Origin of the sequence: Parasedimentitalea psychrophila (genome assembly GCF_030285785.1) — a bacterium.
Lineage (GTDB): Bacteria > Pseudomonadota > Alphaproteobacteria > Rhodobacterales > Rhodobacteraceae > Parasedimentitalea > Parasedimentitalea psychrophila.
The window spans coordinates 4,385,383-4,500,276 of sequence record NZ_CP127247.1 but is presented as its reverse complement, the minus strand read 5'-3'; the positions used below and the strand labels follow the sequence as shown (position 1 = coordinate 4,500,276).

The window sequence follows — 114,894 nt, the reverse complement described above, 5'->3', positions numbered from 1 at the left end:
TGCCCTAAAAAACGATGGGCTGTTTGTCACGGAACTGTATCGCTTCGAAAGCACCGGGCGGCTGGGCGTCACCTTCGCGAAGCGCATTCTGGACGAAACCGGCGCTGTGATCGGTGTTGCCGGTGCGGATATCACCACGTCGACCCTCTTGAAGAACTTTGAGGCCATCCGGATCGGAGACGAAGGTCTGGTATTCATGGTGAACCAAAATGATCAGCTGACATTATACTCCGGAACCCGCGCGTCAGGAGACGGGGCACGCTTTGTCAATACGGACATCGAAGGACAGATTGCCATCGAAAGCGACGTGATCGCCTCAGCTGTATCGCACTGGATTGACAACAGGCAGCCGTTCTTCCGGTTTTCCGCAGAAAGCGACAACCTGATGTACATCGGGTCAGTCGCGCCGATCCCTGAGATGTTTGGGACACAGCCCATTATAGGTTTCGCGGTCCCCGAGGACGAATTCGTCGGCGCCATCAAGCAAACGACAGCACAGGTGCTGAAAATAAGTGCAGTGGCTCTTGCCCTTGCGATCTCGATCACTGTTCTGGTTGCGCGCATGCTCAGCCAGAAACTGCGGCTCGTAGCGGAAGAGGCACGGCGGATCAGGGATTTCGATCTGACTGACGATCTCGACTTGCACTCGTCCATTAGGGAGGTTTCCGACCTCAACCATGCCATGTCGAGCATGAAAGCGGGATTGAGAAGCTTCGGGGCCTATGTCCCAAAGGAACTTGTTCGCTCTATTATTGCAAAAGGTGAAAATGTCGCTGTGGGCGGTCTATCCCGCGAAGTCACGATCATGTTCTCGGATCTACAAGGTTTTACGGCAAGGACAGAGAACCTCGAGCCCGAAGCGCTGATGCCGGCCTTGTCGGAGTATTTCGAAGCCATGGAAAAGCAGATCACTGCCCATGACGGAACCGTCGACAAGTATATTGGCGATGCGGTAATGGCGCTTTGGAACGCGCAGAAAGTCGATGACAACCACTGCGAACATGCCTGCCGCGCCGTACTGGCCTGCTTGCAGGCAGAGGCCGAAATCAACGCCAGCAATCTGTCCTCGCCGCTTGTCCCGCTTCATACGCGCTTCGGTTTGCACTGTGGTACAGTGATTGTGGGCAACGTCGGCTCCTTGTCTCGAATGCAGTACACGGCACTGGGTTCGAGCGTTAACCTGGCTTCGAGAGTTGAAGGGTTAGGAAAGGTGTATGGCACGCGAGCGCTGGTGACCGAGCCGGTCGTGCGCCGCACCGAAGGTTTGTTCTGCGTTCGAGAAGTTGATACCGTGTCCCCCGTAGGTACAACCAAACCCATTCGGATATTCGAACTTCTGGGGGAAGAGGATGTCGGAGGTACTTATCCAGCCAGCCCCGAGATCAGGCGGGAAATCCAGAGCTGGAACATCTGTTACGAGCTTTACAGGTCGGAGAACTGGACGGAGGCGCTTGTCGCATTCGAAGATCATCTTGGAAAAACTTCGAGCCAGGCGCTTGTCGAGACCTATATCCAAAGATGCCGAAAATTCATCGCACATCCACCGGATAAGGGATGGGACGGCGTCTACAGCTTCAAAACGAAGTAGCTGAACAGGAGAACAGATGAATGGTGATTTAAATTCAAATTGACCTGACAATTGGCCGTTTCCCCAACGACGTTTGTCGGGGTAGGTACAGTTCACGAACTTTTCTTTCCAGGTTTTAGCCTCTTCCCCTACCCATTGTGTTCGCCGCATCATCCAGCAAGCAGGGCGAACCGGACCTTCACTGCACCACCGGTCAAGGTCAGCAATGGGCCGAAAGCACCAATTGGGTCAACAACCGTGAATGGCCGAAAATGCCTGCAGAGCAGTCGTGCTAAGGCCTATTCAGTGATGGCCGATGTCTTGAACGGGGCTCACGCCCAGTTCAAAAGCTCCACTTTCAGCGCTTCAAACGCTGGGTTAATGGGCGTTCGCGCACCCCTTAGCCTCCCGTCAGGAAGGCCAATAGCTGTCGTCTTGGTAGTCATTCGGGATCAGCGCCATGTCCTTGACCACGCGGGCGGCAAAGACATGCAGCCGCACGTGTTCCGCAGCGGCTGCCCCAAAGGCGAACACCGTCTGCGAATCCATCGGCACGGCCGCGTTGTTCTGGGAGAGCCAGGCGAAATCATCCGCCGCGCCATGCCAGCGCAGATCACCGGCCAGCGCCCCTGACGCCATCGCGCCAATGGCCAAGGTGGCGGCACCGGAAATGTTCTGCCGGGACGCCGCATCACAGTCAAACACATGCCCCTGGAAGGTGAACCCGGCAGTGATCCTACGATCCCTTTCCTCATCTACCTCGTCACGGCGGCCCGGTCGTCCGGTTTTAGACACGATGCCCTCCGGGGATATACACCACTGGGAGGGGTCGGGGATATCAAGCCCGAGTTCGGTAACGTCAACGTAGGGGTTTTCAGGAGGTGACGGAGGCATAGGATCGCCCACGAATTTCATAGTGGACCTCCCGGTTCGGGTTACGGGGTCGTAGTACAGCAAATGCTTGGTGCTCGGCATGGTGTTTCTCTTTCGTTACGCTGACGCCTGGTCAGCCCCGATGGGCCAGTAGGTGTATTGCACTGTCCTTGCGTTGCATTTTATTCGGGGGGTGCCGTTACTGATGAACGCCAGGCTCCACGTCCAGTTCCCCTCGGCAAACAATCGGGTGGTGCCATCCCCAAAATCAATAGTCACGTCATCCTTGACGTTGTTGATGATCCAGTACCCCGTCCTTGGGTACAAAGTGGGGAAGTCCACCCACGTTCCAGTACCTTGAGTGGTGATCGTCCCTTGGGCCGTAGAGGTGGCCGAGATTGGCCCGGCACGTACATCAGCGCCACCAGCTTCCAGCACGTCCACCTTCCCGTTATTGGCGCCCCCAGTGTTGAACGTGATTTCTATGTTGGGACTGGTGAGACCCGCCAGGTCGTAATCTATGACTGACGTGCTTTTACCTGCCTTCCCGCCCTTACCAGAAGCGATATTGGTGTCATGGTTCTGCTCACCGTCAGCACCGTCAAGCCCGTTACCATAAGGGGAATAGGGTCCGATCTCCCCAGTGTGGACGCTGTTAGCCCCTTTTTGTCCCCCAGCTGCGGTCCAAGTTTGGATCACGGTAACGCCGTCACGCAGGACAACCACAGTGCTCCCGCCATTAGATCCCCCGCCAGACCCATTGCCATTGGGCCCCGGTCCACCACCTGCGCCAACCAACAACAGACCAAACACGCTATCCACTGTGAGTGCGACGTTTTGGGAAGTGGTATACACCGCCCCGGTCGCGGTTGACGCCCCGATAGTGAACACGGCGTTCTTGAGGGTCAGTCCAGAGTCTTTGGAGATAGAAATACGCTGTTCATCACCGTTGTCATCTATACGACCGGCGATGAATCCAAAGCCCGGATTACCTCCGAAGTCGGTGTCCCGCCCCATGTATAGACCATCGTTGATCGTGTCACCGGCGCTGGTCTTGCCGTAGCTGAATGCCCCGCCTTCCAGGATTTCCAGAGAGCTATCAACAAGCATATGAGCGGTCCTGACAGTGCCATCCAGCAGGATTGTATCTGCCGCCAGCCTAGCCACTGATACAGTGCCATCGGACCCATCCGCCGCGACCAGATCCAGCAGCGACACCTCATTGCCCGCCTGTGCCTTAATCAGATAGCCCGCGCTGGCATTACCCACCAGATCCGCAATGGCCGAGGCCTGATCCAGAACGCCCGCATCGGTTATTGTCAGCGGCTGGATCTGGGCGCGGTGGATCTTGATGTGCTTATCCGCATTGGGGGTGATGTTGTTCCAATTCGCCAACAGAAAAACACTGTGATGGTCAAACACCCCCGTAAAGCCCGAGGGCCGCTCAAAGACCCAAGAGGCAAGCATGATCTGGCCCGTGGTGATTGGCTCGGAAACCATATCCGCCAGAAGCTTGGTGGCGCGGGACAGGGCGTTGCTGGTATTGCGCCAGTCAAACAGTACGCAAGCACCATCCGCCGAGCCAGTCAGCAGTTCAAACTCGACTTCCACCCGGTAGGCCGCCGCGCCCTTGGATCCAACCCAGGCCGCGCTGTCGGACTGCAATTGAGCGCCAGCGTTTACCCCAGACACAACGTCCCAGGCAAAGGTCTGGCCGGTTGCATAAATCTCGTTTGCGGTGCGCGTCGGGCCGGTGCCCCAAGCTAGCCAATCTCCAGGCATGAACTGACTGGAGAGAACCCCAACGCCCTGCGATGACACCGCCACGGCGGTATCCTTTGCGCTGACGGCGATGGCACGGGCGTCCTCCGACCCCAGCTCAGACAGCGCCGCGTTTATCTCGCTGATCTCGGCGTCAGCCGCAAAACCAGCAGCGGCATCTGCCTCCTCCTGCGTCGCCAGGTAATCAATTTCAAGCTGGCCCAGGTTGGTGCCGGTAAAGCCCTCAATCAGGGCGTTATGGGCATCGCGTACCGTGGCGCCCACTGCAATGTCGGCTTGAAGTTGGTCACTGAGATCAGCCGGGCTAAGGCGGACATCTGGCGTTGTTACAGGCAACCAAATCGACCAGGTGGTTTCTCGACTGGAGGCAATGGCCTTTGCGTGGACCTCATAATCCTGCCCCGGCAGGACTGGCATCAGCAGCAACTCGCCCAGGGCCAGGTCGGTGGTGCTGGCAGACAGGTAGTTCTCCGTCGTGCCGGTAATCCGCGCCTCAAAGGAGACGCCATCGGCAACGCCTTCAAGACTGTCAGACCAGGTCGCGCGGATGGCCGCGTCCCGATCAACTCCAGCGGCGTCTTGCACCGCAACGCCATAGATCGCAAAGCCCGGAACCCCGTCATCGGTGACATCGACCGGCGTAGTGACGCGCGCAATGTCAGGCAGCTCCAGGGTCAAATCCGGGTCAAAGTCTGCGGGATCGTTTTCGCGAAAGCTGACCGAGACATTCAGGGTGCGCAGGTCATAGGCGACCTCTGAGAGCTGGAATGTCTTGGCACTGTAGCCGTTCCAATCGGAGGTCCAGCGCAGGGAATTCATCGGCTGCAGGAAGAAATACTCTGGCGGCAATGGCACCTTGTGGCTGCGGAAACGTCGGTTTTCCTTCAGCAGGCTTTGGCCGATCTGCCTGCATTGTTCCGGCGATGACACCATGGGCAGCTTTAGATCAAACAGCCGCTCGCCACCGTCATCGATCTCCCAAAGCTCATTGGTGATTGTCTCCAATGTGGCCGGGTTCCATAGGGCATTGGGCGACGGGTGCGAAATCGTCACCGCATTGAAGGTCTGGTCAACGCGCGGAAACGGGTTGAACTGCCAGGTCTCGGACACCAGCAGATCGTCGTCGGTGATGTCCACGACAGAGGCCGAGGCCGCCCCAACATTAGGATACCAATAGCCGCCCAGTTCAAAGATCTCAGCGTTGGCCGAGGAAAACAGCTCCTCCAGGACGTCGGCGGGCTCTTCTTCAAACCGGATTTCAAAGCCTATTTGAAACTGCGGCCGGGACGTCGCGCCAACACCCAGATCACAATCCTGCATGGCCTGCATCCAATGGGCGACGGGCAGGTCCTCGGCCGGGTAGCCGCCGCCCCAGACACTGCCACAGGGCAGGGTGATGCCGCGCAGGATCGTGTAGGCAATGACCATGGCGTTCTGCGTTGGGGCCCAGGTGGTTGGATCGTCCCAGCGGTGAGCACCACTGCCACCGGCACTGCTGTCCAGGCGCAGGTCGTAAAAGCGCGGGCCGTTCAGCTCAAACCGGTATTGTGGGCGTCCCTGGGGATAGACCTTGTCCAGGCGGTCAAAGGTCAAGATCGCGTAGGTCAGACCGGTGAGAATGTGGTTCATGGTCCAGGGGCGCTCGGCATCATTGCCATAGACCTGCATCAGATATGGGTCGGCGGCCGCCTGTGTGCCGTCCATGAAGCGGATCCAGGCGCGGTGGGTGGAGCCGCTATCCTTGGACAGGATGGGTCGCCCAAAATTGGCATGTTCCACAGTGCCCAGATCAGAATATTCACCGTCAATGATGACCCGGCTCAGGGTCACGCCGGGCAGATCGCCGACCTCGACAATATGGGTCAGGTAGCGGTGATGGCTGCCGTGGCTGTTGTGATAGACCAGATGGCCTGCGGTGGCATAGAGACCGATGACCGTGCCCTGGGGATCTGTGCCGCCTGTTGTTGTATGTGTGGTTTGCAGGCCGGGCTGGCGTTGCTTGCTCTGGGTGAGCTTGGAGATCAGTAGCGAGATCCCGACCTTGACCAGAGCCCTCAGGGCGGTGGCGGCAAGAGCTTTGATCGTGATGGCTGCTTTGAAAGCGGTTCCCAGAGTGGCGAGGACTGCCGCAACTGGAGCCGCATCAGCAGGTTGGCTAAGCGCCAGCAAACATAAGACAGAGAGCGCTAAGATCCTCATGGGCGAAACACCCGGATTGCCCGGCCGAGCGGCACATAATCAAGGCCCTTCAGGGACAGGACGTGGATCTGTTGGCCCCCAATGATGCCCAGGGCCGTGTGGCCGTCCTCTGTCATGGCGGCGATGTCACCGACCTGCGACTGGGCCCAGCCAGAGATTTCGGTTAAGTGAGCAGCGGCCAGATCAGCCAAGTCCGGGAAACCGGCCTCACGTAGCAGCGCGCGGCCCTCATCAAAGGATTTGTACTGTGCTCGCCATTTGGCCGTCAGGTCTTTTCCGGTGCAGATCTGGACCCAACCAGCAGCATAGAAAGCGCAGTCAAAGGTACTTGGGCGAACATGCGCGCCATGGGCACGGATGCCGCGCAGATAGGCCAAGAGATCTGTCGCGCGCTCTGTTGCTATCATCCCCATGGCACCACCCATTCGCCGACTATGTCGCTGTATTCGCGACCCAGGTCACTTGGGCTGCGGCGCTGCAGCTCGGCGTTGGACCGCTTCAGGGGCAGGGCCAGTGTCAGACTGCGGGCCGAGGTCACCAGGACCAGCTCGGTGCGGCTCTGGCCTCCCTTGCGGCCCAGTTCCTCCGGGGCCTCATTTAAGAGCCCTTTGAACATCCGCAGAGGTTCAGCCAGAGCATTGCCGCTGTCGATGTCGAGCGGGCAGGAGTGGATTTCCACTTTCGCCAGGCGCGGTTCAAATTGGCGGATCAGGGTTTTGACCTCATTCACCAGCGGCGGCAGGCTGATCCGGTAATTGCGCACCTGAAACCCCTTGCTGGCGATGATCGGCGGCGCATCGATGACGTCTCCGGCGCCGAAATAGCTGCGGATCTCGCCGCCAATCAGGAACTCCTGATGATCGTCGCCGGTCCAGAACCCGATGGTCTCCGGCGCGCCGGTGTCGCGGTTCTTGGCGGTTATCCACAGCAGCACATGGGCGTCGGTTCCCCGTCGCTCTGCAAGTTGCTGTTGTACGGCTGGCGCAATGCTGGGCATTTGGATTACCTCAAGGTCTGGGTCCAGTTGATGGACCCGCCTTCGCTGATGATGGATCGGCTGTTGCCGTATTCGGCGCTGGTGATTTTTGCTTTCAGAACCGGGTTGCCCAATGTCAGCACCGCGTTCACTTGCGCGCCGGGGCGGATAAACGGGGTCACTTCGATGTTGGGTGTGATGCCAAAGGCATCGGTGATACCGCCTGTCACCACGCGGTGAAAGGCGTAGCGGATTGGATCGGTTCCGTAGGTAAACCCAAGCAGGTCGCCTTGAGAGACCACATACCAGGGAGGCAAACCCTTTACGGTCATTTCCCGGTTGTTACTGTCCAGGGTGGCGATCTTTGGAATGGCCGCCCCCAGCAGGCTATGGTCGCGATCCGCAATCGGTCCTGGCATCCGCAGATCCTTGAGCAAAAAGGACGCGCCGGGTTCTTCCAGCAGGGACAGGCGCGCCTCAATGGCCGCCCAGGACGCATGGTAATCCTTGTCCAGGATGATCTTGCCGGTCCAAAGCCGCGCGCCGCGCCGGTGGCTGATGACCTCGCCGCCACCGGTCTCTGAATGGGTGACTGAATTGGCCAGTTGGAACGCCACTCTCTGGACGGGGAGGCTGTCAAAAAACGCGCTGAGGGGCAGGGGCCAGGTGAGCGCCATTATCCAACACTCCGGGAATCATTCAGGGTGCGTTTGACGGTTTCCGGCACTTGGTTGCGGTCATAGTCTTCAAGCAACTCAACTGTAATATTAGCAGATTGTTCTTCAACCACGGCCTTGAACAGCGGGCTGGGGACGATGCGCACCAGAGCGGCCGTCTGCCCGGAGGACGACGCGCCGGAAAGGGGGGCCGCTGATTGCAGGCCGATGGTGCCGCCGCTGGCCAGGCCGGGGATCTCGACGCCGTCATTCATCGCCTGCAGCAGCGGGCGGTATTGCCGGGTTGCCTTGGCGGTCACAACGGTTTCACCAGCGGATAGCCAGGCGGGGACTTTGTCGCCCGTGTTGCCGCCGTCGCCATAAACGGTGCCAACCGTGCCGCCCTCGGCCAGGCCAATGGCACCAAGGACCAGTCCGGTCAGACCGCCACCCTCACCACCCATTCCAAACAGATCTGCCCAGGGGCCTTCCCCCAGCAGCAGCGCCTGCAGCGCGGCCGCAAGAATGGCGGCTTCGACCTGTTTCCAGGCATCCGCAGCCTGTTCGCCGCCCGCAACCAAACCCTCGGCCAGGGTTTGAATATTGGTGTCGAGAAAATCGGCTGCCTGTTCTGTGAGCTCAATCGCGGCCTGTTCTTTCAGCCGTTCGCGGATCAGGGCCTCGACAGCCTCGCGTTCGGCGTCGGTGGCACCTTTCAGGACATCGCGGACACGGATCATTTCCTGCATGACCGGATCTGTCTCGCGCAGGATCTCCAGCCGTTCGCGTTCGCTGGCAATCAGCCGTTCAATTGCCTCGCGTTCTGCGTCGGCCTGGCTGGCTCCGCCACCGCGCTTTTTGCTCGGATTTGGCGGCAGGACAACCTGTGGCAAGTCCTGGTCCTGGTACACGTAGTCCGAATTGCCCGCTCCAGCGCCTTCTCCGCGTGGATCGTTGAAATCCGGGTTCTGCCTGACGCGAGACATGATTTCTTGACCACGAGCTTTGACCAGGTTCTGAGTGAGCCGGTGGGCCTCGTCTGCTGCCAGGCTAATGTTGCCAGCCATGTCGACATCCGCGACGTTGTTGGCGGCGTCCCAGGCGGCCAGAAGCTCAACTTTCAGCTCGTCTGCAATGTCTCGCGCATCCGTTTGCTGCTTATAGATTGCGCGTTCTGCGGACAGGCGTTGTTCGGCGACAGCGACGCTGCCTTCGCCATGAACCGCGATTGCTTGCTGGATTGCCGCTTCACTTTGAAGCTGCGCCAACATGTTGCGGGCGTTGGTCTCGATTTTAACCCGCTGGCTCAGATAGTCCTGGGCCGAGGCGGTCATGCTGGACCACAGGTCGGTGCCGGTTTTCTTCAGCTCCAGCCAGGGTTCCTGCAGGCGGCCGGCGAAGATTTCCAGATTGCGGATCAACCCGGCCAGACCGTCATAGAATTCCCGTTGTTGCGCGTTGAGCTTTTCCAATCCGCCAGAGGCCTCCAGCAGCATGTCCCGCACGTCCAGAGCAGCTTGCAGTTTGGTGGCGGGCTCTTCACTGCTGTCTAAGATCGCCAGATTTTTGGCGAACTCGGCACCGGCTGCGCGGGCACTTTTCCGAATTGAATTCAGGCCAAGGAAGTCCTGAGCGGCAGAGACAGAACTGCGGTCGTCCCAGAATGAAAGCTCCAGAACCAAATTACGGATGCTGACCGCAGTCGCGTCCATCGCCTGCGAGGCGTCAAATTTGGCCAGAGCCGCCAGGTCAGCCAGGACCAGCCGCAGGGCCGGGGAGGCGGTCCCGAACTCGGCCAGCATATCGGCGGTGCTCTGGCGGGCAGAGCGGGATTTTTCTGCAAAGGCATCAATGGCGTCACCCACCGATTGGATCGCTTCTTCCAGGGTCTCGGCATCCTCGTCCGCGCCGGTCAGCCAGTTTGACATGGCGGCGGCGGCCGCAATGGAGCCGATTGTGATGATGCTGATGGGGCTGATCATGCCGAGAAACCCGGCCTTGAGGGATGCCACGGCTCCGGCCGCGCCCATTGGACCGATGACCTGGCTGATTTGCGTACCCTGTTGAATGGCAAGCTGTAGTGGGTTTTGTCCGGCCGCCATCATCACGCCGATATCGTTGAACTGGGCTGTGAGGTTGCCAACCTGGCCCGCCGCGACCCGGTGCGAATTGCCCATGGTCATGGCTTCGCGGGCCGCGGATTTTTCGGCGACTGCGAGGGCCTTGGCTTTGGCTGCGGCCGTGGTTGAAGCAGCCCCGAGTTTCCGGGTGGTGGATGTTGCCGTCTTTTCGGCTGCGTTGACTTCGACGGTCGCCTTTTTGACGTTATCCTTGGCGGCTTTGATCTCTTTGAGCTCAGTAATGGCCTGAGCACCGTCCATCAAAACCTTTCCTGAGACTACAAAAGACATGTCAGTTTCCGTTCCATTCGGCCAATGCGCCGCGTTCGATCATCTGCACCTGGGCAAACAGATCCGGGGTTATTTTTAGGCCGGCCATTTGCCAGGCGGCCTGTGCGCCTGGGTAGTTCAGCCCCGTCACCCGAAACGTGCCGTCCGGCATGGCAAGGCGGATGAACTGGGTGGTGACGTCCAGGAAGGCTTCCACCGCATCGACGTTTGCCGCCCATACGCCCAGGTCCTGGTCAAAGCCGGGCCCGATGTCGTCCAGCGGGATGCCCAGCAGCTCACACTCACTTTGGTCCTCGTCATTGGGCCCGGTATCCATGAGCGCGCCCCGAACCCAGGCGCGCCCGGCCCAGATTAGTTTCCCGACGTGTCCTGGGTCTGGCCGATGATGTAGGCTTTGAGCAGCGCCGTTCGGACGTAAGTCAGGCATAACAATCCTTCGCGCACCTCATCGTTGTAGGAGACGGGCTTGCCTTTATCGTCGATCAGCTCATCAGCGGAAATCAAAACCTCACGCAAAGCCTTTTTAATAGGCTCAACTTCGTTCCATTTGAGCGACATTATACCGTCGTCTTTACCGGCCTTAAAATGGGCTTTGAATGTCTGTTCGGTATGTCCATCGCCCTCTGGAACCTGGACTTTAACGATTCGGGAAAACTTGGGAATGGTGACGATGTTGAACATGGGATGGGCTCCGGGGTTTTAGTCGGGGGTTTCAGTCTTTGGGTGAACGATGTCGCCGTCGGCATCCATCAGAGGTGCGGTGGGCCAGCCTTGATTGGAAATGTTTCTGTGACGCATCCAGCGGTTGAAGGTGAGAAATGCGTAACGGCATGGGATACCGATAGTCGTTGGAATGACCCAGAAACCCCAAGCGATAAGCCATGCTGTAATGGGTCTGTTTTGGGCGAGTACCCAAAATCCGCTCATGTCTAGAAAGTCGAACATCTGGGCTCCGGGGCTTTATGTGAGGGTCAGCGACCATTGGTCGTTTTCAGAGGCGGCGCGGGGGATCAGCCGCAGGGGCCATTCCTTGATGTTCTGGGACTGGCTGAGGCTGGGGCGCTGCATCTGAGCCGTGGCCAGGCTAAGTGTGGCGATGCTGCCGCCCACCGTGCCATGCACCAGATTGACCGCGACTTGCTCCATATTAGCCGCCATGGTGAAGGGGTCGAAATCGGTTAGTGGCTGCGCTTCAACGGTGGTTTCAAAACCCTCGGATTTGTCGGTGATCAACACCCGATCGGAGTTGACCAGAAAGCGCGGTTCCACCTTGTTGCCCAGGGTCAGTTTGGCGGATGACATCACAAACGGGGTGGCGTCGATGGTGAAGACGGGGGTGTTCTGGGCCGAGACGATCTTGGGCTCTTTCCAGGCAGACAGAACAACGGATGGGGCGCTGACCTCGGTTGGGATTGCAAACAACCCGGTGAAGTCGAACTTGATCTTTGGCGTGGCCTGGGCACTCAGATCAAACTCTGCGGTGCCGCGCGCGCCCAGCAACACATAGCGGGTTTTGTCGATCACAAGATGGAAGGTGCCACTTTCAAAGCTCTCGCTGATTGGCGTGTAAGCGATAGAGACCCCGGCCGAGATAGTTTCGGCCACGCCGCAGGCGCGCAACAATGCGCCCCAGGCGGGGGCAGTTCCAGCCACGCCCGAGGCGCTGAGATCAACGCTGAAACTGATCGTTGCGTGCAGGTCGGTCGGGATGGTGCCATTGGCGCTCATGCCGGGCTGTTCCAGATCGCGCTCCTGGTCCTGGCCTTCCATGGGCTTATAGGTAACGTCCATAGCCAGCACAGCGTTTGCCGCACCAGTGGGGCCGGGGTCGACGCCATAGGTGCTTTCTAAGGCAAACAGCATCCGCTTATTCTTCCAGAATTTTGGGGCAGCCATTTACTTGATCTCCTTGTTGGAACCGGCTTTGGCGGTCGGCGTTGCAGGTTTGCCAGAGTTATGGACTGGCTTGTGGACAGGATCAGCGGTCGGTTTTTCGACCTGGCTCAGGCTGCCATCGGGCTTGCGCGCAAAGCTGCCGCCGCCCTGGGGGAGTTTTTGCGGAATTGTCTGTTTGGTCATGCTGAGATCCTCAACTGGTCAGTGATTGAAAAGTCGATCTGAAACACCATCCGGCCCTGGTGCAGCGACAACAGCTTGCCGCGCTCCACCTGAAACACGCCGGTGACATCCTCAGGGGCCCATCCGGCAAGGGTGCTCACCACTTCGCGGATCAGCGGATCGATGCGCTTCAGGGCTTTTCGCCCCGCCTTGTCATGGGCCGAGGTAATCAACAGAACGCCGATCACCTCATTGATGTCTTGGGTGAACAGGCCGGTGGCATCCCCCGGTTTGCCGCCCTTGAAGCCCAGCGGCACCACAATGGCGCTGGCATTTTCGGGCAGGCGTCCAGAGCGCATCAGATCGGCCAGATGGGCCACGGTTTCAGCCTTGCCGCGCAAATCGGTGACCTGGGTATTCAGCCGGTCGGTGACGGCGTCGATCATCAGATAAGCCCGCCCATTTTGCTGGCTTCAAGCGGGCGTTTTCGGTCAGTGATCTGGATGCCGCTGCTGCCATTGCCCTCTGGTTGGGTGCCTGCAATATCCAGCACCACAGCGCCGCGAGAAATATCCTTCAGGGTGGCGACGGCTTCCTTGTAGTCCTCGGTGATTTTGTCCGGGGCGGCGTAAACATGCAGCTCCCAGCAGGTGATCGCACGGGCCAGCTTGGCAATGAGCGGCGGTACCTCAGCCATGGGCAGGGCATAGCGAGATCCGACATAGCCGTCGATCTGGGCCCCGGCGGAGGCAATGGCCTGGTCAATGGTTTCCGGATCCACCGCGCCGGTGCTCACATCATCCCGGTCGGTCAGGCCAATCAACATGGCCTCGCCGTAGCGATCAATGAGCTGTTGAAGCGTGGTGTAAGCCATGGGGCGCAGTCCGGTTTGTGAGTGTCAAGGGAGGGCGGCGCGGTTGCAGCGCCGCCCCGTTGGTCAATCCGCCTCAGCGGCAGCCACAACGCCCAGGTGCTCCAGGCGCTCAAACTGCTTTTGGGTCAGCTCAACGGGATCGTCAGGACTGTAGTCCTTGCCGTTGTGCTTGAGCTGGTCGAGAACAATGGCGTCCACCAGCTCATCGGCATCGCTGGATTGAACCGGCCCTTTATCACCGCCGACACCAGACGCCGCGTCCAATTGCGCCTCCTTCCCAGCGACAGCTTTTTTCAGCTTGGCGTTGGAAATATTGCCGGGCAGCTCCAGGCCAAGCTCTTTGGCACGGGCCAGCAGGGTTTCGCGTTCATTCATGATCGCCCCCTTACGCGATGGCGTCTTGAATGAAGTAGCCAAGGTCTTTGGCGACGATCAGCTCTTTCACCCGCTCGCCACGACGGATGCGGGTGCCGCCCTCTAGGCCGATGTCTTTGTCCTCAATCCGCCCCGCAATCTTGCCGCCGTATTCCGCAGTCAGGCCCCAAGTGAGATCGCCACCTTCTGCGGTTGCCATCTTGTTGATGTGCAGCATGGAAATGTGGTTGCCCCAGGCGCGTTGCAGGTTGGCGGTCTGTTTGGGCTTTGCCGCGTTGTAGAAGGCATCGCCAATCAGCAGCCGGGAAATCCCCTCGCCAGAGAACAGATCCAGGAACTGCTGACGGGTGACGATACCCTCATTAGTCAGATTGCCTTTGACCGCGTTGACGATCTTTGGGTGCGAGCTGAGTTTCGACCAGACCTTGCGGCCCATAACCATGGTGTTGGGCGGCAGGACCAGAGTGCTTTCCATCCCGGTTTTGATCAGCGCGATGGGGTCGGAATTGGCATAGTCAGAAAGCTGGTCAGTCCCAGACAGGGTGACCTTGCGGCCTGCCGCGTAGTTGGCGCCATTGTGAACCATCTGCGCCACCCGGACTTCGCGGATGTTGAGGATGGTTTCCGACAGCATTTCCACCGCGTGGCCTTCGGGGTCAAAGGCAGACAAGCCATTGGCGCGGGCATTTGCTGCCGCCTCGATGTCGGAAAACGGGATGGGCGCATCAAGGCCGTAGTCGTCAACTTCGCTGGTCTTCTGAGTGCCGTTAAACTCAAGCTGCTGGACGCGGCCTTTGCGCCCGACTTTGGCGTCGGGGACGTTGAAAGCCTCGTCGAGCGGGTATTCAGTCCAGCTGAACTTTTCACCGCCAACGGCCGCGCGCGGCATGACCTCGTCGGCAATGCGGGAAACCCCAGGGTTCTTATAGCCAATCGCAATCGCAGAGAGGACCGGATCGACCTGGAAGGGACGTTTGGGTGCCATGTTTAAGATCCTTTCTAAAGATCAGGCCTGGTGCAGCAGGGCAGGCGACAGGAGGGCGTCAACGACGTCACCGGCAACGCCAGGTTCGTCGGCAAAGCCAATAATGCGGAGGGTGGTGCCAGCGGCCGCAACAGCCGCAATGGCTTTGCCGTCGGCGTCTGAGGTCAGCGGGGCACCAGCCGTGACGGTGCCGCCCAGCTCAACAGAGACCAGACCGGCGCGGTGCACGTCGCACATGCCGCCCGTGTCTGCGCCCATGGCGTCGGAAACCCCCAAACTCGCGGCAGTCTTGCTATCTGCCTGGGCAATTTTGTTACTGGATCCGGCGTCAGAGAATTTGACGATGCGATACCCGGCAACAGCGGCGCTGGTCTCATAGGCGCGAATGAATGTCGGGATCATTTGCGGTCCTCCTGGACGGCATGCACGGCGGCGGACATGCTGATTTCATTCCCGGCTGCGGCCTGCTCGGCCTGATAGACGGTCGCCTTAGAGGCCAGCTCGGTGGCGTTCAGCGAGATAGCCCCGCCATGTTCCGGGGGAACATCAGGAATGATGGCCCCGCTCATTTTGGGGAGCGCATTGATTTCCTTTTCGACCCGCGCCGGGTCTTGCTGGTGCATGGATATGTAATGGTCTTTCAACGGGCCAGGGATCATGCGGCCCTTTTCCATTTCTCCGGTGACAAAGGCGGTGGCCTTATCCAAAGCGCGGTCGGTGGTGAGGGCGTTGAGACTGGTTTGCAGGGTGGTGTTTGCCGCCTGCAACTCGGTGACCGAGGCCTGCAGGGCAGTTTCTCCACCCAAACCGGCTTTGGCGACCTTGGCTGCAGCCAGCACATCGCCACCGTCGGCGACGCCCAGGGCGGTGCCGATCTCGCCAAGTTGCGATTGCAGCTCGGTTGTTGCGGTTGCGCCGTTGTCCTTCAAGGCGGTCAGCGCGGTGGAAATATCGGCTTCCGAGGCATCGGCGCTAAGCCCCAGCACCCCGGCCATGGTTTTCTGAAACGACATGTCGTCGGTCTCCTGGTTGAGCGAGGCAAGCCCGCGAAAATTTGGACGATTAACAAGGCTGGCCCGCAAAATGCTGAGAACGGCCTTGGACCCGTTCAAAGGCACGGCAATCACCGGGGACAGGTTGCGGTAGGCGCGCGCGGCCAGCAGGGCGCGGCCCTGATCAGACCATTCGACCTTGCCCCAGATCCCGTCGGCGCGGGCCTGCATTGAGATGATCCAGCCATGCGCCGGGGCAGGCAGCCCCTTTGGCGCGGCAAGGTCGGTGGCGTGATTTTCGTCGATGGGCAGCCGGTCAGCCTCGGCAAAACTGGCTGCAATGATCTTTTCAGCGTCACTTACATGGTAGGGACCCCGCGCATCATTGGTTTGCACCATGCCTTCGCTGGTGGGCAGCAGATGCACCCAGTCCGGAACTTGCCCCTTATCATCGGGCAGGAGCTGGGAATTCAGCGATAGGGATGTGGTTTGTGCAACATTACTCATGCCGCCATAATCGCAGCAGAGCTAATATGCAGACACCCGCAACAGCTTGCGGGTGTGGGGGCTCAAAGGCGGTTCAGACAGGTTGGCGGGGAATTGCGCGCCGGTCAATCCTGCGCATTGGCGGCCTCTTCAAGCCAGTCTTCCAGCTCGGCGATAATATTGGTCTGGTCGTCATCAGACAGGCCGATAAACGGACGGGCTGGGATTGTCCCCCAGGGGATTGAAGACCCGTTTGAAGCCTTGCCAAAGCCCCCCTTTGCCGCACCAAACTGCATCACAGCGGCCTGAATGGCGTTTGAGCCATATTCAACGCTGTCAGGTGCAGCATCATAAAACAGCGTGTTGCGCATATCGCCCGAGACGTTCAGCGGCTGCCCGAATGTCAGGCCAAGTTTGGCATAACGATCCAGCGTGGTTTGAGACCGGGGCGCAAAAGGAGAGCCATCGGGTTGTTCCCCGTCGCGCATTCGATCTTGGGCTGAGACCAGCAGCAACTCGCCAATGGCTTCCATCACTGGCGACATGTCCTCGACGGCCGCAGCCACCGCAGCCAGGGCCGGATCCAGGGTGTCAGTGTTGTAAACGATGGCTGCCATTGAGGTATTACCTTTGCTTTTGTTGCGGGTGATCAGACCGATAGTAGCCAATATGAGAATTACGGCAAAGTGTTATGACCAAAGGCAGCAGCCATTCGCTGAGTTGACCACGAGCGATCAGGTTGCGGACTATTTGGCTATTGATTGTTGTTGTCCCAACTGGCTCAAACGGCCCAGAGCCGACCTCTATAAACATTGCGGCGAACGGCGGCTTTAGTACTTGAAGCGAAGCCCAATCCCGATCCCCTTGTCAAAGGGGCGGTCTTTGCCAAGCCCGACAAGAAAATCTGCATAAAGAGCAATCTTTGCATTCACGTTGTACCCGATCTGGACTTCGGCAGTCGCAGGCACGGTATCATTGTGCCAGTCATAGGGGACAATCAGGTCCAGCTTCGCCCAGTATTTTTCTCTATACGGTCGAAGAGCGATCAGCCTTGCTGCCGTTGTGCGCACGTCAGTAGATCCGTTGTAGGATTCAAAGTGCTGCACAAGAGGAATAAGCGTCAGGCCTGTCTTGCGATTTGCAAATGCAGCCCCGCCAAACGGCGCAAGTATGTCAGCATCGGAGCCGATCCCCTTTGCTGTATCTCCCAAATCCAAAGTCCATTCGAGACCGACTGCGGTCCTCCTCCTCCATGTTTCGTTCAACTTCCTCTCCGAAGGAAAAAAGATCGCTTTCAACACCGCTTTCTCAATACCTGATTGTTGGGTTCCGGTCACATCAGTGAAATTGTAATGCAGCTCGTATTTCATTTTCAGATTGTCGCGCAGCATGAACGAGCCATCGATGAAGACATCCTGCCGGTCCGCGCCGCCAAGATCCAAGGCTTGATAGCGGATGTCGATGTTGTTGACAGCTGAAAGCGGATTGGACGCATTTTCGGCAGCCGATACTGGCGCAGCAAAAAGAGAGAGGACTGCAAGTGCCGCTATTCGGCGAAGTGATCTAATAAAGGTCATAATTGTCTCCGTATTAGGGCTGGTACAGAGTTAACCCAATTAGCAGTGTTATAAAGGATGGGCTGGCAATTTACCTTTTGCCGCCATTGGAGAGAAGCGCAGCGAACGGCCACTTACCGCCCTTTGTGTCGAAATGTGCTTGGTGCAGCAATATTTACTCAGCCAATATCCTCGCGACCTGCGTTAGCACCATCGGTCAATCAAATGGCTCCTTTGGAGCAGGAACCAAGCCCTCCAGCTTTCCTCCGTCCAGCCAATCTGAGATCAAGCCAGTGGCCGGTTCGCCGCGCGGTGCGGTGTCCCATTCTATGCTGGTACCTTGCGGCCATGCCTCGTGGTTGATGACTGCCTCGCGGACTTCGATATGATCCTTAGTCAAGTTTATCACCGTAAGATCATCGGCGAGGGCAAGTGGTCCGTCATAAGTACTGCGGATGCCTTCATAAATTTCAAATTCAATGTCGCGATGGTTCCAGTAGTGATAAGCCACCGCAAGGCGAGGCTCTACTATCGACATCAGTTTTCCAAACCCCTCCGGCGGCGTGTGGATCACAGAAGTTACCCAATACGCCTGATTGTATGGAAATCCTGCAATGTCCATCCACTGTTCTGGAGTAAAAAACGCTTCGTGCACAACAACGTCAGCACCCTTGGAATTTTCGGCGAACCATCGATTGGGGTAGGAGTCACCACCGAAGACAAAACTCAGACCATTCCAGTCCAGGCGGTAGCTGACCGACCCGTCGCGAATGTGAATAGCTGGAAAGCTTGTGATCTTGACCCCATTAGTATCGTAAATGACCGCAGTTTTCGAATAGTCGAATTCATGGGCTTCGATAATTCCACCTGCATTCGGCAAAGTTCCCGCGCGAGATGTCACATCCCATCGCCACGCGTCACGAATGTGGTCAATGTGGAAATTTGTCCCTAAGTCGGGGCTTGCCCCGGATGGCCCGTAGACATGAAGGGGGGTGTGCCTGCCATTGATCCAGCCCGCCACCCAAAGCGTCGCGAGATCACCGGCATGATCGGTGTGCAAATGGCTGATGAAAACCTTGTCAAACTTGGAGTAATCGGGCTCGAGCCCGGCTAGTCGGTCGGTCGAGCCAGTGCCTGCATCAAAAATGAACGCCTCGCCATTTCCAAGCTCAACGAGGAACGATGCGGCCGCATTGCTCGGCGACTGGTTCGGCATGCCGGTTCCAAGCGCAGTGATGCGCATTTCATCAGGCCCTACCTTCTCCGTTCCGGGAAAATATGTGCGGGGATACTTGTTATCCAGTATGTCCTGAGGAATTCGACCTTCTGGTACATTCGTACCGTCAACATTGTCTGGTTTGCTAAACGCGACGCTGGCGGGTAAGGCCGCCCAGAGCACCGCAGAAAGTAAAACTGAAATATATGCTCGCATCAGTCGATCTCCTTCGTTTTGTTAGAGATAGTTCTCCGGCCTAAGTTTGGTATTCCGACTATTCCTTTAGCAAATTACCATTTCTGCCACACCACGCTAAGACGTGATCATAAAGTCAGTTACACCAACAGAAAATCCAGAAATAGACGAGGAAGACCCTGCAAGCAGGGTCATAAAAAAAATCAAAAACCGGTTCGAATGCCCTCAAAACCCGCATCTTAGACATTGGTGCGACGCGCAGCGAACTTCCGCTCTCCGCCCATAGTGACGAATTTCTGCGACGGCAGCATTGGGCAAAACGGGTTTGGCGTTCAGGTCGGGGATCCAGCGGGAGTGGTTCTCCCCCCCATGCTTTGCACCGCCAACATGCGCCGCTTCTTGCCTCGAATTTCCAAAACCACTGTGTAGACCTGCGCGCCGAACCGTCTTGTAAAGCGAACAACCGGATAGCCTGTGCTCGATGTGCCGTCCGCCTCGATACTGTCGGGGCGATCCAGGATGCGGGGCAGTAGGGCAAGGTTTTCCTGATTGATTGGGAACCGGTCAGACGCGCCACTAGACTGGGCCAGAACATGGCGCACAGCGGAATCGTCCAGAGTGAAGTGGTAATTGTCCAGATCCTGCCCTGAAACTTTGGCAATGCTTCGCCGGTGCGCCGGGCTCAGCCTACCCATTGTGCGGATCGGCGCGACGGTCCGACCATCGGCCACCGCCCCGGCGTAGCGGCGTACATCGTCCTGCAGGGAGGGCAGATTGCGATAGGCTGAGGAATGGGCGTCCTGGGCCGAGGCTGGCAGATCATCCATAAAGGCGCGGGAGATTGCATAGGGCCAGTTGACGGTTTTGCCTGCCAGGACCTGCACTAAATCGGAAACACTGCCGCCAGGGGCATGGTCCCAGCCGTCGCCGATGCCGTCCAGACGGCCCGTATTGGGGTTCACCTGGTCCCAGCCGTCCTGAAGGGTTTTGTTGGGGTCGCCGCCGCGCCGCTTGGCTCCAGCCATAGTGCGGGCCCCAATGATCTGGCAATTGCAGCCAAACCCGTTGGGCGGAAAATGCTGCAGCCAGAACGGATGATCCGACGGCATCACCAGCCCGTCCCAGGCCAGGTGCTGCAGACGCGGCTCAGCTGACCCGCCGTGGCGATAGATCCAAAAGGCAAATTTGCCCTTGCGCAACTGAGCAAGGCGACCGGCCATATAAGAGGTTCGCATATTGGTGTGATAGATGGTTCGCATCCGCCAGGCCTGACCGGCCTTGGTGTCCTCGCCTGTCCAGCCGGTCCAGCCGTGCTTGGCGACAATGCTCCTGAAATCGCGTTTGAAGGCTGCAGTTCCGGTGCCTTCGGTAATTGTCCGCTCGACGGCGGCTGCCAGGTCGGCCAGCAGATCCGCCTTTACGGCTCCGGCCACCATGAACCCCCGGTCGTGGGCATTTCCTGCCAGGTCATTCCAGGCCGAGCTGGGCACCAGATCGCCCAGGCGCAGCCGAAACGCCGCAACCTGCTGCGCAAAGGGTTTGCGGAAAATGGCTCCGATGGGGTCAGTCATCGGCGCTGGCCTCAATCATGGCGCGACCCCCGGCCAGGGAAGCGGCAATGGCCTCGCCCATGATTTTGACCAAGTCACCGGAGGGCAGATCGGGAAAGCCGACCAGCAAGTGATCGCGGAATTCTTCCATTGAGGCTGAGGCCTCCAGCATGGCCTCAATTGTCGACACCATGCCATCCACGGCCGGGGTCGCGGTTTGGTCCAATTGATCGGCCAAAAGGGCTGCGGGCTCAATATCGCCAAAGCGGCCCGCTGAGGGCTCTTGAGCCTGTAGATCGGCACCCCCCTGAAATTTTCCGTTGAGGCCCTTTAAGTGGTATTCAAATTCAGTCTCAGTGGGGTTCTGGTTGCCGTTGCTCCCTGCATCTCGCGAATTTGGCCGCGTGGCGGCGGTTTTCCCCAAAATCGGGGCTCCAGCCTTGGGGGCACTCAAGCCCAGCTTCTCGCGCACTTCGGCCTGGTCAACTTCAAGACCGACCTGCACCCAAGGCACGGCCGCATCTGTCCAGGCTTTCAGGTCTTCGGCTTCGGGACGGGCGATCACCAGTCGCGGATAGATCTTTTGCGGCCCGAACTCAAACTGCATCCAGGGAATGATCAGATCGCGGTTTAAGATCGCCCCAAGGTCCTGAGCGTCTGCGGTCTCGATGTCCTCCTGGACCTCTCGGTGCTCTTTGCCCGATCCCAAGCCCCCGGTGACGGCATCGGTGGTGGCTGTCTGGCCCAGCACCAGCTTGGAGGTTTGCCGGTCCAGCCAGTCACAGCGCTTTTCATAATGCTCGGTGGACGAGCCCATGTTCTGCGCCGTGACAAATTCAATCATCATGCTTTCGGGAATGATGGCGGCGCAGTCCCCGGCGATATTGGCCACCGCCTGAAACAGCTTATTGCGGTCTTTCTCAGACGTACCCGGTCCATATTTGCCGATCCGCAAAGGTTGGCCGTAAGTCTGACTGAAGATCGACCAATCCCGTTGAGTGAAGGCTTTGAACATCCAGGTCCAGGCCGCCACCCGCGCGATACCGGATCGCAGGGCCAGACCAGACTTTGCCTGCATACGGGCATAGATGAACTTGAAGGCGGGCAGGGGGACCTCCTGGCCGATATTGTTCAGCATGAGCGGGGTTTCCAGGTCATGCCGCTCAAACCTGAACCAACGGGGGTCGCGGCGCTTCAGCTCACGCGGCTGCCATTGCCCTTCGGAGCGCTCCCAGATGATCTCGGTGAAGGAATAGCCTTTGCCCACAGCATCCAGAATATGGAACAGCTCTCCGGTCAGCTCGCCGCGCTTCAACCACTTGCGGACCCGCTCGGCCATCTCGACGCCGATGGGGCTGTCGTCGCCGTCCTCTACCGTAATGCCGAGCTGGCTGACCTGGCGTTTGCGGGTGCCAAGCACACCGACGTAATGCGAATCGCGCTCTTCAATGGCCTCGGCCAGCTCCAGATAGCGCACGGGGTCGCCGTGGTCAGCAGATCTGAGTATCTGCGCCAGACGCAGCGGGTTCAGCCCGTCGGCCGGGTAGCCGGCGATGGGGGAGCGCACGCCGCCAAAGCTCGGGGCGGCGATTTCCTCTGTAAGCGATGCGCGCTCAATGGGACGGCCATTGGGGCCGAGAACTTTTTGCAATCTTTGGGTCATCAGATCCCCCCTCTTAATCCAGCGCCCAGCGGTGAGCGCCACCAGTCACTGCCTTCGGACATGGTGCCCCATTCGCCGCCCGATGATCCGGTCAGGCTTTCCCGGCGCGGGTCGCCAACGGGCGTGTAGTCGATTTCCACCCAACGCTGGCGCGATGCAAAATGCGCCAGCGCCAGGGCAATGGCATAGTCGCCGTGGCGTTTCTTGCCCTTGGCATCGCTCTCGCGCACGTCCGGCACCCGTGGGATGCCCCGGATCTTCTTCACTGAACGCAAATCGGTCAGGTGGTCGTCACTCTTGCCGATGGAGATTGTGGCGTCTTCAAAGGCAGTTTTAAGGGGCGGCATTTCCAGCCGGTACCAGTCCTGGCTAAACTTGATGGCCCAGACCAGGCCGGGGGTGTCGATGCTTTCGCGCAGGCCAAATTTGCGGCCCATGTCTTCGGCCACGGTCCAGCCCATGCCGGTGGCATCAAAGGCGGCGCCGACCAGGCGTTCGCGCACTGCGCTCATGACCTCTTCGACGATGGCCTTTTGCTCGTCGCCTGGCACGTTGCGCATTTCAATCGACAGAGCCTCACGCCGATTCAAGTTCTGTTCAATGGCCAGCAGGCTCAGGACCGACAGGTCGGCCACGCGGGCAAAGTCAAATCCCAGGGCGTAATGGGGCTTTTGGTCGAGACCCGAGAGCAGCTTTTCCAGATCCAGCATGAAATCGCGCAACAGATCTCGTCGCCGGTCTTCCGGCAACTGCAGATAACCGTCGGGCAATTCCAAGGTCAGGACCGGGGCATCGGCGGTCATGCGCGCCTCGATCAGCGGTGCGTTCAGCCAGGCCCCGGTGCCCGCCTTGGGAAGGCAGTGCAGCTCTTCGTCGGCGTCGTCGCCATAGATCGCGTGGATATTGTCCGTCCAGGCTTTCTTGGCCTCGTCTGTGTCAGCTTCGCCGGTGACCAGGGCGATGCGCTCATAAAGCCCGGCCGCGATGGCGTCGTTGAAATCGACCCGCAACACTTTGGCATTCTCACCACGCTCACCGGCCTGGACCTGGCGCACCAGCACATTGAACGGGTTGGCATCGCCGTCATGGGTGGAAATCACCAACACCTTACCGCTCCACATCAGCAGCGCGTTGGCGGCTTTCAGCATCTCATCCAGCTCTTCATGGAAGGCGGCTTCGTCAAAGATCACATAGCCCTGGCGGCCTCGCAAGGATCGCGGCTTGCTGGTCAGGGCGACGATTTCAAAGCCAGAGGCAAACTTGATCCGGAAGGCAAGGATGTCGCGGTCTTCTTCGCCGTTACGCTGATCTTTGAACAGGAACTCCTGCATCCCGCTGGCAGCCGGAATGAAGGCCTTGGCCCACATGGCGGCGGTGTCGATGAACTCGCGCGCCATGTCGAGATTGAAGCCAATATAGAGTGTGTCCATGCCGCCAGCAGGTTTGGAGGCACCAGAGGTCAACACCGCATCCGCCGCCACCGCCCAGGTCATGCCAATTCGGCGGGACTTCTCGCAGACCACAAAAGGATATGCGGCTGTCGTTTGCAGCAGCTCGACCTGGTAGGGCAGCAGCACCGCTGGCAGGTCGTCGTCATCCGCAATGACATTGGGCAGCGCCTGGCGGCTTTCAGCGCGCAAGCTCTCCCAGTCCTGGTCTGTGAGGGTGTCAGGGCTCATCGCTTGCCTCCAAACAGAACCTGTTCGCGGATGCCCTGGACGGTTTCTTTGGTCATGCCGAGCTGGGTGGCAGCTTTTTCAATGTCATCGACGGCGTCTTCGCGGGCCTTTTGCGCCACCCGGTTGCGCTCGTCCTCTCGCAGCTTTTCGCGCATACCGGCCGATTGCATCAGGTCCTTGAGCATGCGGGACAGGCTGGCCAAGCCTTTGGGGTCGAAGTCCTGGTCCTTGTCAGACATGCCCTGCATCATCTGGAAGGCGGCAGTTGCAATCATCTGCATCAGCACCTTGTGCATGTTGCTTTCGCCCTCGATGTCCAGATCGGACAGCAAGGTTTCAGCCATGGCAAAGGCGTCGCGTTGGGACTTCAGCAGCTTGGAGAACTCGCCGACAGCGGTTTTTCCGATGCGGATTTCTTCGCCGCGTTCATCCAACCAGGAATTCAGCTCCTCGGTGATTTCCATAATGTCACCGAAACCCCGGTCCTGCAGCAGCTGCGCCAGGCGTTGGCGCAACTCGGCTGGGATCAGATCCATTTTCTTGGACGGTGGCATGATTACGCCCCCGGCTTGGGGCGCTGGATTTCGGGATGGCGGGCTATGCCCTGGGCGATTTCAACCCCGCGAGTGGTTGCGGTGGCAACGATGAAGGCGCCGGTCTCCTCAGTCTCGACCAGGCCTTGCTCTTTAAGCCAGGCCAGCTCGGTCACCACTTGGGCGCGGGTAAAGGCAATTCCGATAAGAGGCAGTTGCGAGGCCAGCATGGACACATTTGAGGTGTAGCGCGGCGCATCTTCCAGAAAGCGGAGAATGGCAATCCGCGCATGTTGGCGCACTGTGTCTGAATAGCTCATTTGGTTTCCCGCAGATAATCTTCGTGGCGTGTGGTGACGATTTCCAGCCTGCTTTGGCTTTCGGCGACGGATCGCATCGTGGCGCGCAGGGCTTTCATGTCACCGCCCATTTCTGAGAGCATGAGCTGCAGGCTGTGCATGTCGTCCTTGTTTGGCATATTGCCCAGGGCAAGTTCCGTAGCCTGAGCTCTCAACTCCAGCGCGTCCATACGTTTGGAGCCTACGTCCAGGCGGGCAGCGACGGCCTTGAAATCGCTGTCCACATCTTTGCGCCTGGTGGCGAACCACGTGTAAAGGATGCCGCCCAGGGGAATGGCCAATCCCAATATTTTCAGGGCCAGTTCGGGGTCCAAAGTCACTTGCTGCCCTCATGCCAGGCGCGCACGGCCTCGTTGTCTGACGGCTCAATGGCCATCTGGGACAGCGCGGTGTCGGTACCGGTTTCGGCAGCACCCGGCGTGTCATGTCGAAGGGCACGAATTTGGGTGATGTTTTGCAGCACCTGCGGCAACCGGGCGGTGCTTTGCGCGATGGCCTGACTGAACTCCTGCGACTTCATCTGGAAGCGGCCGCCAAAATAGAACGCGACAATGGTCCCGGCCAGCCACCACAGTGGATCCGGCACCAGCGTCAACCCCTGCATCCGTTCGGCAAACCAAAGCGGGTCGAACATGGACGAGGCAAACAGCGAAAAGACGGCGATCACGATCAACGGCCGGGGCAGGCGGTTGAGCCCGTCCATAAAGCGGTCAAACCAACCCTTGCGCTCCACCGGGAACTCAGCTCCGAATTGGCCCAATGCCGACTGCGCATAATCGGCGCGGCGTTGTGCGCCTGCCTCGGTGTTCTCCATGAACACTTCAGCGGTCTCGGTGATCACATTGCGGCCACCGCCAAATATCATCTTCAGCAAGTTCATGCCCAGCCCCCCACACGTTTGGAAAAATCTTGATCTGTCATATGGAATTGCGGGCTGATGAACTCCTCGGCCCGCTTGATCCAGCCGCCTTTACCGCCCGCCCTAGTGCGGGCGTATTTGCGCGACGCTGTGCGCCGGTCAGCCAGGCGGAAATAGTAATTGCGGCGGGCAATGCCGTAGGCGTCTATGAAAAAAGATCCCGCTTTCTTGAAGGCCCGGTGGACAGCGGCGGCGGTCTTCGCCCCGAGTGATCCGTCCACGGTCACCGGCTCCTGAAACTCGCCAAGCAACCGCTGCAGGATCTTCACCGCATTGCCGCCAGCGTTGACATACATGTCGAAAACCGAGGACTGCAGCGCGACCGGCAACAGGCTTATGCGCGGCTTCTGGAAATAGTGCTGGATGAAAATATCAACCGCCTGGGACCGGGTCAGGCGGCGCACATCCGAGGCATCCACATCACCGTCGCGGTCCAGGTCCAGACCCAGACGCCGCATGGTGTGGATCGTCACGCCAAAGTTGGTGGCGCCGCCGGGATCGTCGGCGTCGTTCACATAGCCGCCCTCGCGCGCGACAATGTCATTGGCAATTTGCTGAACTGACTTCACCGCTCGACCCCTTATGCAACCTGATCACAGGTACACATTGGCCGATTTAGGGCGGGCAGAAACACCCGCAACAGGTTGTGGGAGGCAGCCGCCAAGGTCAGAGAGTGATTGTTTGGGGAGGTTTTGGGATTAGGTCAATTGGTGCTTTCAGCCCAGAGCCGACTTTGACCATAGGTTCGGATTGCTGCGGTGCGGCCTGTCATTGCGGTCATAGTTTCGGAGCGCAGCATTTCCAACTGGGCATTGACGGCAGAGCGGTCTGTACTACCGTTCGCCTTCCCGGCTGCTTAGGTCATGCCTCAGATGGCCGTTTCATAGCACCGCTTGTCCAAGACGCTTGATTGGGGGCTCAAAAACAGCGGCAACATGCAGATTAAGGTGATTTATTTGGGTAATGCCGGTTGTGTCTGATTTAACTGACTGTCGGTTTTTAACAGGAGATCGAAATGAACTTTTTTGGAACGTTTTTTCGAGCAGAGCGCCCCATACTTTCTGCAAGCGTGGTTGCGCTGTCACTGATGGCTTTGGATGTGCACGCGTTTGAAGGCGTCGTATCGACGGAAACAGTAGACGGCACCGAGAACTACTCGCCTTTCGTCCATCGGTCTTATCCTGATCAGGTCCTGTTCGGAGATTTGCATTTTCATACTGAGATTTCATTTGATGCGGGCTTGATTGGTACCTCTTTAAATATCCACGACGCATTCCGCGTGGCACGTGGCGAAAAAATCATGTCGAATACTGGCCAGCCCATACAGCTTATTCGGCCGCTCGATTTTTTGGCAATTACGGAGCACGCAGAGATGCTGGGCCTTTCCACAGCGATCCGCACGTCAAACCCGAGCCTGTTGCAGGACGACTGGGGTAGACGTATTTACGACCAGTTTGGAGAAGGGCAGCAAGGCCGGATGGCTGCATTTTCGGAGATCATTGACCTGGCAACGGTGCAGGGAATTGACCCGACTGAAGGCCTCAATCTCGATGGTGATATCTGGCTCGATATTGTCCAGGCAGTGGACCAATACAATGACCCGGGTACCTTTACCGCGCTGAGCGGGTTCGAATGGACCTTCACACCCAAGGGCGACAACCTGCATCGCGTGATCATCTTTGGCGATGGTGCCGAGAAAACCAGCCAAACCCGCCCCTTGCCGTTTTTCCTAGCGCCAGACCCGGAAATGCTCTGGGACTATCTGGCCGACTACGAGGCCAATATCGGCGGGCAGGCCATCGCCGTGCCGCATAACGGGAATGTGTCGAATGGGCTGATGTTCAACAGGAACAAGTTCGACGGGTCGGCCATGGATGCAGAATATGCGGCCAAGCGTATTCGCTGGGAGCCGATGCATGAGGTGACCCAGATTAAAGGCGATGAAGAAACCCATCCGCTTTTGTCGCCGGATGACGAGTTTGCAGGATTCGAACGCTGGGATGTTTCCAACCTTGCAGGGACTGCACCCAAAACACCGGAAATGCTGAAATACGAGTACGCCCGGTCTGCACTAAAGGTGGGGCTGGAGATTGAGCGAGATATCGGAGTAAACCCTTACAAATTCGGGCTTTACGGAAACACGGACACGCACACCGCTCTTCCCACGACGCGTGAGGACAATTACTTTGGGAAGTACCAGCACACGGAACCATCCGCCAACCGGCACAATTTGGACGTGATCCCCACCGATGATCCGGCGTTGAGGATACTGACCGCCCAGGAATCTGCGTCCGGCCTCACCGCCGTCTGGGCCCGCGAAAACACCCGTAAGGAAGTATTTGGTGCGATCACCCGCAAGGAGGCCTATGCGACGACTGGCAGCCGCATCCGCGTAAGGGTATTTGGTGGCTGGGACTTTGAAGAGTCCGACCTTCAGGCTCCTGATTTTGTTTCCAACGGCTACCAGAATGGTGTTCCAATGGGCAGCGATCTTGTCAACGCGCCCGATAGTGCCGCACCACGATTTCTGGTTCGCGCAATGCGCGATCCGGATGGAGCCAATCTTGACCGTGTGCAGATCATCAAGGGATGGATCGATGCTGCCGGTGAAACGCACGAACGGGTGTTTGATGTGGCCGTGTCCGGCAATCGTGAGATTGGTGAGGACGGCCGGGCGCATGAACCGGTCGGATCGACGGTAGATATCGAAAACGCGACCTACAGCAATTCGATTGGCTCGGCGACGCTGGCTGGCTACTGGCAGGACCCGGAGTTCGACGCGACGAACAATGCGTTTTACTACGTTCGAGTGATCGAAATCCCAAAGCCTCGGTGGACGACATACGACGCGGCGTTTTATGGAATCCCACTCCCCGAAAGCGTACCACCGACCCTTCAAGACCGGGCATACACGTCACCCATTTGGTATACACCCTGAGGTATTGCACCGAGGAAAGCTGACGCCATACCGAGTCCGCTTCGGGCTCGGAGCTGCCATGCGTTGATGCAAAAGGGATTAATGTCATATCGGAAAACTTATTCCGCATCACTAAGTGTAGGAATTGCATTCATATATCATCCCGATATAGCCGAATGCAATCGTTAATCTTCAAAAGTTAAGTTGAAAGGGAATCCCCTAATATGGAAATTAATTTGAGCACTGTTAGCGTCATCTCAATCGCGACCATTGCAACATTTGCCGGTAGCGCAGTTTATTCACAATCCTTACCTGCACCAGGGCAGAGCGAAGACGGCTGGCGGCACACCATTGGCGCATATGCGTTCTTACCTGCTCGAACCCACGGGACATCGACGATTGCAGGAAGATCTGCCGACATCGACCTAGATTTGGGTGACGTATTGGATCTGTTGGATTTCGCAGCGGCTGGCCGCTACGAAGCTTGGAATGGAGACTTTGGGGTTATAGTTGACGCTAACTACGCCGCAATTGGCCATGCGGATGCTCTACCAGGACCACTAGGTTCCGGAATTGAAGTCGACGTCAGACAAAAATGGTTTGGCGTCCTTGCTGCATATCGAGTTGCTGACGGAACCTATGGCGCTTCGAACCAGCGCTATACCTTCGATATTCAGGGGGGAGCACGCTACAATTCCATCCGACAAACCATCGACATTACTACGCCCGGACCTGGTGTTCCGCCAACGCTTGGTGGTGACGAAGGTTGGTTTGAGCCCGTGATAGGAGCACGCGGAATGTGGAAACTCAATGACAAATGGACAACTGTGGCGTCGATGGATCTCGGAGGCTTCGGAGCAGGTGGCAATGACCTACAAATTGGCGTCAATATAGGGTTTGATTACCAGCCATGGGATAACACAGCGATCACGTTTGGGTATCGTTATTTCAGTATCGACTATAGCGACACGTTACCAGGTGGTGAATTTGCCTACGATATGGTTCAACATGGCCCATACGTTGGTGTAAAGTATTTCTTTAAATGATCAACAACGGAATAGATATTGATCGCCGGGCAAAATCGAGCCGCAGAAACAAATAGATCTGCCAAGATTAGTGAGATCGGCTTCTTGATCTATTGCGCACACCATTTCAGGTTCAGGGTTGTACGCTGTGGCGTCGATCCCGCAACAGAATAGACTCGGAGCGGGCCTTCACCGCAAACTACACGAAAGGCAGCTGTGGGCCGTTCGCGCCCTTCCACTATGCATGGCGGCCTGAACTTTGCAAAATGTGCTAACTGCGCATAGCCGCCATCGGAGCGAACTGCAGCGAATGACCGAAATCCGCCCTTTTTGACGGATGCTGCAACTGAAAAACCGCCACCCATGTACAACACTACCACCGCGAGTTTGCCTGTAATTTTGCCTTTACCCCTAGAGGTCTGGAAAAAGAGGCAACGGTAACAATGGAAGACGTTCACATCTTGCAGGCTCTTGAATGTCGCCAGCCCTCAGCCAATTTCGCACTGCCACATCGGTAACTCCAAGTTTGCGGGCGATCTCTACCGTTACCAAGCCTTGGGATTTGTAGGCTCGAGCCCGCCATTTTTTGGCCAGAGGGACCCTTGGTTGCAAGCGGTGGGATATGCTGGTCAGCGCGTTTGCCTTGTCAAAGCCCAGCAATGCGACAACGCTGGACCGAGTTCTCGGATTTCTGGCGATATAGATTTCGGTGCCGCCGAACTCTTCAATAAAGCGCAGGGTGTCGTCCAGGCCCAGGACCTCGAAATAGGGTTCGACCTGGGCGGTTGGCCTTGGATGGGTGCGGTCAGGAGCGGTCATTGCGCGGCCTGTTCCCACCTTTGCGACTGGTCCTTTGGTTTCGGCGAGTGGCTGAAATGATGGTGGCCACAACACCGCCCTGGAGCTTGTAGACAAAGCCGCCAGAAACCACCCCACTGGCGCCATCGTGCTCCCGGTGCCGGTCGACAATTTGGCCGATCCTGCGCCGCAGGGCCTCAATGTCGACGCCCTGGACGCGCTGTATGTAGCGCAGGACGGCATGGTCAGAAACACGGTGGCGGGGCTTTTTCATGAGCGATGCTCCGACCAATCAAAATCGATACCCGCGCGGTCACCCCAGCATTTGAGCGCCTGGATCACGGCATCGATCTGGGGCCATTGGCGCAGCATGTCGACGTCGGCCGGGACTGAGCTCCAGGTGTTGCCGAACCGCGCGCGAATGAACTTGTTGAGCCCGGCGCGGCTGGGATCGCGCAACGCGCCAGTCTCGCCCAGCTTGGTCCACAGCACATGGATCAGGCGCAGATCTGGTCGGGTGGCGGCTTTGTGCTTTTTGGTGATGCCCTTTGAAGAGGTCTTAAAACCGTCCTTTTTGAGCCGTTTAATCACCTTTAAAAGGTCGGCACCGTCCATATCCTTCATCGAGGCCTTGCCGGTCTCGACAAGTTGCAGGGCACGGCGCGCGTCACCGTCCAGGCCAAGCTGGCGGCAGCCGACGTGGATTTTTTGTTGCAGGGCGCGGGTCATCAGGCTTTGGCCAGATCAATAGTAATGTGCTGCCAGCGCGCATCCGGGGCAGGGCGCTGGTAGCAGCGCACATAGGTGGCCTGGCCGATTACGCGGATGGCGTCGCGAATGGCCCTCATGGCGCACTGCCAGCGTTCGTCCTCTATGTCCAGACGCAGCAGTTTGAAGATTTCAGCGCGGTTGATCTGACCTTCTTTGTCGGTGTTGAAGGCGTTGGTGATGATCGCTTGAACCTCTGGCCGGGCGTTGGCGGCCCATTCCGTCATCAACTCGTCCAGTATGCCCTTTGCGATCTGCAACTCGGGGCCAAAATCAATCTGGTCAGCAACGGCAACCTGGATCCGGAAAAGGCCGTCAAAGCTCATCAGGGTTTTGTTGCCACGCTTACCGCCTATTTTGCCGCCGTACTCTTGCTCGAGGATGGCTTCAAAATCGCCAATGTCCTCAAATGTATGCGCTTTGAACCGGGTCGTTTGGCCACTGAGAGCCAGAGCATGGCCGATGATCTTGCGTACGGTTTCATCCTGGAGCTGGTCCTGGGCTTTGACCAGGTCAACCGGAATGAGACCGCCCTTGGCATCGGTCATGTAGGTGTTGCCGTTTGCGATGACGCGGCCGTCGGGGATTGGCGCGGGCTCGAACTGGCTGGAGGGGGGATTGGTCATTGTAACACCTCGTTTTGGGTTGCCTTGGATGCGGAGCCAAGGATCAAGGCCGGGTTCTGTGGGAGGCCAGCGAAACCAGCTTCCTCGGCCAGCAGGTCGAACTCGCTGCCGTTCACCGTGCCTGCGCTTTGGGCCAGAATGAAACGGGCGGTTTCCGTGGAGCGAAACGCGCGTAGGGTTGTCAGGGTCAGTGTCAGATCACCGGCACAATCAAACCGCCCGGCCCGGATTGCATGGCGCAGGGCTATGCGCTCTGGGGTCTCTGGCGTCTCGTCAATCGGGCGGATCAGGATATTGGCATCCACTTTGAAATGCCGACAAATCCGCGCCAGCAATTCAGGCCCAGGGAAGCTCTCGCCGTGGAGGTAGCGATTGAATTGGGTGCGGTGGATCTCCAGATCACGGGCAACCTGAGTGACGTTCAGCCCCTTGGTTAGCCGTCTGAGGTTCGCGCCCAGAACATCGCGCAGCTCTTGCGGATCTTGATTGCGTTTAGGCACGGGGTAATCTCCTCGTTTTGAAGACGGGTTTGAAATCAATTTCAGGGGCTGGCGTTTGTGCCGCCTTGTTGGACCCCGGCATGTTGCGGGGGCACTTTCTGCAGAACCGGGTCATCAGAATGCGTTGCGGCCCGGCTGAGGTGCCTTTGCGGATCTCGTCGCGCCAATGCAGGCAGATCTCTGAGCTGATGACGCCGATGGCCGGGCACTCAATATCGCCGCTTATGTAGATCTCGCGCACCCGCATGGCGACGTTGTCATAGCTGCCCAGATAGCTCTTGCGAATGACCTGGCTGACGGCGGCGGCGCTGATGCCAAGACGGGTTGCCACCTTGTTTTGTGAGCTGCCGTCGCATTCCCCGATCAGGGTCATGATCCAGTCGGGAACATCCTCGCCCCAGGCGTCCTGGGCCACAATCTCGCGGTCGCTGGTTATGTGGTGGCCCATGTGGTTTCCTCCCCCTGGACATAGACAACGCGGCCCTCATTGGCATCGGTCACAACCGGCACTCGCTTCACTGTTGGGGGCAGGGGGCCGGTGTCGCGCACCAGGTGGTAGCGAAGGGACTGCGCGGTCACTCGGCCTCGGCGGGTGTCCTTCAGGTACCCGGCCTTTTGCAACGTCGAGCAATAGCTGCGGATGTTTTTCTCTGAGAACTCATCTTCCAGCCCGGCGAAGGTCATCAGCAGGTCTTCGATGGTGAACTTTCTGGCGGCGCGCATGGCGGTCCAGATCCGGCCCTCTTTGGTCAGGCGTTTGTCCTTGGCCCGGTGCATGATCTCCGAGGGCGAAAACGCGGTGTAATAGGGCTTGCCGTTGTCATAGCCGGCGGAGCGCAACAGGCCTGCATTTTCCAAAGAGCGCAGAAACAAAGTGACCTTGTTGTCGGGGGCCATTTTCTGGGCCAGGACATGGTCGCGGGTGAAGCGTATCTGGCCGCGCACCAAATCCCAGAGCTTTTGATCCTCGGGTGTTTCTGGCGTCCAGGGCTGCACCGGCTGGGTGATGCCCTGGGCTGCGGATATTCGGGAGCCCAGCGTGTCAGAGCGCCACTGTGCATCCAAAGCGCTGCTATCAATCTGGGCGGCATCGCCGGACAGGGTGGCCGGATCTTGTGCGGTGTAATAGCGAATATTGCCCTTGCGCTGATAGAGCGTGACCAGGTTAAGGCGGGTCAGATTGCGCAGGTAGTTGGTTCGTTTCCATTCCCCGGCAGAACAGAAGGCCTCGACGTCGCCGTGGGTGAACACCTGCCGGGATTTAATGAACCGCCAGATTTCCTCCTCATGGGTCCCCGATGGGGTGTGAGCCGTCATAGAGCGCCCCCAACGGCGAGAAATTCGTTCCCGGCCGGAAAGGGTTCCTTGCCCCAGTCCTTCAGGGTCACGGTCTGCATGTTCCAGGTGCGCGCCATGGTTCTGACATGGGCAATGCAGGTGCAGATCTCGCGAACCTTGCCGCGCCGCAGGGTGACAATATGCTCCAGCAAATCGGGGGCAATTTCGATGCCGCGCCCATAATATCCGGTAAGGGATTGGGCATCCTCCAGACTGGCCGGATGGGCTGTGACCCGCTGCATGACCCGGCTGGCGATGGCGGTATATTTGGCAAGGTTAGCCGGGAAGTCATAGGGGCCAATCAGGATCAGCGGCACGTCTGAGCGGTCATGCAGAAACCGGATGCTGTCGATCATGCGGGGTTTCAGGGCGTGGTCGGCCTCGTCAATGACCAGGGTGCGACCTGCCTGTGCCAGACTCTCCTGGGCGCGCATTTCCAGATAGGCGGTGGAGCCTTTCTCCCTGACACCCAGCTCGTTGAGGATCTTCTCAAACAGGAATTTACTGGTGTAATTGTTGGTGAGCTGAATATGCAGGATGTCCTGATGCGCCGAGGCAAACATCGCCGCGTGGGTTTTGCCAACGCCGGGTTCGCCGTGGAAAACACCAATGCCAGGCAGGCCAATGTCGCGGTTTTCCAGCGTCTCAATCAGGGAGCTCAATAGGTAAACATTGGTCAGCGGCTTTACATATTCGCCGAGTTTTGTTTTCTGTAACATTGTGGTGCCTCTTAATTTAGTGCCATTGGGACGGCGTTATTGGCTTCAACCGGCGTCGTCCCGCTTTGCAAATTGCTCTACTTTGTGGAAACCGCGATACTCGGGCAGCTCGATGTAGCTGCGCAGCCAGTCGGCTTCGCCACTGCCAACCCGTTTCCCGGCCTCTGATTTCGCGATGATGTCTTTGGCGTCCTGGAACCGCTCTCGGGGTGTTGATGCAGGCTGAAACCGTCCAACCGCTTTGGGTTTTGGATTTGATTTCTTCCTCTGTTCTACGCGGCTCTCAAAGGCCTTGCGGGCCTCAACCACTGCCGGATCTGACGTGACCTGGTGGCGTGGAACTATGACTGGTTTTTTGCTGAAAACAGGCTTCACAACCTTGGCCACCAGTTGAGCCGGCAGATCGGGTGCGCGGGCATCCATGTCGGCGGCAATGTCTTCGATCGACAGAGGCCGATGGGCGCGCAGAAGCTCCTTTTGAGCCTTCTTAATCCGCTGTTTGCGGCGCGCTGCTTCCCTTGCGCCTGTAACGTCAAAGAACCCAACTTTTTGCTGACATTCGGCAAAGCCCAGGTAAGAGCCGCCGAGCTCATAAATGTGGACGCCGGAATGCAGATCCTCGGGATCGAACCGGGCCACAACCCGGTCGCCTGTGCGCTCAGACATCCAGTTTGAGTGGTAGAAATTACCATAGAGCTGGAACTGGCCGCTGTTTCTGTTCAGCTTGCCGACTTCCTGACCCATCAGCCAAAGGCGGCGTTGATCTTCTGTCGCCTTGCGGATGGGGGCTTTTGCGTAGCTCTCGGCAAAGGTCTCGTCAAAGGACCGGCCCCGCGCAGTTGCCGACAACCGGCCCTGGCGGGCGTTGTGCTCTGCGATGCCCTCGGAAACCACCTTCAGGAAGGTGTCCAGCGGCACGGCGCGGCTGCCATAGTTCTCGGGTTTGGCATCGGGGCGGTTGCCGGTGTAGGCGCCTTTGAAACGTGGGTCTTTGGCAATGCTCGATGCAAAATCCCGAAACCCGCGCTCAATCGGCTTGGCCTGGCCATGGGCCGGGGTGGCCCAGTGGATCTTAATCCCCATCAGGGGCAACACGCCAAGTGGGTCGTCGTCGCGCACCTTGAACCGGAAGCGGGTAGGGGCGCCGCCAGTCATCCACTTGTTGGCGAACTCTCGGCCGTTATCAAACAGGCAATGGCGTGGGATGCCCCAGGTTTCGACCAGTTCTCCAAAGGCTGCCATGACCATGACCTTGTTGGGGTCGTTGTCGACGCGCCAGCTTAGCATTTTGCCGGAATAGAGGTCTTGGAAGGCCACGATCTGAGGCCGGTTAATGGTGCCATCCGGCCAGCGCACAAAGACGTCGATCTTGTGGCAGTCGGCGTTGACGCCTTCCAGGGCCGTAAGCGTGGAGCGGTCACGGATCTGGGCTGGGAAGCAACGCATCAGCCCACCTTCGCCTTCTCGGGCAAACACCTGAGTGACGCGCGGCACCTCGGCGTCCAGACGTCGCCTGGCCGTCTTGTTGGTCGGGACATCCCAACCCTCATGCCTGGCCTTGGCGCAGGCGTCTCGGAAACACTGGGCATATGTCGGCTGTTCAAGGCGCAGATAAAGGCTCTTTAAATAGTCCATAAACGCGCTGTTACAGGTCGCATTGGTGGGCGCACGTTTGGCCAGCCGATTGCGCGGCACCAGGTAGGCCAGACGGTCCTCTGGCGCGACGCCTTCAACCATTCCGATCCAGTTGTAAATGCTGCGGGCCGAGGAGCCACATTGGCGCGCTGCCTCGGCAACGGCGTGAACATGGGTGACGCCAGACTGGTGTAGCCCATCCACCATTTGCAGAGCAGCCAGGCGGAGTTTTGCTTTTGTCTTTGCGGTTTCCGGCAGGCTATCAAATGCAGCCCAGGCAGCGCCCCGATCCGGGCGCTCGTCAGGGGTATCTGCGGCATCGGTCAGCAGCTTGCGCCGCGCCGCCAGGGGCAGCACCGACCAGTGGTAAATCCAGCCGCCGCCACGCCCGACCTTGCGCTTGGCGCAGCCTTCAATTGCGCGCCAGCCGAAACGCTCGGCAAGTGAGTTAATGCCCCGCTTGCTGCCTGGCAGTTCGGGAAGGCCAGACTCTGCCAGCTCTTCGGCTGTCCACCAGATTTGTTTGGGTTCAACGACGCTCATCGGTTCACCCCGCCCTTTTGGAGGTGAAAGGGACTATTTCGGCGTCTATCTCGGAGACGTCGTCACTCTGGACCGGGGCGTTTTCGCCCAGCAGCTCCAGCAGCTCGTCGCGGTGATCATCAACAAACCGTCGGCGGGCTTCTTTTGGGGCCCGCGCAAAAGCGTCGTTCAATTTGCTTCGGGCAGCTTCAACCGGGTCTTTAACGGCAGTGCCGGGGGCTTTCTTGCGGGCCAGAACTTCCTTGGCTGATTTGGCAGAGCCGTCGCCCAGGGCGCGGCAAATGTCATAGCGGTCCGTGGTCGAGCCGCATTTGGCGATCTCCTGCAGGTCTGAAAGGGAGACCTTCTTGGGGGCGTCGCGTAGCTCTAGGATCTCGCGGGGTCCGAGGGCTTGGCCTGCTGCTAAAAGGCGGAAAACGGTGCGCTCCGTAACTCCCATTTTGGAGGCAGAGGCGGCTGCAAACGATACGACTGACACATTGTCAGTCGTATCCCACCGCTTTGCGACTAAGTCGGCTCCGGTAGCGGCCTTCGTTTCAGGGAATGCTCTTTCGTAGACCTCTTTTCGACGCGCCAAAAAGACACACAATTCCAAAGGATCCAGTTCAGCATGCGCCAGGTTATCGTCAATCTCGGCCAGATCCGCCCAATCATCGGTACAGTCCCAAATTTTAGCGGGGATTTCAGCGCGGCCCAGGGCGCGAAACGCCGCCATCCGGTGGCCGCCGGCGATCAGCCGCAGCTTGCCAGTCTTCTTTATTTTGCGGACTTGGATCTCGGATTGCAGACCAAGGGTTTCAATCGAATGGGTGAGGCTCTTAACGGCCGTTTCCGAAACCGGGCGCAGCCGGTTCGATGTGTCGATCTCGTCCAGCGGGATCTCTTTAACTTCAATCAGGCGTGGGGGACGCATGGGGGATGCTCCTATTTGAAAATCAGAGGGCTGGGACAGATGCTTCGATCAACCTGCTCAGGTATTTTGGGCGGGTCATTTTTACGGTTGCAAAGACTTGAAAATGGCCATGTGCAGTCATCGGTAAATGTCTCCAAAAATAAGTCCGATAATGAGGATTATGAAAAGTGAGGCCGCGCCGAGGATCTCGCCGAGCCAGAAAAGGGCGGTTGCAAACCAGGCCCGCCGATCCTGGTCCCGGCGTTTCTGCATCAATGTGCAAACGCCGGGACCCGTCTCCGCGAGTGGTGGGCTAGAATAAAAAGCCCTCGACGGCGCATCCCCTGGGCCGTCGAGGGAGTTGTCCAACCGGGCCCGAGCAGGGGCGTGGTTGGATTGGGAGTGAGGGGGGCAGGAGGTCATGGTGCGACCCATTCGGACCGTGTTTCCAATTGCTTCTCTTGTCGACGAATTTCGAGGCGACGAACCTCTTCTAAATGCGTCAGTGCATCATCCAGAGCAGCAAGTTTGGGCTCCGTCGGGAAGAGAAAGTCACCGGCCGTCCAGTGCTGGTAATATGACGGTTCCAAACCCGCAGTCTTTGAGAGCTTTCGTTTAGAAACACCAACAGTTTGACGGCGAGTTTCATACTGGTCCGTTAGGGTTTTCCACCTGTCGTTGTGTTTTTGAGCTTGGCTTGTCATGTTCCTCAATCGCAATATGTCGACTTATATATCGTATTATCGAGATTAAGATTGCATTGTCAATACGACTTATAAGTCGTATTAGTAGGACTAGAGAGATAACGAGTTTGATAGGTGTGATGGACGACTGGCGGACCAGAATGCGTGCTGAGTTGGCGGCAAGAGGAGTGAAAATCACTCTCCTTTCCGAACAGCTGGGATACAGTCGCGACTACATTGGCCGGATGACAAAAAAGGGCAGTAATCCTGGTATCACTGATGTGATGAAGGTCTGCAAATCCGCGGAAATTTCGTTTGTTTATGTCTTCACTGGAAAGAGAGAAGACCCCACTTTTGACGGAGTCTTCAATGAGATGTCAAAGTTGACACCTGAAGAGCTTACTGCCCTGAAAAACCACTTGAAGGCGGATCCTTTGGTTCGCGGACCGATCGCAGATACCGACAAAACATAATTGTCTCTCTGAGTTGCTCTGGGCTGAGGTCGAGGACCAAAGCAACCAGTTCAAGAAATTCTCTTTCATTCATATTTGTGTGCCTATTTTTCTTGAAAAGTAGGCATCTCTATACAATTCTGAGATGTATGCACGTTGGCGTTCCGTTTTGCGCCCAATGGCAACTCGCAACGCAATGCGATCTTGGCCGCTCGGAAATCTGGTGAAGAAGGGACCTACCCGCAGCCCACTTTGCAGCTATTCGCTGCAGACGCAAAGCCGATGACATTTCAACCATAGATCGCGGGATAAGCGTACCTTGCCTTCCACTATGAGAATGACCACATGTAAGTGGATTTCCAGAGAACGGCCCGATTCAGAAAAAAATAAAGGTTAACCAGATGAGCAGCGAACTTCCACTTCCAGAAAAGCTTGGCGGAACCCGAGACCACGATGAAAAGCATCCTTGGGTAGGACTTGTCGGGCGTGGCAACAGTGGATGGAGTTATGCAACCTGGCGAAAAGGCAGTTTCAGTACAACTGGAAATCCGGGTTTGGCCTATACTTTTTCCACTCAAGAGGCTGCTTTTGCATTTGCGAATAGTTTTCCGTTCGGTGGAAAGAGGTCTGCCAAGCGACTGACAGTTCTAAGTAACCCAACTTCTCAGGGCGACCGATACTGGCGACGATGAAACCGGACAGTGCCATCTGATTCATCTCGTTCAGCGGGTTCGGCCCTGACCTGCCGTTCGTGACCAACCCGTCTAACGGCAGGTCTCAGCCCTTCTACGACATTCGTGCAGGGTGCAGCATAACGCGGCATATGGAGCACAAAGGGCGGATTGCGGTCATTCGCTGCGGTATGCGCCAAGGTCTGCAGAGCGGACAAAGTGAGCTTTCGCTGCAATTACGCCTACGTCTGCTTTAGACCAAATCGTCAGACCGCTTTTCTTCTCAGAGATTTGAACCTAGGTTTTGTCGTGCATCTAAAAATGGAGCAACAGCAACCCCATGAAATACGTTAGAATTGAACGCCAGGGCGCCATCTCAATTGTGTCATTTGATCGGGGCAAACCCGCAAATCCGCTTTCCTATGATCTTATGTCGGAGCTTACAGAAGTAGCGCGCAGTTTTGAGGGTGATCATCAGACATCAGCAGTTATTTTGACGGGCCGGTCTGATAATTTCTCCATGGGTTTTGATCTGAGTGACCCTGAAACACAGAAGCTGCGAGACGCCGGATTGGCTGAGCGTCGCGAAGCCGTTACTACAGGCAAACGGATGTGTCAGGCTTGGGAAAATGTGCAGGCGCTGACAATCTCTGCCATCGAAGGCTGGTGCGTCGGTGGTGGTGTAGCACTCAGCGTCGCAACCGATTTGCGTGTTATGGGCGAGAGCGCTGGACTGTATGTGCCAGAAATCGAACGCGGATTGAATATGTCCTGGGGGTCTGTGCCGCGGATTACCAATCTAGTCGGCCCGGCAAAGGCCAAAAGGCTTATCATTCTAGCAGAAAAATGTCCGGCACAGCGGGCCTTGGATTGGGGGTTGGCTGATTGGCTTTCTAAAGACGGCACCACATTGGAGAAATCAATGGACTTGGCAACGCTCGCGGCATCCTTGCCTCCAGTTGCGGTCCGTATGTGCAAGCAAAGCATCAATGCTTACGCCAATGCCTTGGCTGGAGTGGCCAGCCAAGCAGACCACGATCAATTTGCGCTCGCGCAAGACAGCAATGATGCAGACGAAGGTATTCGCGCTTTTTTAGAAAGACGGAAGCCAAACTTCACTGGTGAATAATGAGACCATTGCTGTGATCTTGATGACTTGTTACCCAATGGCTGCAACGCCTGATCTAGATACAAGGCGCGCGTAACCGGCCATTCATGCGTCACGCAGCATCGGTCAAAGTGGGCTCTTTGCCGCCGTTAGCTGCGCACCGTCCCAAGGTCCGCTAAAAGCCGTTCGCGACATGTCGACGCGTCCTGGGGGCCGACTTTGCAAAGGTCAATTACTGCGCATAGCTGCCGTTGGTGGTGGACGCGGCGAAGGGTCGGTATCGGAAGAAAATGTACGAAAATGGTGCCGTTCTCGGATCCCGGAAGGGGGCACCATGTGTTAGTTCTCTCCAAAATCGCTTCCCACTTCCTGCACGCAAGGGAACGTATCAAATACCTCTATACCTTTGATTATTTTCAACTAATCCCTTTCTGGGAAGCCGTTAACAAACTTGGCGCAGGATTTTCCAGTTCCGTCCCTAGGAAAAGGCTCACTTGGTAGGGTGCCGGGACGGTTAGAATGGCCGAGTAACCTTATTTATAAGGCTCTCAGGGAGGTCAGGATAATTTGCAAGGTTAGGTGTCCCAATATTGGCCAAACGGCATTAAAGGCCCGTTTTAAGCTGTTTTGAAGGACACGCATCAATCCTGCCCAGGATGCGGCCCACCGTCACAAAACCCCTTGTTTGTAAGGTTCTATCCGGCTTCTTCCGGCATCCTCCGGGCTCTTCCGGTTACTGCAATAATAAGTGTCCAACAACAACGCATACACGGAAAGATAGTTCCCCACGGTATGTAAGTATGTCGGCACAAAACTAATGCGAATTGATGCGCTCATCACAGCTGGAACCTTCTATCAAGACCTATAGAATGCAGGAATCCTCGTAGGCCACTTCCTGACCAGACTGGCTACTGCCCGTGCCCCTAGCAGAGCTTCAAACGCCGCTTCGCACTATTTTGATTGATCATGGGTTGCGTTATCCATCCCAGAACGGGGGAGTGCTTCTTAACAGGATCAAAGCCTAAGGTTAATCCAATCGAAATCAGATGCTGCGAACCATCGTCTAGAATATGGAAGTTCTCACAAGACATGTCAAAACAGCGTATCACTCAAGGTTATCTCCGTCTGCGCAGCGGAATTGCGTTGGTGATCTTGTTGTCTGCGGCTATTGGCGCCTTTCTCATTACGCTTTCCGGGCGCGACGGAGTCGCTCGACGTGCTGAAAACACACAATCTCTCGATCTGATTTTGGTTTCTCTCGCTGAACTTTCTCTGGCTTTCGACGAACTGAAAAATGACCCCGCCAAACAAAGGGCTTTGATTGCCATTGGCCGCGTCAGGCGAAGCGCGCTGATGGCTAGTGGAGCCCTAGTCAAGATTTCTGATGCCAAATCGCGGTCCGCATTTTCTGAGGACGCGCAGAAAATGATGGCCCAGACATCATTGAACCCATTGGTCGAGCTTGGCGACATCCTGTTCCTCACCAACTTTTTGACGAACCCTGGGAAAACCAATGCCGAGATTTCAAAAGCAGCTACCCTTGCTTCGGATCTGTCACGACAATTGATCCCGGCAATTATGCAGATTAAGAATGCGGAAGTCAGAACTGGTCGCGCCGACACAGATGCGCAGTTGATCTATGCATTGATTGCCGTGGCCATCGGCGCTTTGGGAGTTCTGGTGGCGGCTCGTTTTGTGCACTTGCCGATGGAACGCTACATCATCAAAGCACAATCCGAAATTGAGACGAGCCGCCGAACTGCTGAGGCCGGGTCCGAAGCAAAGTCGATGTTTCTGGCGACAATGAGTCACGAAATACGAACCCCCTTGAACGGTGTGTTGGGTTTGGCGGAGTTGCTGCAAGATACAGATCTTGATGACGAACAACGGCATATGATCCACATGATGATCGTGAGTGGCAATTCTCTGTTACGCATCCTCAACGATGTGCTGGATCTTTCCAAGATCGAAGCCGGCAAGTTCGAAATGGAGACCGAGACATTTGATGCTCTTTCTCTCTGTCAGGACGTCGTTGACTTATTTTCGGCGCAAAAACAGAGCAAAAATCTTGACCTTCTCCTTACTGCACGTTCAGAAACAACCAATTGGCGCGTCCTCGGACATGGCAAAGCCGTCCGGCAGATTGTTCTCAACTTAGTTAGCAATGCAATCAAGTTTACTGAAAGCGGTGCTGTTGAAATTGAGCTGAACGAGTTGACACCGCTGACCGCAGGGAAACGCATTTTCAGGCTTGTTGTCCGAGACAGTGGAGTGGGAGTGGCACCAGAATTTCAAGAGCGGATCTTTGATCAATTTGCTCAGGCCGACGCCTCGACGACAACGCGGTTTGGCGGGACCGGGTTGGGCCTCGCCATTGTCAAAAGGCTCACAGAAGCCATGAACGGCAAGATTTCAATGAAAAGCACCTTGGGTGAAGGATCAGAATTTGTTGTTGAGTTTCCGGTTCAAGAGGCCCCCGCGGTATCAGGGATTTCCGGCCCTGATGAAATTGCAGTGACCTTCAACAAAAAGATCCTGGTGGCTGATGATAATCGGGTCAATCGATTGGTCGTCAGCAAGATGCTGGAACGCATGGATTGCGTGATAAATACTGCCGCGAACGGTATCGAAGCAATCGAACTTGAAAAGTCATGGTCGCCTGACCTGATCCTGATGGATGTTCGGATGCCAGAAATGGACGGGCTGGACGCAACCAGGGCAATCAGGGTGAAAGAACGCGAATTGGGGACAGCAACACTCCCGATCATCGGGCTGTCGGCCAACGCTATGGATGAACACCGCAATGCCGGCATGTCAGCGGGCATGAGCGGCTATCTCTCGAAGCCAATCAGGAAGGCTGATCTGGCCGAGGTACTAACGCGCCTTTGGCCAGACGAGAACAGCAAATCAAAGGAACCGAAAAAACGATGCGTCTGACAAAAACCACTGCCTCAACCCTATTTGCTGCAACTATATTGGCCGCTCCGATTGCTGCGCAAACCGAACAAGTTTGGCTTTACAATTGGAGCGGATACATCGCCCAGGAGACCATCGATAGTTTTCAGGAAGAATTCGGCATTCAGTTCTCCATGGACACATATGGTGAGGCGGACGAAGCAGAGTCGCGCTTGATCACACTCGGCTCAGGTTACGATCTGGTGGTGGTCCCCATGGAAATTGTAGGCCGCTTAATTGAGGCAGGAGCCATCCAGGAAATCGAGATGGATGCCATTCCGAACGTGGCGGGTGTGGATCAACAACTGCAGGAACTTTTTCTCAAGTCCATGCCCGGTGCGGACGGGTACGTGCTGCCCTACCTTTGGGGCACGACTGGCATCGCATATGATGTTGACGCCGTGTCTGAACGCTTGCCGAATGCCCCAATTGACAGTTGGGCACTCATTTTCGATCCTAAGAATGCGGAAATGTTAGCCGATTGTGGCATCACAATCGTTGATTCAGTTGAAGAGGTGGTTGCCGCAGCTCTCGTTTATCTCGGCTTGAATCCACACTCCCAATCTGACCAGGATATTGATGCGGCCTTTGAGGTATTGTCCGCCATTGCGCCCTACGTCCGTTCCTTTGATAACAATCAATTCGATGACCTGCTCGGCGGGGAAATCTGCCTCACAGTTGCATGGAGCACTGATGCTCTAGCGCCGCTTTTGCTGGAGAAACGCGACCAATATCAATACATTCTTCCCCAAGAAGGAACGAACCTTTGGGCCGACGTTTTCGTTATTCCTAGCGATGCAGCAAATGTGGATCAGGCAAACCAATTAATGAATCACATCCTGCGGCCTGACATGATGGCTTTGACGACCCTAAGTACATTGGCGAACAACAGCGTTCCTTCCTCACGGGTCGAAATCGACGACCCAGACTTTGATTTGCCAGTATTGGCGCTTCCTCAAAATATTCACGTTCCACTATACTTCATCAAACCGCGCGATGGCCTGGAGAAACGGGGTCTCGATCATCGCTGGAGAAGGCTTCAGATTGGTCTTTAGAGGGCTCTACAAAAGGCCTGACAGTCGTTTTTTCGTTCTACCATCCCCTCAAGGCAACACGTCTCCGCGATCAGATCAAAGATTAGGACCACAAGTTCCATAAGGGTGGGTCTTCCTGCTCTCTGTTCAGCGGCCGTTGGCTGCTCGAAATTCAAAATCCACTTCTGAACGGCCGTTTTATTGAATCAGTTCACGCCCCCTCGCGTTTGCAGCGAATTTCGCTTTCCGGAAAAGCTACTGATTGCTGGGATGGCAGCATTAGTTAAGATGGCTCTGACCAGCCATTCGCCGCAGTGGTCACGAATGGCTGCTGAGGGCCGTTCGCGCACCTTCAGGACGCAGGGCAACCCCGACTTTGCAAAGGTCACAATCTGCTCGTAGCTGCCGTTGGTGCTGGACGCGGCGAAGGGTCGGTATCGGAAGAAAGTGTACGAAAATGGTGCCGTTCTCGGACCCCAGATGGGGGCACCATGTGTCAGTTCCCACCAAAAACGCTTCCCACTTCCGGCACGCAAGCGAACTTATCAAATACCTCTATGTCTTTGATTATTTTCAACTAATCTTTATCTGGGAAGCCGTGAACAAACTTGGAACGGGATTTCCCAGTTCCGTCCCTAGGAAGAGGCTCACTTGGTAGGGCGCCGGGACGGTTAGAATAGTCGATTAACCCTATTTATAAGGCTCTCAGGGAGGACAGGGGAATTTGCAAAGTTAGGTGTCTCAATATTGGACAAACGGCGTTAAAGGCCCGTTTTAAGCTGTTTTGAAGGACACCCATCAGACCTGTCCAGGATGCGATCCACCGACACAAAATCCCTTGTTTGTAAGGTTCTATCCGGATTCTTCCGCCATCCTCCGGGGTCTTCCGGTTACTGCAATATCTAGTGTCCAACAACATTGGAAGCACTTCAAAAAATCAAACAGCAATTGCCCGGCCTTTCTAAACGATGGGCGCTGGACGGCGGGGTGAGGCGCTGCCGGGTCCCGGATTCGGACGGTTCCGCTTCGGCGATTTGGGACAGAGATAATTGCAGTAGCCTGCCGGGCAGCGGCTCAAACTGCTCAAATCACCGGTTTGACCACTTCCTTAAACGGTCTTTGAAGGGTTTTTAAACCCCGTTCAAAAGCTCCTTCTTCAACGCTTCAAACGCGCGCGCTGCAGCCATTGGGACCACCCTGTTACCGGCTGCAGCGGATCGATCCAGCCCATGGGCCAGCCCATCAGATGGTCGGTAAAGGCGGGGTTTAAGGCCGGGCTAGCGGTCGAGTGGTCACGAATGGTGGCAAAGGATTAATGGGTCGGGGCAACGGTTCAATTGCTGCACCAAGCACATTTCGTCACTAAGGGCGGATACCGGCCCTTCGCTGCGCTGCGCACTAGTGCCTGCTGTGCGGACCTAGCTGCTGTTCGCTGCAATTAAGAGAGATAGGGCTCTAACTTTGCGACCAATTAGAATTTTTATGTTTTTTGCGGTATGGGGTTTATCAGCCTGTAAAACGGCCCAAGGGCCCTGCGCCCGGTACACCCTTCAACGGTTTCGCTCCCATTGGTTGGAACTCACGAGGAAGGATCAAACACCAAGCGCTCGTATCCAAGAACTTGCAACACCGCAAACTTGTCTCATAATCACACCAACCAGATGAGATGGATTTCAACTTAGATTAAGAAGATACTGGCCCAAAAACACCTGCTTACGGATAGTTCAAAGACATGAAAAATTCATCCAGACCCCCTCTTTTGGCAGTTCTGATTGACGCCGACAACATCTCGGCCAAACACTCCACGGCCATGTTCGAGGAGATCGCCTCACTAGGCGAGGCCGGGATTCGCCGCATCTATGGCGATTTCGCAGGGGGTGGCCCGCAAGGTTGGACCAAGGACAAGCTGGCAGCACTGGCCATCGTCCCCCACCAACAGTTCGCCAATACCACCGGCAAGAATGCATCCGATATTGCACTGGTGATCGATGCGATGGATATCTTGCATACTGGCCGGTTCGACGGCTTTGTACTTATTTCGTCCGATAGCGATTTTACCCGATTGGCTAGCCGTATCCGCGAACAGGGACTTGACGTGTTCGGAATGGGGATGCGCAAAACCCCGGCTGCTTTCGTAAAGGCCTGCAAGCGATTCATCTATGTTGAAAACCTGATTTCCGAACCAACCAAGGCGAAGCCGAAGCCACAGAAGGACGAGGATGAAAGCCAAGCCCCCGCTCAGTTGGAAAACCCTACAAAGCTTGTAAACCGCGCGATGGACGCGATCAATCAGGACGATGAATGGTTCACACTGGGCCAGATCGGCCAGTACATCACTGCTGCTAACCCCGATTTTGACACGCGTAGCTATGGGACAGGGAAACTTAGCAATCTGATCGCCACACTGAAAACCTTTGAAACCAAACGAGGTGATGGCAACCAGATTTTGGTGCGCCGGATCGATTAGAGGTCTTTGCGCTTTGACAGAACCAATCATTGTCGGCGCAAGTTTTCCTTGCCATTCTGCTGGCTGAGATCCTCGCGATGGCAGCGTAGCCGCTGAGAATAGCAATCGGCCCTCAACCATAAACAACAAATTCAAGGAGGAAATAAATGTCAAACCATGGTTATGAGGCTGGACGCCTGAATCTGCCCTTTGTTGGCATCTCAACCTTTGGCAAAAAGGAATACGTGTCGGATTGGGACAAGATTGATGCCGATGTTGCAATCCTCGGGGCCCCTTATGACTTTGGATGTCAATTCCGGCCCGGGGCACGGTTCGGACCGCGAGCAGTCCGTGAGGCATCGACATTGTTCAGCTTCGGTCACGCCGGTGCTTACGATCACGAGGATGACGCCACCTACTTGGGCAGCGATGTACGTATCGTCGATATCGGCGATGCAGACATTATCCACACCAAGACCCGAGAAAGTCATGCGAACATCGAGTATGGTGTAAAGAAAATCCTCGACGCGGGAGCGCTGCCGGTGACCATTGGCGGCGATCATTCCGTCAACATTCCCTGCATCAACGCCTTCGCCGAGGATTGCGCCGAAAAGGGTCCGCTACATGTAATCCAGATTGATGCGCATCTGGATTTTGTCGATGAGCGCCACGGGGTCACGGTGGGGCATGGTAACCCGATGCGTCGTGCGATCGAAAAAGACTATGTCGCGGGCATGACGCAGCTGGGCATCCGCAATGTGTCTTCGACCGCGAAAGAGGGCTACGAGGATGCCCGCGCGCGTGGGTCTGACATCCTGTCAGTGCGTCAAGTGCGCACATTGGGGACAGCGGCCGTTCTCGAGCGCATTCCGAAAGGCGCGCGATACTATGTAACCATCGATATTGACGCGTTTTGTCCATCGATTGCACCCGGCACAGGCACGCCCAGTCATGGAGGATTTCAATATTACGACGTGCTGGAAATCCTTCAGGGTCTAAGCAAGCACGGTGATGTGGTGGGTATTGATTTGGTAGAGGTCGCCCCCGCCTATGACCCGTCAGAAAGTACGCAGATCCTGGCGGCTCAGCTGTTGCTGAACTTCATCGGATTTATTTTTCACAACAAAAAGCACGCTCTCTCCCACGGTTGATCCATTCTGAATTGGCCGCAAATGTTGCCTGCAAGGAGCTTTCTTTGCGGCAGCGGTTTCCTTTCCTAGCACACGGCTGACGTCTCATTGAAGGGTGCCGATACTCAGAATGCGTGCCTTGCGGTGACAGGGCGGCTTTAAGTAATATCCCACCGTCTAACCATTGGCCCGACACCAGTTTTCAGAACTTTGCGTCCATATTGGTTGCGATGCAGCAATTGTTGCTGTGCAGAACTTGTCAATTTGATCTCAATCCTGCCATTCGCCGCATGCGTCACGAATGGCGGCAGTGGGCCGTTCGCTCCAATTGGATCAACATCAGTGAATGACTGCAAGTCCCCTCATAGCTGCCGTTGACGGGGGTTAGTTGGACACATCTCCGCAATGTCAGCTAGCTGCATTTTCGCGTCCTTTGTGCATAGTGCAGCATCGGACACTAAGGGCGGTAAGGAGCCGTTCGCTGCGCGTCGCACGGACGACTGCTGTGCGGACAAGCTTGAGGTGGAGTTTGGCAAGGCGGGGACCAAGAAAGTGGTGGCTGCCTATGTCTTCGTCTGCAATGACATTCCGTTTTAGCGGCAGGGGGATTAGATCGCATCGCGATCCGCCCCCACCGCGCCTGATCTCGATTTGCCCGAAGGTTCTGCAGATGCCTACGTGGCTTCTAGCTGAAAGCAACTAAAATAATACCCAGTGCCAATAGGCAGGCCCAGCCGATCCGTTTCAGGAAACGTGGCTCCTTGAGGATCACGGCGGCCATGATCACTGAGATTGGAATCGAGGCCTGACGGACCGAACTGACAGCAGCTGTTTCAGCACCCAGTTGAAAGGCCTTGAGGATCAAAAGATAGGAGACATAGGAAGTCGCCCCGGCAAACAGAATTCGCCACGGCGCCTGCTGCCAGCCTCGGATCACGCCCCAAAACGGTTCGGACAGATGCCGGTCCTCCCAGGATCGCGCCGCAGCGAGCATCAAGGTGACCAAGATATAGGTAGAAAAGAGGAACGGGGCAGCGGCCACGTCTTGCATCGCAACTGCGTCTGCCAACGCATAAACCGCCGAGGCGATCATTGCCATCACCGCAAGACCAAACGCTTTGGCATCCTCCAGCAGGCCGCCGGGAGGTTTTTGAATCCCGAGACCAGCCAGGATAATCAAGCCAACACCCGCAAGCGTAATCCAGGCGTAGCTTTGCCCAAGAAACAGCCAGCTGATGATCACAATGGCAATCGGCGAGGACCTGATGATCGGATAGTAGACTGACAAATTGCCCCTCCGGACCGCCGCCAGAGTGCCGTAGTAGTAGAAACCGAGACCCAGCGCCGATAGGATGACCAGAGGCCAGACCGACAGTGGCAGGCGCAGGCTTTGGCCGCTAAGGGTCGCCTGTGCCCCAGCAAAGATTACCCAGCTGAGGCAGACCCCGACATAGCAAGAGACCGGGTGTGCCACTCCCTTCAGTGTCAGATCGCGAAACGGATGAAGCAGAGCCGAGGCTAAGACGAGAAGAATCCAGAAATTGTCCATGTCTTAGCTCCGGAAAATCGCACCGCGATTTAGGAAGGCATCGACATGGACTGTCATCTGGTCGCCGTTCAGCAGCACAACGCCATATCCCGGGGGCTCGGAGCTATAGGGTGTGCCGGTGCTTGCGGGGATCAGCGGGATCTGATGGTTCAGGCTGGGGAGCGAGGTGAAGGAGACCCCGTTCCATTGCACATATGTGGTTCGATGTACGTGACCATAAAACACATGTCGGATGTTGCGGCCCTGTTTCAGAACGTCGGCAAACTCCTGATGCTGTACGAGTTTGATGTCGTCGACGAAAGTGATGCCGATATCAAATGGTGGGTGGTGCATGAACAGGTAAACAGGCGTGTCCCCGGCATTGATCAATTGGGTCCGCAACCAATCCAGACGCTGTGGGCACAATTGCCCCTCATCTGGGTTGGCGCCGTCGCTGGTGGTGTCCAGAAACAGGAACAGGCTATCCTCTGTTTGGTGGCTATGCTGGACGAACCCATTGTCGTCACGGGGATGATCGTCAAAGACGCTTAGGAAAACAGATCGATCATCGTGATTCCCGACCATTAGAAAGGTCGGGATGGAAAACCCGGCCAGTTGCTCTTTCAGCCAGGAATAGGCTGCTGGGTTGGCACGATCTGCCAAATCGCCGGAAATGACGCAGAAGCTGGCGTCGCTGTGCCACTGCTCAATATCCTTGAGACAGTGTGAGAGACGGGCCGAAGGGTCGGAACCGGCCAGCTCAGCGCCTGAAGGGGTGAGGTGCAGGTCGGTAAGGTGGATGAGTTTCATGACAATGCCGCGTTGCTGAGAGGGGCGAGCCCTCGGTTGAGTATTGCACAATAAAACGCGAGATTTAGGCTTTGATGTGCGACTTGCGACATGTGCACGCGAAAAGCGGCACAATTATTGTATCGGTACAAATGCACTGAAAAATTGTAGGATTAGGGACTGTTGACATTCACCTTGAGTGAATGATCGTTGCCGCGATTGAGATTAAGGCTTTGACACTCTGGTTTGCTCTGCAAGAGCGCTTGGCTATCTCTCTGATTTTCTTCAGGTTGCCGAAGTATTTTTCGATCAAATGCCGCCATTTGTGGGTTTCCTTGTCGAACTCCGCTGGAACCTTCCGGGTGGGTTTCGGTGGCATGACGAGGATGATGTCACGATCCATCAGATCATTACGTAGCCAATCTGCATCAAAGGCCCTGTCTGCCAGCAAGTGCACGGCGGACACCTGGTGACTTCGCCGAGATGAAGTAAGTCGGCACCCGTCAATATGAAAAACTCGCTCGGACAGTTCTCTCTTGAATGTCTGAGTGGGGTTATGAATGGCCTTCGCGCATCCAAACCTCTGTTCAAGCAGCGACATCTTCAAATCAGTCAAAAAGGGCTCTGACCAGCCATTCGCCGCAGTGGTCATGAACGGCGGCTCAGGGCCGTTAGCTACCTATGGGCTGATCTCTGAAAGGGTTCTTTGCGCCATGATCACAATTGGATTTGTCCCTAGCAGCTTTGCCCGCCGCGCTCAGCCATCGTTGTCCCTTTCTGCATCAAAACTGGTGATCAGGGTGCCGCCCAGACGATGGGTGACCTGCGAGACCAGCCACTGGCCGGTCAGGGCCGGGTGGATGCCCTGCAACTCGACAAAGCCCTCGGCCAACAGGTCACCGATAAACCCAGCAAGCTGGATCGATATCTTGCCGCTGGCGCGTTTGCTACGCTGCAGGGCACTGTCGGCGGCGCGTTGGGCCTCACCTTGGCTGGCATGGCGGTGGCGTAGCTGAAGAAGCGGCTCTTTATCACCGGCGCTGACCTGGTTGACCGAGGCCGCGCCCAGTTCGGACCATTCGGCAATGACCTTGCCGTACTTTCCCCGGCCGGTCACTTTCCAGTTGGCCCGGCTCATCTGCGCCAGGGTAATAACCGGCACCGGAAGGTCAGTGCCATCAGCCGCTTTGCCCTCGCCACGTTTGACAAAGACCAGCGCACCGCCTGCCGGTTTGGCGGTGGCATCCAGATCGAGCGCTAAACGGGTCAGGAAGTTCAGATCGCTTTCGGCGGTCTGCGCCAGGTAGCCGTAAAAGTAGGCTTTCAAACTCTCTGAAACGGCGGTTTTAAGACCATTTTCACCGGCGAATTTGGCGACGATGTCCTGGACAGCGCCCACCTGGGGTAACTCGATGCGGTTGTCCAGAGTGATCTGCACCGGGCCGGATTTTTGCCCGGCCTGCCCAGTCAGAACGCGGTTGACCAGGCGGTCCTTGAATAAGGCGGCTTGGCCACGGTCAAGCTGACTGCGTGTTCTGGCTGATCTAATCCACCGCACCAGGTTTCAAAGCCCTCTGGTGCACACATTGCCTTGCCATAGTGTGTCCGCGCAGTCCCCGCTGGGCGGGTCCGGATAGAGCAGCGCGGAGCCGGTCATAGCGGGTGATGAACTCAGCTTGCCCCCTAGAGGTCAGAACCGAGAGGCAAAGAGTGCAGACAGGGTCAACGGGCAGGGTCTTAGGTTGCTTCAGATCGCAGCCAATTGCGCACGGCGACATCGGTAACGCAGAGTTTTCGGGCGATTTGCACCGTCAACAGGCCTTGGGCTTTATAAGCGAGGGCGCGCCACTTTTTAGCCAGAGGGACGCGAGGCTGTAACCGGTCAGATATTTCCGTCAAGGCCTTGGCCTTATCATACCCCAGTAGGGCGACCACGCTAGAGCGGGTTTGCGGGTTGCCCGCAATATAGATTTCGGTGCCGCCAAAGGCTTCTATAAATCGCAGGGTGTCGTCCAGGCCCAGGACCTCGAAGTAGGGTTCGACCTGTGCGGTTGGTTTTGGATGGGGCAGGTCAGAAACGGTCATGACGCGGCCCCTTTGAAGCGGCTCATAGATAGGGCGGTCAAGGGGGGGAGGGGGCGGTCGCCCGGCCCCTGTCCGTTGTCATCGGGCCAGAGCTGGGCAGTCTGGGAGATAAAGGCGGTTTGTGGGGTTTTACTCATGCAGCCATTTATGCAGAAGGGCAAAAACGCAGACACCCACAACTAGTTGTGGGTGTGGCGGCTCATGAGATTTGATCAGGTTGGCGGGGATTTACGCACCGGTCAATCCCGGCGGATGGCGGCCTCTTCCAGCCAGTCTTCCAACTCGGCGACGATATTGCTTTGGTCTTCATCAGACAGGCCGATGAACGGGCGGGCTGGGATTGTGCCCCAGGGGATTGAAGAGCCGTTTGAAGCCTTGCCAAAAGCGCCCTTGGCTGCTCCGAACTGCATCACGGCGGCTTGAATGGCGTTTGAACCGTATTCAACCTTGTCCTGGTCGGCCTCATAAAACAGGGTGTTGCGCATATCTCCCGAGACATTCAGCGGTGCGCCAAAGGTTAGCCCCAGTTTGGCATAACGGTCCAGAGTGGTCTGCGTGCGTGGGGCAAAAGGCGTGCCGTCGGGTTGCTCGCCGTCGCGCACGCGGTCCTGGGCCGAGACCAGCAGCAATTCGCCAATGGCGTCCATCACCGGGGTCATATCGCTCACAGCCGCAGCTACCGCAGCCAGGGCCGGGTCCAGAGTGTCGGTGTTGTACTCGATGCTGGCCATGGTAATTCTACCTTTGCTGTTGTTGCTGGCATCAGGTCGCCAAGCTCTTTGGCTGAAGCCGCCGGTTTTTCTCATTCGTAAACGATACGACTCTCACCGCAAATGAGTAACGAGCGAGTGGATCGCAGCCAGTCGCTGCGATGATCACAATTGGCTCGATTGCGGACAATGCCCTTGCTTATTGTCATTGGTCTACAGGAGCGAACGGTCCTAACCGGTCATTGGTGCCAAACACGTCTAACGGCGGTTATCAGCCCTTCTACGACATTCGTGCCGGGTGCAGCATGACGCGGCATATGGGGCACTAAGGGCGGTAAGGAGCCGTTCGCTGCAGCGTGCACCGACGACTGCAGTGCGGTGTGTTTTCAACGGGTCGATGCAACACTTTAGTATTTTTAGAAATATGGAGTGTAGATCATTGCCTATCGTCGACGGATATTTTTCACGGATAAGCAGAAGTCAGAGATCTGGCATCGAAATCTGATCTGATCTGCGAAATGCTGGTATGCTGAAAGCAGGTAAATTGGGTGTCTTTGGTGCGGTATGTCCAGTTATGTTAAAGGTGAGGCCAATCAGGTTAAGAATGATTGCAGGGCAACGGCAGAATACCATTTAGTACACCAATGCGGAGGCTGCCTTGTGTCCGAAATATCAAACATCGCCCTGGGCTACGATCAGGACCCATCGCGATCCAAATCCCTAAGTTCTGATGCGTATACGCAAGACAAATGGTTCGATGCTGACCTGAAACAAGTCATTGGCAAGACGTGGCAATGGGTCTGTCATGTGGAAAAAACACGGGAGCCAGGATCCTACGTAACCGCGGAAATTGCCGGTCACCCCATTGCAGTTGTGCGTGACAGGGATGGCACGTTGCGGGCCTTTTACAACGTCTGCAAACATCGGGCGCACGAGCTACTTTCGGGCGAGGGAAATACCACGCGGATCATGTGTCCCTACCATGCATGGGTGTATAAACTGGACGGCCAATTGGCCCGCGCCCCACACACAGAAAACCTTAAGGACTTTGTCACTGGTGACATCTGTTTAGACCAGGTCATGGTTGAGGAGTTCTGTGGCTTCGTATTCGTCAATCTTGACCCCAAAGCCTCCTCCCTTTCCTCACAGTCGGATAATCTGGAGACGGAAGTCCGCCACTGGGCACCAGATGTTGAGCAGCTCACCTTTGGCCATCGGCTGACCTACGAGATCAAGTCAAACTGGAAGAACGTCGTCGACAACTTCCTTGAATGTTATCATTGTCCAACAGCTCACAAGGACTTTTGTGATCTGGTCGACATGGACACCTACAAGGTGACCACCTACGGCATTTACTCCAGCCATATGGCGGATGCTGGCAACGGTCCAAACAGCGCTTATGACGTCTCAAATGCGACGGTGAAAACCCATGCGGTTTGGTGGCTGTGGCCCACCACATGTTTGATGCGTTATCCAGGGCGGTCCAGCATGATTGTGCTGAATATTATCCCTGTCGGCCCAGACCGCACCTTGGAAACCTACGATTTTTTCCTTGAAACCCCCGAGCCCGATGCAACAGAGCTGGATGCGATCCGATACCTGGATGAGGTTTTGCAGGTAGAAGATATCGGCTTGGTCGAAAGCGTGCAACGGGGCATGAACACGCCTGCGTTTACCCAGGGTCGCATTGTGCATGACCCCGACGGATCGGGGAAATCGGAACACGCAGTGCATCACTTCCATGGGTTGGTTCTGGATGCCTATGGCAAGAGCGCGCCACTGACCGCGTCCAACGGAGACCGCAATGAGACTTGAAGGTAAAATCGCTCTGGTGACCGGCGGGCGGGGTGGTATCGGACGGGCAATCGTCAGCCGGTTCGTGAAAGAAGGCGCGACAGTCTATGCCGCAGACTTGACCCCGCAAGGATCGCTGGCAGGTAATGACGATGATGACAGCATCTTCATCAAGCTGGATGTAACGCGCGAGGGTGACGCCATTGCTGCAATGGGCCGTGTCATGTCCGAGCAGGGCAAATTGGACATCCTGGTGAACGCTGCGGGTATTGAAATCGAAAAAACCGTGGAAGAGACGACTCTGGACGAGTGGAACCAAAGCTTTGCGGTCAACGCCACCGGCACCTTCCTGACCTCCAAATATGCGCTTCCTTTGATGCGTGAAGCGGTGAAATCAGGAGTCACGGCCAGCCTGATCAATTTTGGGTCTTATGATGGCTTTATCGCGGATCCGGGATTGGCGGCCTATTGCGCCACCAAAGGGGCTGTCCATGCGCTGACGCGCGCGATGGCCTGTGACCACGGCCCCGAAGGGATCAGGGTCAATGCGATCTGCCCGGGCTACATCGACACCCCAATGTTGCAGAGCTTTTTCAAAGGTGATGGTTCAGGTGGCGGCGGTGGCGATATCGGAACCTTACAAAAAGCAGTGCGAGATGTTCACCCAATGCGGAGCTACGGAACACCCGAGGATATCGCCAATCTGGTGAACTGGCTGGCATCGGACGAAGCACGTTATGCTTCTGGTCAACTTTGGATCCTGGATGGGGGGCTGTCTGCACAAGTGCAACAGATGAAACTTTAATGTCAAAATCTATCATCATCACCTGCGCCCCGACAGGTGGCATACACACGCCGTCGATGTCTCCGCACCTGCCGATCACGCCTGCAGAGATTGCCACTGCGAGCATTGATGCGGCAGAGGCCGGGGCCTCCATCATTCATCTTCATGCGCGGGACCCGGAAACCGGGAAGCCGGATCCCAGACCGGAACTTTTCAAGCAATTCCTGCCTGTCATCAAGCAATCCACCGACGCGATTATCAACGTCTCGACCGGTGGCGGTCTGGGCATGAACATGGATGAACGGCTTTTGGCCGCAACATCGACCAGCCCCGAGATGGCATCGCTCAATATGGGGTCGATGAACTTTGGCATTTTTCCGATGCTGCAAAAATACACCGAGTTCCAACATGATTGGGAGCGGCCCTTCCTTGAAATGACCGAAGACTTCATCTTTCCTAACACCCTCAAAACAATCAAGTATGCCTTGCAAACACTGGGCGAAGGTCATGGCACCAAGTTTGAATTTGAGTGTTATGATCTGAGCCACCTCTATAACGTCAAATGGTTCGTCGATCAGGGCCTGATCAAGGCTCCATTTTTCATCCAGATGGTTTTTGGCATCCTGGGCGGTGTTGGGGCTGACCTTGATAACTTGATGCATATGCACAAGGTCGCCGATCGCCTGTTTGGGGCCGAAAATTACGAATGGTCGGTGCTGGCCGCTGGACGGCAACAGATGCCATTTGCGACCCAAAGCGCAATGCTTGGCGGTAATCTGCGAGTCGGGTTAGAAGACAGTCTGTTCATCGGCAAAGGGGAACTGGCCACCTCGAACGCTCAGCAGGTTCGCCGGATCAGGGAGATCATTGAAAATCTGGGGCTTAGTGTTGCGACTCCTGCGGAGGCACGAGAACGACTGGCACTCAAGGGCGGTGATCAGGTTGGGTTCTAACAAAGGGGACAGCATGAAACGGCTGGCGGGAAAACGGGCGTTTATCACTGGCGGACGCCAAGGGATTGGTCGCGGCATCGTAGATGCCTTTATCTCTGAAGGGGCCGAGGTCATTACCTGTGGTCGCGGCCCTAAGCCTGAAGGCTTGGACGTGGATTGGGTGTCAATGGATGTATCCAATGCTGTAGCTGTTGCGGCAGCTGCGCGGACCCTGGGAGCGCTGGACATCGTGGTGAACAACGCAGGCGTGCAGGTTGAAAAGACGGTCGTTGACAGTACAGATGATGACTGGGACGCGGTGATGGGCGTCAACGCCCGTGGCGTTTTTAATGTCTGCCGCAGCCTTATTCCTCAAATGAACACGGGTGGATCCATCATCAACATTGGGTCTATTTCCGGCAATGTCGCCGACCCTTCTATGGCGTTGTACAATGCGTCAAAAGCCTTTGTTCATGGACTAACACGGTCGATTGCGGTCGATCATGGCCCCACCATCCGCTGCAACGCGATCTGCCCCGGATGGATCGAAACAGGAATGTTGGATGCTGGATTTGATCTGGCAAACGACCCTGAACAGGCCAGAACAGATGCGCTTGCGCGCCACGCGACCCGCCGTTTTGGAAAACCTGCCGATATTGCGTCTATGGCCGTCTGGCTCGCCTCTGACGATGCCGCTTTTGCAACTGGGCAGCTCTTTACAATTGACGGCGGCATGACCGCAGCGTCGCCACTTAATCCAGGACTATTCTGATGACCAATTTCGCACATACTGCCACACTTGGTGCCGGAGTGATTGGGGCCAGCTGGTCCGCATTGTTCCTGGCTTCCGGCCGCAGTGTCGCCGTGTACGACCCCTCGCCAACGGCTGAGAAAATGGTGCGCGACTATGTTGAAAAGTCCTGGCCCATATTGGATCAACTGGGACTGACAAAACACGGCACGCCCAACGCTATAACCTTTCATACGTCGGCAAGTGAAGCCGTCGATGGTGCAGATTTTGTTCAGGAAAGCGTCCCAGAACGGTTACCAATTAAGCATGCCCTTTATGCGGAAATTGAAAATGCACTTTCGGACGATGCAATCGTCGCGTCCTCTGCATCTGGTCTGACATTGTCTGAGATGCAGGCGGGCTGGGCCGATCCTAGCCGTTTGGTTCTTGGACATCCGTTCAATCCGCCTCATCTGATCCCACTTGTTGAAGTCATGGGAAACGAGGATACGGCTGAGGGCGTTGTTGCCGAGGCCGAAGCGTTTTATCAGGCCGTCGGCAAGGTCACTATTCGCGTCAACCGCGAGGTTCCTGGCCATGTCGCCAACCGTCTTCAAGCTGCGGTGTGGCGGGAAGCCATTCACTTAATCTCAACAGGCGTCGCCTCTGTTGAAGATGTCGATACCGCGATGTGGGCCGGTCCAGGCTTGCGATGGGCCGCTATGGGGCCAACAATGCTATTTCACCTAGGGGCTGGTGAGGGTGGTTTGACAGAATTCTGCGAGCGCTATTCCGACAGTTTTAATAGGTGGTGGGATGATCTGGGAGAGCTTCACCTAACGCCGGAGTTGGCTGAACAGCTGGTTGCTGGTGTTACCCTTGAGGCAAATGGGGTTTCTCCATCTGACCTCTCAGTGAAACGCGACGCGATGTTGGCTGCCATGCAAGTGGCGACAGCCAAGTTGCGCTAAGCATTTTTGGGGCTGTGCATCGGCCAGGCCCGGAATTCAAATGGAACCCGGCCTTCAATCCGGTCTTGTTTAGGTGGAAGACCAAAGCGGCCACGATATGCGCGACTGAAGTGGACCTGACTGGCAAACCCAGACGCCACCGCAACCTCGCTCAGCTTCATTTCAGTCTGGGTCACCAGCCCTCGGGCACGATCCAGCCTGATATCGCGAAAGTACAACACTGGGGATTTTCGGACGTATTGTTTGAACAACCTGCCAAGGTGGCGTTGGGATACCTTTAATTGGGCGCAGATGTTCGGGATCGAAGGCGGATCCTCCAAGTTGGCTTCCATCAGATCAATGGCGCGACGCACAACGCTAGGCGTTATTTGTCCAAAAGGTTCTAAGCTGTTCGGATTTTGAGATGTCTCAGGTCCCCGCACGTGATGATGGAACAGGTATCTGGCGGTGGCATTTGCCAGACCTTCCCCACCGATGTCCCGCAAGATATGCAATGCCAGATCAACCGAGGCCAATCCACCGCAACAGGTCAGCCTATTATCGTCCACAACAAAAAGGTCCTCGGTGACCGTCACATCTGGAAACAGCTCAATCAGAGCATCGATGTGCTCATAGTGGACCGTCGCACGTCTGTTGCTGAGTAAACCTGCTCTGGCAAGAATGAATGTACCGGTATCCAGGGCCCCTAACTTTGCGCCGTCGCGTGACCACCGAACCAGTGCCTTGGTCACCTCAACTGTGTGGTGGGTTTCCGGAACCCAGCTTGACGACACAAGGACCAGATCAGGTTTTGAACTCAGGGTAGTGGCAATTGAATTTGTTGAAATGGACAGGCCATTGCTTGTTGGCGTTTCATCTCCAGTTGAAGAAACCAACTGCCATCGGAAACTTGAATTACCCGTCAGATAGTTGGCCACTCTGAAAGGGTCGAGAAATGCGGTGGTTGTTGCCAGGTTAAAGTGAGGCGTGACCAAAATGAGCAAGTCAAAGGTATCAGGATTTGATGCGTTCATGGCCGCAAACGTATATTTTAGGGCCGAAAAAGTAAACTCGGATGGCGTGTGACAAGTTGGAGGTGCCAGCAATATCATCATCTTGACCAATCGTGCATTGTCCGAAGACACTGGCTTGACGCGATCGTTAGAAAATCAATGGGCACAAGCTCCTAAAACTTCCCTGAACATGGTCACTTTTTTCATCGTTGTCAGGATTGCTGACATTGGCTGCGATGCAGAAGATCGGCAAAGTGGGCTCGTTCCTGCCGTTCGCTACAGCCCGTACGAATGTCGGCTTCTCTAATTGGGTGTTTGGGTCAAGATCATTTTCGTTCTTTCTTTTGGGTCATTGTCACTCATCCGGGTCACGCTTCTCTCCGCAGTCTGGTTGATGCCATGTTGGCACTGCGCCTCGGCGCAGGGATTGCCATTTGCTGTCCAACGGTCTCGTCAGATTACTCAATGGGTCAAGATGCGCAGCTTAGGCATGAAAATGTCGCATCCAAGATAAGACCTATTGCCAATTTTGCGCATTTTGGGACATGTCGGTTGAAACTGGATCGGAGATTATCACATGGCATTGCTTTTGGGGGTAGATACTGGCGGCACCTATACCGATGCGGTGCTGATCCGCGATGACAAGACGGTGGTGGCCTCGGCCAAAGCACTGACCACGCGGCAAGATCTGGCTCTGGGCATAAGCGAAGCCATTCAGGCGGTATTGCAACACTCCGGCGCGGCCCCACAGGAGGTGTCGATGGCGGCGCTGTCGACCACATTGGCCACCAATGCATTGGTGGAGGGCCAGGGTGGCCGGGTGGCGCTGATCTACATTGGCTTCAAGCACAGCGATCTGGACCGGCATGGGCTGTCTGAGGCATTGAAGGGAGATCCAGCGCTGATCCTGGGCGGTGGCCACGACCACGCAGGGGCAGAGCTCAGCGCGTTGGATGTGGCGGCCCTGCAGCGCTTTTTGCAGAACGAGGCCGCAGGGGTCACGGGTTTTGCGGTGGCGGGTTTGTTTGCCACCCGAAACCCGGCACATGAGCTGGAGGCGGCTCGGATTGTCGCGGCGCACACGGGGGCGCCAGTCACCTGTTCGCACCAGTTGTCTGCCAAGCTGAACGGACCAAAGCGGGCGTTGACGGCAGTGTTGAATGCGCGGCTGATCGGTATGATCGACAGGTTGATCGGCCGGGCGCAGGACACATTGCAGGACCTGGGCATCGCGGCGCCGATGATGGTGGTGCGCGGCGATGGCGCCTTGATGTCGGCCAAACAGGCGCGCGGCCGGCCCATTGAGACGATCCTGTCTGGGCCGGCCGCCTCGATTGTTGGCGCGCGTTGGCTGACCGGAGTAGACGACGCATTGGTCTCTGACATTGGCGGCACCACCACCGATGTGGCGGTGCTGCGCGGTGGCAAGCCGACGATTGACCCGGCCGGCGCCCGGGTTGGCGGCTTTCGCACCATGGTCGAAGCGGTGGCCATGCGGACCACCGGGCTGGGCGGTGACAGCCAAGTGCATGTCAATGCCACAGGGATGTCTGGCGGCTTGGCGCTGGGCCCGCGCCGGGTGTTGCCAGTGTCTCTCATCGCGGTCGACGCCGCCGAGGTGGTGCATGCGGCGCTGGACCGACAGTTGAACGCGCCGCTGCCTGGTGACTATGATGGCCGGTTTGTACAGACTCTGAAGGGGGTGGAACCCACCGGGCTGACAGACCGTGAGACGCGGTTGTTGCAGCGGATCGGCGATCAGCTGCATCCCTTTGCAGATGTGCTTCGCAACCGGGTTGATCAGGGCGCATTGAGCCGGTTGCTGGATCGTGGGTTGGTGCAAGTGGCCGGGATCACACCTTCGGATGCAAGCCATGTGTTGGGGCGGCTGCATTGCTGGGACCGGGAAGCGGCGGAAAAAGCACTGACGCTGTTTGCCCGTCGGCGGATTGGCAGTGGCGATGTGCTGGCTGCCGACGCGCTGGGCTTGGCGCAAATGATTGTTGATCAACTGACAGAACAAACCGCGTTAACCCTGTTAGAGACCGCCATCGAAGAAGACGCCGAGGATTTTGGCCTGCCCGCCGCGAAGCTGGCGCGCCATGTTCTGATGCAGCGTGGCCTGGCTGGGCATCGCGGGCTGCTGGCGCTGGATGCGGCGCTGAACATTGATGTGGTGGGGCTGGGGGCTTCGGCACCGGCGTATTATCCGGCGGTGGGCGGGCGCCTGCATTGCCGGATGATCCTGCCGCAGCACGCCGGTGTTGCCAATGCCATTGGTGCTGTTGTGGGCCGTATCGCCATGCGGCGCAGCGGCACCGTCAGTTCGCCCGCCGAGGGCCGCTTTCGGGTGTTCCTGGAAAGTGGGCCTCAGGATTTTGACGATTCTGATTCTGCCTTGGAAATGTTGGAACACCTCCTCTCCGAACAGGCCCGTGACGCCGCCGGAGAGGCCGGAGCCGAGGATATTCACATAGAGGTGGAGCGTGACATCCGCACCGCCCAGGTTGAATCGCGGCAGGTGTTTGTTGAGGCGGTGCTGACGGTCGAAGCCAGCGGTCGCCCGCGGGTGGCTCTGGGATAATCACGGTGGTCCAGCCGCCGCCGAACCTTTTTGATGCAAAAGACTTTTGGTCACTGGTGGTGGCCCCTGACCGGGGTGGGAAACCCGGCGGTTGTGGCGGCGGGGTCTGACTGGCGCTGGCATATCCGTTTTCCAGCACGCCACCCTTGCCGGTAGATTTTATTCTTCCCGTTGGCGCTTAGCTCTGCATCGCGAAGCGAAGGACAAAAACCCTATGACTATCGGAGCAGATATCGAGACGCCGGACTCGTCTGGATCAGATGTGGTCAGTGCGCGCAGGCGATCCGACGCCGGTACTGTAACCTGAAGTCTGGAAATTTTGTTGGAGATTGCGCTGTGAGCCCCTGCTGGGGCATGCCCCAGCAGGGGCTCACCAAACTGGTATTCCACGGAGTTGCAAAATCAAACATGGAGAACCGAAAATGGACAGGCAAATCAGCCTATCTGCAGCCGGATAATCCAGCCGCTTCGTGGTGCAGTATTCCACCGGCGTTCTCACCGATACCTCGGTGTTGAACTGGAAGACGCTCTGGCAATCTCTGAATCAGTTGAAATCTAGTAAGTTGGGCCGATCTCATGGTCGGCCCGCACCGGACCATCATGTAAGCCGCAGAGAACTACCGGATTCAGTTACGTTTGAGATCAATGCTGCACCATGCACATTTCGACAATAGGGCCGGTTTCCGGACCTTCACTGCGACCGGCACTAATGGCAGCATTGCGCAGATACCGACCTTTGCAAAGTGCCGCCCCAGATGCCTTGAAGCGACACAACCGGCCCAAGCCGGCCTCTCGCAACTGCTCCAGATGCCGCGGTGCAGCTTTCGCTTTGCTGCCATTCGTACACAGTGCAGAAAGTTCATAGGTCAACTGACGGCAGCGCGGGTCGGAGATGCCGTTGGCTCAATGTCAGCTATTCATACACGTAGTTGTACTGCCGAGGCAGCATAAAGGGCCTTGTCAATCAACGACAGTTAGGTTGAACGCACGGGCACGATATGACTGCCTCTTTCGTCAAAGATTCAGAAAGAAAAGACCACGTCACCAGATTTTCCGCTGATGCTAGCGCCATTGATTATGCCAGCCGCAACCATTTTTCCGAATACAGCTTTACTGATATCGGTTGCCGCCTCCATGTCAGCCTGTGTGGCGTACTTGGCGACTACCATTCCCGCACCATCTCCGAGGGAGAGGATATCGATGGATTCGGCACCAGCAGCTGCGACGTCACCGCGCATAGTTCCACTAGATTCGACCGCTTTGGCCATATCAGGTGATGTAAACTCAGTAATTCTGTAGACTGACATATTCGTACTCCAAGTTGTTTTAACCAATATTTTACATATCTAAGACCTATCTTTGGAAAATTTAAATACTGCACTTGATTTCGAACAACGCAGCAGCTTGTTCCTGATTGGTCGAGAGCCACCAAACTGGACATTCAAGGCAAGTATCGAAGTTGTACAAGGGCCCAGATCTGCTTTTTCGTGCAGTGGCGTGATGGCATGATTGTAAACTTTCAAGCGGGATTTTGGATCATGCGACGGCCCCTTTTTACGTATCGGATGACAACGCCCAGAGATTGATATTTTCTTCGTCAGCATATTTGTCGATGTCGGCAAGTTCGGATGCCGTGAAAGTCAGGTTGTCGATGACACCCACGCAGTCAATTACTTGTTGGGGTTTGGATGCGCCGATCAAAGCAGTAGTGATCCCGCCATCACGCAATACCCACGCAATCGCCATTTGCGCTAGTGTTTGACCCCGAGACTTTGCGATATCATTCAGTTTGTTGATATTGGCAATCGCGCGGTCGCTCAGGTAATTCGGGTTGAGCGACTTTCCTTGGCTGGCGCGGCTGTCGCTGGGGGTTCCATTCAGATATTTGTTGGTCAACATGCCTTGTGCTAATGGCGTAAACGCAATCGATCCAACACCCAATTCGTTGAGCGTGTCTTTCAACCCGTCTCGTTCCACCCAGCGGTTAATCATATTATAACTGGGTTGGTGAATGATGCAGGGTGTGCCGAGATCATTCAGAATGGCCACGGCCTCGCGAGTGCGCTTAGAATTATAGGATGAAATCCCAACATAAAGCGCCTTTCCGGAACGCACAATGTGATCCAAAGCGCCCATTGTTTCCTCAAGCGGTGTGTCGGGGTCAAAACGGTGGGAATAGAAAATATCAACGTAATCTAGTCCCAAGCGTTTCAGGCTTTGATCGCACGACGAAATCAAATATTTGCGACTACCCCATTCACCATATGGGCCATCCCACATCTCATATCCTGCCTTGCTGGAAATCACCATTTCATCGCGATACGGCGCGAAATCCGTGCGCAAAATCTCGCCAAAAGCTTCTTCGGCGCTACCAGGAGGAGGGCCATAATTGTTCGCCAAGTCAAAATGCGTGATGCCGTGGTCAAATGCTGTCTGACAAATGGAACGCTTTAGTTCATGCGGTGTGTCGCCACCAAAATTGTGCCAAAGACCCAGTGAAATGGCGGGTAGTTTCAGCCCGCTTTTGCCACAGCGCCGATAGTCCATTTTTTCATATCTGGTGTCACTTGCTGTATAGCTCATCTTAAACATACCTTATTTTGGCGGTGCTTGAGCCACATCAGAGCCAAGAGGCACGGACGGTCGCATGTTGTGCCAATTTCAATGAATGTGTCAGTCTCGCCCGACTAAAAAATCGAAGTTATAATGTTCACTGGATGGACTGCGAGGTCAAGGAAACATCGATGATCGCGGCCCTCAACAATTGCCGCAACCATTTCGGTCAATCCCGCAGTGGGGGACTGTCAGACGAATTCAAACTTGTCTCAGTTTCCCGTGGTCAGCCAGAATCTACACCAGATAAAGCTGCCGCCAATCTGCTCTCATCACGTGAACTTTCCATAGAAATGTCGTCATCTGAACAGTTGGTACAATTTTCGAAAATACTACCTCTCCCAAAAGTTGCCGCTTTGAGACGTTCATACTATTTATTCGCATATGCAGCGAACGGCCGCATTCCGCCCTTAGTGCTCTAGATGCCGCCTCATGCTGGGCCCGGCACGAATGTCGTAGACGGGTTTGGCACGAAGGGCAGCTTTGGGTCGTTCCAGCTGATGCTGAGCGTGGAAAGCGCCCGATTGCCGAATTTACTACAGGCGAGGTTCGTTAGAGCTGCCACCGCGATGGATCGGTAAACGGGAGTTCGTCATTGCTCAATTGGGCGTGACGACTGGCCAAGGAGGCCATAATGGCCTCGCCGATGATTTTTGACCAGATCCCCTGAAGGCAAATCGGGAACATCGTCCAGCAGGTGCTTTCGGCTTTCTTCCAGTGATCTGGGGACTGCTATCACGGCCTCATTTGTCGAAACCATGTCATTCATGGCCGGGGTTTCACTTGCCCCAATTGATCGCCCAGCAGGGTCGCGCGCTCGATATCACCAACGCGGCCCGCTGAGAGCCTTTGTCCCCGGAAAGCGGCATCCCCCTGAAGTTTTCCATTGAGACCCTTTAAGTGGTATTTAACTGAAGTCTCAGAGGGGTTCTGGTTGCTGGTGCTAGGTGCAATTCGCGAATTTGGCAGAGGTAGGGCAGATTAACCCAAAAATGGGCGCCAGCCTTAGGGGCGACGAGGCCTGGTGTCGCGCGCCTCGACCTGGTCCACTTCCGGGTCAATCTGCCACTCAATTGATTGGGGTGTCTGTCCAGGGCTTCAGCGCATGAGCCTTCTTGTGGTCGATCGACGGGCAGGGGGAGGTCTTTTGTTCCTTGAACCTAAAGGTCAGGAAACAGAGGCAAGGGCGGCAAAGTGATGCTCAGCCGCCTGACGGGCGCAGTAACCTCACCAGCCCTCAGCCAGTTTCGCACCGCCACATCGGTAACGCCAAGTTTGCGCGCGATCTCAACCGTTGCCAGGCCCTGGGCTTTGTAAGCGCAGGTCCGCCATTTTTTGGCCAGCGGGACCCGAGATTGCAAACGGTGGGATATGTTGGTCAGCGCATTGGCCTTGTCATAGCCCACCAGTGCGGCGACGCTGGACCGGGTTCTGGGGTTCTTTGCAATATAGATTTCAGTACCACCAAAGGCCTCGATGAACCGCAGGGTGTCGTCCAGGCCCAGGACCTCAAAATAGGGTTCAACCTGGGCGGTCGGCTTTGGGTGCGGCAGATCAGGATCGGTCATTACATGGCCCGTTTCCACCTTTGAAACCGGATCGGCGGTTTTGGCGGGAGGCTGGAATGATGGTGGCCACCACACCGCCCTGAAGCTTGTAGACAAAACCCCCAGAAATCACGCCGCTGGTGCCATCGTGCTCGCGGTGCCGGTCGACGATATGGCCGATCCTGCGCCGCAGGGCCTCAATGTCGACGCCCTGGACCCGCTGCAGATAGCGCAGGACGGCATGGTCAGAAACGCGGTGGCGGGGCTTTTTCACGAGCGGTGCTCCGACCAGTCAAAGTCGATGCCCGCGCGCCCGCCCCAGGCTTTCAGCGCCTGGATGACGGCGTCGATCTGGGGCCATTGGCGCAGCATGTCGACGTCGGCAGGCACCGAGCCCCAGGTGTTTCCGAAGCGGGCCTGAATGAATTTGTTGAGCCCGGCGCGGCTGGGATCGCGCAACGCACCTGTCTCGCCAAGCTTGGTCCACAGCACATGGATTAGGCGCAAATCTGGGCGGGAGGCGGCTTTGTGTTTTTTGGTGCCCTTTGAAGAGGGTTTAAAGCCATCGCTTTTAAGCCGTTTGATCAGCATCAAGAGTTCGGCGTGGTCCATGTCCTTCATGGAATGCTTGCCGGTTACAGCGAGCTGCAGAGCGCGGCGGGCGTCGGCGTCCATGCCAAGCTGGCGGCAGCCGACATGGACGGTCTGTTGTAAGGCGCGGCTCATGTCAGGCCTCCATGTCCAGATTGGCATCCTGAGGAAACCGATCCGCAAACCCGGCCAGACGGCGGTCAGCAGTCGCCATTTCCTCCTGGATGATCAGATTCATATCGGCAGCGGTGATACCAGCACTCTTGGCGTCACTGATGAGCAGGGTAAGCCGCCCGGACAAGGTCATCATGGCGCGGGCCTGGGCGGTGGTGGAGGCGCTAAAACTGGAATGCAGGCGCGCGCGGAATTCTTCGTTTGTCATCGGCATTTTGAGCTCCTCTTCAGGCTTTGGCGAGATCAATGGTGATGTGCTGCCAGGGATTGTCGGAGGCATCGCGCTTGTGGCATCGCACATAGGTCGCTTTGCCGACGACATGCTCGGAGTCTTTGATGGCCCGCATTGCGCTCAACCAGCGTTCGTCATCGATATCCAGTTTGGTCAGTTTGACGATCTCGGCGCGGTTGATTTTGCCTTCTTTGTCAGTGTTGAAAGCGCTGGTGATGATGGCTTGAATTTCAACGCGAGAGGTCGCTGCCCACTCAATCATGCACTCGTCCACAAGTGCCTTGGCGATCTGCAACTCGGGCCCGAAATCAATCTGATCCGCAACAGAAACGGAGATTTTGAAACAGGTGTCAAAGCTGAGAAGGGACTTGTTGCCTTTTGCGCCGCCTAGTGTCGCGCCATACTCCTGTGCCAGCAGGTCTTCATAGGCTTCGAGGTCATCGAATACGTGTTTCTTGAAGCGCGCGACCTGATCCTGCAGGGCGATCGCATGGCCGATGATTTTACGAACGGTTTCGTCGCGAAGCTGGTCTTTGGCTTTCACCATATCCAGCGGAACCAATGCGCCTTTGCCGTCGCGCATGTGAGGGCTTCCGTCGACGTCGATACGACCGTCGGGGATTGGCGCCGGATCGAACTGGCTTGAGGGTTGATTGGTCATTGTAATACCTCGTTTTGTGTTGCCTTGGATGCGGAGCCAAGGATCAAGGCCGGGTTCTGTGGGAGGCCAGAGAAACCAGCTTCCTCGGCCAGCAGGTCGAACTCGGTGCCGTTCACCGTGCCTGCGCTTTGGGCCAGAATGAAACGGGCGGTTTCCGTGGAGCGAAACGCGCGCAGGGTTGTCAGGGTCAGCGTCAGATCACCGGCACAATCAAACCGCCCGGCCCGGATGGCATGGCGCAGGGCTATGCGCTCTGGGGTCTCTGGCGTCTCGTCAATCGGGCGGATCAGGATATTGGCATCCACTTTGAAATGCCGACAAATCCGCGCCAGCAATTCAGGCCCAGGGAAGCTCTCGCCGTGGAGGTAGCGATTGAATTGGGTGCGGCGGATCTCCAGATCACGGGCAACCTGAGTGACGTTCAGCCCCTTGGTCAGCCGTCTGAGGTTCGCGCCCAGAACATCGCGCAGCTCTTGCGGATCTTGATTGCGTTTAGGCACGGGGTAATCTCCTCGTTTTGAAGACGGGTTTAAAATCGATTTCAGGGGTGGGCGTTTCCACCGCCTTGTTGGACCTCGGCATGTTGCGGGGGCACTTTCTGCAGAACCGGGTCATCAGAATGCGTTGCGGCCCGGCTGAGGTACCTTTGCGGATCTCGTCGCGCCAATGCAGGCAGACCTCCGAGCTGATTTCACCGATGGCAGGGCACTCAATATCGCCGCTTATGTAGATCTCACGCACCCGCATGGCGACGTTGTCATAGCTGCCCATATAGCTCTTGCGGATGACCTGGCTGACGGCGGCGGCGCTGATGCCAAGGCGGGTTGCCACCTTGTTTTGCGAGCTGCCGTCGCACTCCCTGACCAGGGTCATGATCCAGTCGGGAACATCATCGCCCCAGGCGTCCTGAGCGACGATCTCGCGGTCGCTGATTAGGTGGTTGCCCATGTGGCTTCCTCCCCCTGGACATAGACAACGCGGCCCTCGTTGGCATCGGTCACAACCGGCACTCGCTTCACTGTTGGGGGCAGGGGGCCGGTGTCGCGCACCAAGTGGTAGCGCACCGATTGCGCGGCCACTCGGCCTCGGCGGGTGTCCTTCAGGTACCCGGCCTTTTGCAACGTCGAGCAATAGCTGCGGATGCTCTTTTCCGAGAATTCATCTTCCAGCCCGGCGAAGGTCATCAGCAGGTCTTCAATGGTGAACTTGCTGGCGGCGCGCATGGCGGTCCAGATCCGACCCTCTTTGGTCAGGCGTTTGTCCTTGGCCCGGTGCATGATTTCCGAGGGCGAAAACGCGGTGTAATAGGGCTTGGCGTTGTCATAGCCGGCGGATCGCAACAGACTGGCGCTTTCCAGTGACCGCAAAAACAAGGTGACCTTGTTGTCGGGGGCGATTTTCTGGGCCAGGACATGGTCGCGGGTGAAGCGGATCTGGCCGCGCACAAAATCCCAAAGCTTTTGATCCTCAGCCGTGTCCGGCGTCCAGGGCTGCACCGGCAGGCTGATGTCCTGGCCTGCAGAGATCTTGGAATTCAGGGTGTCAGAGCGCCGTTGTGCATCCTGGACGCTGGTATCAATCTGGGATGCATCGCCGGAAAGGGTGGCCGGATCTTGCGCGGTGTAATAGCGGATGTTGGCTTTACGCTGATAGAGGGTCACCAGGCCGAGACGGGCCAGGTTGCGCAGGTAGTTTGTCCGTTTCCACTCACCTGCAGCGCAGAATGCTTCGACGTCAGCGTGGGTGAACACCTGCCGGGATTTAATGAACCGCCAGATTTCCTCCTCATGCGGCCCTGATGGAATGTGGTCGCTCATAGAGCGCCCCCAACGGCGAGAAATTCGTTCCCGGCCGGAAAGGGTTCCTTGCCCCAGTCCTTCAGGGTCACGGTCTGCATGTTCCAGGTGCGCGCCATGGTTCTGACATGGGCAATGCAGGTGCAGATCTCGCGAACCTTGCCGCGCCGCAGGGTGACAATATGTTCCAGCAAGTCGGGGGCAATTTCGATGCCGCGCCCATAATATCCGGTAAGGGATTGGGCATCCTCCAGACTGGCCGGATGGGCTGTGACCCGCTGCATGACCCGGCTGGCGATGGCGGTATATTTGGCAAGGTTAGCCGGGAAGTCATAGGGGCCAATCAGGATCAGCGGCACGTCTGAGCGGTCATGCAGAAACCGGATGCTGTCGATCATGCGGGGTTTCAGGGCGTGGTCGGCCTCGTCAATGACCAGGGTGCGGCCAGCCTGGGTCAGGCTTTCTTGGGCGCGCATTTCCAGATAGGCGGTGGAGCCTTTCTCCCTGGCACCCAGCTCACTGAGGAGCTTCTCAAACAGGAACTTGCTGGTGTAATTGTTGGTGAGCTGAATATGCAGGATGTCCTGATGCGCCGAGGCAAACATCGCTGCGTGGGTTTTGCCAACACCGGGTTCGCCGTGGAAAACACCAATGCCGGGCAGGCCAATGTCGCGGTTTTCCAGCGTCTCAATCAATGAGCTCAATAGGTAAACATTGGTCAGCGGCTTTACATATTCGCCGAGTTTTGTTTTTTGTAACATTGTGGTGCCTCTTAAATTTAGTGCCATTGGGACGGCGTCTTGGCGTTCAACCGGCGTCGTCCCGCTTTGCAAATTGCTCTACTTTGTGAAAACCGCGATACTCGGGCAGCTCGATGTAGCTGCGCAGCCAGTCGGCCTCGCCACTGCCAACCCGTTTCCCGGCCTCCGATTTCGCGATGATGTCTTTGGCGTCCCGGAACCGCTCTCTGGGTGTTGATGCTGGCTGAAACCGCCCCACCGCTTTGGGTTTTGGATCTGATTTCTTCCTCTGTTCTACGCGGCTCTCAAAGGCCTTGCGGGCCTCAACCACTGCCGGATCTGACGTGACCTGGTGGCGTGGAACTGTGACCGGTTTTTTGCTAAAAACAGGCTTCACAACCTTGGCCACCAGTTGAGCCGGCAGGTCGGGCGCGCGGGCATCCATGTCGGCGGCAATGTCTTCAATCGACAGCGGCCGATGGGCGTTCAGAAGCTCCTTTTGAGCCTTCTTAATCCGCTGTTTGCGGCGCGCCGCTTCCCTTGCGCCTGTAACGTCAAAGAACCCGACTTTTTGCTGACATTCGGCAAAGCCCAGGTAAGAGCCGCCGAGCTCATAAATGTGGACGCCGGAATGCAGATCCTCGGGATCAAACCGGGCCACAACCCGGTCGCCTGTGCGCTCAGACATCCAGTTTGAGTGGTAGAAATTGCCATAGAGCTGGAACTGGCCGCTGTTCCTGTTCAGCTTGCCAACCTCCTGACCCATCAGCCAAAGGCGGCGTTGATCTTCTGTCGCCTTGCGGACGGGGGCTTTTGCGTAGCTCTCGGCAAAGGTCTCGTCAAAGGACCGGCCCCGCGCCGTGGCAGACAACCGGCCCTGGCGGGCGTTGTGCTCGGCAATACCCTCGGAAACTACCTTCAGGAAGGTGTCCAGCGGCACAGCGCGACTGCCATAGTTCTCGGGTTTGGCATCGGGGCGGTTGCCGGTGTAGGCGCCTTTGAAACGCGGGTCCTTGGCAATGCTCGATGCAAAATCCCGGAAACCGCGTTCAATCGGCTTGGCCTGGCCATGGGCCGGAGTGGCCCAGTGGAACTTAATTCCCATCAGGGGCAACACGCCAAGTGGGTCGTCGTCGCGCACCTTGAACCGGAAGCGGGTAGGGGCGCCGCCCGTCATCCACTTGTTGGCGAACTCGCGGCCGTTATCAAACAGGCAATGGCGCGGAATGCCCCAGGTTTCGACAAGTTCTCCAAAGGCTGCCATGACCATGACCTTGTTGGGGTCGTTGTCGACGCGCCAGCTTAGCATTTTGCCGGAATACAGGTCTTGAAAGGCGACAATCTGAGGCCGGTTTATGGTGCCATCCGGCCAGCGCACGAAGACGTCGATCTTGTGGCAATCGGCGTTGACGCCCTCCAGGGCGGTGAGAGTAGATCGGTCGCGGATCTGGGCTGGGAAGCAACGCATCAGCCCGCCTTCGCCTTCTCGGGCAAAGACCTGAGTGACGCGCGGCACCTCGGCGTCCAGACGTCGCCTGGCCGTCTTGTTGGTCGGGACATCCCAGCCCTCATGCCTGGCCTTGGCGCAGGCGTCTCGGTAAACTTGGGCATATGTCGGCTGTTCAAGGCGCAGATAAAGGCTCTTCAAATAGTCCATAAAGGCCTGGTTGCAGGGCGCTTTGATGGGCTTTCGCTGAGCCAGCCGATTGCGCGGCACCAGGTAGGCCAGGCGGTCCTCTGGCGCGACGCCTTCAACCATCCCGATCCAGTTGTAAATGCTACGGGCAGAGGAGCCACATTGGCGCGCGGCCTCGGCAACGGCGTGAACATGGGTGACGCCAGACTGATGCAGCCCATCCACCATTTGCAGGGCGGTCAGCCGGGTCCTGGCCTTAGTTTTTGCGGTTTCCGGCAGGCTATCAAACATCGCCCAGGCAGCACCCCGATCCGGGCGCTCGTCAGGGGCCTCGGCGGCCTCGGTCAGCAGCTTGCGCCGCGCTGCTAGGGGCAACACCGACCAGTGGTAAATCCAGCCGCTGCCACGCCCGACCTTGCGCTTGGCGCAGCCTTCAATGCAACGCCAGACGAACCGTTCAGCGAGTGAGTTTATGCCCCGCTTGCTGCCCGGCAGTTCGGGGAGGCCAGACGCCGCCAGCTCTTCGGCTGTCCACCAGATTTGTTTGGGTTCAACGACGCTCATCAGATCACCCCGCCCTTTTGGTGCTGAACTGAACGATCTCAGCGTCTATCTCGGGGGCTTCGCCACTCTCGATAGGGGCCTCTTCGCCCAACAGTTCCAGCAGCTCGTCGCGGTGATCATCAACAAACCGTCGGCGGGCTTCTTTTGGGGCCCGTGCATAGGCGTCGTTTAACTTGCCCCGCGCAGCCTCAATCGGATCTTTTACGGCCGTGCCGGGGGCTTTCTTGCGGGCCAGAACTTCCTTGGCCGATTTGGCGCTGCCGTCGCCTAGGGCGCGGCAAATGTCATAGCGATCCGTGGGGGAGCAGCATTTGGCGATCTCCTGCAGGTCTGAAAGCGAGACCTTCTTAGGGGCGTCGCGGAGCTCTTGGATCTCGCGGGGTCCGAGGGACCTCCCCGCTGCAACAAGACGGCGTACTGTGCGTTCATCTACACCCATTTTGTCGGCGGTTGAGGTGACGAAGGATGCGACGGACATTGTGTCCGCCGCATTCCAGCGTTTAGCGGCTAGTTCGGTGCCAACAGCCTGTTTTGTTTCTGGGTAGGCCTTCTCATAGACCTCTTTGCGGGGCGCAAAAAAGACAGCTTTTTCCAAAAAATCCAACTCGGCGTGGGCCAGGTTGTCGTCAATCTCTGCCAGATCCGCCCAATCTTCGGTACAGTCCCAGATCTTGGCGGGGATTTCAGCGTGGCCCAGGGCGCGAAACGCCGCTATCCGATGGCCGCCGGCTATCAGCCGCAGCTTGCCGGTTTTCTTGATTTTGCGGACTTGGATCTCGGATTGCAGACCAAGGGGCTCAATCGAGTGGGTCAGGCTTTTGACAGCCGTTTCCGACACCGGGCGCAGCCGGTTCGACGTGTCGATGTCATCAAGCGGGATTTCTTTAACTTCAATCAGGCGTGGGGGACGCATGGGGGATGCTCCTAAATGAAAAATTACCGGGTGGGGGAGAACACTTCAAATGACCGATCCTGCCCCCCTGGTGGGGCCAGTTTTATGGTAGCAAGAGCCTGTATTTGTTCACCAATATTCATCTGAAAATTTCTCCAGCCAAAAGTCCGAAAATGAGAATTATGAACAGGCTGGCTGCGCCGAGGATCTCCCCGAGCCAGAAAAGGGAGGTTGCAAACCAGGCGCGCCGGTCTTGGCCCCAGCGTCTCTGCATCAATGTGCAGGTGCTAGGGCCCGTCTCCGCGAGTGGTGGGCTAGAATAAAAAGCCCCCAGCGGCGCATCCCCATGGCCGCCGAGGGAGTTGCCCAACTGGGCCCGAGCAGGGGCGTGGTTGGAAGGGGTGTAGGGGGTCATGGTGCCCTCCGGGGGTGCAACCGGGACTGCAACGCTTCGGCAACGCTGCTGGCATGTTGGTTCACGCGTTCTGAATAGGCCCGTTCGACTAGATCGCGGCCCGCGCGTTCAATGACGTTTTCCCGCAGTTCCTGTCCTCGGCGGCCGCTGGACTGGCCATATAGCGCATTGCGGGCCGAGCTTTCCCCGATCTGTAACTCCTTACACCACGCGGAAAAAGTGGTTTCACGGGTCCGTAAAAGGCCGATAATTACGTCATACAGGATCACGCCCGGCTGGTATGGGAATGGCTTTTCGATCATAGTGCCTCGCAAACTGCGTTCCGATGTTGTTACGCACGCTATGTATTCAATTGGATGCCTTGGGATTTCGACTACGGCAGGAACGCGAAACACTTGGTTTTAACCAAGGTGATTTTGGTATTCTTGTGGGCGTAAAAAAGAATGCACAGCTCAACTATGAAGCAGGACGAAGATCTCCGGATGGAGAGTATTTCATGGCCGCTGCAAAAGCAGGTGTAGATGTTCTCTACGTGCTAACGGGAGTGAGCGAGAGGCGTGAGATATCGAAGGCCATGAACGATATATATACTAAGGCCAAGGAAGAGGCTTTTCGCCCTGGAATGGAAGCTCTCCAGCGGATGCATGAGGCCGAAGGTGAGGCCGTAACCAAAAACATAGAAGACGCGCGCCGCTCCGAAATGGAGGCTCTCCAAGACTCGGTCAAAGCCACCAGGGACAGTTGGACGGGGCAGGGGGAACGCGCAATCCAGGAAGTTGACCGGTCTAAATTGAATAATTTCACGCTTGTCCGCCGGTTTGACATTGGCTTGTCAGATGGGGCGAGACTGATCCCGGTTGAGAATGCCGAGGCTGATCACATTGCGGTCTCGCGGTCTTGGCTGCGCAAGCATAACATGGCCGCCGATCTGTGCGTATTGGTCAAGGTGAACGGCGACAGTATGTCTCCTACTATCCCCGGCGACTCACTTGTCCTGGTGGACATATCTGACATGCGAAGCACCCGCGAAGGTATTTATGATTTTAGACGGGATGGCGAGGCCTATATCAAACGTCTTGTGCCTGTTGGTGTGACCGAAGATGACAAACCGGCGGCGTTGGTCATTGTTAGTGACAATCCGTCCATCTTCCCTGAAACTATTTCGGGCGAAAGATTGGCGGATATCCGCATCGTTGGGCGTGTGAGGTGTGTCATCGCAGATCTTTGACGGCCGCTGTGATGAGCAGGAGTGACCAAATTGCGGATCTTTGTTGGACTTCGCTCGGATCAGCCCATTTGGTGCTTTCGGCCCTCAGCAGCCATTCGTGACCACTGCAGTAATTGGTAACAATGAGCTAAATTTACCACATGCCACATAGGGTTCGAACCGGGGCAAAAACATAGAAATGGGTCGTGAGCATTCGTTGAAAACTAAAGAATGCAGTTGGGGCCACGGTCACTCGCTGTTTTCGTCAGGCGATCAGAAAAGGAAGTTTCCCTGGAATTAGGTGTGAGAATCTCAAGGCCTCCCTCCCTCAAGTTTCTGCACCCATCAGGTTTTTGAGGTTAACTACCAGAGTGCGGGCAATATCACCGGTCCAGTGCTTTTTTCTGCAAGGGCACGTGCTGCCGCCTCGACTTGTTCGCGTTCCATTGCAGGCCAAGCTGCGGCTTCTCCCCGCACTCCATGGGTGCGAAAGGCGTTCAGCCGAACTCGAACCGGGCCCTCCAGAGATTGGGTAAAAGCCATCAAGCTTTCGATTTCACCGGCGGTATCGGTTTGGCTCGGGACCATAAGATAGCGGAGCTCATATAGTTTTCCGGCGGTGTGCAACATCCTTGCGCTGTCCAACACCCGCGCATTGTCACGTCCCGTTAGCTGCCGGTGGGTGTCGCAGTCAAAGGCCTTGATATCCAGCATGACACCATCTGTGACATCCAGCACCGTCGTCCATGCCGCAGCGCCCAAATAGCCGTTTGTGTCAATGAACCGCGTCAGGTGTGCCAGCGCCGGATCGCGCCCCATCTCGGTAAAGAGGGCCTTTGTGAACGGCAGCTGCATCGTGGCCTCGCCGCCTGACACGGTGATGCCCGAAACAAAGTCCTTATGCTTGCCCAGCAGAGTAAGAATGTCGTGAACACTGTAGGTCTGCACCATCGGGTTGGCATTAATCGAACAGGCCGCAAGACAGGCGTCACAATGGGTGCAAAGCGCCGGGTCAAACCGGATTTTACCACCCTCCAGCATCAGCGCATCCGTCGGGCAATCCGCAATGCAATCTCCGCAATCATTACACCGCCCGATGGTGTGCGGGTTGTGGCAGGTGATGCAATTGAAATTGCATCCCTGCAGAAACAGCACGATCCGATTGCCCGGCCCATCGACGCAGGACCACGTCAGGATCTTACTAATTTGTGCCTGCAAGGAGCTCATTTGCGACCACTCGGGGTTTGCGTTGCAGGATCAAGGTTTGCTTGGAGGCCTCGGCGCCAAGGGCGGTGGTGTTGGTTCGCGATCCTTGTTCGGCGTGAAACTGTGCGACATCAGATAGCCGGATCATATAGCCCGTCACCCGCACAAGATCATTGCCGCCTACATTGGCGGTAAACTCACGAAACCCTTTCGCAAAGGCGCCTTTGCACAGATCGGTAACCGCCTCTGGGTTTGCCTTGATGGTTTCATCCAGCGTCAAAATCTCACTCACACCCGAGCCATAATATTGATGATGCGGAGCAAGGGCCAGCACATGGGTCACAGGATCGGGTTCGGTGCCATAAGGGATGCGTACGCCAGGGGTGAAACCGGTGTCAGTGGAAAGCCCGGCTTGCGAATGCAGCATCGCACGGCCCTTCCAAACGTTCTTCATCGGGCGCTTGGACACCAGCCCATCCAATAGGGCGGAGATTTTGTAACCGAGTGCGTTGGCCTGTGCATCATGGCCATAACGCCCCGTTGCGCCGATTTTGTCTTGCAGTTCGTTCACCGCCTCGGCCATTGCGAAAATGCCGAACATGGCGGTAAATCGTGTTTCATCCAGCCAGCCCTCGGTCACAAGGAAGCTGTCAAAGAACCCCGATTGGTTGAACAGATAGTCGATCCGAGCTTCGGTCAGGCGGAAATTCAGGTCGACATAATGGGGCAGCTTGTTGGTCAGGAAATCTTCAACATCATCCGACTGCTTGGCCACCTTTGCCAGATTGATCCGCGTTAACGTCGAAGCCCCGCCTTGCAGTGGCAGCGCGTTATAGCAGCTGACAATACCATATCCACGCTCCCCGAACACTTCATCATGCAGCGGATGGTTGGCGATATGGGGCTTGGAGCACTTGGTGATGTTCGACGCTGCCACCTGCAAGATTGCGTCACTGCTGATTTTGGGATCGTAAAGAAAGGTCAGGTTCGGAGCGATCTGCTTTAGCTCGGCGTCGACCTGCAGGATGATTCTGGCGACCCGGTTGTCTGTGGGGCCGATATTGGCATGCATGAATGCGTCTGGCAGCACTCGGTCCAGATAGCGCCAGAACAATTTGATTTGCTGATACAGATCCGCGTCAGTCACACCGTCGCAAAACGGCAAAAGCAAATCGTCCAGCTGACCGATATAGACCGGCATGGCGGTCACAGATGGTACATGGTGATAGGCGATCATCAGAGTATGAATCGCTTCGTCCAGTGTTTGTGGCACCGGCAGTTCCAGCCATTCGCTGCCGTTTTTCAGTACCACACCGTAATCCGGCAGCACATAGCGCGGCTTATAAGGGGCGTGCCCCTCGTACATGTCACAAATCAACCGCGCCTCCAGCGCGTCTTGGGTTTCCCTGTCCAAGGCAGGGTAAGGCAGCGAGTTTTCAGCCTCCAAAGACAGGGCACGGGCCTTTTGCGCCGAACTTAGGGTCGGGTCGTTCACGATGTGACGGATGTGTGGGGTTTCACTCGGCATATCGGAGTCCTTTGATCACGGTGGCAGGTGGGCACAGCACCTGCACGAAATGTGCACAAATATGATGATACTCGCAAAGAAACCTGCTTAGAATAGCGAATACGCGCATTAAGCTGGACAAAAACCGCATCCATGGCTGATTTCACCAAATCCGAGGTCTTCTTTCACAACGCCGGGCCCTTAGCGTCACCCTGGCCTTATGCCATTGCCGCTGCCGGGCGCACCTGTGTCTCAAGGCGCGATGGGATGGTCCGCCGACAATACCACGAACACACCCTGATCCTAACGGTGTCAGGGCAGGGCTGCATCAAGGTGGCAGATGGTGAATTCCCCTGTGCAAAAGGCGACCTTGCCTGGCTAGACACCTCTAAGAAATACCAGCACGGCGCGGTTGAAGGGCAGGAATGGCGTTATGTTTGGGTGGGCTTGTCGGGATATGGCCTGGACCACTTGCATGAATTGATCGGCTTGCCGAAACAGCCCGTTATCGCCGACATGGACCATCTGCGACCCAGTTTCGACCAAATCGTGCGGATGCTGGCCGAAAGACATTCCGCTGCCGAGGCCGTGACAAATGCAAGCTTTGCCCAGATTGCGTCAGATCTGTTTTTCAAGCGACGTCCCAGGATCGTCGACAGCGGCTCTGACCCGGTATCCAAGGTCATGCGGCACCTGCGCGACGACCTTTCCCGCAAGTGGGACATTTCCACCCTGTCAGACATCGCAGGGCTCTGCCCGTCGCAGTTGTTTCGCCGGTTCAAAGCCGTGAGCGGCACCACTCCCAAAAACTGGCTGCGGCAAGAAAGAATGGTCCTGGCGCGCCACCTACTGGTCGCAACCAGTGATGATATTGCAAGCATCGCCTTGCGCTGCGGTTACAGCGACCCATTTCATTTCAGCCGAGACTTCACTCGCACAAATGGTCTCTCGCCACGTCAGTTCCGTGCAAATGCGCGGGCATAGATTATTCACCCTTATGGCGGGTTTTCCTGTGCTGGCCACGGCAGCTGAAACACCCGGTTTTACAAAGCGGGAACGGAGTTCAAAGAACCACGGCCTTCGCATTTGAGCAGAGCAAGGCCTTTGATGAGTTTGCCCGAAAGGCAGTTCATACCCCACATCAATGGCTCATTCAGATCGCAACAAATTCATGGGCCCGCCCTTTCTCCGTTTCAGTTTGTTCGTTATTCAGTCGCAGCGAATGTCGGGTCCCAACGAGTTTAAGACGTCAAGATCGTACGACTTAGAAAATCCCAAAAAACACTGACGGCCTTGGAACTCACTGAAACGGGCTTTTTGACAAAATAGATTTTGCGCGTTGGCATCAAAAGCAACGGCTTCACCACGATACCCCGAAGGTCCTCTGGCAAGGACAGAGACGTGACAATGGCATTCCCCATTCCAGCCCGAACCAGAGCAAGGATCGAATGTGTCTGTTGTATCCGGTGCTTCACGTTTGGAGTGATCGCGGCTGCTTCGAACCATTTTTCAATGACCGGCTCACTGCCCGCCAAGGTCATCACAAAGGGTGCGTCCTCCAGGTCGAGGGGCGCGATGGCGGGTTTCAACGACAGGGGTGATCCCTCCAGAACCAGCGCAACCAATTGATCGGTCGCAATTGGTATCGCGTCAAACTCATCAATCCGATCCCCAAGCACGGCAATGTCCACATTTCCGTTGACCAAATCCTTTCGCGTCCTGTCGTCCGAGCCTTCCAGAATGCTTACTGAAATGCCTGGATAACGCCTGGCAAATTTGGCCAAAAGAGCAGGCAGAATCTGCGACGAAGCTGATGGCCCAAAAGATCCGATGCGGACCGCACCTTCTTTGCCCTGCTTCAGGGTCTCCAGCCGCTCACTCAGCGTTCGGATCGAGCGATCAATCTCAGCGGCATGGGCGGCGACCAACAGGCCCTCTTCGGTCAATGTCAGCGGCCGCACACCCCGGCGCAGCAATTGCAATCCTATGGCTTTTTCGTACTTGCTGATCGACCTGCTGACCGCAGATTGGGTGACCCCCAAAGCGACAGCTGTTTGGGATACGCTGCCCGTTGTCTGGAGACTCTGCAGGGCGCGCAGCACAGGAAGAGAGGGTTCGGTCGTCATCAACTATGACTTCTAGTCATTTTGTTTTGCAGAGCAATACCAGTAGTGAATTCTATCGGTGCCAATATGAGGAATTCAAATGCAACACCCAGCCAACCCAAACATGGACATGCTTCCCGCTTCCATCACCGGACCTTCTGCATGGTTGGGCAAAGACATGGTGAACGCGCCGGACACCTGGCTTTACCATTTAACGGCAGCGGACGTCCGCGATCTCGAATCCGCCGCACAGCATTTCCAAAGCCTGGAGCTGGATGTCGGTGAAATCAGCAAAGAGACCTTTCCGCTGGCGACGTTTGGCACCCATATACAGCACCTGAAGCAACAACTTCTGACGGGCGTCGGGCTCGAAGTCTTGCGTGGGCTTCCCATCGCAGATTATTCGCAGGCGTTTGCCGCGACGATTTTTTGCGGCATCGGGGCACATGTCGGAAGCGCCCGATCGCAGAACGCAGACGGGCATATTCTGGGCCATGTTCGTGACATCGGGGCGGATGCAAACGACCCCAACAGCCGTATTTACCAGACCTGCGACCGCCAGACTTTTCACACCGATAGTGCGGACATCGTTGGTCTGCTGTGCATCCGCGGCGCCAAGGAAGGTGGGAAATCCCTGCTGGTCAGTGCGGAATCGATTTACAACCGGATGAAGCAGCAGCGTCCAGACCTGCTGGAGAAACTGTTTGATCCAATCGCAACGGATCGCCGAGGAGAAATCCCCGAAGGGGCAAAGCCCTTTATGGAAATTCCAGTTCTTAGCTGGCACGCGGGATATTTGACTGTCTTCTACCAGCGCCAATATATCGACAGCGCCCAGCGGTTTGAGGGCGCCATGAAGCTAACTCCCGAACACATCGAAGCGCTGAATATGTTTGATGCCCTGGCCAATGATCCCGCGCTTTGTTTTGGGATGCAATTAGAACCGGGTGACATGCAGTTTGTATACAACCACTCGCAGCTGCACGACCGGACCGGATTCCTCGACTGGCCAGAGCCCAGCCAGCGGCGCCACCTGATGCGTCTTTGGCTCTCAATAAAGGGCGACCGTCCATTGCCGACCTGTTTCAAAGAGCGGTATGGATCAATCGAGATCGGCAACCGTGGTGGGATCATCACCACTCAGACCAAGCTGCACGCGCCGCTCGATTAGGATCAAACGCGGGCCAGCCATGAGCTGCATGGCTGGCTGTTTTCTGGAAGCAGACCTTGGCGCAAAAATGTTCAAGGGCATCTAAGCCCGCACAGGAGGCATTGGTGCGTCGCGCAGCGAAGGGCAGCCCACCGCCCTTAGTGACGACTTGTGCCTGGTGCAGCATTGCTCGCTTAGGGCTCAAGGATGTCGTTTGATGGTGAGCATTTTGCCAGATTTTGAACCTAATATAGCTCGGTCCAAGGCCAAGGTTTGACGTCGCTTGCCGCTGTATGGAAACGGGCCGCTTTAGGCTATCCAGATGCCCGAATCGGTGCCTGAACCCGCCAGTCGTCCGTTCGGGTGTTTGTTGTTAACAAGCATGATAACAAATCGCTATTTGATTAAGGAGCACTCAACTGAGGAGCGGATATCCTAACAATAAAAGTCATCCCGTGTTGCCCGATTTATCTCGGGAATAAATTTTCTGTTCGGCGTGAAAAACCGTTTCAGAACGAAGGGAAAATAAAAGATCAAGAACAGCGATGGGGTTAATGAAATCGAACTATGCTGAGTTGCATTCCAAGTTCTGTCTACTATCTCGCTCCCGCGACCAAAATACGACCAACTCAATTAACTCATCTTTTCTAACCGGCTTGCTAATGTATCCATCCATCCCTTGCTCTAAGAACTTCTCCCTGTCACCTTTCATGGCATGGGCGGTCAAGGCAATAATCGGGCAGGCGTTCATTCCGTTTTCTGCCTCAAAGGACCGGATTTCCATAGTTGCCTCAATGCCAGTCAACTTGGGCATCGAAATGTCCATAAATACAAGTCCGGGAATGTGGTTGATAAACTGTTGCACCGCCTCGCTGCCATCTTGTGCGAAAATGACTTCCGTGCCTGTTGTTTTAAGCATTTTCTGGACAATTAGCCTGTTGGTTTTATTGTCATCTGCGATCAGAACTTTGAGGGGCGCTTTGGTCAGTTCTGGGTTGATCCGATCAATCAAATTGTTCTCAGTCACCTGAAGTGAGGATTCTGCATTTTTGGATGTTTTCAAAAGGCATCTGAACGTGAATGTTGAACCCTTTCCAACTTCTGAGCGAACTTGAATGTCGCCGCCCATCATGCTCGCCAAGTCAGAGGCAATTGTAAGGCCCAATCCGGTTCCTCCAAACTTGCGGTTGCTACTGGCATTCACCTGCGAGAACCCTTCAAATATTTTTGCAAGTTTGCTTTCTGGAATGCCTATACCGGTGTCCTGTACAGCGATTTCCACCGATGAGACGCCGTGTGCGGAGGATCCTGACACCACAACACGAATGCTGCCGTTCATAGTGAATTTTTCCGAGTTTCCAATTAGGTTTGTAATGATTTGCCGGATACGTCCTTCGTCTCCAACCAAGACCTTCGGCATGTCAGGACTGTAGTCCATCACCAAGTTCAGGTTCTTGCCAGAGGCTTTCTGAGACAGAAGTTTCAGGATGCTCTGTACAAGGTTTTCCAGATTAAATGGCTCTTCATCCAAAAGGATTTTTCCAGCTTCAATTTTGGAAAAATCTAAGATGTCATTGATGATGACCAGCAACGCTTCCCCAGATTCTGAAATCGTGCGAACGAACAACTGCTGCTCTTTGTCCAGATTGGTTTCCTCTAGCAGCGATGCCATGCCCAGCACCCCATTCATTGGAGTACGGATTTCGTGGCTCATTGTTGCCAAGAATTCGGACTTGGCTTTTGTGCCTGCCTCTGCCTCCTGAGTGCGATCTCTGACTCTCTCCTCCAGCGTCTCGGTCAGTTTCCGAAGGTCCTGGTTGGACTTATCAAGGTTCATCAGCATACTGGAAAATGACTGTGCAAGACGACCTACTTCACCTTTTCCACAATCTGGAACTTCACGATCACTGCTTCCTTCCTTTACCCTGACCGCAAAATCAGTCAGTTTATTGATCGGTCGGGTGATTTGCCTAGCCACTGCAATTGCGATAAATGAGGTGATGAGGACGAAGAGAGCTGACAGCATAAGTGTCTGCTGTATTTGTCCAATCATTCGTGCATTTAGCTCTGCAGTCGAAAAATCAAGATAGACGAAGCCGAGCACAACTCCCTCGGTCAGTAAGATTGGCCCCCCGACCAAAATTCTTTCGTCTTGGTGTTGTGCTGACCAGGCTTTTTCCGTCAGGACGCGATTTGCGAACGGGTCCACAATCCGGATACCACGAAGGGGATTTTCCTCCGTCCCATCGGTCAGCACCAGACCTTCAGCATCCAAAATGAAGGCCGTCTTGGCGTCATTGTTTGTCAAAACGGAGGTCACCTGCTGCCGCAGGAGTTTGATATCCAAATCATAAACCGATTCCACTACGGCTTCACCTAGAGTTCTGGCCAGAGCTGTTACCTTTCTTTCGAATGCGGCAAGCGAATTTTTGTGGTCCAACGCAATCGAAATCGTGGATAAGCCCCCAGCAACAGCGAGGACGACCAGAATGGTGTAGGCAACAAGTTTTGTCCGAAGTTCAAACAACTTATTCCTCGCCTACCAGGGCCAAAACGGGGATCTGGAAAAGATCCAAAAGCGCCATCGTTTCCTTTGGAATTGGGTCAAATTTGGTCGTGTTTTCAAAGCTATCCAGTACACTCTGCCCATCTTCGCTATCTTGCATGGTGAACAATACGGCCTCGATGGCAGAGGATAAAGGCCCCGAAATTTCAGAGGAAATGCTAACCGAATGGCGAGGAATGCCTGCGGTTTTCAGAATTATTTTCAGCTCTTTCCAGTTGGTCGCGACCCGATTTTCGAAATTGGCCATAGACATGGCACCAGCATCGACACGGCCGCGTAAAACCCACTCCATCGTGCTTTCATCATCTCCAGAGAACACATATCCAGCCTGCTTTGTGGGTACATTGGATTGGAGATTCAGCAATTGCGTCAATGGTACTCCCATCCTCTCCATGGTTATTCGTGGAAGCAAATGCCCGCTTGATGAGTAGCTCTCTTCAAATGCGACAATGCGACCGGTAAGGTCATGAACCGAATCTATATCACTGTCTTGTCGAACGAAAACAACGGAATGGTATTGTGCGATACCCTTTTTCCACCTTCGGGCTAACAACCGGCATCCTGTTTTCCCAATGATGGCCAGTGCGACCAAAGGACTGTCAACAAAGAGATCAACCTCTCCCTTGTTAATGAGGCTGGCCATGTGGTCGATGTCCCGTGCAATTACAACTTTTCCGTCGTCGATCCCGAATGTTTCCAACTGTTTAGCTAGGTACTTGGCAAAAGGCAGAAATGCCCGAATTTCTTTGACCGGCTCGTCGCTAATCGTGCCTATGACTAGCGGCCTTGCAAGGGCGGTATTGCCTGATAACAAGCTGATACATAAGCACAATTTTAGAATGAAGCACCTAACAGTCATCTCTGTGGCCTCTCAACAAGCAATAGGTTCGTAACGTAGGGGTTCTGGCACCTACTGGCATCTGCCCATGGAATATTTAAAGGGGGCCATAAGCACAATCGCTGACAACATCCTGATAGGCTTGTTTCCATCTTCACAAACTCGCAACTCTGAACTGCCGCCTACCATAGAATGTACTAAAGGTACGTGAAGGAAACTGAAGAACAATATTGATACTTGGGGGGCCGTTGAACTCGAAATCATTTTCGAAGTGTCACGAACATTAGATGACACGCTCATTTAATTTGATAAAATCAAGGCTTTGAGGATTTCAAAGTGAAAATCCGGTGACCCGGATGTTGGCTCAAATCCTTGTTTCCACCACGAAATTTTGACATCCTACTGCTGAAAACACGAAGACCATCCAATTATTGGAGATCCCGTAAAATCAAAGGATAGCGGTAACCGCGGCAAGCTAAGCTAAATGCTTGTAACAGGTAGAAATGGGTCAATCTCACCTGTTTGCACAGATCGCATTCATACCTAGCTGCCATTGGTGCACACCGCAGCGAACTACCGCTTTCTGCCCATACTGACGGAACTCTGCGGCAGCAGCATTGTTCGCTGACTGCGCTAGTTCGGAGTTTTCTGGGTGTCGTTCGAATGGCCGCTATTGGATGACAGTGTTAGAATTTAGTGCCGTGCTCGGATCCCAGATGGGAGCACCAGGTGTCGGTTTTCCCCAAAAACGCTTCCCACTTCCAGCACGTAAGGGAACTTTTAAAATACCTCTATGGCATTGAATTTTTTAGACTAATCCCTATCTTGGAAGCCGTGAACAAACTTGGCGCAGGATTTCCCAGTACCGACCCTTAGAATAAGCGCGCTTGCCGGGGTGCCGAGACGGTTACAATGGCCGATCAACCTTATTTATAAGGCTCGCAGAGAGGTCAGAATAATTTGCAAAGATAGGTGTCCCAATATCGGTCAAACGGCGTTAAAGGCCCGTTTTAAGCTGTTTTGAAGGACATTCACCAAACCTGCCCGGGATGCGGTTCACCGTCACAAAACCCCTTGTTTGCAAGATTTATCCGGGCTCTTCCGGCATCCTCCGGGCTCTTCCGGTTACTGCAATAATAAGTGTCCAACAACACTCGTTTTTGGATATTGGGCACCTTAGCGGCGATTTTGACAGAGGTCACTACCAGTGCGTTGGAAGCACGTCAAAATCTCAAACCGAAATTGCGCGGCCTTTCTGGACGATGGGCCCTGGGCGGCTGACCGTGGGGGGGCCTAACTTCAAATTCCAACGGTACCACATCGGCGTTTTGGGACACAGATATTTGCAGTAGCCAATCGGGTGGCGGCTCAAATCGTTTTAATCGGCTTTCTGACAACCTCCTTGAACGGTGTTTGAACGGTGTTTAAAACCCGTTCTATAGTTCCGTCTTCAACGCTTTAAACACGCGTGCGGCCGCCATTGGGACCAAACGGTTATCCGTCATTTGTGACGGAATGTGCCAGATGCAGCAATCGGGTCACTTCCCGCCCGCGGTATTGTCAAGAACTGCCCTTACTGGCCGTTGGACCTCTCCGCAGCGAATTCACACTCTCAGCCCTTTTACGACCTTGGTGCGCAGTGCAGCATCCAACACTAAGGGCGGATAACCGATCTTCGCTGCCGTCGCGAACCAATCAGGTGCAACTTCCGGAAGCGGGCCTTCGACTGGCAGCGAATTTGCGTTTCTGTTCTGGGTCTCAGAAGCCTGCGCAGATACCTGATTACCCTTTTCTGAAGTCCGCCAATGACTAGATTTTTTGACCAAGGATTGGGTCGGCGATCAACACCGCCGACCAACCAGTATTGAAATTAAAGCCCTGAAATATCTACGTAAATCTGATAGTCTGCGACTTTACCGTCGCGTAGCTGCAATCGTGTAGCAAAGGGCACCTCATGCCCGCTTTGGTCTTTCCGCGTGTAGTGTACTGACCCGGTGCAAAACACTGTTTCACCTTCGGACAAGATATCGGTGATAGTGTGCCGCATGGCTGAGATTGTTTCAAAGAAGGCCTCGTTTGCTTCTTTGACAGGATCTCGGCCGACCAGAGCGTCGAAATTACCTAAGCGAAAGTTTACGTCTTCAGTAACGTAGCTGACTATGCTTGTGGCATTCATCGCATCGACAGCTGAATAAAGGCCTGCAATCAGCTTCATGTGAGGGGTGGTGTTTGTTGCAGTGATTTGCATGGATCTTCTCCTTTTGGTGGACGGGGTGTAGGTTGGTTGATGCCCAGGGTGCACTGGCTCAGGCCCGGATGCCTGCTATCCACCTGGTGGCCAGGCTCCGAAGCATAAACCATAGCTGCCCGGGGCTTTTGATTTGGCCGTTCGAAATACCTAGCCCCAGAAATATTACGGCGAGAGAGAGCAGGAGTGCGGGCCGAATAGTCTCGCCAAAGACAAGCGCGCCCATGGCAATTCCAGAAAGAGTGGCAAAGTAGCCGACCTGTGCAAAGCCAATGCCATCGGTCCGGCGCTGAACCTCGAAAGTCAGAACATAGGTGACAGCAGTGATCAGCCCGACGCCAAGAATGGCGGCTTCAGGACCAAAGGCGATGCTGGATACCGGTTGCGCCGCGCTCGACAACGCCAGCACCGGCCAGATCAACACGAGCTGCGACAACAGCGCCCCGGTAGCCATCATCATCGGATCACCCTTCGGCGGATAGGCTCGGCTACGAAAGACGTTGCCCGAAGCAAGTAGCAGCGGTCCGCCGACCGCCAAGATAATCCAGACCGTCGCAGTACTGTCGAAGTTAAAGCCTTTCATTGTCGCAATGCTAACACCAGAAAGTCCGACAAGGATTCCGACCAGACGATGGAAAGGCAGCATGCGCCTCTCCGCCGCAGCGGTGATGGCAAAGGTGAACAGCGGTGAAAGCGTCACAAGCGCCGAATAGAAGCCTGTGGAGACATGGCTGAGCACGGTGTAGCCAATCAGAGCCGGTCCACTGACACCCAAGATACCTGCGCCCAAGTAATAAAAGACGTGCTGGCGCGTCAGCGGCAAGCGCCGCCCGGTTGCAATGCCAACCACAAGCAGCAAAAGACCCGCCACCAAGAGCTGTCGGAAAAGCGCGAGCAAGGGTGGCACCCCGGCCATGGCGGCAATCTTGGAGAGCGTGAAGCTAACGCCCACCAGCACCCCAATCGTGATGATCAATAGTATTGGCGGCAGATTTTTGAAAGCAGTGGGCATCAGGATGCTCCTTTCGTCGGGATCGCCATGACCTGCAATTCTGGTCCGATGGAAATAATACCCGTTGGGTTGATGTGGCGGTGGCTCTGGAAATAGTGGGCGCGGATGTGCGGCATATTGATTGTCGGTGCCACGCCCGGATACTGCAGGACATCCGCAAGATACCGGCTCAACGCGGGATAGTCGGCGATCCGCTTTCGGTCCGTTTTGAAGTGGGTGACATAGACCGGATCAAACCGTAAAAGCGTCGGAAACAGCTTTAGATCAACCTCGGTGAGGGTCGAGCCCGCCAGATAGCGCCGCTGTCCCAGTAAGGATTCGATGTCGTCGAGTGCATCAAACAGAGCGATGACAGCAGAACAATATGCAGTTTGCGACGTTGCAAATCCGGCGCGATAAGCGCCATCGCGGATTGGCGTCTGAATCATTGAGTCGATCAGGTCGATCTCATCCGCAAGTGCGGTTGGGTAGAGGTCTGGCCCTGTTGCGTCGACGTCGGTGAACGCGGAATTGAGCATCCGCATGATGTCGGCAGATTCCGTACTGATAATTTCGCTCGTGGATTTATCAAGCAGAACCGGCACCGAGATTGGACCGGTGTAATCAGGCGCAGCACGCTGATAGGCCTGATACAGAAAATGGTCGCGCGGCACGCCATCGTTCCCGTCAAAGGCTGACTGGTCGATCACCCAACCATCCTCGGACGAAATCGGATACATCCAGGTAATACTGATCGCTTCGGCGAGGCCTTTCAGGATCAGGACTAGTTCAACTCCGTGGCACCATGGGCAGGCTTTCGAAAGGTAAAGGTGATAGCGGTCCAATGCCGCCGGATGTTTTGAACCGGGATTGGCATCAATTTGATTGCGAAAGCCGCTAGGCATCCTGTGGAACTGCCCGTCGATTTGGGCGGGCTTGTCACGAAGTACTCCGTTGATCAGCATCTTGGGCATCTGAACCTCTTTCAATGTTCTGCAACTAAATTACGAGGTTTCCCGATGCGTGATAATCCGCTAAGTCTGAAACCAACCGATGAGAAAAACTCACCAATGCGAGATCAAATTGACTGAAATTAGCGCCATCCCCGTGTTCGTGGCGGTCGCAGAGACCGGTGGCTTTGCTTCAGCAGCGCGTCAGCTTGGGATCACAAAGTCTGCAGTCAGTAAGCGTATCTCGGCTTTGGAAGCCAGGTTGGGAACTCAGTTATTTCATCGCTCTACGCGCAGCATTTCCTTGACCGAGACGGGTGAAATTTATTTGGCACATGCGGCGCAAGCCCTTGGCGCTGCGCGCGAGGCTGAGGACGCGGTGGCGGCATTGCAGGGCAAGCCGGTCGGGCACCTCAAGATTAGTGCCCCAATGTCATTCGGGCGCTTGCACATTGCTCCATTGGTTGCAGGTTTTCTGACGGATCATCCGGGTATTACGCTCGAAATTACAATGGATGATCGGATCGTTGATCTGGTCGAAGCGGGCTACGACATGGCAATCCGTGCGGGCACTATGCCAGACTCAACGCTGATCATCCGTCGACTGGCCCCGATCTACAGCGTGATTGTCGCCGCTCCGTCCTATCTCGTCAAATATGGAGAGCCGACGCAACCTGACAGTCTGACAAACCACAATTGCCTGCATTACGCCTATTCCCGCGATCCACTGGATTGGGTATTCCTTGGTCCCGACGGTGAAATCCGCGTCCGGACAACCGGCTCCCTACGCATCAACAACAGCGAAGCGCTATGTACCGCATTGGTTGATGGTTTGGGGGTCGGGCGGTTGCCGACATTCATTGCCGGTGCGTTTATTGCTGCGGGTAGTTTGGTGCGGTTGCTGCCCACCCACCCGATGCCGAAGCAAGCACTATTCGCGGTATTTCCGGAACGGCGTCACATGCCAGCGAAAGTCCGTATTTTCGTGGACTATCTCATCAACCAGATTGGCAGCACCACGCCATACTGGGACTGTGAAGTAGGTCTGTTGGATATGTGAGGGAAAGCTGGCGCCACAAGCTACCGAATATTTAAGTTTGCTCGTCATCCCTTGCTAGCGCACTATTTTTCCTAGCGGACTGCTACCAGCTCCAGGCAAAGACCTATCGTCCAACGGTAGGGCGGGGCCGCAGCTTCAGAAAATGGCGCAGCTGCTATGAGAGTCCGCATTTGTTCGCTCTACCGCTAATCCCACTGTCCAAATGCAGCGCTTCTTGTGAATGTCAGCAATGCGAAAGGTGTCTGACGTCAGCGCCTATGGGTCCAAATAGCGTTATTTGATAAGAGAGTGTTTCTGGCTCATCGTAACCATTGAGGAGTGGAACATGAGACATACAACTGGAACAGGCAAAAGCCCTGGCGAGAAGATCGTCAAAGATATCAAGCGGGCCACCCCTGCCCGGCAGCACATGCGCAGCATGTGTGAGAGGGGCGCAAGCATTACTCATCCGAAGAGAAGATCAGGATCGTCCTGGATGGCCTTCGTGGCGAAGACAGCATTGCTGAGCTGTGCCGTCGTGAGGGCATTTCCCAAGGCATCTACTACAAATGGTCGAAAGACTTCATGGAAGCTGGCAAGAAGCGGCTGGCTGGCGATACTGCACGCGCTGCAAACACCGACGAAGTGAAGGATCTGCGCCGTGAAGCGCGTGATCTGAAGGAAGTTGTGGCGGAACAAACGCTCGAACTCCGTTTGCTTAAAAAAAGCATGTTCGACGGTGGGGACGGCCGCGAATGAGATACCTGTCACCCGGCAGGCGATTGCGTAGCAATCTGCCGAAAGGGGGCATCTGAGAAGTTAGAGATCATCAGGCTGGTTGAGGGATCGCATCTGTCGGCCCGCCTGACATTGGCCAAGTTGGGCATCCCACGCACCACTTTCTATCGTTGGTATGATAGGTATTTGCAGCGCGGCGAAGCTGGACTGCAGGATCAATCGCCGAAGCCCAAACTCGTCTGGAACCGTATTCCGGACGCGATACGGCGCAAGGTCGTGAAGTTGGCGCTGAACGAGACCGAGTTGTCGCCACGTGAACTGGCAGTGACGTTCACGGATCGAGAAAGCTATTTCGTATCAGAGGCTTCGACGTATCGGATCTTGAAGGCGCACGATCTGATCACCAGCCCCGCCTTCATCGTTATAAAGGCGGCGAGCGAGTTCAAAGACAAAACCACAGCCATCAACCAGTTGTGGCAGACGGACTTCACATATCTGAAGATCATCGGCTGGGGTTGGTTTTATCTCAGCACGATCTTGGACGATTACAGCCGGTACATCATCTCATGGAAGCTTTGCACGAACATGAGAACACAAGACGTCACTGATACGTTGGACTTGGCTTTGGAAGCATCGGGATGTGACCAAGTTCATGTCGTCCACAAGCCACGCCTGCTGAGTGATAACGGTTCCAGCTACGTCTCAGGGGAACTGGCGGAATGGCTGCAAGACAAGGGCATGAAGCACAGCCGTGGCGCGCCGTATCACCCGCAAACCCAAGGTAAGATCGAGCGGTGGCATCAAACCTTGAAGAACCGCATCTTGTTAGAGCACTACTTCCTGCCCGGTGATCTCGAAGCCCAGATCGAAGCCTTCGTCGATCACTACAATCATCACCGCTACCACGAGAGCCTGAACAACGTCACACCCGCCGACGTCTACTTCGGACGCGACAAAGCCATTCTACAACAAAGGGAAAGGATCAAACGTAAGACGCTCGAAACGCGGCGCTTGCATCACAGACAACGCGCCGCATAATGAAGCCAACCAGATGAGCCGAACTCTCTAGTAGTTTAACCCGCCATTGGTTCCAAAAACCCTGACGACGGACACCGGGAACGGCGATATGGACACGGAAAGCGCGGGCTTTACTGGTCGAAGGGGCGAACAGGTTGCGCCACCAGATTACCAACAATCTGGCCGTGGCGATCTGAGGTTTAATGACCAGGAGTTCACGATGATCTACCGGTTTGAAATCGGCGTTTCTACGGGTAAGGGTCTGATCGCAATAGAGGGAGAAGATAATGACAACATTGCATTTTCCAACTCATGGCTAGGGCAGCAACAGTTGAACTCTGACCTGTGCGGTTTGGTTCGGGTTGAAGGCGACAGCATGGTGCCTACAATTCCCGATGGGTCGCTGGCATTAGTTCATGCACCAGAGATGTATGCGCTGCATGAAGGCATATATGCCTTTAGCCGCAACGGGGAAGCATTCATCAAGCGTTTGATCCCGTCTGATTTCGATGAGGAAGGGCGACCGCGCACCATTGCGATTGTGGCAGACAACCGCTCCTATCCAGTTCAGGTTGTTTCAAATGAAGAATTACTTACCATACGCATCGCTGGCCGCATCCGGGCTGTCATAAGCATATTCTGACACTAAAACCCCGGAAATCACTCTCAAGTCCCAGCGCCAATTTTCTGTCACGCAAATCATCTATGTTATTGAAAAGTAAGGTGTATGCCCTTTCTTGAAAGAGAGGAGCGAACTTGAATCGGCTCGTTCAAGTTCGCAGCCTTGATTTGCCGCCAATTCCGCGCGTTCACCTAGATACCAACCCCATATTTGCCTTATTTGAAAGGGCTTTACGCCGCCAATTCGGATTCAGTTTTGATCCCAATGTCCCAGCGAGAACCTGTAGAGGTTTTAGGGCGCGTCGTGTGGTCAGAAAGTGCCGTCACAATTGAAAAGTAGAAACCGAGATAAGTAGAAGGCGATACCGGGCCGCTTCACTGCTGCTCCCGCGTGGGGAAATCGAACTCAATCTCGTCGAACGACGAGTACAGGCCCTTGACGGATCCCATTAGCCCTCCGAAACCAACATTGATCAAATACCATACGCCATCGTCGAGTAGAGCCAGGTAAGGCGCGGATATCTTCTGTCGGTCGTCGCTTTCTAGCACAATGACGGTTGCCGACGGGAGGAGCCACGTATCGGCCGAGGGCAGTTTTGTTGTTGATATGCTGGCGCGCTTGCTGAAGGGATTGTCATCATGATCCCGGTGCCGAGCAATACGCGGGTCTGGATTGCAGCTGGCGTAACGGACATGCGGCGTGGATTCAATACGCTGGCAGCAAAGGCCGAACAGGTTCTGACGGAGGATCCGTTCTCCGGTCATCTGTTTGTGTTTCGGGGACGGCGTGGCGATCTGCTCAAGATCATATGGTGGGACAGCCAAGGCGCCTGTTTTCCAAGCGACTTGAACATGGCCGGTTTGTTTGGCCTGTGGCAAAAGACGGCAAGATCAGCCTGACCTCGGCGCAACTGGCGATGCTGCTGGTAGGCATCGACTGGCGCATTCCAAAGCGGACATGGCGACCTTTGCAGGCGGGATAATCAAGTGCAATTATCAAGTAATACGGGCGAATATGGATTCCCATTTCGGGCGCGTTTCTGTATAGAATGGCCATGCTGAACGCCCTTGACAACTTGCCTGAAGACCCCGCCGAACTACGGCAGGTGAGAGAGCTTTTGGCGGCCGAAGTAAAGGCGTTGACCCTGAAGGTTGAGCAACTTCAGCACCAGTAGCACGGAGCTAACCGGCATCGTTTTGGGTCAAAATCCGAGGGCATGGATCAACTGCAATTGTTCGCCGAGAATGAAGAGATCGCAAAAGCGGCTACCGAGGTTGAACAAACCGCGCTCGCTGCCCCCGTTGAGCCAAAGGCAAAGCCCAAACGCAAGCCGTTGCCAGAACACCTTGAACGTATTGAACAGGTTTTGTCTGTTGGTGAGGATTGCCCTGAATGTGGTGGTGACGTTTCAAAACTGGGCGAAGACATAACAGAAGAACTGGAATACATTCCGGGCCGCTATGCCCTCGCGTCCGATCGAACGTGGCAGACCCGGGCCAGGTTTGTTGGCGCACGTTTTGGTCAGCAAGTATGCAGATCACTTACCGCTTTACCGCCAGTCACAAATCTATGCCCGCGAAGGTGTCGATCTGGACCGTTCGACAATGGCGGATTGGGTGGGGAAATCCACAGCCCTGCTGGAACCATTGGCTGATGCCATCGCAAAACGGGTCAAGGATGGCACATCCCTGTTTGCGGATGATGCGCCGCTTAAAATGCTCGCTCCAGGCAACAAAAAGACCAAAACCGCCCGCATCTGGGCCTATGTCAGAGACGAGAGGCCATGGTCCGACCAATCTCCGCCCTGCGTCTGGTATCAGTTTACAGTCGACCGTAAAGGCGAGCACCCAGTCAAATGTTTATCCGGTTATCAAGGCTGGGTGCATGCGGATGGTTATGCTGGGTTCAATGGTGTGTTTGGTGAAGGCAAAGTCTCGGAAGTGGCCTGCATGGCCCATATCAGGCGCAAATTTGTGGATGTGTTTACCGCGCAAGGTTCTGCCATCGCCGAAGAAGCCATCAAGCGGATTGCACGATTGTATGGCGTGGAAAAGCAGGCGCGGGGCCTATCCCCCGAGGCCCGTGATGCTCTACGTCAAGAAAATGCAAAACCTATCTTCGATGATCTGGAAGATTGGCTGCACGCCCAGTTGCCTAAAATATCAGGCAAATCGCCACTGGCCAAAGCCATTCGATACGCCTTGAACCGCATGCCCAAAACACGGCCTTACCTCGACAATGGTTTTCTGGAACTGGATAATAATACTGCTGAACGCGCCATGAAGCCCATCGCCATCGGACGTAAAAACTGGATGTTTTCTGGTTCACAACGCGGTGGTAATTCTATGGCTATCGCCTTCACCCTGATTGAAACCGCCAAGCTGAACAAGGTCGATCCACAGGCATGGCTCACATGGGTTCTGGAACGTATCGCTGACCACAAAATCAACAGGCTAGACGAGTTGATGCCGTGGAATTATAGTCCAAAGACGTAGGCAACGGACGCTTACGATCAATCCGGCGTAGGTTGTTGTGAACACCTTGAACACCTCGAACCCCTCTGCCTCGACGCCTTCCGCCGCCGCACGCGACACCAGCAACCCAAGCATCTGTGCGTCCAGCATACGCTTGTGCGCGGCCCGGTTGCGTTGGGGCTCCAGATTGCCGCGTTCGGCGATCGCTAAAGGCTGCATTCGTCAGAGTGGTTGGAGGCTATATCCATCCTACTAAACCGCAAATCGTTGGACACGGCAGAAAACAAGGGTCACCCACTGCCAGATCGCCGGGGAGAAGGGTCAACAAGCATCTGAATTTCACGCCCAGAGACGTGAAAAACTCCGTCGGCCTGAATGCGTTTGAACAGGCGTGACACGGTTTCAGTTTGCACCCCAATCAGGTCGGCCAAGTCAGAGCGTGACAGTGGCAATTGCATGTGCAGGCACTCTACGGATTGTTCACCATGCGCCTTCATCAACCGCAACAAAATGTCGATCAGCCTTTGTTTGCTGGATGTTGTCGCGGCGGCGATGATCCGGTCGTGGTTGCGATCGATTTCCGAAATGCAGCGCGAGGCCAGCCGTGCCAGGATTGACGGATTTCCTTGCACCACCTGCTGTGCATCACGCCTCGCAACGGTGCACACGCGAGAGGCCAAGAGTGCACGCGCTTCAGTTCGGTGTGGGCGGTTTTCGAGAAAAGACCGAAAGCCGATGATGTCGCCGGGATAGGCCAGCCGGAGCAAGGTTGACGAACCATTTTGGTGATATGTGCGAAGCGCGACCAAACCTTTGGACAAACAGAACACCCCCCGGTTTTCATCCTCCTGATAGTAGAGGGATTGCCCTTTGCTTAGATCCTTGCGCGAATAGCCACGGGACAGGACGGAAACTGAGCAGGAGGCAACGGGTTGCCAGACGCTGTCGTTATAAAAATCGCAGGCCCCGCAAGGGTGTATTGGGTTTGATGGGTCCGACATCTCGTTCCTCGTTGAGGTAACATGAGCCTGAATAGACGCTTTTTCCTGCGACGTGTTTGATATTGGACAATAACGCCTGCTGTTTTGGCCTTGAATCCGCAGTAAAGGATCTATCGTAGCAAAAATTGATGATCGTCAATTACAAACCAAAGATGACAAAGGAGAAATCGTGCAACTCTGACCAATTATCACTGTTGTGGGGCCCGAATTGCTAGACGAGAAACCTGTGCCGCCAATGGATGTGCCGCCTAAACCTGTTGCCCGGCAGGGTAGAGTTTCGCTATGGACTTATTTCCGGCTGTTCAAAAAGGACATTCTGTCGGCCCAGCCCGCACATTTGTACCGCGCTTGGATGGCCGAGATGCGCACTCCATTTTTCAGGTCATACCTGTGCAATGATCCCGATCTTGTTGATCTGGTTTTGAAAAAACGCCCAAAAGACTTTCCCAAGTCTGAGCGGATCCGGGTCGGATTGAAACCGCTTTTGGGCGAGTCCGTCTTTATCTCGAACGGTGAAACATGGGCCCGTCAACGTCGCATCATTGACCCGGCGTTTGAGGGCGGGCGATTGCGAACCGTGTTCCCGTCGATGTGGGACTGTGGCAATGCGGCAGTCGAACGCCTGAAACCGATGGCGGATGGCTCTCCTGTCGAGATCGAGGCCCAGACCAGCCATCTGGCGATGGATGTGATTTTCCGCACCTTGTTTTCGGTCCCAATCGACCATGAAATTGCCAATGCGGCGTTTGAGACCTTTCGTGAACATCAGGCGGCGCATCCGATTGCCAATATCGCGGCTGTTTTGCCGTTGCCAAAATGGTTTCCGCGGTTTCATTCGCGCAAAACCAAGGAAACGGCCCGCACAATTCGTGGTTTGATCGGGCAGTTGACGCAACAACGCGCTGCTGCCATCGCAGACGGCACCGCGCCGGATGATCTGGCCACCAAGATCATGACCACGCCGGACCCGGAAACCGGCACGGTATTTGAAACCGAGGAAATGATTGATCAGGTCGCCATTTTCTTTCTGGCCGGTCATGAAACCTCGGCGGCGGCATTGGCCTGGGCGCTGTATCTGCTGGCCCGTTACCCCGTTTGGCAAGACAAATTGGCCGAGGAAGCTTTGGCGGAAATTGACCCTGAGAAAATCTATTTCTCGGCCCTGTCTAAACTGCGCCATTCCCGCTCTGTGTTTCGCGAGGCGATGCGGCTTTATCCGCCGGTGCCCATGTATGTCCGCGAGGCCACCTGCCCGGAACAGTTCCGAGGCCGCAAGGTCAAGCCTGGCTCACAGGTCATCATCAGCCCATGGCACCTGCATCGCCACGAGCGCCTGTGGGACAGACCTGATGAGTTTGATCCAGGTCGCTTTGATACGCCCAACGGCAAGGAGTGCCTGCGCTCGGCCTACATCCCATTTTCTGCTGGCGCCAGGGTGTGTCCAGGCTCTGCCTTTGCCATGGCCGAAGGAGTGTTGCTGTTGTCGATGCTGGTACGGGCCTATCGATTTGAGGTTGTCAAAGGTGATGACCCGATGCCCGTCGCGCATCTGACGGTGCGCTCGGCCAATGGTATTCGCCTGCGCCTCACCCCGCGCTCTGATGATAGCAATAAGGAGAACTGAATATGACATGGGCGACTGAATCCCCAACCGACAAAAATCGACTAAACCCTTGGCCCTACTGGATGACACTGACATTTGTACCCTTAGTGGTTCTGGCAGTTTTACAGGGAGGGTGGACGATATTGTTGATCCCTTTCTACGGCTGGGTGCTGATGCCATTGCTGGACATTATCATGGGCAAAGACCTGCGTAATCCCGATCCTGACACCCCTGAGGCCGAGCTTTTCTGGTTTCGCTTGCTCACCTGCATCTGGTTCCCGATTCAAATCACTCTGGTGTTTGGGTCGCTCTATTATTTGACCCGAGTTGGTCAGTATTCGACATTGGAAACCCTTGGCATCATGTTCGGCATCGGTGTCACAACCGGAACCGTCGGCATTGTCTACGCACATGAGCTGTTTCACAAACCCAACCGGATCGAGCGGGGCTTGGGCGATCTGCTGATGGCCCTGGTACTCTATGGCCATTTTCGCACCGAGCATCTGTTGGTGCATCACCCCCATGTTGGCACCTCGCGCGATACGGTGACAGCGCGCTATAACGAGGGATTCCACCGCGCCTTTGCACGCACATTGTGGACGGGTTTTGGTTCGGCCTGGCGGGCGGAAAAAGCGATGCAGGCCCGGCTCAATAGGTCGCCGTGGCATCCGGGCAATCCGATCTGGAAATATCTGGGACTGCAGGTTGTCTTCCTTGCCATCGCCTTTGCCATTGGCGGCTGGATCGGTGTGGGCCTGTTTGTGTTTCAGGCCTTTGTTGCCATCTGGCAGTTGGAATTGACCAACTATGTCGAGCACTATGGGCTGACTCGCAAACATCTGGGCGACGGCAAATACGAGCCGGTGCGGCCGCATCACTCATGGGATTCCGCTCATCGGGTCTCGGGGCTGCTGCTGATCAATCTGCAACGTCACGCTGATCATCACGCCCATCCGATGCGGCGCTTTCCGCTGTTGCAGGTCTATGATGAGAGCGAAGTGCCGCTGTTGCCGACGGGCTATCCGCCGATGACTGCACTGGCGATGATCCCGCCGCTGTGGCGCCGGGTGTTTAACCCACGTGTCCGGGCCTGGCGCAAGCAATTCTACCCCGAAATCACAGATTGGGAACCTTACAAAATGGGAACCCTGCCTAAGCCAAAGGGCGCAGGGTAACCGGCAACAGATCTAGGTCAGGCGCTTTGAAAGAGATTTCAAAGCGCCTTATCATTTGGGTCTAGCGTTCGGATATGGCGTCTTGCACCCAGTCAAATATGGCCTGCGCATCGTCCGGAAGTGCAACCGCAAGTCCGCCGGCGAATTCTTCAAACGCTGCTATACTGGCCCCACCAACGCCAACCTGTCTGACGTCAGCGCCTATGGGTCCAAATAGCGTTATTTGATAAGTGGACCTGTCCCGCTTTCGTTCCGCCCCTTGTGCTCATTTAGGCGGCGATCTTTTCAAAAGCCAAGGGACTTTTCCAGCCTAATGCCGAGTGTCTCCGGCGGGGATTATAGAACCCATTAATGTACTCGAAGATGGCGATCTCAGCAGCCCTGCGGGTTTGCCAAGAGTGCCGCCAGATCAATTCCGCTTTGATGGTTTTGAAGAAGGTTTCCATTGCGGCGTTATCATAGCAATTACCCTTGCCGCTCATGGATACCTTGAAGCCATACCGGCGCAGGATTTTCTGGTAATCCTGCGAGCAATATTGGCTGCCCCTATCAGAATGATGGATGCATCCTTTGGGCGGCCTGCGCAGGGTTATGGCCATGTTCAGCGCCCGTATGGCCAGATCGCGCTTCATCCGGTTGCTGACAGCCCAACCGACCACGCGCCTGGAGTACAGGTCCAGAACCACGGCCAGATAGAGCCAGCCCTCGCGGGTCCAGATGTAGCTGATATCAACAACCCATTTTTGATTGGGTCGATCTGCTGAGAAGTTCCGGTTCAGCAGGTTTGGCGTGATGTTGAACTTGTGATTGCTGTCCGTTGTGGCCTTGTACTTACGGGTTCTGACAACAGATATGCCGTTCTGGCGCATCAATCGGCCGACACGGCGGTGACCAATATCCAGACCAAGCTCTTTCAGTTCTTCGACCATTCTCGGTCGGCCGTAGCTCTGCAAACTCAGGCGGTGCTGCTCCCGGATGTGGGCCAACAGAACCATATCCCCACGTTGACGCTGGCAGGCAGGGCGTTTGCGCCAGGCTCGGTAGCCACGTGGGGTGACATCCACAATCCGGCAAAGTCGCTCTGTGGGAATGCTATTGCGGTGCTTTTCAACAAATGAAAACCTCATTTGCTTTGGTCCGCAAAGAAGATTGTTGCTTTTTTTAGCAGCTCCCTCTCCTCACGTAGAAGGCGGTTTTCCCGGCGAAGGCGCTCGTTCTCATTGGCCAGTTCCTGATCCTCTTTCGAAACAACGTCCGCGTCACGATAGGTTCTGATCCACTTGCACAGGGTGGACATACCAACCCCAAGATCGGAGGACGCCTGTCGGCGGGTCAGCCCGCTGGTCAGTGCGATCCGCACTGCGTCGCGTTTGAATTCTTCGGATGGTCGTGGTGCCATGGTGTATCTCCTTTGGGGCAGAATATGCTCTCAAAGGGGCGGAACAATACCGTGACAGGTCCATATCTACTGGCGCGTGTGGAAAATTTCGCCCGATTTGAGGGCGAAAACCTGTCTGCCGACCCTGTTATGGGGTATGGAAAGAGCGGTAAAGTTCCTAGTGAGATTTCCAATTTTTCACTCGCATCCGATGGCTTTATCTATGGCTACCTTCCAAAGAACGGAGGAGGCGACTTAAGTCGGTTGGGCGGGGATCGCGACGCTGACAAAGTCTCGAACGTAACCGTGCTTTTTATCAGTGGTGGTGTTTTGTGCGGATACTACAGGAATGCGACAGTTTTTGCTTCTCCAGTTCGGCACCCAGATCGCCTTAAGGCTGGCAAGGATAAGATATCCTGCCGGGTTAAGGTCGACCCAAAGGATGCATTTTTGATCCCGGTTGACAAAAGAAACGATGAATTGCAGCCCAGACCTCCAGGCATGTTCCCAGTTCTCTATGGGGATGCAGATAGTCCTTGGGTTGTTTGGTTTGAAAAGTTGGCTCAAGGACTTGAAAGCAGCATCGACTGCGAAAAGAAGCGTAGGAAATGGTCAGTAGGGGTTGAGCGCACCTCAAAGGCTCGAAAAATGGCCCTTAAGCAGTACGGGTATAAATGTGAATGCTGTGGGATTTCTCACGAGGACAAGTTTCGTGGCGCCATTTTTGAAGTTCATCATAAGGTGCCATACGCAGAGAATTTTAAGACGCGTCGTCTGGAGATTTCGGATTTGGCAGTCCTTTGCACAAATTGCAACCGAATGATTCACATGATGCCAGATCTCGCAGATATAGAAGGCCTTCGCGCTTATCTGGGGTAGAAATATACATCCATTTTTGTCGCGAGCACTGGGCTTTGTTGCACAAATCGGCTTGAGGTCAGGCTTCCCCTTGCCCCGAACGGATTTACCCTACAGCCTCGGTCTTGGGTATGCCAAGCGCCGTGAAGCCATTGAGGATCGCAGCGCGGATTTGGATCTCAGCAACCTGCCGCTCGAAGTCTCTTGCGGAGAGGCGCTGACCTAAAAGTTTCATACAATGCATCCACTGACCGGCAGGGCATCGCAACGCGATGTCCCGAGAGGTTTCGTCTCGACGCGGCTACGGCGGTGGTATCCAGTCAGTTGCTGCCACAATGCACGGCCCAGATACTTTGAGGATCGGACCGCTTTGGCTCGTGCCTTGGTCCCGGGCGTGTCAGGCTTCCATAACTTGGCGTTCTTGCGCGGCGGGATCACGGCGTGTGCATTTCGGGCTGCAATCGCATTGAAGTGGTCCGGCAAATTTGGACAGCGTGCTAAGATGTATCCAACCCGAACGAATGGATGCGAGAATGACGAAGCGACGGAATTTTTCAGACAAGTACAAGGCTGCTGTGGTGCTTGAGGCACTGCGCGGTGACAAGACGGTTCAGGAAATCGCGGCCAAGCGGCAGCTCCACCCGACGCAGGTGAGCACATGGAAACGACAGGCGATCGAAGGCATGGCAGGTGTCTTCTCAGACAAGGTAAAAAAAGCTGAGAATAAGGACTGCGAGATCAAAGAGTTACATGTCAAGATTAATCAACTGGCAGTGGAAAGTGATTTTTTGTCACAAGGGCTGAAGCTGTGAGCCCGTCCACTGCCCGGCAGGCGATGCTTGCATCGCTGAGAGGGGGAATGCCGCGAGATGATCCGCAAAGACAACACTAACCTGAGCCTGACGCGCCAGTGTAAGGGTAATCCCCCCCGAAACTAAGGGGATGTGGAAGTAGAATTTTCTCGGCAGAATGCATGAGGAGATTTTGATGAAGATGACGAGATATAGCGAACCCCAAATTCTTGCGATCCTACGCCAAGCCGAAGGCGGTGTGCCTGTAACGGAGCTGTGCCGCGAGCACGGGATGAGCAACGCGTCGTTCTACAAATGGCGATCAAAATACGGTGGTATGGACGCGTCGATGATCAGCCAAATGAAGGCGCTTGAAGACGAGAACCGGCGGCTGAAAAAGATGTATGCCGAGATGAGCATGCAAGCAGAATTACTGAAGGAAGCCCTGGGAAAAAAGTGATCCGGCCAGCCTTACGACGGGGTCTGGCCGAGAAAGCGGTGGCGCGCCACGGTATCAGCATTGCGCTGGCCTGCCGCACGTTTGATGTCAGTGAGACGTGCTATCGTTACAGCCCGCTCTTGAGCGATGAGAACGAAGAGATTGCCGATCTGCTGGTTGGGCTGACGGCCGCACGGAAGACTTGGGGGTTTGGGCTATGTTTCCTGCATCTACGTAACGTGCAAGGTCATTCGTGGAACCACAAAAGGGTTTACCGGATTTACTGCGAACTGGAACTGAACTTGCGGATCAAACCTCGGAAACGGTTAAAGCGGGACAAACCCGATGCGCTGGCAGTGCCGGACGCCCCGAACATGACCTGGTCGATGGACTTCATGGCGGATCGCCTCGGGGATGGTCGGGCGTTTCGGCTCTTGAACGTGCTGGATGATTTTAACCGCGAGGGTTTGGGCATCGAGGTCGATTTTTCTTTGCCAGCCGAACGGGTTATTCGCAGCCTTAATCGGATCATTGAATGGCGTGGGAAACCAGGAACCATTCGGGTCGATAATGGGCCGGAGTACATCAGTGGTAAGCTGCTGGAATGGGCTGAGAAACAAGGTATTATCATCCAGTACATTCAACCCGGAAAGCCGCAGCAGAACGCTTACATCGAGCGCTATAATCGCACCGTCAGGCATGAATGGTTGGACCAACATATCATCGAAAACATAGAGGAGGCACAGGACTTTGCCACACAATGGCTATGGACTTACAATAATGACCGCCCGAATATGGGCCTCGGCGGCATCACACCCGCAATGAAACTGAAAATGGCCGCGTAAATTCTACGACCGCCCCCTGTTAAAAATGGGGGGATTACCTAAGCTTCTCAAGATCAACCGCTCGTCGATCTATTACACGCCCGTTGGGGTGAATTTTGAGACGCCTAAACTGATGCATGAGATTGATAGGGTGTTCACGAAATACCCGTTCTTTCATTGCCCGGCAGGGCATTGCAAAGCAATGTCCCGAGAGGGGAAGCCGTCAGATTGCGGCCTATCTTCCTCAGTCAGGGTTCTCGGCTGGGCGGCATCGTGTGCGTCGCCTCATGAACTCCATGGGATTACAGGCCATCCATCGCCCGGCAGTGCATGTTTACATGCACGAGAGGGTACAAAGGCCCAAACACCAGCAAAAAGCACCCACAGAACAGGATATATCCATACCTGCTGAGGAAGCTTGCAATTACGCGGCCCAATCAAGTTTGGTGCAGTGATAGTACCTACATACCCGTCAAAAACGGCCTTTTGTACTTGGTAGCGATCATGGATTGGGCAACCCGCAAAGTGCTGTCCTGGCGGCTCTCAAATACGCTCGACGCCAGCTTTTACATTGAGGCGCTGGAGGAGGCCATCGCAAAATATGGGAAGCCAGAGATAATGAATACGGATCAAGGCTGCCAATACACGGGCGCTGGCTGGGTCACGACTTTGACCGAAGCCACCATCAAAATATCAATGGACGGTCGCGGACGTTATTTGGATAACAATCTTCATTGAACGCCTCTGGCGACCATTGAAACAATAAGCCGTCTACCTGCATGAATTCACCGATGGTTTCCAAGCAAAACGGATCATCGATAACTGGATCGAATTCTACAACTCTGAGCGACCTTACACAGCCCTTGATAAGCGCACGCCAGACACCGCATACTTCGGCCAAGCGGAGACACAAAAAGCGGCATGAACATAAACCTGATGCATCTTAGCAAAGTCGCAAACCTGTCCTGAAAACTAGGACCACTTCAATCAAACAGGAGCAGTGATATGAGCGATCGTTTCTGGCTAACGGCCATCCAGATGTCCCGTCTTAAGCCGTTCTTTCCGAAATCGCATGGGAAGCCTCGCGTTCACTGCTCGGCAGGGCATTGCATAGCAATGTCCCGAGAGGGATGATAGACGTGTCCTGAGCGGACTAATATTTATTAACCGCAATGGGTTAAGGTGACGGGATGCCCCAGCGGAATACGGTCCTGCGAAGATGCTCTACAGCAGGTGGGTCCGCTGGAGCCGCAAGGCGATATTCGCTCGCATTCTCATGGAGTTGGCCCGCGAGGTGACAAAACCGACGTGCTTATGATTGATGCGACCCATCTTAAAGCGCACCGAACAGCATCAAGCCTGGCTCTCAAAAAGGGGGCAAAACCCGCCTGATTGGACTGACAAAGGGTGGTTTGAACTCAAAACTGCACGCCGTGACCGATGCATTCGGTCGCCCGATCCGGTTGTTGCTGACCGCTGGAAACGTGAGTGATTACATCGGCGCACGTGCCCTGATGGCGTCTCCTGTCGTTCCCAGATCTAAGGGGAGTCGCAGACGTCGCCTAACCGCGGGTCACATTTTGGCCTAGTTTGGAACCCTTTCCTGACCGAATGTTATGTCTAAGGTGTTAACAGCAGCCAGAACGGCGCGAGACATAAATGAAACTCTCGAACCGTTAAGTGAACCCATTCCATGGCCCCTCTCAAAAACATCGCTAAAGTATCGTCCGTTGCCATGCTTGTCGCCACTGGCGCTGCGGCGATGGGCAATGATGCGCCGCTTATCCTGCTTCGTTGCGAGCAGCAGACGCCAATCTGCCAAGCGCTGCTGCAGGCATTGTCCGCCGAGTGGCAGGATTACCGCATATCCCTATCGGCAGATCCGGATGCCCAGGCCGGTCTGACAATACGATACGTCGAAAAGCACCGCGCGCAGGACTGGCTGTCGGGATACCTCAGCTGGCAAAGCGCTGACGGGCAGAGTGGCAACGGACCGGTGATTGAATATTCGGTCATGGACCGGGCGCTGACTTCAAGTGACCTGACCCCCTATGCCGTTCAACTGGTTCGCTCTACCGCCCTTCCCCTATAAAATTTACAACCGAAAAGGAATGCAACATGTGTGACCTTTGTGGAAATCCTGATCATACCGATCCTGCCGACAATGCGACCAGCAGTGGCAGCACGTCTACGTCGTCGGCGTCCAAGCCTACTTACACCATTGATCAGGTGGCGACCTATCTGACCCAAGGCTACTGGGAGGATACCGGGCGCGCACAACGGTCCTATGATGTTGAGCCCGGTGGCCAGATCACAGTGAACCTGAATGGCCTGAATTCGGCGGGTCAAACAACGGCGCGTCAGGCGCTGGACAGCTGGACAGCCATTACCGGGATTGAGTTTGTCCAAAGCAGCTCGGCCCAAATCACTTTTGACGACAATCAATCTGGTGCCTACGCAAGCTCCAGCATCAGCGGCAGCACTGTTATCAGTTCCCATATCAACGTGGCCAGCTCATGGTCTGGCTACGGCGACTATTATCTCCAGACGTTCATTCACGAAATCGGCCATGCACTGGGGCTGGGCCATACCGGCAACTACAATGGCAGTGCCAGCTATGGGGCAAATGCGAATTTCGCCAATGACAGCTGGCAGATGTCGATCATGTCCTATTTCAGCCAGACCGAGAACACCTCGACCGATGCGTCTTATTCGTTCCTGGCCACTGCGCAGCTGGCTGATATTGCGGCCGTGTATCAGCTGTACGGGACGCCAACAAATGTCGAGACGGGCGATACTGTATACGGTGACGGCGAGACCACTGGCCGTGTGGGCATGGACCTGTCAAGCCGATGGTCTGTTGCGATCGTCGACAGCGGCGGCATTGACCTCATTGATCTGGGCTCGCGCAGCTATAACCAAATGCTCGACCTCGGGATTGAAACCTATTCCAATCTGAACGGTAAAATAGGCAATTTTTCCATTGCCCGCGGAACCGTCATCGAGAATGCAATCACCGGGTCTGGCAATGATATCATCATCGGCAATGATGCGGACAACCGGCTGAACGGTGGTGGCGGCGACGATCAGATCGATGCAGGCAACGGCAATGATATCCTGATCGGCGGCACCGGTGCAGACCAGTTGACAGGTGGTACTGGCGCTGACCGTTTTGTCTACGCCAGCCTGTCTGAAGCCGGTGATACAGTCACAGATTTTGATTTGGCGGCAGGTGATCGCGTCGATCTGGGGCAATTGCTGCAAGACATCGGCTATGGCGGCACCACACCTGTCAGTGACGGGGTTGTGTCTCTGGCGGCGGGGGCTGGTGGGTCGTGGCTGCAGGTCACTTATAACGGATCAACAACCCAATTGGCTTTTTTGACCGGTGTCTCGGCTGATGCCAATGTAGCAGACATCATTGACAGCGGTGATACACCGCCGCTACCGCCACCTCCGACACCGGGATCTGTCGATACAACCTATACCTTTGATAATGATTTCAACCTCAATTGGACATCTGCACTGGGGCTTGTCACCGATACCGACGGTGGCATCGATACCCTGGATCTTAGCGCTGTGACCTATAACACGCGGGTGACACTCGAGAGCGGCGGCCGAAGCAAAATCGGCTCCAAGGTTCTGACTATTGCTGATGGAACGGAAATCGAAAACATCATTTTGGGCCGTGGCAAGGATACAGCCACCGGCAATAGCGGGGACAATTTGATCGAGGGAAATGGAGGCGCCGACAGTCTTTATGGGCTGGAAGGTGCCGACACGCTGGACGGCGGCGAAGGCAACGACAAGCTGTACGGTGGAGACGGAGATGACAGCCTCGACGGTGGAACCGGCGACGACCTCTTGGATGGCGGCATCGGCAACGATGTTCTGCACGGGGGGGAAGGACGAAACCGGATAACCACTGGAGACGGTGATGACACTGTCACGGCGGGCGCCGGGGACGACAAGATATATGTCGGCGAGGGGAATAATCATGTCGATGCGGGCAATGGGCGAAATCAGATCACCACTGGCACCGGCAATAATACGATCATCACCGGCACGGGGGATGACAGGATCACCACTGGCAACGGCAATGATCACATCACAGCGGTCGATGGTCGCAACCAGATCAAGAGTGGCGATGGCAATGATACGATCATAACCGGCGCCAAAGACGACAAGATCACCACTGGCAACGGCAATGTTCAAATTGATGCAGGGGACGGTCGCAACCAGATCAAGAGTGGCAGTGGCAATGATACCATCACAGCTAGCTCTGGAGATGACAAAATCGACGCTGGCGAAGGGATCAACATCATCAATGCCGGTGACGGCAAAAACTACATCAAGAGTGGCATCGGCAATGATGTGATCATCTCGGGATCGGGCGATGACAAGATTTACGCTGGCGGTGGCGACGACACCATCACCACTGGCTCTGGTGATGACAGAATTGGCAGCGGTGGCGGCAACAACACAATCAACGCCGGTGACGGTAAAAACCAGATCAAGACAGGCAGCGGCCATGACACCATCATCTCGGGCCTGGGCGATGACAAGATCGACGCCGGTTTGGGACATAATCTGGTCAGCGCGGGCGAAGGGCACAACCAGATCAAGACTGGCGGTGGTGCCGACACCATCACCACCGGCTCGGGTGTCGATAAAATTGACAGCGGTGACGGCAATGACAATATCAATGCCGGTGACGGCAGTAACCAGATCAAGTCTGGCAGCGGCAATGATACGATCCTCTCGGGGTTGGGCGATGACAAGATCGACGCTGGCTTGGGAGATGACCTGATCAATGCAGGCGAAGGCCGCAACCAGATCAAGTCCGGCGGTGGCAACAATACCATCACCACTGGCTCGGGTGCCGATAAAATTTACAGCGGCGACGGCAATGACAATATCAGTGCCGGTGACGGCAATAACCAAATCAAGTCTGGCGGTGGTGACGACACCATCACCACGGGCTCTGGTGCCGACAAGATTGACGGCGGTGACGGCAATGACAATATCAATGCCGGTGACGGCAATAACCAAATCAAGTCTGGCGGTGGTGCTGACACCATCACCACCGGCTCGGGTGTCGACAAAATTGACAGCGGTGACGGCAATGACAATATCAATGCCGGTGACGGCAGTAACCAGATCAAGTCTGGCAGCGGCAATGATACGATCCTCTCGGGGTTGGGCGATGACAAGATCGACGCTGGCTTGGGAGATGACCTGATCAATGCAGGCGAAGGCCGCAATCAGATCAAGTCCGGCGGTGGTGCCGACACCATCACCACCGGCTCGGGTGCCGATAAAATTGACAGCGGCGACGGCAATGACAATATCAGTGCCGGTGACGGCAATAACCAAATCAAGTCTGTCGGTGGTGACGACACCATCACCACGGGCTCTGGTGCCGACAGGATTGACGGCGGTGTTGGCAACGACAGCATCACCAGTGATGGAGGGCTCAACTGGATAAAAGGCGGTGACGGACAGGATTGGATCCAAACCGGGGCAGGCAACGATAAGCTCTACGGCGACAACGGCAATGACACCATAAGCGCCGGCGCTGGCAACGACAGAATCTACGGCGGCGATGACGATGATGTGATTGATGGCGGCGCCGGCATGGACCGGATCGCAGGAGACGCAGGCAACGATACCATTGCAGGCGGAAGTGGTGTGGATCAGATCAATGGCGGTACCGGCGACGACCGGATCATCGGCGGCATCGATGCTGATATCCTCACCGGCGGCTCCGGAGCGGATGTCTTTGTCTTCGCCGGGCTGGATGAACTGGGCGATACCATCAAAGATTTCTCGCTCAGCGACGGGGATGTGCTGGAGATTTCCGGTTTTCTCGAGGCAATGGGCACCGATTTGGTGACCGCTCTTGCAGCGGACTTGCTGAGCTTAAACGGAACAAGGTCTGCCTCATGGCTGGAATTTGATGCCGATGGTGCGGGCGGCGAGGAGGCAATCCAGATCGCGTATCTCCAACGGGTCAATGCAGCGGAGGAGATTTCAAGCGATTGGTTCGCATAGGCATTGATGTGCCCAGGTGGGGCGGTGCATTCCCACCTGGCTGATCCTGAACCTTGGTGCAGGATTTTTGGCCCAAGAGCAGCGTTGCCTTTGCGCGGGTCATCTCGCGCCAAGCCGGGCAGCCTGCCAGTCGCATCAACGCCACCACCAAGAAATAGCGTCGAGAATCGTCGAAATGGCCTTGTTCCCGGATGTGAAACCTCCGCCGTCAAAAATTGTGCAACACCGCCAACACAAACCGGCCTTGTGAATTGAGAGATCACCGTAGATATAGGCCCGATGACATGGCTTTCCTGAGACCGGCTTGGCTCCCCACATTCGGAAAGCGGAATATATGTCATTAAGAAGGGCATGCTCTAACAGGGGATTACTATGAGACTACTCACGTCACCGGCCGCCAAAAAACTGATAGAATTAATGCCGGGCCGGTCTACCAGAAAAAATTCCCCTAATGGCATCTCCCGTCTGAAAAAAGAAAACTACGCGTACGATCCGAATATTGAATCCTTCGTTTTCATATGCGGCCTTCATCGCAGCGGAACAACACTGCTTGAAAGAATGATCGTGGATCGGTTTGACACGTCCTATTTGCGAGCGTCAGTCCCGGAGAGCGAAGGTCAACACATGCAAACTGTGTTTTCTCCAGCCAGGAAATTTGGTGGCCCCGGCGCTTTCGCATTTAGTCAGGAAATGTCGGAAGAGTTGAAAAATCAAGTTGACTACCATGCGTATCGTGCTCAAATCTTAAGGGAATGGCGGCAATTTATTGTTGGAACCTCGCCGGTTCTTGTTGAAAAATCACCCCCAAATCTTACCAAGATATGGTGGCTTCGTCGTGTATTTCCTGGAAGCCGTTTCATAATTTTTATGCGCGACCCTCGTGCAGTATCGACGGCCACCCAAAAACTGTCTCAAGCATCGCTGCCAGAATTAATGAAGCATTGGAATGTTGCATATTCGCAAGCGGATAAAGATTTTAGGGAAAGTGATTGCCTAATTAGCCGATACGAAGACTTGGTGGATCGGCCTGAAGACGTGTTAACGCGGCTCGGGACATTTCTATCGCTAAAACCACGATCAGAGGCGGTTGGTCTCGAAACACGTTTTTCGCAACTCAGCAACACAAATGCCAAGTATATCGAGGCCCATAACGGAGCTGTATATGGTCATGGTATATGGAACAAATATGGATACGTGGTTTAGAAGGTGGCCCAAAGGCGCGCCCATTTCATGATGTTCTAAATCAAAAAGCGCACCATATTCGAATTTTACTTAGGTCTGAGCTGGATTTGGGCGCGGCTAGGGTATTGCGATCCTGGTGAAGGGTGTGACCGAGCGCAGGCACAGGGGGCAGGTTGCTCAGACGGCAGCCGCTTTTGATATTTGCGCGATTGTACCGCAAGAGATCAAAAAGAGGCTGGACTTTGACGCCGGTGGCGCTGTTGGTTTTTGGCGGGCCCTGCTGTTTCAAAGTTCCTTGGTCATCAGCATATATCGGTCCTGTGGTTTGAAACGGGTGCGGGCATACAGCCGTTGTGCGCTTTGGTCCTCGCGATCAACGTCCAGATGCAACGCCTTGATCCCCGCCTCGGCCAGGGTTTTTGGCAGGGTGATCAGAACCTCGGTGGCGATGCCGCGTCTGCGCACCGCTGGCCGCACGTAAAGCTCGTCGATAGAGCCATCCATGCCGCCAAATTCCACCGACCAGCTGAAGGTCACAACGGTGTATCCGATCGGTGCACGGGTTGGGCCAGCCAGATAGACGGCCCCGTAGGGGATGCCATTCAGTAGTGGTTCAATGGCGGCGCGGCGGCTGTCTTCGGTGCTGGCAATACCCATTTCCTGATGAAAGGCTTCAACCAGCGCCAGTACCTTGTTCAGGTCGTCAGGCTTGGCCAGATGCAAGGCCGCACTCATAGCCGGGCCAGTCGTTCGGTGAGCAGATCAAAAAAGCCGTCGGCGTCGACGTCACCGATGAATGTGGCATTGGCCGGGCGATCGGTGACCCCCCACCAGTCGGCGACGGTCATGCCCAGGGTCAGCTCGGATTGGGTCTCGATTTCCACGTTGATGTGGCGGCCGGTGAAAAGCGCCGGACGGATCAGGTAGGCGGTGACACAGGGGTCATGCAGAGGCGCACCGGCAGAGCCGTATTTGGCGACATCAAAGCGTTCGAAGAATTCAGTCATTTGCGCAACAAATGTGCCAACCTTGCTGTCCAGAGCACGAAACGCATCACAGCGCGGTTTGGTGACCAGTACCTTGTGGGTCACATCCAGTGGCATCACCACGATGGGGCAGCCGGATTTGAAGACGATGTCGGCGGCCTCGGGGTCAACGTAGATATTGAACTCGGCTGCTGGGGTGATATTGCCAACCTCAAAATAAGCACCGCCCATCAGAATGATTTCTTGCACCTTTTCAATGATATCCGGAGCTTTGTTAAAGGCGGCAGCGATATTGGTAAGCGGCCCCAGCGGGCATAGGGTGACCGTGCCGGACGACTGGCTGCGCAGGGTCTCGACGATGAAATCCACCGCGTGCCCATCGGCCAGCGGCATGGTTGGATCTGTCAGCTCCGGACCATCGAGGCCGGTTTTGCCATGCACATGCTCGGCGGTGACCAGTGGACGGCGCAGCGGCGCGTCGCAGCCGGCATAGACCGGGATGTCGCTCCTGCCGACCAGCTCGCAAATGATGCGGGCGTTTTTCTGGGTCAGCGGCAGCGGAACATTGCCAGCAACGGCGGTAATGCCGAGCACATCGATCTCCTCGGGGCTGGCGAGGGCCAGCAAAATAGCGACGGCGTCATCCTGGCCGGGGTCGGTATCGATGATGATTTTGCGTGCGGTCATGAAAGGCCTCTTGGTGTTGCAGGGACGGAGATTTGCAAGGCTATGGTGATTTGTCCAGCGGTCGTGGCGGCGGCAGGTCGGGATTTGAGTATTTTTGGCAAAAAGATGCGTCAGAAGCGCGCCGTTATTCGGTGTCTTGCGGGCTGCGTTCAGCGGCTTTTACCGCGGTCCACAGGGCCTCCATTTCATCGAGATTACTGTCCGACGGGGATTTTCCCAGCGCCGCCAACCGGGTTTCAATACCTTCAAAGCGGCGGGTGAATTTGGCGTTGGCACGGCGCAGCGCGGCTTCGGGCTCAACCCCGAGGTGGCGACCGAGATTGGCCATCACAAACATCAGATCGCCGAACTCTTCTTCGACGGCATCCTGGGTCAGCTCATCGCGGGCTTCGACCAGTTCAGCGCTTTCTTCAGCGATCTTGTCCAGTACGCCCTGCGCCGAGGGCCAGTCAAAGCCAACACGGGCGGCGCGTTTTTGCAGCTTATAGGCGCGCAGCAGAGCCGGCAGCCCCAAGGCAACTCCGTCAAGGGTGCCTTTTTGATCTTTGCCCGCGCGCTCAGTGGCCTTGATTTCCTCCCAGTCGCGGGTTTGTTGCGCGGCGGATTTGTCGCGGCTTTCATCTGCGAACACATGTGGATGGCGGCTGACCATTTTGTCGGACATGGTGGTGACCACATCCTGAAAGGTGAAATGCCCGGCCTCATGTGCCATTTGGGCGTGGAAAACCGATTGAAACAGCAGATCGCCCAGTTCGCCCTTCAATTCCTGCCATTGCTGCCGCTCGATGGCATCGGCAACCTCATAGGCTTCCTCGATTGTGTAGGGGGCTATGCTGGCAAAATCCTGTTCAATATCCCAGGGACAGCCGGATTGCGGATCCCGCAGTTGGCGGATGATTTCCAGCAGCCGTTCGATGCCGGCGGTCTGGTCGTGGATCAAGGTGTTTTCGGGCATTGCGGCGGCTTTCGTTCCAGTGTCAGATACATCAATCCCGAGTCTGACCTAAGGAGTCCAGCCCATGCCCGTTGTCAATCGTATCGCCGACTTTGCCGAAGACATGAAGACCTGGCGGCGGCATTTGCATACGATCCCGGAACTGGGTTTCGATCTGCCGGAAACATCTGCATTTGTGGCCGAGCGTTTGCGGGCGTTTGGGGTGGACGAGCTGCATGAGGGTATTGCGCAGACTGGCATGGTGGCGATCATCAACGGCCAGGGGATTGGGCCGACCATCGGGTTGCGTGCGGATATGGATGCCTTGCCGATACCCGAAGGCACCGGGGTTGACTATGCATCGACCAAGGTCGGCAAGATGCATGCTTGTGGTCATGACGGTCACATGGTGATGCTGTTGGGGGCGGCAAAATACCTGGCTGAGACGCGGAATTTTTGTGGTCGGGTGGCGTTGATTTTTCAACCGGCTGAGGAAGCCGGTGGCGGCGCCGGTGTGATGGTGGATGAGGGGATCATGGATCGTTTCGATATTGGTGAAGTCTACGGCATCCACAATGCGCCGGGATTGCCGGCGGGGGATTTCCTGACCACCTCAGGTGCGCTGATGGCGGCAGTGGACGAGTTTCATATTAACATTCAGGGGCTTGGTGGTCATGGCGCGATGCCGCATGAGACCCGCGATCCGGTGATGGCGGCCTGTGGTATTGCCCAGGCGATCCAGACCATTGTCAGCCGCAATCACTATGCGTTGCAGGATCTGGTGATCTCGGTCACCCAGATCCACACCGGCACCACCGACAATGTCATTCCCGATACTGCCTATATCAATGGTACCGTGCGTACCTTTGACCCCGAGGTACAGGCGATGGTGATGACGCGGATGCAGGAGATTGTTGACGGTCAGGCGGCGAGCTACGGGGTTGAGGCTAAGTTGGCGTATGAACTGGGCTATCCTGCCACCATCAATCACGCCGACAAAGCGGCGTTTGCGGTTGGCGTGGCCAGGGAGGTCTCGGGCGACAGCCACGTGGAGGCCGAGGGCCGCCGCGAAATGGGGGCTGAGGATTTCTCATATATGTTGCAGGCGCGTCCGGGGGCCTATCTGTTTTTGGGGCAGGGCGAGAGCGCGGGCCTGCATCACCCGAAATATGACTTCAATGATGAGATCGCGCCGATTGGAGCCTCGTTCTTTGCCCGGCTGGTTGAGCGGTCGCAAGCCCTACGCTGACGGGGCGGGCAACAGGTGAGGTGACAGGCGGCAAGCGCTGGTCTATGCCAGAGCGCAGTCGCAGGCTGAAGGGTATGATAAAATGGCATTGGAAGATGCAAAATACTTGGTCGATGAGGCCTTTACGCGCGAAGACCTGAAAGGGTTGAGCTTTGAGAATACCTTTGGCGGTGCCACGTCGTTTTTGCGGCGCAGGTATCGTAAGGATTTGAGCGGCGTTGATATTGCCGTTACCGGCGTGCCGTTTGACCAGGCGGTGACCAATCGTCCTGGAACGCGTCTGGGGCCACGGGCCATCCGCGAGGCCAGCGCCTTGCAAAGTCCGGATGCGCCTTATGGCTGGGGCTATGACCCGCTGAGCGAGTTTGCGATTATTGATTATGGCGACCTGGCCTTTGACTACGCGAATATTGCCGGCTTTCCAGATGCGCTACAAAAGCATATTCACGGCATTCTGGCCGCCGATGTGGCCTCGGTCGCCTTGGGCGGGGATCATTATATCACCTTTCCCATCCTTAAGGCCTATGCCGAGAAATACGGACCAATGGCGCTGTTGCAGTTTGACGCCCATAGTGACAGTTGGGCGGATGACGATATGGACCGGGTCGATCACGGCACCTTTGTCTACAAGGCGATCAAGATGGGGCTGATTGATCCTGCCCGCTCGGTTCAGGTTGGTATTCGCACCAGCAACGAAGACACAATGGGGATGAATATCATTGATGCCGCCGAAGTGCATGAGATCGGTGCGGCGGCAACGGCGCGCCGGATCAAAGAGATCCTGGGCGATCATCCGACCTATCTGAGCTTTGATATTGACGGGTTGGACCCGGCTTTTGCTCCGGGAACCGGGACGCCGGTGTGGGGTGGGCTGACCTCGGCGCAGGCGGCGCGCATATTGCGCGACATCGCCGGCATCAACATTATGGGCGGTGATGTGGTTGAAGTGTCGCCACCATTTGATACCACGGGGGCCACGGCCATTGCCGCAGCCCATGCGGCTACTGAAATTATCTGCCTGTTGGGCTGGAATATGAGAAACAATGACTGAGTATAATCAACCGATCAGCGGCAACGACCTGGCCAGGTTTTCTGGACCGGGGACATTCATGAGATTGCCGCAGGCGTCGTCCCTTGCGGGGCTGGATGTGGCGGTGTTGGGTATCCCGAT

Annotated in this window: 106 protein-coding genes and 7 pseudogenes (2 of these 113 cut by a window edge); 38 read left to right on the top strand and 75 right to left on the bottom strand. The window is 55.8% G+C overall.

The annotated features are described in order from the left end of the window. On the top strand, window positions 1-1,588 hold the 3' portion of the coding sequence (locus QPJ95_RS21705; protein ID WP_270919891.1) for an adenylate/guanylate cyclase domain-containing protein. Its footprint begins 548 nt before the window's first position; 1,588 of the gene's 2,136 nt are visible here — the last part of the coding sequence; the start codon falls outside the window, past its left edge; the stop codon is at window positions 1,586-1,588. 390 nt (window positions 1,589-1,978) lie between these two features. Here the strand turns inward: QPJ95_RS21705 and QPJ95_RS21700 are convergent, their stop codons facing one another. The 28 genes from QPJ95_RS21700 to QPJ95_RS21565 all read right to left on the bottom strand — a co-directional run bounded on the left by QPJ95_RS21700 (window position 1,979) and on the right by QPJ95_RS21565 (window position 26,473). Further along, entirely contained in the window at window positions 1,979-2,362 is a 384-nt protein-coding gene (locus tag QPJ95_RS21700) for a DUF4376 domain-containing protein (protein ID WP_286018204.1), read from the bottom strand. Between the two features lie 195 nt (window positions 2,363-2,557). Continuing rightward, the gene (locus QPJ95_RS21695; protein WP_270919893.1) at window positions 2,558-6,421 is read right to left on the bottom strand and encodes a phage tail protein; all 3,864 of its coding nucleotides are present in this window, start codon (window positions 6,419-6,421) and stop codon (window positions 2,558-2,560) included. Next, window positions 6,418-6,834: a DUF6950 family protein gene (locus QPJ95_RS21690; RefSeq protein ID WP_270919894.1), complete on the bottom strand. Its 417-nt coding sequence runs from the start codon at window positions 6,832-6,834 to the stop codon at window positions 6,418-6,420. Before QPJ95_RS21690 ends, QPJ95_RS21695 begins: the two co-directional genes overlap by 4 nt. Beyond that, window positions 6,825-7,418, bottom strand: a complete 594-nt coding sequence (locus tag QPJ95_RS21685; protein WP_270919895.1) for a hypothetical protein — start codon at window positions 7,416-7,418, stop codon at window positions 6,825-6,827. The genes QPJ95_RS21690 and QPJ95_RS21685 overlap by 10 nt, the downstream gene beginning before the upstream one ends. Before the next feature lie 5 nt (window positions 7,419-7,423). Next, window positions 7,424-8,074, bottom strand: coding sequence for a hypothetical protein (locus QPJ95_RS21680; RefSeq protein ID WP_270919896.1), 651 nt, complete (start codon window positions 8,072-8,074; stop codon window positions 7,424-7,426). Beyond that, a complete protein-coding gene (locus tag QPJ95_RS21675; RefSeq protein ID WP_270919897.1) occupies window positions 8,074-10,464 on the bottom strand; it encodes a phage tail length tape measure family protein in 2,391 nt (796 codons plus the stop codon). The genes QPJ95_RS21680 and QPJ95_RS21675 overlap by 1 nt, the downstream gene beginning before the upstream one ends. A gap of 1 nt (window position 10,465) precedes the next feature. Further along, window positions 10,466-10,780 carry a DUF1799 domain-containing protein gene (locus QPJ95_RS21670; protein ID WP_270919898.1) on the bottom strand — a complete coding sequence of 105 codons (315 nt, stop codon included), beginning with the start codon at window positions 10,778-10,780 and terminating at the stop codon, window positions 10,466-10,468. A 35-nt stretch (window positions 10,781-10,815) separates the two neighbouring features. Next, complete coding sequence (locus tag QPJ95_RS21665; RefSeq protein WP_270919899.1) at window positions 10,816-11,145, bottom strand: hypothetical protein; 330 nt, start codon at window positions 11,143-11,145, stop codon at window positions 10,816-10,818. An 18-nt stretch (window positions 11,146-11,163) separates the two neighbouring features. Then, entirely contained in the window at window positions 11,164-11,409 is a 246-nt protein-coding gene (locus QPJ95_RS21660) for a hypothetical protein (RefSeq protein WP_270919900.1), read from the bottom strand. A 15-nt stretch (window positions 11,410-11,424) separates the two neighbouring features. Next, a complete protein-coding gene (locus QPJ95_RS21655; protein WP_270919901.1) occupies window positions 11,425-12,360 on the bottom strand; it encodes a phage tail tube protein in 936 nt (311 codons plus the stop codon). Further along, a complete protein-coding gene (locus QPJ95_RS21650; protein ID WP_270919902.1) occupies window positions 12,361-12,543 on the bottom strand; it encodes a hypothetical protein in 183 nt (60 codons plus the stop codon). Continuing rightward, the gene (locus QPJ95_RS21645; RefSeq protein WP_270919903.1) at window positions 12,540-12,968 is read right to left on the bottom strand and encodes a phage tail terminator protein; all 429 of its coding nucleotides are present in this window, start codon (window positions 12,966-12,968) and stop codon (window positions 12,540-12,542) included. The genes QPJ95_RS21650 and QPJ95_RS21645 overlap by 4 nt, the downstream gene beginning before the upstream one ends. Continuing rightward, the gene (locus QPJ95_RS21640) at window positions 12,968-13,396 is read right to left on the bottom strand and encodes a gp436 family protein (RefSeq protein WP_270919904.1); all 429 of its coding nucleotides are present in this window, start codon (window positions 13,394-13,396) and stop codon (window positions 12,968-12,970) included. Before QPJ95_RS21640 ends, QPJ95_RS21645 begins: the two co-directional genes overlap by 1 nt. A gap of 63 nt (window positions 13,397-13,459) precedes the next feature. Next, window positions 13,460-13,771 (bottom strand): hypothetical protein, encoded by a 312-nt coding sequence (locus QPJ95_RS21635; protein ID WP_270919905.1) that lies wholly within the window; start codon window positions 13,769-13,771, stop codon window positions 13,460-13,462. A 10-nt stretch (window positions 13,772-13,781) separates the two neighbouring features. Further along, window positions 13,782-14,756 (bottom strand): major capsid protein, encoded by a 975-nt coding sequence (locus QPJ95_RS21630; RefSeq protein ID WP_270919906.1) that lies wholly within the window; start codon window positions 14,754-14,756, stop codon window positions 13,782-13,784. Window positions 14,757-14,777: 21 nt separating this feature from the next. Next, window positions 14,778-15,158 (bottom strand): capsid cement protein, encoded by a 381-nt coding sequence (locus QPJ95_RS21625; RefSeq protein WP_270919907.1) that lies wholly within the window; start codon window positions 15,156-15,158, stop codon window positions 14,778-14,780. Further along, the gene (locus QPJ95_RS21620) at window positions 15,155-16,255 is read right to left on the bottom strand and encodes a phage protease (protein WP_270919908.1); all 1,101 of its coding nucleotides are present in this window, start codon (window positions 16,253-16,255) and stop codon (window positions 15,155-15,157) included. Before QPJ95_RS21620 ends, QPJ95_RS21625 begins: the two co-directional genes overlap by 4 nt. A 104-nt stretch (window positions 16,256-16,359) precedes the next feature. After that, on the bottom strand, window positions 16,360-16,851 hold the full coding sequence (locus QPJ95_RS21615; RefSeq protein ID WP_270919909.1) for a phage virion morphogenesis protein: 492 nt from the start codon (window positions 16,849-16,851) through the stop codon (window positions 16,360-16,362). A 213-nt stretch (window positions 16,852-17,064) separates the two neighbouring features. Further along, on the bottom strand, window positions 17,065-17,811 hold the full coding sequence (locus QPJ95_RS21610; protein ID WP_270919910.1) for a hypothetical protein: 747 nt from the start codon (window positions 17,809-17,811) through the stop codon (window positions 17,065-17,067). A gap of 196 nt (window positions 17,812-18,007) precedes the next feature. Beyond that, window positions 18,008-19,222 carry a guanitoxin biosynthesis MBL fold metallo-hydrolase GntH gene (gntH, locus tag QPJ95_RS21605; protein WP_270919911.1) on the bottom strand — a complete coding sequence of 405 codons (1,215 nt, stop codon included), beginning with the start codon at window positions 19,220-19,222 and terminating at the stop codon, window positions 18,008-18,010. 311 nt (window positions 19,223-19,533) lie between these two features. Further along, a complete protein-coding gene (locus QPJ95_RS21600; protein WP_270919912.1) occupies window positions 19,534-20,772 on the bottom strand; it encodes a phage minor head protein in 1,239 nt (412 codons plus the stop codon). Continuing rightward, on the bottom strand, window positions 20,765-22,414 hold the full coding sequence (locus tag QPJ95_RS21595; RefSeq protein WP_270919913.1) for a DUF935 domain-containing protein: 1,650 nt from the start codon (window positions 22,412-22,414) through the stop codon (window positions 20,765-20,767). The genes QPJ95_RS21600 and QPJ95_RS21595 overlap by 8 nt, the downstream gene beginning before the upstream one ends. After that, entirely contained in the window at window positions 22,414-24,093 is a 1,680-nt protein-coding gene (locus QPJ95_RS21590; RefSeq protein WP_270919914.1) for a terminase large subunit domain-containing protein, read from the bottom strand. The genes QPJ95_RS21595 and QPJ95_RS21590 overlap by 1 nt, the downstream gene beginning before the upstream one ends. Beyond that, on the bottom strand, window positions 24,090-24,647 hold the full coding sequence (locus QPJ95_RS21585) for a phage protein Gp27 family protein (protein ID WP_270919915.1): 558 nt from the start codon (window positions 24,645-24,647) through the stop codon (window positions 24,090-24,092). The genes QPJ95_RS21590 and QPJ95_RS21585 overlap by 4 nt, the downstream gene beginning before the upstream one ends. Before the next feature lie 2 nt (window positions 24,648-24,649). Further along, on the bottom strand, window positions 24,650-24,946 hold the full coding sequence (locus tag QPJ95_RS21580; protein WP_270919916.1) for a VpaChn25_0724 family phage protein: 297 nt from the start codon (window positions 24,944-24,946) through the stop codon (window positions 24,650-24,652). Continuing rightward, window positions 24,943-25,299: a DUF2730 family protein gene (locus QPJ95_RS21575; protein WP_270919917.1), complete on the bottom strand. Its 357-nt coding sequence runs from the start codon at window positions 25,297-25,299 to the stop codon at window positions 24,943-24,945. The genes QPJ95_RS21580 and QPJ95_RS21575 overlap by 4 nt, the downstream gene beginning before the upstream one ends. 2 nt (window positions 25,300-25,301) lie before the next feature. Next, window positions 25,302-25,865 carry a holin family protein gene (locus tag QPJ95_RS21570; protein ID WP_270919918.1) on the bottom strand — a complete coding sequence of 188 codons (564 nt, stop codon included), beginning with the start codon at window positions 25,863-25,865 and terminating at the stop codon, window positions 25,302-25,304. Beyond that, a complete protein-coding gene (locus tag QPJ95_RS21565) occupies window positions 25,862-26,473 on the bottom strand; it encodes a holin-associated N-acetylmuramidase (RefSeq protein ID WP_270919919.1) in 612 nt (203 codons plus the stop codon). The genes QPJ95_RS21570 and QPJ95_RS21565 overlap by 4 nt, the downstream gene beginning before the upstream one ends. 446 nt (window positions 26,474-26,919) lie before the next feature. On the opposite strand from QPJ95_RS21565, the gene QPJ95_RS21560 reads away from it, so the two are divergent. Together QPJ95_RS21560 and QPJ95_RS21555 are read left to right on the top strand one after the other, a co-directional pair. Then, window positions 26,920-28,842, top strand: a complete 1,923-nt coding sequence (locus tag QPJ95_RS21560; protein ID WP_270919920.1) for a DUF3604 domain-containing protein — start codon at window positions 26,920-26,922, stop codon at window positions 28,840-28,842. 203 nt (window positions 28,843-29,045) lie between these two features. Next, window positions 29,046-29,867 carry a hypothetical protein gene (locus QPJ95_RS21555; RefSeq protein WP_270919921.1) on the top strand — a complete coding sequence of 274 codons (822 nt, stop codon included), beginning with the start codon at window positions 29,046-29,048 and terminating at the stop codon, window positions 29,865-29,867. A gap of 390 nt (window positions 29,868-30,257) precedes the next feature. Here QPJ95_RS21555 and QPJ95_RS21550 read toward each other — a convergent pair whose 3' ends face one another. The 10 genes from QPJ95_RS21550 to QPJ95_RS21505 are packed head-to-tail and all read right to left on the bottom strand — an operon-like array spanning window position 30,258 to window position 37,686. Then, window positions 30,258-30,665 carry a helix-turn-helix domain-containing protein gene (locus tag QPJ95_RS21550; protein WP_270919922.1) on the bottom strand — a complete coding sequence of 136 codons (408 nt, stop codon included), beginning with the start codon at window positions 30,663-30,665 and terminating at the stop codon, window positions 30,258-30,260. Next, window positions 30,652-30,918: a hypothetical protein gene (locus tag QPJ95_RS21545; RefSeq protein WP_270919923.1), complete on the bottom strand. Its 267-nt coding sequence runs from the start codon at window positions 30,916-30,918 to the stop codon at window positions 30,652-30,654. The genes QPJ95_RS21550 and QPJ95_RS21545 overlap by 14 nt, the downstream gene beginning before the upstream one ends. Beyond that, window positions 30,915-31,373, bottom strand: a complete 459-nt coding sequence (locus QPJ95_RS21540; RefSeq protein WP_270919924.1) for a gp16 family protein — start codon at window positions 31,371-31,373, stop codon at window positions 30,915-30,917. The genes QPJ95_RS21545 and QPJ95_RS21540 overlap by 4 nt, the downstream gene beginning before the upstream one ends. Further along, window positions 31,373-32,038: a DUF3164 family protein gene (locus QPJ95_RS21535; protein ID WP_270919925.1), complete on the bottom strand. Its 666-nt coding sequence runs from the start codon at window positions 32,036-32,038 to the stop codon at window positions 31,373-31,375. The genes QPJ95_RS21540 and QPJ95_RS21535 overlap by 1 nt, the downstream gene beginning before the upstream one ends. After that, window positions 32,035-32,538, bottom strand: coding sequence for a helix-turn-helix domain-containing protein (locus QPJ95_RS21530; RefSeq protein WP_286018203.1), 504 nt, complete (start codon window positions 32,536-32,538; stop codon window positions 32,035-32,037). Before QPJ95_RS21530 ends, QPJ95_RS21535 begins: the two co-directional genes overlap by 4 nt. Then, the gene (locus QPJ95_RS21525; RefSeq protein ID WP_270921300.1) at window positions 32,531-32,986 is read right to left on the bottom strand and encodes a hypothetical protein; all 456 of its coding nucleotides are present in this window, start codon (window positions 32,984-32,986) and stop codon (window positions 32,531-32,533) included. Before QPJ95_RS21525 ends, QPJ95_RS21530 begins: the two co-directional genes overlap by 8 nt. Next, window positions 32,971-33,855 (bottom strand): hypothetical protein, encoded by an 885-nt coding sequence (locus tag QPJ95_RS21520; protein ID WP_270921301.1) that lies wholly within the window; start codon window positions 33,853-33,855, stop codon window positions 32,971-32,973. Before QPJ95_RS21520 ends, QPJ95_RS21525 begins: the two co-directional genes overlap by 16 nt. Beyond that, window positions 33,852-34,595: an AAA family ATPase gene (locus tag QPJ95_RS21515; RefSeq protein WP_286018202.1), complete on the bottom strand. Its 744-nt coding sequence runs from the start codon at window positions 34,593-34,595 to the stop codon at window positions 33,852-33,854. The genes QPJ95_RS21520 and QPJ95_RS21515 overlap by 4 nt, the downstream gene beginning before the upstream one ends. Before the next feature lie 45 nt (window positions 34,596-34,640). Beyond that, the gene (locus QPJ95_RS21510) at window positions 34,641-36,773 is read right to left on the bottom strand and encodes a transposase domain-containing protein (protein WP_270920559.1); all 2,133 of its coding nucleotides are present in this window, start codon (window positions 36,771-36,773) and stop codon (window positions 34,641-34,643) included. 4 nt (window positions 36,774-36,777) lie between these two features. Further along, complete coding sequence (locus tag QPJ95_RS21505; protein WP_270920560.1) at window positions 36,778-37,686, bottom strand: ParB/RepB/Spo0J family partition protein; 909 nt, start codon at window positions 37,684-37,686, stop codon at window positions 36,778-36,780. An 823-nt stretch (window positions 37,687-38,509) separates the two neighbouring features. On the opposite strand from QPJ95_RS21505, the gene QPJ95_RS21500 reads away from it, so the two are divergent. The 6 genes from QPJ95_RS21500 to speB (QPJ95_RS21475) all read left to right on the top strand — a co-directional run bounded on the left by QPJ95_RS21500 (window position 38,510) and on the right by speB (QPJ95_RS21475) (window position 48,165). Beyond that, window positions 38,510-38,821, top strand: a complete 312-nt coding sequence (locus QPJ95_RS21500; RefSeq protein ID WP_270920561.1) for a hypothetical protein — start codon at window positions 38,510-38,512, stop codon at window positions 38,819-38,821. 990 nt (window positions 38,822-39,811) lie between these two features. Next, the gene (locus QPJ95_RS21495) at window positions 39,812-40,600 is read left to right on the top strand and encodes an enoyl-CoA hydratase/isomerase family protein (protein ID WP_270920562.1); all 789 of its coding nucleotides are present in this window, start codon (window positions 39,812-39,814) and stop codon (window positions 40,598-40,600) included. A 1,068-nt stretch (window positions 40,601-41,668) separates the two neighbouring features. After that, complete coding sequence (locus QPJ95_RS21490; protein WP_270920563.1) at window positions 41,669-43,516, top strand: ATP-binding protein; 1,848 nt, start codon at window positions 41,669-41,671, stop codon at window positions 43,514-43,516. Further along, on the top strand, window positions 43,507-44,589 hold the full coding sequence (locus QPJ95_RS21485) for an extracellular solute-binding protein (protein WP_270920564.1): 1,083 nt from the start codon (window positions 43,507-43,509) through the stop codon (window positions 44,587-44,589). The genes QPJ95_RS21490 and QPJ95_RS21485 overlap by 10 nt, the downstream gene beginning before the upstream one ends. 1,711 nt (window positions 44,590-46,300) lie before the next feature. Further along, window positions 46,301-47,035 (top strand): NYN domain-containing protein, encoded by a 735-nt coding sequence (locus QPJ95_RS21480; protein ID WP_270920565.1) that lies wholly within the window; start codon window positions 46,301-46,303, stop codon window positions 47,033-47,035. Window positions 47,036-47,181: 146 nt separating this feature from the next. Continuing rightward, the gene (gene speB / locus QPJ95_RS21475) at window positions 47,182-48,165 is read left to right on the top strand and encodes an agmatinase (protein WP_270920566.1); all 984 of its coding nucleotides are present in this window, start codon (window positions 47,182-47,184) and stop codon (window positions 48,163-48,165) included. A gap of 664 nt (window positions 48,166-48,829) precedes the next feature. Here the strand turns inward: speB (QPJ95_RS21475) and QPJ95_RS21470 are convergent. The 6 genes from QPJ95_RS21470 to QPJ95_RS21445 form a co-directional block, all read right to left on the bottom strand. Beyond that, on the bottom strand, window positions 48,830-49,693 hold the full coding sequence (locus QPJ95_RS21470) for an EamA family transporter (RefSeq protein ID WP_270920567.1): 864 nt from the start codon (window positions 49,691-49,693) through the stop codon (window positions 48,830-48,832). 3 nt (window positions 49,694-49,696) lie between these two features. Next, complete coding sequence (locus tag QPJ95_RS21465) at window positions 49,697-50,482, bottom strand: phosphodiesterase (RefSeq protein ID WP_270920568.1); 786 nt, start codon at window positions 50,480-50,482, stop codon at window positions 49,697-49,699. A gap of 169 nt (window positions 50,483-50,651) precedes the next feature. Continuing rightward, window positions 50,652-51,113, bottom strand: coding sequence for a hypothetical protein (locus QPJ95_RS21460; RefSeq protein WP_270920569.1), 462 nt, complete (start codon window positions 51,111-51,113; stop codon window positions 50,652-50,654). A 105-nt stretch (window positions 51,114-51,218) separates the two neighbouring features. Continuing rightward, window positions 51,219-52,019 carry a contractile injection system protein, VgrG/Pvc8 family gene (locus QPJ95_RS21455; protein ID WP_270920570.1) on the bottom strand — a complete coding sequence of 267 codons (801 nt, stop codon included), beginning with the start codon at window positions 52,017-52,019 and terminating at the stop codon, window positions 51,219-51,221. Between the two features lie 179 nt (window positions 52,020-52,198). After that, the gene (locus QPJ95_RS21450) at window positions 52,199-52,546 is read right to left on the bottom strand and encodes a helix-turn-helix domain-containing protein (RefSeq protein ID WP_270920571.1); all 348 of its coding nucleotides are present in this window, start codon (window positions 52,544-52,546) and stop codon (window positions 52,199-52,201) included. Window positions 52,547-52,785: 239 nt separating this feature from the next. Beyond that, window positions 52,786-53,277, bottom strand: a complete 492-nt coding sequence (locus QPJ95_RS21445; protein WP_270920572.1) for a phage virion morphogenesis protein — start codon at window positions 53,275-53,277, stop codon at window positions 52,786-52,788. 639 nt (window positions 53,278-53,916) lie between these two features. Here QPJ95_RS21445 and QPJ95_RS21440 point away from each other — a divergent pair. From QPJ95_RS21440 to QPJ95_RS21420, 5 genes are read left to right on the top strand one after another with little or no spacing between them, the layout of a single operon-like run. Next, window positions 53,917-55,071 carry an aromatic ring-hydroxylating oxygenase subunit alpha gene (locus QPJ95_RS21440; protein ID WP_270920573.1) on the top strand — a complete coding sequence of 385 codons (1,155 nt, stop codon included), beginning with the start codon at window positions 53,917-53,919 and terminating at the stop codon, window positions 55,069-55,071. Beyond that, window positions 55,061-55,855 (top strand): SDR family NAD(P)-dependent oxidoreductase, encoded by a 795-nt coding sequence (locus QPJ95_RS21435; protein WP_270920574.1) that lies wholly within the window; start codon window positions 55,061-55,063, stop codon window positions 55,853-55,855. The genes QPJ95_RS21440 and QPJ95_RS21435 overlap by 11 nt, the downstream gene beginning before the upstream one ends. After that, the gene (locus QPJ95_RS21430; protein WP_270920575.1) at window positions 55,855-56,787 is read left to right on the top strand and encodes a BKACE family enzyme; all 933 of its coding nucleotides are present in this window, start codon (window positions 55,855-55,857) and stop codon (window positions 56,785-56,787) included. The genes QPJ95_RS21435 and QPJ95_RS21430 overlap by 1 nt, the downstream gene beginning before the upstream one ends. A 13-nt stretch (window positions 56,788-56,800) precedes the next feature. Then, window positions 56,801-57,538 (top strand): SDR family NAD(P)-dependent oxidoreductase, encoded by a 738-nt coding sequence (locus QPJ95_RS21425; protein WP_270920576.1) that lies wholly within the window; start codon window positions 56,801-56,803, stop codon window positions 57,536-57,538. Further along, window positions 57,538-58,467, top strand: coding sequence for a 3-hydroxyacyl-CoA dehydrogenase NAD-binding domain-containing protein (locus tag QPJ95_RS21420; protein WP_270920577.1), 930 nt, complete (start codon window positions 57,538-57,540; stop codon window positions 58,465-58,467). The genes QPJ95_RS21425 and QPJ95_RS21420 overlap by 1 nt, the downstream gene beginning before the upstream one ends. Here QPJ95_RS21420 and QPJ95_RS21415 read toward each other — a convergent pair. Continuing rightward, on the bottom strand, window positions 58,464-59,561 hold the full coding sequence (locus QPJ95_RS21415; protein ID WP_270920578.1) for a GlxA family transcriptional regulator: 1,098 nt from the start codon (window positions 59,559-59,561) through the stop codon (window positions 58,464-58,466). The two genes, QPJ95_RS21420 and QPJ95_RS21415, sit on opposite strands and share 4 nt — an antisense overlap. 475 nt (window positions 59,562-60,036) lie before the next feature. On the opposite strand from QPJ95_RS21415, the gene QPJ95_RS21410 reads away from it, so the two are divergent. Next, on the top strand, window positions 60,037-62,043 hold the full coding sequence (locus QPJ95_RS21410; protein WP_270920579.1) for a hydantoinase/oxoprolinase family protein: 2,007 nt from the start codon (window positions 60,037-60,039) through the stop codon (window positions 62,041-62,043). A gap of 1,022 nt (window positions 62,044-63,065) precedes the next feature. Here QPJ95_RS21410 and QPJ95_RS21405 read toward each other — a convergent pair. From QPJ95_RS21405 to QPJ95_RS21340, 14 genes are all read right to left on the bottom strand, one after another. Then, window positions 63,066-63,350 carry a hypothetical protein gene (locus QPJ95_RS21405; protein WP_270920580.1) on the bottom strand — a complete coding sequence of 95 codons (285 nt, stop codon included), beginning with the start codon at window positions 63,348-63,350 and terminating at the stop codon, window positions 63,066-63,068. Between the two features lie 247 nt (window positions 63,351-63,597). Next, window positions 63,598-64,626 carry an L-glyceraldehyde 3-phosphate reductase gene (mgrA, locus tag QPJ95_RS21400; protein WP_270920581.1) on the bottom strand — a complete coding sequence of 343 codons (1,029 nt, stop codon included), beginning with the start codon at window positions 64,624-64,626 and terminating at the stop codon, window positions 63,598-63,600. Window positions 64,627-65,816: 1,190 nt separating this feature from the next. Beyond that, a complete protein-coding gene (locus QPJ95_RS21395) occupies window positions 65,817-66,224 on the bottom strand; it encodes a helix-turn-helix domain-containing protein (protein WP_270920582.1) in 408 nt (135 codons plus the stop codon). Next, window positions 66,211-66,477 (bottom strand): hypothetical protein, encoded by a 267-nt coding sequence (locus QPJ95_RS21390; RefSeq protein ID WP_270920583.1) that lies wholly within the window; start codon window positions 66,475-66,477, stop codon window positions 66,211-66,213. Before QPJ95_RS21390 ends, QPJ95_RS21395 begins: the two co-directional genes overlap by 14 nt. After that, the gene (locus tag QPJ95_RS21385; protein ID WP_270920584.1) at window positions 66,474-66,929 is read right to left on the bottom strand and encodes a gp16 family protein; all 456 of its coding nucleotides are present in this window, start codon (window positions 66,927-66,929) and stop codon (window positions 66,474-66,476) included. The genes QPJ95_RS21390 and QPJ95_RS21385 overlap by 4 nt, the downstream gene beginning before the upstream one ends. Window position 66,930: 1 nt before the next feature. Then, complete coding sequence (locus QPJ95_RS21380) at window positions 66,931-67,182, bottom strand: hypothetical protein (RefSeq protein ID WP_270920585.1); 252 nt, start codon at window positions 67,180-67,182, stop codon at window positions 66,931-66,933. Between the two features lie 13 nt (window positions 67,183-67,195). Beyond that, the gene (locus QPJ95_RS21375; RefSeq protein ID WP_270920586.1) at window positions 67,196-67,861 is read right to left on the bottom strand and encodes a DUF3164 family protein; all 666 of its coding nucleotides are present in this window, start codon (window positions 67,859-67,861) and stop codon (window positions 67,196-67,198) included. Next, on the bottom strand, window positions 67,858-68,361 hold the full coding sequence (locus QPJ95_RS21370; protein WP_286018201.1) for a helix-turn-helix domain-containing protein: 504 nt from the start codon (window positions 68,359-68,361) through the stop codon (window positions 67,858-67,860). Before QPJ95_RS21370 ends, QPJ95_RS21375 begins: the two co-directional genes overlap by 4 nt. Further along, window positions 68,354-68,809 (bottom strand): hypothetical protein, encoded by a 456-nt coding sequence (locus tag QPJ95_RS21365; protein WP_270921299.1) that lies wholly within the window; start codon window positions 68,807-68,809, stop codon window positions 68,354-68,356. The genes QPJ95_RS21370 and QPJ95_RS21365 overlap by 8 nt, the downstream gene beginning before the upstream one ends. After that, window positions 68,794-69,678: a hypothetical protein gene (locus QPJ95_RS21360; protein ID WP_270921298.1), complete on the bottom strand. Its 885-nt coding sequence runs from the start codon at window positions 69,676-69,678 to the stop codon at window positions 68,794-68,796. The genes QPJ95_RS21365 and QPJ95_RS21360 overlap by 16 nt, the downstream gene beginning before the upstream one ends. Further along, complete coding sequence (locus QPJ95_RS21355; protein WP_286018200.1) at window positions 69,675-70,418, bottom strand: AAA family ATPase; 744 nt, start codon at window positions 70,416-70,418, stop codon at window positions 69,675-69,677. The genes QPJ95_RS21360 and QPJ95_RS21355 overlap by 4 nt, the downstream gene beginning before the upstream one ends. A gap of 46 nt (window positions 70,419-70,464) precedes the next feature. Continuing rightward, the gene (locus QPJ95_RS21350; protein WP_270920916.1) at window positions 70,465-72,597 is read right to left on the bottom strand and encodes a transposase domain-containing protein; all 2,133 of its coding nucleotides are present in this window, start codon (window positions 72,595-72,597) and stop codon (window positions 70,465-70,467) included. Window positions 72,598-72,601: 4 nt separating this feature from the next. Further along, window positions 72,602-73,510, bottom strand: a complete 909-nt coding sequence (locus QPJ95_RS21345; RefSeq protein ID WP_270920917.1) for a ParB/RepB/Spo0J family partition protein — start codon at window positions 73,508-73,510, stop codon at window positions 72,602-72,604. A gap of 390 nt (window positions 73,511-73,900) precedes the next feature. Next, on the bottom strand, window positions 73,901-74,206 hold the full coding sequence (locus QPJ95_RS21340) for a hypothetical protein (protein ID WP_270920918.1): 306 nt from the start codon (window positions 74,204-74,206) through the stop codon (window positions 73,901-73,903). 23 nt (window positions 74,207-74,229) lie between these two features. Here QPJ95_RS21340 and QPJ95_RS21335 point away from each other — a divergent pair, with 23 nt between their 5' ends. Beyond that, window positions 74,230-75,132, top strand: a complete 903-nt coding sequence (locus tag QPJ95_RS21335) for an XRE family transcriptional regulator (protein WP_270920919.1) — start codon at window positions 74,230-74,232, stop codon at window positions 75,130-75,132. 342 nt (window positions 75,133-75,474) lie between these two features. Here QPJ95_RS21335 and QPJ95_RS21330 read toward each other — a convergent pair whose 3' ends face one another. Continuing rightward, a complete protein-coding gene (locus QPJ95_RS21330; protein ID WP_270920920.1) occupies window positions 75,475-76,338 on the bottom strand; it encodes a YjjW family glycine radical enzyme activase in 864 nt (287 codons plus the stop codon). After that, on the bottom strand, window positions 76,313-77,845 hold the full coding sequence (locus QPJ95_RS21325) for a YjjI family glycine radical enzyme (RefSeq protein WP_270920921.1): 1,533 nt from the start codon (window positions 77,843-77,845) through the stop codon (window positions 76,313-76,315). Before QPJ95_RS21325 ends, QPJ95_RS21330 begins: the two co-directional genes overlap by 26 nt. Window positions 77,846-77,977: 132 nt before the next feature. Between QPJ95_RS21325 and QPJ95_RS21320 the strand changes: the two genes are divergently transcribed. Next, window positions 77,978-78,808, top strand: coding sequence for a helix-turn-helix domain-containing protein (locus QPJ95_RS21320; protein ID WP_270920922.1), 831 nt, complete (start codon window positions 77,978-77,980; stop codon window positions 78,806-78,808). A 257-nt stretch (window positions 78,809-79,065) separates the two neighbouring features. On the opposite strand, the gene QPJ95_RS21315 is transcribed toward QPJ95_RS21320, so the two are convergent. Further along, window positions 79,066-79,950, bottom strand: a complete 885-nt coding sequence (locus QPJ95_RS21315) for a LysR family transcriptional regulator (RefSeq protein WP_270920923.1) — start codon at window positions 79,948-79,950, stop codon at window positions 79,066-79,068. A 79-nt stretch (window positions 79,951-80,029) separates the two neighbouring features. On the opposite strand from QPJ95_RS21315, the gene QPJ95_RS21310 reads away from it, so the two are divergent. Further along, window positions 80,030-81,100, top strand: coding sequence for a TauD/TfdA family dioxygenase (locus tag QPJ95_RS21310; protein WP_270920924.1), 1,071 nt, complete (start codon window positions 80,030-80,032; stop codon window positions 81,098-81,100). 224 nt (window positions 81,101-81,324) lie between these two features. On the opposite strand, the pseudogene QPJ95_RS21305 reads toward QPJ95_RS21310, so the two are convergent. The 6 genes and pseudogenes from QPJ95_RS21305 to QPJ95_RS21280 form a co-directional block, all read right to left on the bottom strand. Beyond that, a pseudogene (locus QPJ95_RS21305) lies at window positions 81,325-81,475 on the bottom strand (DUF4389 domain-containing protein); the annotation flags it as partial. A 169-nt stretch (window positions 81,476-81,644) separates the two neighbouring features. Then, complete coding sequence (locus QPJ95_RS21300; protein ID WP_270920925.1) at window positions 81,645-83,606, bottom strand: ATP-binding protein; 1,962 nt, start codon at window positions 83,604-83,606, stop codon at window positions 81,645-81,647. A gap of 1 nt (window position 83,607) precedes the next feature. Next, on the bottom strand, window positions 83,608-84,459 hold the full coding sequence (locus QPJ95_RS21295; protein ID WP_270920926.1) for a phosphate/phosphite/phosphonate ABC transporter substrate-binding protein: 852 nt from the start codon (window positions 84,457-84,459) through the stop codon (window positions 83,608-83,610). Between the two features lie 1,894 nt (window positions 84,460-86,353). Then, window positions 86,354-86,731, bottom strand: a complete 378-nt coding sequence (locus tag QPJ95_RS21290; RefSeq protein WP_270920927.1) for a nuclear transport factor 2 family protein — start codon at window positions 86,729-86,731, stop codon at window positions 86,354-86,356. A gap of 58 nt (window positions 86,732-86,789) precedes the next feature. After that, window positions 86,790-87,707 carry a DMT family transporter gene (locus QPJ95_RS21285; protein WP_286018199.1) on the bottom strand — a complete coding sequence of 306 codons (918 nt, stop codon included), beginning with the start codon at window positions 87,705-87,707 and terminating at the stop codon, window positions 86,790-86,792. A 35-nt stretch (window positions 87,708-87,742) separates the two neighbouring features. Continuing rightward, entirely contained in the window at window positions 87,743-88,696 is a 954-nt protein-coding gene (locus QPJ95_RS21280; protein ID WP_270920929.1) for a glutathione S-transferase family protein, read from the bottom strand. Window positions 88,697-88,775: 79 nt separating this feature from the next. On the opposite strand from QPJ95_RS21280, the gene QPJ95_RS21275 reads away from it, so the two are divergent. From QPJ95_RS21275 to tnpC, 5 genes and pseudogenes are all read left to right on the top strand, one after another. Beyond that, window positions 88,776-89,732, top strand: a complete 957-nt coding sequence (locus QPJ95_RS21275) for a LysR family transcriptional regulator (RefSeq protein ID WP_270920930.1) — start codon at window positions 88,776-88,778, stop codon at window positions 89,730-89,732. Window positions 89,733-90,057: 325 nt separating this feature from the next. Beyond that, window positions 90,058-91,487 (top strand): annotated as a pseudogene (locus QPJ95_RS21270) (IS3 family transposase). 88 nt (window positions 91,488-91,575) lie between these two features. After that, window positions 91,576-92,109: a S24 family peptidase gene (locus QPJ95_RS21265; RefSeq protein ID WP_270921130.1), complete on the top strand. Its 534-nt coding sequence runs from the start codon at window positions 91,576-91,578 to the stop codon at window positions 92,107-92,109. A 617-nt stretch (window positions 92,110-92,726) separates the two neighbouring features. Continuing rightward, window positions 92,727-93,070 (top strand): annotated as a pseudogene (gene tnpB, locus QPJ95_RS21260) (IS66 family insertion sequence element accessory protein TnpB). 72 nt (window positions 93,071-93,142) lie between these two features. Continuing rightward, a pseudogene (gene tnpC / locus QPJ95_RS21255) lies at window positions 93,143-94,583 on the top strand (IS66 family transposase). Window positions 94,584-94,852: 269 nt separating this feature from the next. On the opposite strand, the gene QPJ95_RS21250 reads toward tnpC, so the two are convergent. Together QPJ95_RS21250 and QPJ95_RS21245 are read right to left on the bottom strand one after the other, a co-directional pair. Then, on the bottom strand, window positions 94,853-95,194 hold the full coding sequence (locus tag QPJ95_RS21250) for a Crp/Fnr family transcriptional regulator (RefSeq protein ID WP_286018290.1): 342 nt from the start codon (window positions 95,192-95,194) through the stop codon (window positions 94,853-94,855). Between the two features lie 54 nt (window positions 95,195-95,248). Next, window positions 95,249-95,563, bottom strand: a pseudogene (locus QPJ95_RS21245) (Crp/Fnr family transcriptional regulator); the annotation flags it as partial. A gap of 235 nt (window positions 95,564-95,798) precedes the next feature. Between QPJ95_RS21245 and QPJ95_RS21240 the strand changes: the two are divergent. Both QPJ95_RS21240 and QPJ95_RS21235 read left to right on the top strand, forming a co-directional pair. Then, window positions 95,799-97,187 carry a cytochrome P450 gene (locus QPJ95_RS21240; RefSeq protein WP_270921134.1) on the top strand — a complete coding sequence of 463 codons (1,389 nt, stop codon included), beginning with the start codon at window positions 95,799-95,801 and terminating at the stop codon, window positions 97,185-97,187. 2 nt (window positions 97,188-97,189) lie between these two features. Next, complete coding sequence (locus tag QPJ95_RS21235) at window positions 97,190-98,341, top strand: alkane 1-monooxygenase (protein WP_270921133.1); 1,152 nt, start codon at window positions 97,190-97,192, stop codon at window positions 98,339-98,341. 269 nt (window positions 98,342-98,610) lie between these two features. Here the strand turns inward: QPJ95_RS21235 and QPJ95_RS21230 are convergent. After that, a protein-coding gene (locus QPJ95_RS21230; RefSeq protein WP_390922366.1) for an IS3 family transposase occupies window positions 98,611-99,740 on the bottom strand; the annotation gives its coding sequence in 2 pieces (ribosomal slippage) (window positions 98,611-99,497 and window positions 99,497-99,740; 1,131 coding nt in all). 51 nt (window positions 99,741-99,791) lie between these two features. Here QPJ95_RS21230 and QPJ95_RS21225 point away from each other — a divergent pair. Beyond that, window positions 99,792-100,598 carry an HNH endonuclease gene (locus tag QPJ95_RS21225; RefSeq protein WP_286018198.1) on the top strand — a complete coding sequence of 269 codons (807 nt, stop codon included), beginning with the start codon at window positions 99,792-99,794 and terminating at the stop codon, window positions 100,596-100,598. A gap of 85 nt (window positions 100,599-100,683) precedes the next feature. On the opposite strand, the pseudogene QPJ95_RS21220 reads toward QPJ95_RS21225, so the two are convergent. Further along, window positions 100,684-101,045: pseudogene (locus QPJ95_RS21220) on the bottom strand (hypothetical protein); the annotation flags it as partial. Window positions 101,046-101,110: 65 nt separating this feature from the next. On the opposite strand from QPJ95_RS21220, the gene QPJ95_RS21215 reads away from it, so the two are divergent. The 9 genes and pseudogenes from QPJ95_RS21215 to QPJ95_RS21185 all read left to right on the top strand — a co-directional run bounded on the left by QPJ95_RS21215 (window position 101,111) and on the right by QPJ95_RS21185 (window position 109,888). Further along, a complete protein-coding gene (locus QPJ95_RS21215; protein WP_270921290.1) occupies window positions 101,111-101,389 on the top strand; it encodes a transposase in 279 nt (92 codons plus the stop codon). Window positions 101,390-101,564: 175 nt separating this feature from the next. Beyond that, window positions 101,565-102,652 (top strand): IS3 family transposase gene (locus QPJ95_RS21210; protein ID WP_286018159.1). Its coding sequence is split into 2 segments (ribosomal slippage): window positions 101,565-101,826 and window positions 101,826-102,652, totalling 1,089 coding nucleotides; the frame shifts between segments, so codons are not numbered across the junction. 116 nt (window positions 102,653-102,768) lie between these two features. After that, window positions 102,769-103,086 carry an IS3 family transposase gene (locus tag QPJ95_RS24385; protein WP_390922725.1) on the top strand — a complete coding sequence of 106 codons (318 nt, stop codon included), beginning with the start codon at window positions 102,769-102,771 and terminating at the stop codon, window positions 103,084-103,086. 31 nt (window positions 103,087-103,117) lie between these two features. Then, window positions 103,118-103,369 (top strand): DDE-type integrase/transposase/recombinase, encoded by a 252-nt coding sequence (locus QPJ95_RS24380; protein WP_390922722.1) that lies wholly within the window; start codon window positions 103,118-103,120, stop codon window positions 103,367-103,369. 37 nt (window positions 103,370-103,406) lie between these two features. After that, window positions 103,407-103,556, top strand: coding sequence for an integrase core domain-containing protein (locus tag QPJ95_RS24375; protein WP_390923857.1), 150 nt, complete (start codon window positions 103,407-103,409; stop codon window positions 103,554-103,556). A gap of 80 nt (window positions 103,557-103,636) precedes the next feature. After that, window positions 103,637-104,154 (top strand): annotated as a pseudogene (locus QPJ95_RS21200) (IS5 family transposase); the annotation flags it as partial. 170 nt (window positions 104,155-104,324) lie between these two features. Beyond that, complete coding sequence (locus QPJ95_RS21195) at window positions 104,325-104,723, top strand: hypothetical protein (protein ID WP_270918048.1); 399 nt, start codon at window positions 104,325-104,327, stop codon at window positions 104,721-104,723. Window positions 104,724-104,749: 26 nt separating this feature from the next. After that, window positions 104,750-108,685, top strand: a complete 3,936-nt coding sequence (locus tag QPJ95_RS21190) for a M10 family metallopeptidase C-terminal domain-containing protein (protein WP_270918049.1) — start codon at window positions 104,750-104,752, stop codon at window positions 108,683-108,685. Window positions 108,686-109,057: 372 nt separating this feature from the next. Further along, window positions 109,058-109,888: a sulfotransferase family protein gene (locus QPJ95_RS21185; RefSeq protein WP_270918050.1), complete on the top strand. Its 831-nt coding sequence runs from the start codon at window positions 109,058-109,060 to the stop codon at window positions 109,886-109,888. A 264-nt stretch (window positions 109,889-110,152) separates the two neighbouring features. Here the strand turns inward: QPJ95_RS21185 and QPJ95_RS21180 are convergent, their stop codons facing one another. From QPJ95_RS21180 to mazG, 3 genes are all read right to left on the bottom strand, one after another. Continuing rightward, on the bottom strand, window positions 110,153-110,602 hold the full coding sequence (locus QPJ95_RS21180; protein WP_270918051.1) for a GNAT family N-acetyltransferase: 450 nt from the start codon (window positions 110,600-110,602) through the stop codon (window positions 110,153-110,155). Next, window positions 110,599-111,540, bottom strand: coding sequence for a nucleoside hydrolase (locus QPJ95_RS21175; RefSeq protein WP_270918052.1), 942 nt, complete (start codon window positions 111,538-111,540; stop codon window positions 110,599-110,601). Before QPJ95_RS21175 ends, QPJ95_RS21180 begins: the two co-directional genes overlap by 4 nt. A 124-nt stretch (window positions 111,541-111,664) precedes the next feature. Continuing rightward, window positions 111,665-112,495: a nucleoside triphosphate pyrophosphohydrolase gene (gene mazG / locus QPJ95_RS21170; protein WP_270918053.1), complete on the bottom strand. Its 831-nt coding sequence runs from the start codon at window positions 112,493-112,495 to the stop codon at window positions 111,665-111,667. Window positions 112,496-112,559: 64 nt separating this feature from the next. Here mazG and QPJ95_RS21165 point away from each other — a divergent pair, with 64 nt between their 5' ends. The 3 genes from QPJ95_RS21165 to speB (QPJ95_RS21155) form a co-directional block, all read left to right on the top strand. After that, the gene (locus QPJ95_RS21165) at window positions 112,560-113,723 is read left to right on the top strand and encodes a M20 aminoacylase family protein (RefSeq protein WP_270918054.1); all 1,164 of its coding nucleotides are present in this window, start codon (window positions 112,560-112,562) and stop codon (window positions 113,721-113,723) included. 82 nt (window positions 113,724-113,805) lie between these two features. Further along, window positions 113,806-114,774, top strand: coding sequence for an agmatinase (gene speB / locus QPJ95_RS21160; protein ID WP_270918055.1), 969 nt, complete (start codon window positions 113,806-113,808; stop codon window positions 114,772-114,774). Further along, window positions 114,767-114,894, top strand: the 5' end (the start) of a protein-coding gene (gene speB / locus QPJ95_RS21155) for an agmatinase (protein ID WP_270918056.1). It continues 820 nt past the right edge of the window; 128 of the gene's 948 nt are visible here — the first part of the coding sequence; it begins with the start codon at window positions 114,767-114,769; the stop codon falls past the right edge of the window. The genes speB (QPJ95_RS21160) and speB (QPJ95_RS21155) overlap by 8 nt, the downstream gene beginning before the upstream one ends.

Excerpts from the sequence above, each read along its gene's own strand:
- QPJ95_RS21695 (WP_270919893.1), bottom strand. The coding sequence starts at position 6,421 with ATGAGGATCTTAGCGCTCTCTGTCTTATGTTTGCTGGCGCTTAGCCAA.
- QPJ95_RS21690 (WP_270919894.1), bottom strand. The coding sequence starts at position 6,834 with ATGGGGATGATAGCAACAGAGCGCGCGACAGATCTCTTGGCCTATCTG.
- QPJ95_RS21685 (WP_270919895.1), bottom strand. The coding sequence starts at position 7,418 with ATGCCCAGCATTGCGCCAGCCGTACAACAGCAACTTGCAGAGCGACGG.
- QPJ95_RS21680 (WP_270919896.1), bottom strand. The coding sequence starts at position 8,074 with ATGGCGCTCACCTGGCCCCTGCCCCTCAGCGCGTTTTTTGACAGCCTC.
- QPJ95_RS21675 (WP_270919897.1), bottom strand. The coding sequence starts at position 10,464 with ATGTCTTTTGTAGTCTCAGGAAAGGTTTTGATGGACGGTGCTCAGGCC.
- QPJ95_RS21670 (WP_270919898.1), bottom strand. The coding sequence starts at position 10,780 with ATGGATACCGGGCCCAATGACGAGGACCAAAGTGAGTGTGAGCTGCTG.
- QPJ95_RS21665 (WP_270919899.1), bottom strand. The coding sequence starts at position 11,145 with ATGTTCAACATCGTCACCATTCCCAAGTTTTCCCGAATCGTTAAAGTC.
- QPJ95_RS21660 (WP_270919900.1), bottom strand. The coding sequence starts at position 11,409 with ATGTTCGACTTTCTAGACATGAGCGGATTTTGGGTACTCGCCCAAAAC.
- QPJ95_RS21655 (WP_270919901.1), bottom strand. The coding sequence starts at position 12,360 with ATGGCTGCCCCAAAATTCTGGAAGAATAAGCGGATGCTGTTTGCCTTA.
- QPJ95_RS21650 (WP_270919902.1), bottom strand. The coding sequence starts at position 12,543 with ATGACCAAACAGACAATTCCGCAAAAACTCCCCCAGGGCGGCGGCAGC.
- QPJ95_RS21645 (WP_270919903.1), bottom strand. The coding sequence starts at position 12,968 with ATGATCGACGCCGTCACCGACCGGCTGAATACCCAGGTCACCGATTTG.
- QPJ95_RS21640 (WP_270919904.1), bottom strand. The coding sequence starts at position 13,396 with ATGGCTTACACCACGCTTCAACAGCTCATTGATCGCTACGGCGAGGCC.
- QPJ95_RS21635 (WP_270919905.1), bottom strand. The coding sequence starts at position 13,771 with ATGAATGAACGCGAAACCCTGCTGGCCCGTGCCAAAGAGCTTGGCCTG.
- QPJ95_RS21630 (WP_270919906.1), bottom strand. The coding sequence starts at position 14,756 with ATGGCACCCAAACGTCCCTTCCAGGTCGATCCGGTCCTCTCTGCGATT.
- QPJ95_RS21625 (WP_270919907.1), bottom strand. The coding sequence starts at position 15,158 with ATGATCCCGACATTCATTCGCGCCTATGAGACCAGCGCCGCTGTTGCC.
- QPJ95_RS21620 (WP_270919908.1), bottom strand. The coding sequence starts at position 16,255 with ATGAGTAATGTTGCACAAACCACATCCCTATCGCTGAATTCCCAGCTC.
- QPJ95_RS21615 (WP_270919909.1), bottom strand. The coding sequence starts at position 16,851 with ATGGCAGCCATCGTTTACAACACTGACACCCTGGATCCGGCCCTGGCT.
- QPJ95_RS21610 (WP_270919910.1), bottom strand. The coding sequence starts at position 17,811 with ATGACCTTTATTAGATCACTTCGCCGAATAGCGGCACTTGCAGTCCTC.
- gntH (WP_270919911.1), bottom strand. The coding sequence starts at position 19,222 with ATGCGAGCATATATTTCAGTTTTACTTTCTGCGGTGCTCTGGGCGGCC.
- QPJ95_RS21600 (WP_270919912.1), bottom strand. The coding sequence starts at position 20,772 with ATGACTGACCCCATCGGAGCCATTTTCCGCAAACCCTTTGCGCAGCAG.
- QPJ95_RS21595 (WP_270919913.1), bottom strand. The coding sequence starts at position 22,414 with ATGACCCAAAGATTGCAAAAAGTTCTCGGCCCCAATGGCCGTCCCATT.
- QPJ95_RS21590 (WP_270919914.1), bottom strand. The coding sequence starts at position 24,093 with ATGAGCCCTGACACCCTCACAGACCAGGACTGGGAGAGCTTGCGCGCT.
- QPJ95_RS21585 (WP_270919915.1), bottom strand. The coding sequence starts at position 24,647 with ATGCCACCGTCCAAGAAAATGGATCTGATCCCAGCCGAGTTGCGCCAA.
- QPJ95_RS21580 (WP_270919916.1), bottom strand. The coding sequence starts at position 24,946 with ATGAGCTATTCAGACACAGTGCGCCAACATGCGCGGATTGCCATTCTC.
- QPJ95_RS21570 (WP_270919918.1), bottom strand. The coding sequence starts at position 25,865 with ATGAACTTGCTGAAGATGATATTTGGCGGTGGCCGCAATGTGATCACC.
- QPJ95_RS21560 (WP_270919920.1), top strand. The coding sequence starts at position 26,920 with ATGAACTTTTTTGGAACGTTTTTTCGAGCAGAGCGCCCCATACTTTCT.
- QPJ95_RS21555 (WP_270919921.1), top strand. The coding sequence starts at position 29,046 with ATGGAAATTAATTTGAGCACTGTTAGCGTCATCTCAATCGCGACCATT.
- QPJ95_RS21550 (WP_270919922.1), bottom strand. The coding sequence starts at position 30,665 with ATGACCGCTCCTGACCGCACCCATCCAAGGCCAACCGCCCAGGTCGAA.
- QPJ95_RS21545 (WP_270919923.1), bottom strand. The coding sequence starts at position 30,918 with ATGAAAAAGCCCCGCCACCGTGTTTCTGACCATGCCGTCCTGCGCTAC.
- QPJ95_RS21540 (WP_270919924.1), bottom strand. The coding sequence starts at position 31,373 with ATGACCCGCGCCCTGCAACAAAAAATCCACGTCGGCTGCCGCCAGCTT.
- QPJ95_RS21535 (WP_270919925.1), bottom strand. The coding sequence starts at position 32,038 with ATGACCAATCCCCCCTCCAGCCAGTTCGAGCCCGCGCCAATCCCCGAC.
- QPJ95_RS21525 (WP_270921300.1), bottom strand. The coding sequence starts at position 32,986 with ATGGGCCACCACATAACCAGCGACCGCGAGATTGTGGCCCAGGACGCC.
- QPJ95_RS21520 (WP_270921301.1), bottom strand. The coding sequence starts at position 33,855 with ATGACGGCTCACACCCCATCGGGGACCCATGAGGAGGAAATCTGGCGG.
- QPJ95_RS21515 (WP_286018202.1), bottom strand. The coding sequence starts at position 34,595 with ATGTTACAGAAAACAAAACTCGGCGAATATGTAAAGCCGCTGACCAAT.
- QPJ95_RS21510 (WP_270920559.1), bottom strand. The coding sequence starts at position 36,773 with ATGAGCGTCGTTGAACCCAAACAAATCTGGTGGACAGCCGAAGAGCTG.
- QPJ95_RS21505 (WP_270920560.1), bottom strand. The coding sequence starts at position 37,686 with ATGCGTCCCCCACGCCTGATTGAAGTTAAAGAGATCCCGCTGGACGAG.
- QPJ95_RS21500 (WP_270920561.1), top strand. The coding sequence starts at position 38,510 with ATGCGTGCTGAGTTGGCGGCAAGAGGAGTGAAAATCACTCTCCTTTCC.
- QPJ95_RS21495 (WP_270920562.1), top strand. The coding sequence starts at position 39,812 with ATGAAATACGTTAGAATTGAACGCCAGGGCGCCATCTCAATTGTGTCA.
- QPJ95_RS21490 (WP_270920563.1), top strand. The coding sequence starts at position 41,669 with ATGTCAAAACAGCGTATCACTCAAGGTTATCTCCGTCTGCGCAGCGGA.
- QPJ95_RS21485 (WP_270920564.1), top strand. The coding sequence starts at position 43,507 with ATGCGTCTGACAAAAACCACTGCCTCAACCCTATTTGCTGCAACTATA.
- QPJ95_RS21480 (WP_270920565.1), top strand. The coding sequence starts at position 46,301 with ATGAAAAATTCATCCAGACCCCCTCTTTTGGCAGTTCTGATTGACGCC.
- speB (WP_270920566.1), top strand. The coding sequence starts at position 47,182 with ATGTCAAACCATGGTTATGAGGCTGGACGCCTGAATCTGCCCTTTGTT.
- QPJ95_RS21470 (WP_270920567.1), bottom strand. The coding sequence starts at position 49,693 with ATGGACAATTTCTGGATTCTTCTCGTCTTAGCCTCGGCTCTGCTTCAT.
- QPJ95_RS21465 (WP_270920568.1), bottom strand. The coding sequence starts at position 50,482 with ATGAAACTCATCCACCTTACCGACCTGCACCTCACCCCTTCAGGCGCT.
- QPJ95_RS21460 (WP_270920569.1), bottom strand. The coding sequence starts at position 51,113 with ATGACCACTGCGGCGAATGGCTGGTCAGAGCCCTTTTTGACTGATTTG.
- QPJ95_RS21450 (WP_270920571.1), bottom strand. The coding sequence starts at position 52,546 with ATGACCGTTTCTGACCTGCCCCATCCAAAACCAACCGCACAGGTCGAA.
- QPJ95_RS21445 (WP_270920572.1), bottom strand. The coding sequence starts at position 53,277 with ATGGCCAGCATCGAGTACAACACCGACACTCTGGACCCGGCCCTGGCT.
- QPJ95_RS21435 (WP_270920574.1), top strand. The coding sequence starts at position 55,061 with ATGAGACTTGAAGGTAAAATCGCTCTGGTGACCGGCGGGCGGGGTGGT.
- QPJ95_RS21430 (WP_270920575.1), top strand. The coding sequence starts at position 55,855 with ATGTCAAAATCTATCATCATCACCTGCGCCCCGACAGGTGGCATACAC.
- QPJ95_RS21425 (WP_270920576.1), top strand. The coding sequence starts at position 56,801 with ATGAAACGGCTGGCGGGAAAACGGGCGTTTATCACTGGCGGACGCCAA.
- QPJ95_RS21420 (WP_270920577.1), top strand. The coding sequence starts at position 57,538 with ATGACCAATTTCGCACATACTGCCACACTTGGTGCCGGAGTGATTGGG.
- QPJ95_RS21415 (WP_270920578.1), bottom strand. The coding sequence starts at position 59,561 with ATGATGATATTGCTGGCACCTCCAACTTGTCACACGCCATCCGAGTTT.
- QPJ95_RS21410 (WP_270920579.1), top strand. The coding sequence starts at position 60,037 with ATGGCATTGCTTTTGGGGGTAGATACTGGCGGCACCTATACCGATGCG.
- QPJ95_RS21405 (WP_270920580.1), bottom strand. The coding sequence starts at position 63,350 with ATGTCAGTCTACAGAATTACTGAGTTTACATCACCTGATATGGCCAAA.
- mgrA (WP_270920581.1), bottom strand. The coding sequence starts at position 64,626 with ATGAGCTATACAGCAAGTGACACCAGATATGAAAAAATGGACTATCGG.
- QPJ95_RS21395 (WP_270920582.1), bottom strand. The coding sequence starts at position 66,224 with ATGACCGATCCTGATCTGCCGCACCCAAAGCCGACCGCCCAGGTTGAA.
- QPJ95_RS21385 (WP_270920584.1), bottom strand. The coding sequence starts at position 66,929 with ATGAGCCGCGCCTTACAACAGACCGTCCATGTCGGCTGCCGCCAGCTT.
- QPJ95_RS21380 (WP_270920585.1), bottom strand. The coding sequence starts at position 67,182 with ATGCCGATGACAAACGAAGAATTCCGCGCGCGCCTGCATTCCAGTTTT.
- QPJ95_RS21375 (WP_270920586.1), bottom strand. The coding sequence starts at position 67,861 with ATGACCAATCAACCCTCAAGCCAGTTCGATCCGGCGCCAATCCCCGAC.
- QPJ95_RS21365 (WP_270921299.1), bottom strand. The coding sequence starts at position 68,809 with ATGGGCAACCACCTAATCAGCGACCGCGAGATCGTCGCTCAGGACGCC.
- QPJ95_RS21360 (WP_270921298.1), bottom strand. The coding sequence starts at position 69,678 with ATGAGCGACCACATTCCATCAGGGCCGCATGAGGAGGAAATCTGGCGG.
- QPJ95_RS21355 (WP_286018200.1), bottom strand. The coding sequence starts at position 70,418 with ATGTTACAAAAAACAAAACTCGGCGAATATGTAAAGCCGCTGACCAAT.
- QPJ95_RS21350 (WP_270920916.1), bottom strand. The coding sequence starts at position 72,597 with ATGAGCGTCGTTGAACCCAAACAAATCTGGTGGACAGCCGAAGAGCTG.
- QPJ95_RS21345 (WP_270920917.1), bottom strand. The coding sequence starts at position 73,510 with ATGCGTCCCCCACGCCTGATTGAAGTTAAAGAAATCCCGCTTGATGAC.
- QPJ95_RS21340 (WP_270920918.1), bottom strand. The coding sequence starts at position 74,206 with ATGATCGAAAAGCCATTCCCATACCAGCCGGGCGTGATCCTGTATGAC.
- QPJ95_RS21335 (WP_270920919.1), top strand. The coding sequence starts at position 74,230 with ATGTTGTTACGCACGCTATGTATTCAATTGGATGCCTTGGGATTTCGA.
- QPJ95_RS21330 (WP_270920920.1), bottom strand. The coding sequence starts at position 76,338 with ATGAGCTCCTTGCAGGCACAAATTAGTAAGATCCTGACGTGGTCCTGC.
- QPJ95_RS21325 (WP_270920921.1), bottom strand. The coding sequence starts at position 77,845 with ATGCCGAGTGAAACCCCACACATCCGTCACATCGTGAACGACCCGACC.
- QPJ95_RS21320 (WP_270920922.1), top strand. The coding sequence starts at position 77,978 with ATGGCTGATTTCACCAAATCCGAGGTCTTCTTTCACAACGCCGGGCCC.
- QPJ95_RS21315 (WP_270920923.1), bottom strand. The coding sequence starts at position 79,950 with ATGACGACCGAACCCTCTCTTCCTGTGCTGCGCGCCCTGCAGAGTCTC.
- QPJ95_RS21310 (WP_270920924.1), top strand. The coding sequence starts at position 80,030 with ATGCAACACCCAGCCAACCCAAACATGGACATGCTTCCCGCTTCCATC.
- QPJ95_RS21290 (WP_270920927.1), bottom strand. The coding sequence starts at position 86,731 with ATGCAAATCACTGCAACAAACACCACCCCTCACATGAAGCTGATTGCA.
- QPJ95_RS21280 (WP_270920929.1), bottom strand. The coding sequence starts at position 88,696 with ATGCCCAAGATGCTGATCAACGGAGTACTTCGTGACAAGCCCGCCCAA.
- QPJ95_RS21275 (WP_270920930.1), top strand. The coding sequence starts at position 88,776 with ATGAGAAAAACTCACCAATGCGAGATCAAATTGACTGAAATTAGCGCC.
- QPJ95_RS21265 (WP_270921130.1), top strand. The coding sequence starts at position 91,576 with ATGGACACGGAAAGCGCGGGCTTTACTGGTCGAAGGGGCGAACAGGTT.
- QPJ95_RS21240 (WP_270921134.1), top strand. The coding sequence starts at position 95,799 with ATGGATGTGCCGCCTAAACCTGTTGCCCGGCAGGGTAGAGTTTCGCTA.
- QPJ95_RS21235 (WP_270921133.1), top strand. The coding sequence starts at position 97,190 with ATGACATGGGCGACTGAATCCCCAACCGACAAAAATCGACTAAACCCT.
- QPJ95_RS21215 (WP_270921290.1), top strand. The coding sequence starts at position 101,111 with ATGACGAAGCGACGGAATTTTTCAGACAAGTACAAGGCTGCTGTGGTG.
- QPJ95_RS24385 (WP_390922725.1), top strand. The coding sequence starts at position 102,769 with ATGAGATTGATAGGGTGTTCACGAAATACCCGTTCTTTCATTGCCCGG.
- QPJ95_RS21195 (WP_270918048.1), top strand. The coding sequence starts at position 104,325 with ATGGCCCCTCTCAAAAACATCGCTAAAGTATCGTCCGTTGCCATGCTT.
- QPJ95_RS21190 (WP_270918049.1), top strand. The coding sequence starts at position 104,750 with ATGTGTGACCTTTGTGGAAATCCTGATCATACCGATCCTGCCGACAAT.
- QPJ95_RS21185 (WP_270918050.1), top strand. The coding sequence starts at position 109,058 with ATGAGACTACTCACGTCACCGGCCGCCAAAAAACTGATAGAATTAATG.
- QPJ95_RS21180 (WP_270918051.1), bottom strand. The coding sequence starts at position 110,602 with ATGAGTGCGGCCTTGCATCTGGCCAAGCCTGACGACCTGAACAAGGTA.
- QPJ95_RS21175 (WP_270918052.1), bottom strand. The coding sequence starts at position 111,540 with ATGACCGCACGCAAAATCATCATCGATACCGACCCCGGCCAGGATGAC.
- mazG (WP_270918053.1), bottom strand. The coding sequence starts at position 112,495 with ATGCCCGAAAACACCTTGATCCACGACCAGACCGCCGGCATCGAACGG.
- QPJ95_RS21165 (WP_270918054.1), top strand. The coding sequence starts at position 112,560 with ATGCCCGTTGTCAATCGTATCGCCGACTTTGCCGAAGACATGAAGACC.
- speB (WP_270918055.1), top strand. The coding sequence starts at position 113,806 with ATGGCATTGGAAGATGCAAAATACTTGGTCGATGAGGCCTTTACGCGC.